Genomic DNA, 115,343 nt, shown 5'->3' on the forward strand with positions numbered 1-115,343 from the left:
TCCGCCACCACGACCACATCATCCCCTGGCACGACGGCGGAACCACCACCCTCGCCAACGGCGCCGGACTGTGCGAAGCCTGCAACCACACCAAAGAACTGCCCGGCTGGAAAGCCCAACCCAGACCGGGTCCGAGGCACACCGTGGAGATCACTACGCCAACCGGTCACAGCTACCAGTCCACGGCACCTCCCCTACCCGGGTCTAGATGGCCCGGAACCGGGCCAAGTGAAACCAGCCTGCCCGAAACCTGGGCGCGCGAGTCTCACGAGTCCGAACATCCCGGCCCTGCGCCGTAACTCGCTAGGCCGGGGCGGGCAGGCCGTGTCGCCTGAGCTCTGCGAGCACCAAGCCCGTTAATGGTTATGACGAATGGCCGACCTGGGGCCTGGCTTAGGCCTCCGGCACGAACTCCCCGTAGCCGGCGTCGCGAAGGCCTGCCCGCAGCTTTTCCGCGTTGGCGTCCAGCCGCGCCGGATCCGGATTGTGCTCGGCGGTGGCGAAGTTGTATTCCGCCATGCTGTTGGAAGGCCACACGTGCACGTGCATGTGGTTGATCTCGTAACCGGCCACGATGAGTCCTGCCCGGGCTGCCCCGAACGTGTCCACCTGCACCGCGCCGATGCGCCGCGCGACTTCCATGACCCTCGACAGGGTCTCGGGCGAGGCGTCCGTCCAGCGGTCCACTTCCTCGGTCGGAACCACCAGCGTGTGCCCGTCCGCAAGCGGACCCATGGTCAGGAACGCCGAGACGTCCGGCTCGCGCCAGACAAACCGGCCGGGGATCTCCCCGTTGAGAATTTTGGTGAACAGCGTGCTCATGCGTCAGCCCTTTCCGACGGTTCCTGCAGCGTGGATGCATCCAGGACAAAACGGTACTTCACATCACCTGCAACCATCCGGTCATAGGCGTCGTTAAGTTGCTCAGCACCAACCAGTTCGATGTCCGAGACGACTCCGTGCTCGGCGCAGAAGTCGAGCATCTCCTGCGTCTCGGCGATGCCCCCAATCAGGGAACCGGCGTAGGAGATCCGCCTTCTGATCAGTGCCCCGGGATTGACCGGCGGCATGGCTTTGGAGGGCAGACCCAGCTGGAACAAGGCCCCGTCCCGGCGCAGGGTCCGGAAGAACGGGTTGAGGTCGTGCGGTGCTGCCACCGTATCGATGATGACGTCGATGCTCCGGTTCTCAGCGGCCATCGCTTCCTCATCCCGCGAGAGCACTACTGCGTCAGCGCCCAGTTCCAGCGCCGCCGACACCTTGGATTCAGAGGTAGTGAAGACCTTGACCTCGGCTCCCATCGCTTTTGCCAGTTTGACGGCCATATGCCCAAGGCCACCCAGGCCCACTACGCCGACCACGTGGCCCTTCCGGACACCGAAGTGGCGGAGCGGCGAGAACGTGGTGATGCCCGCACAAAGCAGCGGGGCAGCCGCCGCAGGATCCAAGTTTTCCGGCACCCGCAGGACGTACCGCCGGTCCACCACCACGGACGTGGAATAACCGCCCTGGGTGACGGCGTCCCCGTTCCTGGCGTCCTTGGCACCGTACGTTCCGGTCAGGCCGCGTTCACAGTACTGCTCCAGCCCTTCGAGGCAGCTCTCGCATTCCCGGCAGGAGTCCACCATGCAGCCCACGCCCACGCGGTCTCCCGGCTGAAAGTCCAACACGTCAGAACCGACGCGGCTGACCCTGCCCACAATCTCGTGGCCAGGTACGAGCGGGTAGTTCTGGGAGCCCCACTCCCCCCGCGTGGCGTGAACGTCGGAGTGGCACAGCCCGCAGAACTCGATCGCAATTTCGACGTCGTCGGCTTTAGGTGCGCGGCGGGCAACTGTCAGCCCGACCAGTCCGCTTGTGGCGGATGACGCGCCGCGGGCGGCGGCATGGCGTCCTTCGAGGGGTCCGACGGCGGTCTCTTCCAGCGGGATCCGCAGGTTCAGCGGCGGGGGCACGGGGCGTCCAGGAGTCATATGGCGACGCTACCGCGGCACCTCGGCGAGTTCCAACTGCTGGTGCCGTTCCGCCCGCCAACAGGCAGCCCCTCCGGTAATCACCTTCCCGGATCGGCCCCCGTGGCCACCTGACGGGAGTCGTCGTTGGACCATTCGGAGAAGGAGCCGGGGAACAGAGCGGCACTGAAACCGGCAATTTCCAGGGCCGCTATCTCGTGCGAGGCCGTCACGCCGCTGCCGCAATAGACGGCGGTGGGCGTCGTTGCGTCTACCCCAAGGCCGGCGAAGCGCTGCCGCAGTTTCTCCGCGGGCAGGAAGCGGCCGTCGTCGTCGAGGTTCCCGGTGGTGGGTGCGCTGACGGCGCCGGGAATGTGGCCGGCCCGGGGGTCCACCGGCTCGACTTCCCCGCGGTACCGTTCCCCGGCGCGGGCATCCAGCAGCACGCCTCCGGCGGCCCAGTCCGCGGCCCCGTCGGCGTCGGTCACCTGCATGCCGCCGCCGGCGAGCGTCACGTCGCCGGCGTCCGGCTCCACAGCGCCGCCCTCCAAGGGCAACGCCGCCCTGCGCCAGGCGGCCAGGCCGCCGTCGAGCAGGTAAACGGTGCGCACGCCCGCATTCCGGAGCATCCACCACACCCGGGCAGCTGAGGTGTTCCCGGCATCGTCGTAGGCGACCACGACGTCGCCGTCGCGGACGCCCCAGGACCGTGCCGCTTCCTGGAAGCGTGCCTGCGAAGGCAGCGGATGGCGCCCGTGGGCAGGATCTGCGGGGTCCGCCAGCTGGGTGGGCAGGTCGACATACACCGCGCCCGGGATGTGCTCCTTCAGGTAATGGCTGTGGCCATCCGGGTCCCCAAGCGCCCAGCGGACATCGAGCAGCACGGTGCGCTGACCGGAGGCCATCCGGGCGTTCAGCCCGGCCACGTCAATGAGGGTGTCCATCTGTCTCCTTGGGGTTTGCGCCGACTCTAACCCCGGTTGCCCGCGCCGGTAGGCTGATTCCGTGAGCAGCAGATTAAGTGAACGGGCAGATTAAGTGAAGAGGGCGGGGACCCGGGACCGGGCATGGGAGGACGAGGCTGTCCGCAAGATCAACGCGGAAAACAACCGGTCGGCCGACACCCACCTGTATTCCGTGCCGCTCCCGGAACACTGGGGCGTCCGGCTGTACCTCAAGGATGAATCAACGCACCGCTCCGGAAGCCTGAAACACCGACTGGCGCGTTCCCTCTTCCTGTTCGGGCTGGTAAACGGGTGGATCCACGAGGGCACCACCATCGTGGAGGCATCCAGCGGCAGCACTGCGGTTTCCGAGGCGTACTTCGCACAACTCCTGGGCCTGCCGTTCATCGCAGTAATGACACGCACCACCAGCCCGGAAAAGATCGCCCTGATCGAACAGTTCGGCGGCGCCTGCCTCCTGGTGGACCACGCTTCAGAGGTATATGCGGCCGCCGCCGAGGTTGCCACTACGAGTGGCGGCCACTACATGGACCAGTTCACCTACGCCGAGCGCGCCACCGACTGGCGGGGCAACAACAACATTGCCGAATCCATCTTTGAGCAGCTGGCGCTGGAGGAGCATCCGGTCCCCCGCTGGATTGTGGTGGGAGCCGGAACGGGCGGGACCAGCGCCACGATCGGCCGCTACCTCCGCTATCACCGCCACGCCACGTCCCTGGCGGTTGTCGATCCGGAAAACTCCGCCTTCTACCCCGGCTGGCGGAGCGGCGCTGCGGACTTCAGCACCGGCATGCCCTCCCGGATCGAGGGGATCGGCCGGCCCCGCATGGAGCCAAGCTTCGTCCCCTCGGTTATCGACCACATGATCCAGGTTCCCGACGCCGCGTCGGTGGCGGCCATGCGGCACCTGCACACACTGGCAGGGCTGCACGCCGGGCCGTCCACGGGCACCAACCTCTGGGGTGTCTGGCAACTCGTCGCCCAGATGGTGGCGGACGGTGAACGGGGCAGCGTGGTGTCGCTGATGTGCGACGGCGGTGACCGGTACGCCGGCAGCCATTACAGCCCCGCGTGGCTGGCGGCCCAGGGACTGGATCCGCAGCCACACGAGGACACGTTGAAGGCATTCTTCGAGACGGGTGGCTGGCAGCCCTAAAGCTCCACGGATTCCCGGCTGGAGAGGTGGGTGTACTCTGTGCCGTACTTGGCCCCGATCCGCTTGACATGGCCCTCCACCAGGCCCAGGCCGGTGTCATTCAGGAGCCCGTCGTGGATGGCGAAGGCCCGCTCCGCGCGGACGCCGATCACAAAGTCCACCACCTCACTGACCTTGTTCCACGGGGCATGGACCGGGACCAGGAGCGTACGCACGCTGATGCCGTCCGGAATGATGAACGAGTCGCCCGGGTGATACACGTCCTCGTCAACCAGATACCCGATGTTGGCGACCACCGGAATCTGCGGGTGAATCAGCGCGTGCTGGCCGCCGAAGCTCCGGACCGCGAACCCTGCGGCGTCGAACGCGGTTCCCGGTTCCACGGCATGCACGCGGTCAGCGGCATCCGGCGCTTCCTTGCGCACGTTCTGCGCCACGCCCTCCGGTGCGAAGAGTTCCAGCCCGCCATTGTCCGCAAGCGCGGAGGTCACCGCGGGAACATCGATGTGGTCGGCGTGCTCGTGGGTGATGAGGACGGCGTGTGCGCCGTCCAGCGCCTCGGCGGTTTCGGAGAAGGTCCCCGGATCCAGGACCAGCACCTGGCCGTCCTTCTCGAGCCGGACACAGGCGTGCGTGAATTTAGTCAGCTTCATGAAGCCAGCCTAGGGACGGCCCCGATCAGTGTCCACGCGCCTCCGGCTGGTAACGTTAAAGCCTGCCATTACCCGAAAGAAAAGCGAGTTCATCCATGCCACAACGCACCAGCGCTGACGGCAGACCACAGGCACCTTCGACGGCGGCCGGCGGGAAAGAGCAGCGCGTCACCAAGCAGCGGATCGCTGTCAGCGCCGCCCTGGACGAACTCAATGACTTCGTGAGCACCCAGGAGCTGTACCGGATCCTCCAGAACAAGGGTGTCTCGGTCTCCCTGGCCACCGCCTACCGGATCCTGCAGTCACTGGCCGACGAGGAACTGGTGGACGTGCTGCGCAACGGCGACGGCGAGGCCGTCTACCGCCGCTGCGCCGTGACGGTGCACCATCACCACCTCCTCTGCCGCAACTGCGGCAAGGCCGTGGAAGTGGAGGCCCCCGCCGTCGAGACCTGGGCCGCGCGGACCGCGCAGGAGCACGGCTTCACGGAAGTGGCCCACACAGTTGAGATCTACGGCCTCTGCCCTGACTGCTCTGCACGCAAGGCCGCGCAGTAGGCAGCGCGCCGTAGTCACCCTCTGCAGTAGGCAGCGAGTGCAGTAGGCGCCACCGCCAGCCTGTTTAGGCGGTCCGCATGACCCGGCCGTTGAGGCCGCGCTTGGCCCGGACACTGCCGATGACCCGGCACACCACGTAGATCAGGAACGAGAGCGTGGTGACGTAGGGGCTGATGGGGATGCGGCCGCCGAGGGCGAGCAGTATTCCCCCCACTGTCGCCGAAACGGCGAACACCACACTCAGCGCCACCACGAGGCGCGGCGAGGACGTCACCCGCAGGGCCGCAGCTGCGGGCGTGATCAGCAGGGCAAGAACCAACAGGGCGCCCACGATCTGGATGGACAGCGCCACACTGACGCCGAGGAGCACCATGAAAACCAGGGCCAGCGACCGCACCGGAACACCGCGGGCCTCGGCCAGCTCTGAATCAACGCTGGCGAAGCTCAGCGGGCGCCAGATGACGCACAGCGCGGCCATCACGGCCACCGCGGTCCCCGCCAGGACCTGGAGCTGGACGGTGTCCACCGACACAATCTGCCCGGTGAGGAGTCCGAACTTATTGGCGGCCCTGCCCTCGTAGAGCGACAGGAAGAGAATGCCGAGCCCGAGGCCAAAGGGCATGATCACGCCGATGATGGAGTTCTTGTCCCGCGCCCGAACGCCCATGAGCCCGAGCAACAGCGCGGCCGCCACGGACCCCACCAGGGAGCCGAACACCACGTCGGTGCCGACGAGGAGCGCGAAGGCAGCGCCGGCGAACGACAGCTCGGAAATTCCGTGGACGGCAAACGCCAGGTCGCGCTTCATCACGAAGGTCCCCACGAGGCCGCCGAGGAGCCCAAGCACCGCGCCGGCCCACAGCGAGTTCTGCACCAGCACCAGCAATTCGCCGTAGTTCTCGAAGTTGAACACCGACTGCAGGATCGATTCCAGATCCATTAGGAACCCTCCCCCGCAGCGGCGTGCGCGTCGTCATGATGGTGGGTGGTGGCGTCGGGCAGACCGACGACGACGATCCGGCCGTTGGCATGGATCACTTCCACGTTGCTGTCGTAAAGGTCGGAGAGGACCTCGGTGGTCATGACCTCGTGGGGCGTTCCCACGCTGAACCGGCCACCGGCCAGGTACAGGACGCGGTCCACGTAGTCGATGATCGGATTGATCTCGTGGGTCACGAACACCACGGCGCTCTTCCGGTCATGGCACTGCTTGTTGATGAGCGCGCTGACGGCCTGCTGGTGGTGCAGGTCCAGCGACAGCAGCGGCTCGTCGCAGAGCAGCACCTTCGGGTCGGTGGCAAGGGCCTGGGCCACGCGGAGACGCTGCTGCTCACCGCCGGACAGCTGCCCGACGGGGACCTTGGCGTAGTCGCTTGCCCCGACGAGGTCCAGAAGTTCGTCTATCCGGCGGTTGGCTTTAGAGGCACTCAGCCGGATTCCCCAGCGGTGCCCGTCGACGCCCAGGCCCACCAGGTCGCGGGCCCGCATGGGCGTGTCGGGCAGGAAGGGCTTCTGCTGCGGGATGTAGCCGATCAGCCGGCTGCCCCGCTCCACAGGCTGGCCGCCGAGGCTCGCGTGACCGGAGTGCAGCTGCTGTAGCCCCAGCAGGACCTTGAGGAAGCTGGTCTTGCCGCTGCCGTTTGGCCCCAGCACCGCGAAGAACTCCCCCGGATTGATGTCCAGGTTCAGGTCTTCCCAGAGCGCGCGCCGGCCGAACTTCAGGGACGCCTGCTGCAGGCTGATGACTGGGTTCAACGCTGGCTCTTCAGTGCTTTGCTGACGTTTTCCACGTTGTCCGCCATCCATTCCAGGTAGGTCTTGCCGTCCGGAAGTGTTTCAGTGAAGTCCACCACCGGCGTGCCGGCGGCGCTGGCCGCGTTCTTGACGGCCTGGGTCTGCGGGCCTTCCGTCTGCTCGTTATAGGCGAGGAATCTCGTGTCCTTTGCCGCCACCGTCGAGGTGGCGGCCTTCAGGACTGCGGGCGGAACGTCGGCGCCTTCTTCCACGGCGGCCGTGTACTCGGCAGGCGTGCGGTTCTCCAGTCCGGCCGCTTCCAGCAGGTACAGGGGAACCGGTTCGGTCACCGCGACGCCGGCGCCGCCGTGCGAGGTCTTCATTGCGGAAATCTTACTCTCAAGCTTGGTGAGTCCGGACTTGAACGCGGCTGCATTGGCGGTGAACTGGGGGGCCGAGCCGGAATCGAGCGCGCCGAGCCGGGCCGCCACTGCATCGGCAAGGTGGGACATGGCGTCAAGGCTGTACCAGACGTGCTCGTTGAAGTCGCCGTGGACATGGGAGTGCCCGTCCTCTGCGTGGGCGGACTCTGCGTGGGCGGAGGCCGTGCCCGCCGCTTCCGGAGCCAGTCCGGACACCGCCACGGCACTGATGATGTTCTCGTGCGGCACATTGCTGTCGTCCGCCAGGGTGTGGATGAAGTCGTCGTAGCCGCCGCCGTTTTCCACCACCAGCTTGGCTTTGGACACGGTCAGCCGATCCTGCGCGTTGGCCTCGTAGGAGTGCGGGTCCTGGCTAGGACGGGAGATGATGGCCGCGACGTTGACCTTGTCCCCGCCGATGGCCTCAACAATGTCCCCATATACGTTCGTGGACGTGACAACGGCGATGCGGCCGCTGGCGTCTGCGCCTGGAGTCGAGGCCGCCGGCGAACCGCAGCCGGTGAGGAGCAGGCCGAAGCCGGCCAGGGCGGCGGTCAGGAAAGTGCGAACGTTGCTGGGCACGGAGATACCTCGGTTCTGGACAGGTCAGGTTGCGGGGAGGGGGCAACCCCTAATCGAGTGTATCGCTAAATAGGAATGATTCCTATTTAGAACTCCCGACGGCGGGGGCACCCGGGGCACCGGGCCGCTATTCGCCGTGGGGCCTGCCCAGCCGCCGGATGCCCTTGGCTTGGTTAGCATCCCGGATCTCCCCCACAAGCTGCTCGATCACATCCTCCAGGAACAGCACTCCTTCGGTTTGCCCGCCCGGCCCCATGACGCGCGCCAGATGTGAGCCGGAGCGCTGCATCACGGACATCGCCATTTCTATCTCGTCGTCGCGCGAGAGGTTGGCCAGTGACCGGATGCGGCTCTCCGCGATGGGCACTTCATAACCGGATTCCGGGATGGCAAGCACATCCTTAATGTGGAGGTAGCCGGCCAGCAGGCCGTCGTCGTCCAGCATCGGGAAGCGGGAAAAGCCGGTGCGGCTGACAGCCTTTTCAAACTCCAGCGGGGAGGTCGAGGACCTCAGCATGACCAGCCGTTCCAGCGGAACCATGACATTGCCGGCGGTGTACTCCGAAAATTCGAGGGCTCCGGTGATCAGGCCGGCGTCGTCATCCACCAGGCCATGCCGCGTGGACTCCTGCACGATGGACTGAACCTCCTCCAGCGTGAAGGTGGAATTGACCTCGTCCTTGGGCTCGATGCGCATCAGCTTCAGGATGTGGTTAGCGGACCAGTTAAGCGCGGTGATTACCGGGTTCACGATCCGTGCAATGAACATCAGCGGCGGAGCCAGGAGCAGCGCTGCCTTGTCGGCAACGGAGACGGAAATGTTCTTGGGCACCATCTCCCCGAACGTCACGTGCAGGAACGTCACCAGCATCAAAGCCACGGCGAACGCCGAGACGTCGGCAATTTCCGTCGGCACCCCCAGCCCGGCAAGAGGGACAGCCAGCAAGTGGTGGATCGCCGGCTCCGCCACCAGCAGGATCAGCAGCGAGCACACTGTGATGCCCAGTTGCGCGCATGCCAGCATCAGCGAGACGTTCTCCATGGCCCGCAGGGTGGTCTGCGCGCGCAGGACGCCCTCGTCTGCCAGAGGCTCAATCTGGCTCCGGCGCGCGGACATGACAGCGAATTCCGCGGCCACGAAGAAGGCGTTGCCCAGGAGCAGCACCACCAGCCAGAGCAGTCCCGCCCAGTCGCTCATGACCGGCCGCCGTTCCCGGGCTTGCCGTGGTTGACGGACTTGCCGCCGTTGCCGGGCTTGCCGTGATTGGCGGCGCTGTCCCTGGATTCGCGGTGCGGCCTGAAGCAGATCCGGTCGATGCGCCGGCCGTCCATCCTGGTCACGCTGAGCGTTCCGCCGCCCGCTTCCACGGTGTCCCCAACCGCGGGTATCCGTCCGAGCTCGCTCATGACATACCCGCCCACCGTCTCGTAAGCAGCCTCGTCGGGAACGGCGAGGCCCGGAATCTGTTCCGAAAGCTCGTCCGGCCGCATCAGGCCCGGAAAGTACCAATCACCGGAGGCGCTTTGCAGCAGCCCCGGCCGGACCTTGTCGTGCTCGTCGGCTACTTCACCCACGATTTCCTCGACCAGGTCCTCCAACGTGGCGATCCCGGCAGTTCCGCCGTACTCATCCAGCACCACGGCAAGCTGCAGGTTGCCCTCCCGCAGTTCGGCAAGCAGGGCGTCCAGGTGGATGGTTTCGGGCACCCTGAGGACGTCCGTCATGATGGCGCCCGCCTCAAGCTTCCGCCGCCGGTTCGGAGGGACCGCAATGGCCTTCTTGACGTGCACCAGGCCACGGATGTCGTCCGCCGACTCACCGATGACGGGGAAGCGCGAATATCCGCTGCGGCGGGCTGCGTCGATGATGTCCGAAACCGGCTGGTCGGCGTCGATGGTCTCAACGCGGATGCGCGGAGTCATCACGTCAGCGGCGCTGCGGCCCGAAAAGTTCAGCGTGCGGGCAATAAAGTTCGCGGTCCCCGGATCGAGTGTGCCCATGGCTGCGGACCTGCGCACCAGGGAGGCAAGCTCCGCCGGCGTGCGGGCCCCCGAGATCTCCTCCTTGGCCTCCAGCCCGAAGACGTTCAGGACCTTGTTCGAAAAACCGTTCAGGACCACGATGGCAGGCTTGAAAATGGCGGTGAAGATCAGCTGCGGCCGTGCCAGGGCGCGGCCGATGCGGAACGCGAGGGCTATGGCCATGTTTTTGGGAACGAGCTCGCCCAGGAGCATGGACAGCCCCGTCGCGATCACCATCGCGACCACGAGGGAGACGGAACCGGCCACCGGCTCGGGGATGCCGACGGCGGCAATGGGCGCCTCGAGCAGCGCCCCCACGGACGGCTCCATAACGTAACCCGTCAATAGCGTCGTCATGGTGATGCCGAGCTGGCAGCTGGACAGCTGCGTGGACAGGGATTTCAGGCACTTGAGCAGCGCCACTGCGGCGGTGTCACCGTCGTCAACGGCACGCTGCACTGTTGGCTGGTCCAGCGCAATAAGGGAAAATTCGACGGCGACGAAGAAGCCGGTACCGAGGATGAGCAGCAGGCCGGCCGCGACTAGGAGCCACTCCATCATGGGCCAACCGGAAGTCGTCGGCGGCAGCGGCCCGGGCCAGTGGGTTTGCCGGCGCTGTGGTCGGGCTCTGCGGCGCTGACCGCGCTCCGCTGAGAGCCCCCAGGCCGGCACCTGGATTTACCGTCCATGGCACCTATATTTACCGTCCATAAGGATTGCAGTCTACAGGAGCAACGCGCGGCCACAGAGGACTAAAGCGGCTCGTCCGGCCCGTCCGGAACCGGCTCCCGGGCATGGCGGGTAGGACTCGGTTCGGGGCTCATTTGGACCCCATTTCGCCATAATTCGGGCGGTACATGATTTGGGTCACCCTTATTGGCAGTTAACCCGGAACGGTCATTAGACTGGCAAAGGTCTGGGTTCATAGGACACAGAAACTGGTTCGATCGTTGTGCCGTGGCACCTTAGGCGACCAGAGGGAAATCAAACTCATGGAAGAGGCGTATTTCAAGTGCCAGAGCAGCCTAGCCACCGTCTGCCAGAGGAATTTGGTGGAAACGAGTGGCTCGTTGACGAACTGTACGAGCGTTACCAACAGGACAAGAACACGGTTGATGCCAAGTGGTGGCCCCTGTTCGAATCATTCGACAGCGGCAACGGTCCATCTTCCAACGGCGTGCCGGCAGTGACGTCACCGGTGGCCAATCCGGCTACCCGCGAACTGCCTGTTGTCACTCCCCCGGCGCCCGCGAAGGCACCGGCATCCGCTACTCCCGCGGCCCAGACGCCTGCGGCAGCTCCGGCACCGGCGCCGGCGGCAGCCCCCGCCCAGCCTGCACCTGCCAAGAAGGCGCCGGCAACGGTAGCCCGCGACGGCGCCAAGAAGACCGAGGCGGGCACCGCCCAGCCTATCCCGGCCCAGCTGCCGAAGAACGTCAAGGCTCCCACCGCCCCCGAGGAAGACGTCGTATCCGTCCTCCGCGGACCTGCCAAGGCCATTGCGACGAACATGGTCACCAGCCTCGAGGTGCCCACGGCCACCAGCGTCAGGGCGGTTCCGGCCAAGCTCCTGATCGACAACCGGGTTGTCATCAACTCCAACCTGGCCCGCGCCCGCGGCGGCAAAGTCTCCTTCACCCACCTCATCGGCTACGCCGTTGTCCGGGCACTGTCCCAGTTCCCCTCCATGAACGTGTACTACGACGAGGTTGACGGCAAGCCGGTGGCGGTCCAGCCGGCACACGTGAACTTCGGCATCGCCATCGACATGCCCAAGCCCGACGGCACCCGCCTTCTGATGGTTCCCAACATCAAGAAGGCCGAAACCATGAACTTTGCGGAGTTCTGGCACACCTATGAAGACCTCATCAAGCGTGCCCGCAACGGCAAGCTGACGGCAGACGACCACGCCGGCACCACTGTGTCGCTGACCAACCCGGGCGGCATCGGCACCGTGCACTCCGTGCCCCGCCTCTCGAAGGGCCAGGCCGCCATCATCGGCGTCGGTGCCCTCGACTACCCGGCCGAATGGCAGGGCGCCAGCGAGAAGATCATCGCCCAGAACGCCATCAGCAAGATCCTCACCCTGACCTCCACGTATGACCACCGCGTCATCCAGGGTGCAGGCAGCGGCGAATTCCTCAAGCTCGTCCACTCCCTGCTCCTCGGCGCGCAGAACTTCTACGACGAGATCTTCGAAGCGCTGCGCATCCCGTACGAGCCTGTGCGCTGGAGCCCGGACCTGCAGGTGGACCCGGCCGACCAGATCAACAAGGTCGCCCGGATCCAGCAGCTGATCCACTCCTACCGCGTGCGCGGCCACCTGATGGCGGACACCGATCCCCTCGAGTACGTCCAGCGCAAGCACCCCGACCTCGACGTCCTCACCTACGGCCTGACCCTGTGGGACCTCGACCGCGAGTGGCCCACGGGCGGCTTCGGCGGCAAGCCGATGCTCAAGTTCCGCGACATCCTGGGCGTGCTCCGGGACGCCTACTGCCGCACCACGGGCATCGAGTACATGCACATCCAGGACCCGGCTGAACGCAAGTGGTTCCAGGACCAGCTGGAGCACCCTTACTCCAAGCCGAGCCGCGACGAGCAGCTGCGCATCGTCTCCAAGCTGAACGCCGCAGAGGCGTTCGAGACGTTCCTGCAGACCAAGTTCGTGGGCCAGAAGCGGTTCTCGCTTGAGGGCGGCGAGTCGCTGATTCCGCTGCTGGATGCGGTCATCTCCGACGCAGCCGACGACGGACTGGACGAGGTTGCCATCGGCATGGCCCACCGCGGCCGCCTGAACGTGCTGACCAACATCGCCGGCAAGACCTACGCCCAAGTGTTCCGCGAGTTCGAAGGCACCCAGGACCCACGCTCCGTGCAGGGTTCCGGCGACGTCAAGTACCACCTCGGCACCGAGGGCACTTTCACGTCGGATAACGGCAAAGAGACCAAGGTCTACCTCGCCGCCAACCCCTCCCACCTCGAGGCCGTCGATTCGGTCCTCGAGGGCATCGTCCGCGCCAAGCAGGACCGGCTGGACCAGGGACAGTCGTTCCCCGTGCTGCCCATCATGGTTCACGGTGACGCTGCCTTCGCCGGCCAGGGTGTTGTGGCGGAAACGCTCAACCTGTCCCAGCTGCGCGGCTACCGCACCGGCGGAACGATTCACATCGTGGTCAACAACCAGGTCGGTTTCACCACCGCACCGTCCTCGTCGCGTTCGTCCACGTACTCCACGGACGTCGCCAAGATGATCCAGGCTCCGGTCTTCCACGTGAACGGCGACGACCCCGAGGCAGTTGTCCGCATCGGCCAGCTCGCCTACGAGTTCCGCCAGCGGTTCCACAAGGACGTTGTCATCGACATGGTCTGCTACCGCCGCCGCGGTCACAACGAGGGCGATGACCCCTCGATGACGCAGCCGCTGATGTACAACCTCATCGAAGCCAAGCGGTCCGTGCGCAAGCTCTACACCGAATCGCTGATCGGACGCGGTGACATCACCGAGGAAGAAGCCGAGCAGCTGCTCCGCGACTACCAGGAACGCCTCGAGCGCGTCTTCGCCGAGACCCACGCGGCCCAGACCTCGCCCATTCCGATCATCACGGCCGATTCGGCTGCGGTGTCGGACATCGAGCGTCCCCAGGCACAGCAGTCCGACATCGGAACGAACGCCCCGGCGTCCACGGCGATCTCGGCCGACACCCTGGCCCGCATCGGCAAGGCCCACGTGGAGATCCCCGAGGGCTTCACCGTCCACGCGAAGCTCAAGCAGCTGCTGGAGAAGCGTGAGCAGATGTCCCGTGAGGGTGGCATCGACTGGGGCTTCGGCGAGATTGCCGCTTTCGGATCGCTGATCATGGAAGGCGTACCCGTTCGCCTTGCCGGCCAGGATTCACGCCGTGGCACGTTCGTCCAGCGCCACGCCGTGTTCCACGACCGCGCCAACGGCAACGAGTGGCTGCCACTGGGTAACCTGTCGGACAACCAGGCCAAGCTCTGGATTTACGACTCCCTGCTGTCCGAATACGCGGCCATGGGCTTCGAATACGGCTACTCCGTGGAGCGCCCCGACGCCCTGGTCCTGTGGGAGGCGCAGTTCGGTGACTTCGTCAACGGCGCGCAGACCATCATCGATGAGTTCATCTCGTCCGCCGAGCAGAAGTGGGGGCAACGCTCCTCGCTGGTGCTCATGCTGCCCCACGGCTACGAAGGTCAGGGTCCGGACCACTCGTCCGCACGGATCGAGCGCTTCCTGCAGATGTGCGCCGAAGAGAACATGATCGTGGCCAACCCCACGACGGCCGCCTCGCACTTCCACCTGCTGCGCCGCCAGGCCTACAGCCGGCCCCGCAAGCCGCTCATCATCTTCACGCCGAAGCAGCTGCTGCGCCTCAAGGCCGCTGCCTCGTCCGTGGAGGACTTCACCACCGGCGGCTTCCGCCCGGTGATCGGTGAGCACGAGCAGCTGCAGGGGGACGCCGTCGAACGCGTTCTCCTGGTCTCCGGACGCCTGTACTACGACCTGCTGTCCACGCGCCAGAAGACGGGCGACAAGTCGACGGCGATCGTCCGCGTCGAGCAGCTGTACCCGCTGCCGCAGGCGGAGATCGAAGCCGAACTGGCCAAGTACCCGAACGCTGAAGTGGTCTGGGCGCAGGACGAACCCGCCAACCAGGGTCCGTGGCCGTTCATGGGCCTGCACCTGCCAACCGCCCTGGACCGGAAGGTGCGCCTGGTCTCACGCCCGGCTTCGGCTTCCACCGCGGCCGGCTCCATGAAGCGCCACGCTGCGGAGCAGGACACGCTCCTGAAGCAGGCATTCGCCCGTAAGTAGCAGAAAAGCTGCCCGGCCGGACGGTGACATACCGTTCCAGCCGGGCAGTTCTGTTTAATCGGCGTGAGTTAATGGACCTTTAGGCTGGCATGCAAACGGTCCGTATCCGGGACACGCCCTCCCAACAAGTGAAGAGGTAGTAGTGGAAGACAGGAAGCTGCGGATTGCGGCTGTTGGAGATGAACTGCTGGCCGGGCTCGGCGATCCCCGGGCGCTGGGATGGCTGGGCCGGGTGCTCGCCCGCACTCCGCAGGACGGCATGACGGTGGAAAGTTTTTCCCTTCCGTGCCCCCAGGAAGGCACTGAGGGGCTGGCCGCGCGCTGGCTCGAGGAGGCTGGCCGCAGGTTCAGCGACAACCACGAGAACCGCCTGGTCATCGGGCTTTCCGGCCGGGACATCGAGTTCGGGCTGTCCACGGCCCGGAGCCGGCTGAATCTCGCCAACATCCTGGATTCAGCTACCCAGAGGCGGCTGGAGGTCTTCGTCGTGGGGCCGCCTCCCACCCTGGATCCGGTGCAGAACCGCCGCCTCGGCGAGCTGAACACTGCCTTCGCCGACGTCACCACCCGGCGCAAGCACCTCTACGTAGACACATTCTCACCGCTGCTCAACCATGAGCAGTGGCGCCAGGACCTCGCAGCCAACAACGGCACGCCAGGGCAGGCAGGCTACGGGCTGATGGCATGGCTGGTGCTGCACCGCGGCTGGTTTCAGTGGTTGGGGATGGACACACCGGAGTAGGAAAAAGCTACTCGCGATATATCTTGATCTTCCACGGCTGACGGGATAGCGTGGCTTGCACAGTCACGATATATCGCAACTGGAGGAATGATGGAAGAAAATTCCTGGACCGTCACCGGCCCGCACACCATGGACGTCGACGGCGTCTCGCACCTTAAGGTGGGTATCGTCCGTGGCAGGTTCGACATCGTCACGCACGATGAGGCTGTTGTCCGGATCGAGGTGTCGGACGTGCACGGGGATCCGCTGGCCGTGTCCGTGACAGGCGGCCGCCTCGAAATCCGCCACCAGTTGCATGGGCCGCAGGGCTGGTTCAAGAACCTGATGGATTCGGTCAACAACAGCAGCGACAACTCCGTGGTCATCAGCATCGCCGTCCCAGCCGGCGTCGAGGTCGAGGCGGGCACCGTCAGCGGGGACGGACTGGTCTCGGGTGTCCACGGCCGGACACGGCTGAGCACGGTGACCGGCTCCCTGCTGGCGGACGGGACCTCCGGAGACCTGCACGTCAACACCGTCAGCGGCGAGGTGATCGCCCGCAACCATAGCGGCGTCCTCACGGCCAAGAGCGTCTCGGGCGAGGTCACGGCGTCCGGCCAGTTCAGCAACATCCGGGCCAACACCGTGAGCGGCGACATGAGCTTCGATTTGCACGGCTTCACCCACGACTTCGGCGCGAACTCCGTGTCCGGGGACCTGACCGTCCGCGTGCCGCACGACGTCGGCGTGGACATCGTGGCCCAGTCGGCCACCGGTCCGGTGGTCGTCGACGACCGGAAGTACGGCCACCCCGGCGGCAAGGTTCAGACCATCTCGGGCCCGGACGCCAGACTCATGCTGGTCCGGACCAACTCCGTGTCCGGAAAGACGTCCATCTTCCATGGCCAGGCACCCGCCACCGCGGAACCGGCGCTCTGATGCCTCCCGTCTTTGCCCACGGCGCGCTCCGGCTCTATCTGCTGGCGCTCCTCGAGGCGGGCCCAAAGCACGGATATGAACTCATCAAGGCGCTCAGCGACCGGTTCGGCGGCACCTACTCCCCCAGCGCCGGCACCATCTATCCGCGCCTGGGCAAGCTGGAGGAGGAAGGCCTGGTGGCCACGGAATCCCAGGGGCGCCGCACCAACTACCGCATCACGGCTGCGGGCCTGGCTGAGCTGAACAGCCGGCGCGAGGAGCTGGAGACCGTGGAGAACGACATTGCAGCATCCGTCCGCCGGCTCGCCGATGACCTTCGCGCCGACATCCGGAGCAACATGCGCGGGCTGCGCGCGGACCTGGCGGCCACAGCGGAAGCGGCACGCACCGCGGCCAGGTCGGCGGCGCCGACGGGTCAGGGCCGCTACACCGCGGAAGGGCAGCGCATGCTCAAGGAGGCGGAGATGCTGCTGCAGGCGTTCCGGGACGACATGCGCGCCGAGCTGCGCCTGCAAACCAGCGCCCGGCCCATGACGCCGGTGGCTTTGGAAACCGTGCGGACCGTGCTGGACCAGGCCCGGGTCTCGATCCGCAACTCACTGTAGGCGCAGTCCGGGCACCGGGACCCGCTTCCCTGCCCCCCGCGCCGCGGCCGGTTCGCAGCCTGTCCGCTGATATGGGAGACTAGAGGGCAACTCTTTTGGGTAACGAAATTAAGGAGGCCAGCTATGAGCAAGCGTGCACGTAAGCGTCGTGACCGTAAGCGTGGCGGCGCGAACCACGGGAAGCGCCCCAACACCTAAGCCACGGCTTGAACCGAAGCTTAAACGCGATGCCCCCGCTACCGGCAAGGTAGCGGGGGCATCGCGTTTAAGCCAGGAACCCCGTCAGGCGTCCACCGGCCGGATCGTGTGGATCCGCTCCAGGATGGCGTTCTTTAGGTTTTCCGGAGCAGCCTCGGTACAGGAGCGCTTCACCACTTTTCGAATGACGCACTCCAGATCGTACTGCTGCGTGCATTCAGGGCACTCGTCCAGATGCTGCTTGATCTCCGCAAGGTCGCTGCGGGTCAAAGCACCGTCCAGATACTCGTAGATGCGCTGCATCCTGGTGTCATCGCAATCGCCCAATCCCTGGCAGTCGCTCATTTCCCGTTCTCCTGTTTGTTGCTTTCCGTTGCCGCCGTGGCGTCTGCAGCAGCTTTGAATCCCCGGTCGGCGGCGTAGTCCGCCAGCTCGTCCCGCAGCATCTTCCGGCCCCGGTGGAGCCGGGACATCACCGTACCGATGGGCGTGTTCATGATGTCCGAAATTTCCTTGTACGCGAAGCCCTCCACGTCGGCGAAGTACACGGCCAGCCGGAACTCCTCCGGGATGGCCTGCAGGGCGCGCTTGACGTCCGAATCAGGCAGGTGGTCCAGAGCCTCGGCCTCCGCGGACCGCAGACCGCTGGAGGTGTGGGACTCGGCACGGGCAAGCTGCCAGTCCTCGATGGTGTCCGAATTGGACTGCAGGGGTTCCCGCTGCCGCTTCCGGTACAGGTTGATATAGGTGTTCGTCAGGATGCGGTACAGCCACGCCTTCAGGTTGGTGCCCGGCTTGTACTGATGGAAAGCCGAGAACGCCTTGGTATACGCCTCCTGCACGAGGTCCTCGGCATCAGCCGGGTTCCGCGCCATGCGCATGGCCGCCGAATAGAGCTGGTCCACGTACTGCATGGCGTCACGCTCAAACCGGGCCCGGCGCGCTTCGGCGCTCTCCGAGCCGACGTCGATATCCTCTGCCGCTTCAGCGGCGGGTGACGTGCCAATCTTCGGGATGCCGTTGGCGGCGTCCTCCTGTGTGCCCTGCAGGGCCGGATCCACGGTGCTCATTGCCTTCAAGTCTACTTTGATCGGCGCTGACCGCCCCCGACGGCGTGCCGTCCCGGAGTCCGGGCCTGAGAAGGCACTTCCTCCTTCGAGCGCGTCGGTTTCCGGCACCACAAACGGCCGCATCCTGGCGGGACTTCGCACCCCCACAGCTTCCTTCACCAAAGTCAATGCTCCATCTCCACTCCGCTTATTAAGACCCGCCTGATAAGGCCCGCGCTTGTACGAGGGTCTGCGCTCCTGCCAGTTCCGGCCATGCCCCAGCCGCCGCTGAACTCCGGGAACCGCGCAGGACCCCGCCCGCAGCTGCTTCCGGTCTGAAGAGCACAACGGCGTGCGGTGGGCAAATATTCCGCAAAAGTGCAAGACTAGAACCGACTCCGCCGCGGCCACCGCGGCTCGGCCATCCAGGAGGAAATTCATGTCCTTTGTCCGCTTTATTGCCCGGCCGATGCTGGCCTCAAGTTTCATTCTCGCCGGAACGGACAAGCTCAGGAATGCGGACGACACCGCGCAGCAACTGTCGCCCCTCCTGCGCCGTGCCTCTGAAGCCCTGCCCTTCCAGGCGGACGAGAAGGTCCTGGCCCGGATCATCGGCGGAACACAGGTGGGGGCCGGCGTCCTCTTCGCCCTCGGCAAGTCGGCGCGGCTGGCGGCCACGCTGCTGGCCGTCATCTCGGCACTGAACGCCTTCGTCGAATGGCGCAGCGCCGACATCAGCACCAAGGACGGCCGGCAAGCCCGCCGCAACCAGCTGCTCAAAAACATCACCCTCACCGGCGGTGTGCTGCTGGCCTCCGTGGACACAGCCGGCAAACCCAGCCTGGCGTGGCGCGCAGAGCACCTAGCCGCCGACGCGCGCAAGACCGCGAGCCACCTCGCCGCGGATGCCCGCAAGACCACCGGCAAGAAGCTGCACAGTGCCGACAAGGCGGTCCGCAAGGCTGTTGACCACGCGGTGGGGGCATAAGCGGGAATGACAGCATCACCCATGGGCGCGTCCGCTGAGACCTCCGGCGCTGCTCCGCACTGGCCCGCGCCGTTTGCGGAGCAGCCGGTTGACGCCACGGTCCGCGTGCCGGGCTCAAAGTCGCTGACCAACAGGTACCTGGTGCTCGCCGCGCTCGCTGACGGGCCGTCCCTGCTCCGGGCGCCGCTGCACTCGCGAGACTCAGCGCTGATGATCGAAGCCTTGCGCCAGCTGGGCGCGGACATCCGGGAAGTGCCGGGCGACGGCGCCTTCGGCCCGGACCTGGAGGTGACGCCGATTCCGGCCAACTCCGGCGGTGCCGACGTCGCGATCGACTGCGGCCTGGCCGGAACCGTCATGAGGTTCGTTCCTCCGCTGGCGGCACTCCGCAGCGGTGCCACCGTTTTCGACGGCGATCCCCACGCCCGGGCGCGTCCGATGGGAACCATCATCAATGCGCTTGCAGGCCTGGGCGTAACCGTCAGCGGCGACGACGGCGGAATGCCCGCTTCGCTGCCGTTCCGTGTTGAAGGCACCGGGCAGGTCCGCGGCGGCCACCTCGTCATTGACGCCAGCGCGTCCTCCCAGTTCGTCTCCGCCCTGCTGCTGGTGGGGGCGCGGTTCACAGACGGTCTGCACCTGGAGCACTCCGGCAGCACAGTGCCGAGCCTTGACCACATCAACATGACCATTGCCGTGCTGCGCGGCGCGGGCGTGGTGGTGGACGACTCCACGCCCAACCACTGGATTATCAGCCCAGGCCCCATCCGCGCCTTCGACCAGCGCATCGAACAGGACCTGTCCAACGCTGGCCCCTTCCTGGCCGCTGCCCTGGCGACGGGCGGCACGGTACGGATTCCGGACTGGCCGGAGCACACCACGCAGGTGGGCGACATGTGGCGCAGCATCCTCACCGACATGGGGGCTGCTGTGACCCTGCAGGACGGCACGCTGACGGTGACCGGTGGCAGTGACATCAAGGGCGCGGACTTCGCCGAAACCAGCGAACTCGCGCCCACCGTGGCCGCACTGTGTGCACTGGCCTCCGGCCCGTCCCGGCTGAGCGGCATCGCCCACCTCCGCGGACACGAGACGGACCGGCTCGCCGCGCTCGTCACCGAGATCAACCGCCTCGGCGGCGATGCCGAGGAAACCGCCGACGGCCTCATCATCCGGCCCGCGGAACTGCACGCCGGCGTCGTGCACAGCTACGCCGACCACCGGATGGCCACTGCCGGAGCCATCCTCGGGCTGGCCGTCAGGGGTGTGGAAGTGCAGGACATCGCCACGACGTCCAAGACCATGCCGGACTTTCCCAAGCTGTGGGCGGACATGCTCGGACAGCGGGATGGCGCACGCACCAACACGGCAGTGACCAACACCGCAGGGACCCCCGGTGGCACGCAGCACTGATTCCTGGGACGAATCCGACGTCCGGATCCGGCCGAACAAGAAGGGTTCCCGGCCCCGGACTAAGGACCGCCCCAGCCATGAGGATGCCGTCACGGGACGGATCGTCACCGTTGACCGCGGCCGGTACACGGCCGTCGTCGGCGAGGATTCCGGCAACGAGCGGACGGTCATTGCCGCCCGCGCCCGGGAACTGCGCCGCTCCCCCGTGGTGGCCGGAGACTTCGTCTCCCTTGTGGGTGACGTCTCCGGCGAGCCGGACACCCTTGCCCGGCTCGTGAAAATCCTGGACCGCAAGACCCTGCTGCGCCGCAGCGCCGATGACACCGACCCCGTGGAGCGGGCCGTCGTCGCCAACGCGGACCAGCTGGTGGTAGTTGTCGCCGCCGCCAACCCGGAGCCCCGCACCGGCTTCATCGACCGGGCGCTGGTGGCCGCCTACGACGCCGGGATCGAGCCACTGCTGCTGGTCACCAAGGCGGACGTCAAGGATCCCACAGAGTTGCTGGACAACTACCGCCACCTCGACTTTCCGGTCATCATCAGCCGCACCGCCGATTCCGAGGCCTCCGGCATCGATGCCCGGTCCGACGACGGCCTCTCAGCCCGGCTCGACGTTGCCGCCGTGTCCGAACTCCGCGCCCACCTGGACGGCAAGGTGACCGTCATGCTGGGCCATTCCGGCGTCGGAAAATCCACCATGGTCAACGCGCTGACGGGTGCCGAACGCGCCACCGGCGGCGTCAACGCCGTGACGGGCCGCGGACGGCACACGTCGTCGTCGGCCCTAGCCCTCAAGCTCGCTGACGCCCCGGCGGGGAGCTGGATCATCGACACGCCGGGCATCCGCTCCTTCGGGCTGGCCCACGTCGACCCGGACCGCATCCTGCGCTCCTTCCCCGACCTCGAGCCGGGCACCGAGGCCTGTGAACGCGGCTGCAAGCACGACGCCACCGCCGTCAACTGCGGTGTGGATGCATGGGTCGCGGCCGGGCACGCCGGCCCCACCGGAGTAGCAAGACTCGCGTCCCTGCGCCGCCTGCTCGGCACCGACCCCCGCATGGAGGCCCAGGAAACCAAGGAGCTCGGCAGCGTCGGCTAGCTTCCCCGGCGCAGCCCGGCGGCTGCCTCCCCGCCCCGCCGGACCTTTGAGGGTAGTTTGGAACCATGACCCAACCCGCTTCAACGTACAACGATGACCTGCGTCTGGCCCATGTGCTGGCCGATTCCGTGGACGACCAGACCATGAGCCGGTTCAAGGCGCTGGACCTCAAGATCGAGACGAAGCCAGACCTGACGCCGGTCACCGATGCGGACAAGGCCGCCGAGGAGTCCATCCGCGGCCAGCTGTCCCGTTCCCGTCCCCGTGACGCCGTGCTCGGTGAGGAGTTCGGAAGCTCCGGCCACGGTTCCCGCCGCTGGATCATCGACCCCATCGACGGCACCAAGAACTTTGTCCGCGGGGTGCCGGTGTGGGCCACCCTGATCGCCCTCGTCGACGAAGGCGAACCCGTGGTCGGCGTGGTCAGCGCCCCGGCCCTCGGCAAGCGCTGGTGGGCGGCCAAGGGCGCCGGTGCCTACTCGGGCCGTTCCCTGGCCGCCGCCACGCGGCTCAAGGTATCCAACGTGTCCAGCCTCGCCGACGCCTCGCTGTCCTACTCCAGCCTCGGTGGCTGGAAAGAACGCGGAAACCTCGATGAGTTCCTCCAGCTCACCGAGGAAGTTTGGCGCACCCGGGCCTTTGGCGATTTCTGGTCCTACTGCATGGTGGCCGAAGGAGCCGTGGACATCGCCTGCGAACCTGAACTGAACCTGTACGACATGGCGGCGCTGGTGCCGATCGTGACGGAGGCAGGCGGTCGCTTCACCTCCCTCGAAGGCACCGACGGCCCGTTCGGCGGCAATGCGCTGGCGACCAATTCGATCCTGCACTCGGAAGTCCTGAAGCGCCTGAACCCGCAGCTGGACGATTTGCTCTAGTTTTGCTCCACCTTGCCCCGGCGCCTTTTGCGCTGAATATTACGACGGCGGACGTCCCCTTTTTGGGGCGTTCGCCGTCGTTTCTTCGGCCTAAGGTCCGATATCAGGGCTGCGTAATAATCCGCTTAACATTCCGAACCGGCTTTTTCATCGCCCGTCCGGATGTCCTAGTCTCGTAACAGGTCACGAGTGCCAGCGCTAAACCCCGGTTAGCTGGCCGGCAACCCTCCATTCGCGGTGGGGTGCCCCGGGTGACGACCAGGCCGATCCGGAACGGACCCGGCAAGCGCGGATCCCCGTCACACGGGGTCCTTTCTCAATGAGGTCCCATGACGACTGCAACCATTTCTTCCACCACCGACTCAGGCGTGCTGGACGGCCGATTTGCCGCCGCAGGCCGTCCCCTGGCTGCAGTCACCGGCGCAGAAATCCAGGCTCCGCTGATCCAGGGCGGCCACGTCCGCTACGCCAACCTCGATTACGGCGCCTCCGCGCCTGCGCTGTCTGTGGTTTCCGCGTACCTCAACGAGATCCTGCCGTACTACGCGAGCGTGCATCGCGGCGCCGGCTATGCCTCGCAGATCAGCACCTCCGTGTACGAGAACTCGCGGAACATCGTGCGGGAGTTCGTGGGCGGCCGCGCCGATGACGCCGTCATCTTCACCCGGAACACCACCGACTCCCTTAACCTCCTGGCCGGCTGCCTGCCGGTGGAGGACCACCACCACACCGGTGAAGTCCTGTACCTGGATATCGAGCACCACGCCAACCTGCTGCCGTGGCAGGGAGTGCCGCACCGCAGCGTGGTGGCCTCGGAAACGCTCGAAGCCACCATCAGCAGCCTGCGTGCCGAACTGGAGCACGGCGATGTCAGCCTCCTTGCGGTGACCGGCGCCTCCAACGTCACCGGCGAAATCCTTCCGATCCGGCGCCTCGCTGCGCTGGCCCATGAATTCGGCGCCCGGATCGTGGTGGACGCCGCGCAGCTCGCGCCGCACCGCCGCGTCAACATCGCCGCGGACGACGTCGACTACCTCGCCTTCTCCGGCCACAAGCTCTACGCCCCCTTCGGGGCCGGCGTCCTGATCGGCCGCCCTGACTGGCTCGACGCCGGCACCCCCCACCTCGCCGGCGGCGGCGCAGTAAGCGAGGCCAGACTCGACGGCGTCAGCTGGGCCAGCGGCCCGGCACGACACGAGGGCGGCTCACCGAACGTACTCGGCGCGGCCACCCTGGCCCGGGCAACCCAAGTCATTGCTGCCCTTGATCCGCAGGACTGGCACGCCCATGAGGCCGCCATCCGGTCCTTCCTCGTCGAGGGACTGGGCAAGATCGGCGGCGTCACCGTCCACCAGATCTTCGCTGACAGCAACCCGGACGACGCCATCGGCGTGGTCAACTTCTCCGTGGAGGGTTACGACGCCGGCCTGGTGGCCGCCTACCTGTCGGCCGAACACGGCGTGGGCCTGCGCGACGGCCGGTTCTGCGCCCACCCGCTGCTGAAGCGCCTCGGCCTGCCGTCCGGATCCCTGCGCGCCAGCTTCGGCGTGGGATCACGGCTCGAGGACGCCCAGCGGCTGCTCGCCGGCATCGAGGAACTCCAGCGCTCCGGCCTCGGCTGGGACTACGTGGTGGACGCGGGACGCTGGGTCCCGGCGAACGACACCCGCACCTACCCGGAGTGGGCACCCAACACCCCCGGCACCGCGGGCGCCGCACCCTGCGCGCAGGACTAGTCGCCCACCCGGGAGTAAGGCGCCACCCCGGCCTGCCACGGCAGCGGTCCCTGTGCGGTAAATTCGAAAGGTAATTTTCGACGTCGGGCTAAGGAGACTGTGCGTGGCACGGGGCGGTCCAAAACTTCATCACGGGCGGCGGCAGGAGCTTGGGCAGAGCTTCCAGGACGGCGGCGAGCACTACCACCGCGTTCGTCCCGGCTACCCTGGTGATTCCGCGGACTGGCTGATTCCAGCCGGAGCCCGTACCGCAGCCGACATTGGCGCCGGAACCGGTAAATTCACGGCATTGCTGGTGGAACGCGGCCTGAGCGTCAGCGCGGTGGATCCTTCCGTGGACATGCTGGAGCAGCTCAGCCGCGCCTACCCCGGGGTTCAAGCTCTGGAAGGGACAGCGGAGGCAACGGGACTGCCCGAGGCGGCGTTCGACGTCGTCAGCGTTGCCCAGGCATGGCACTGGTGCGACCCGTTGCGGGCCAGCACCGAGATTTCCCGGATCCTCAAGCCCCACGGGGTGCTGGGCCTGATCTGGAACCAGCTGGACACATCAGTGCCCTGGGTGCACCGGCTGTCCCGCATCATGCACGCCGGGGACGTCCACAAACCCGACTTCCGCCCCAAAATCGGCCCGGAATTCACGTCCCTGGAAAGCCACCTGACCCGGTGGGAGGATCCCGTCACGCCGGAGGACATCCTCGAACTGGCCAAGTCCCGCAGCTACTACCTCGCGGCCAACGACACCACCCGCACCAAGGTGACCGGCAACCTGACCTGGTACCTGCACGAGCACCTGGGGCATGCCGAGGGCGAACTGCTGCAGCTCCCCTACCTCACCCAGACCTGGCGCGCTGTCAGGGCGGAACGCCGCAGTGGCAGCAGGTAGGCTTGAAGCTGTGAAGACCAGTACGCCCTCCTCCTCAATCGAGGACTACGTTAAGGTCATCTATTCCTTCACGGAATGGCAGGACAAGCCCATCACCTCCACCCAGCTGGCACAGCGCCTCGGCGTGGCCAATTCCTCGGTCTCCGAGATGGTGCGCAAGCTCAAGGACCAGGGCCTGGTCCTGCACAAGCCGTACAGCGCAATCACGCTCACTCCCCAGGGAGTCCGGCTTGCCCTCTCCATGGTCCGGCGGCACCGGCTCATTGAGACGTACCTGGTCAAGGACCTCGGATACAGCTGGGACGAAGTCCACGACGAGGCCGAACAGCTGGAACATGCGGTATCGGACACGTTCATTGAGAGGTTGGCAGCCCGGCTGGGCAACCCGTCCCGGGACCCGCACGGTGATCCGATCCCCTCGGCTGACGGTACCGTCCGGATGCCGTCGGCCCACCGGATGATCGAGCTCGACGACGGCCACACCGGAAGGATCATCCGGATCAGCGACGAGAACCCGGAGCTGCTGCGCTACCTCGCCGCGGAAAAGATCAGCCTCGACGCCGACGTTGAGGTGCGCGGCCGCAAGCCCTTCGGCGGTGCGCTCGTGGTCCGCATCGGCTCTCCCGGGACCAGCCGCGACGTCGATCTCGCAGACGAAGTGGCCTCCGCGCTGTGGATCCACAGCGATTTCGCGCATCCCGGCTGCCGCATGGCCGGCCTGTAGGCTCTGGTGCGGGCTCCCCTGGCCGGCAGCACCGGCGCCGCCGCCAAGACAGACTCCGGCTACGGCTGGCGGGTTTGGACGGCCGTGGCCGCCGGCGGCCTGCTGGGCACGGAACTCCGGTACGTGCTGGGCCTGCTGTTCCCGGACCTGCCCGGAGACCTGCCGTGGGCCACGCTGGGCATCAACATCGTTGGCAGCTTCGTGCTGGCAGCCCTCACCACCATCTGGATCGCGCGGCCACAGACCGCGTTCTGGCTCCGTGCGGCAATCGGGCCGGGCGTGCTGGGCTCTTTCACCACCTTCTCCGCGGTCGTATTTTCCACGGACCAGCTGACCCGCATCGGACTCCCGGTGCTGGGACTTCTCTACCTGGGTCTGTCCGTCCTGTTGGGCCTGGCGGCGGCCGCCGCCGGCTGGCGGACCGGCAAGATGGTCGGCGCTGCCCGTGCTTTCCGCGACGCTCCTCGTGGTGCTGGACAGTGACGGCGCTCCTCGTGGGTCTTTTCGGCATCGCCGGAGCCCTTCTCCGGTTCGCCGTGGATGGCTGGCTGGCCGGCTTCCCGTCGCCGCGGCGGCACTGGCCCTGGGCTACCCTGCTGGTCAACGTGGCCGGCTCGTTCGTGATCGGGCTGTCCGTGGGCGTCACCGCGGGTTTCGGCCCCGAATGGCACTCTGCCCTGGCCACCGGGTTCGCCGGCGGCCTGACCACTTTCAGTTCCTGGACCACTGCCACGGTGCGGCTGGCCAGTGAACGGCGCTACCTCGCCGCCGCCGCCAACACCCTCGCCAATTTGCTGCTGGGGCTGGCTGCTGCCGCGGCGGGAATCGCGGTCAGCGGCGGCTAGCCGGCACCGGGTTGCGGATTCCGACGGCGGAGCAGGCCGCACCCAGCAACAGCAGCGCGGCGGTGGCCAGCAGCGCGCGGTGCAGGCCCGGCGTCGTCAGCTCGGGACCGACGATGAAGCCCGCAAACGCGATGCAGACCAGGCCTGCGATCCTCGAAACCGCATTGTTCACGGCTGAGCCCACCCCGGCCTGCTTCTCAGGCACAGATCCCAGGATGGCCGCCGTCAGGGGTGCCACAGTCATGGAAAGGCCGAGGCCGAAGACCACCTGCCCGGGCAGGACCTGGGTCCAGTAATTCAGGGAGCCGCCAACGGACAGCGTCAGCAGGAATCCGGCCGCACACAGCACCGGCCCGGCGGTCATGAACCACCGCGGCCCGTACTTGCCGGCCAGGCCCCCGAAGAACGATGCCAACAGCATCAGGATCACCGTTGAGGGCAGCAGCGCCAGGCCGGCGGTGGTCGCCTTCATGCCGCCGACCTGCTGGATGTAGATACCGAGTGCAAAGAACCCGAGGGAAAAGCCGCCGTAGATCGCGGCGGTGGTGATGTTGCCCCAGCCGAAGTTCCGGACCGTAAACATGCCCAGGGGCAGGAGCGGCGCGGCTGTGCGCGATTCATGGATGAGGAAAAGCGCCGTGGCCACGAGGCCGGCGGTCAGCGGCAGCCAGACCTGCGGGCTGCCCCACCCCACGGTCCCCTGTTCGATCAGCGCATAGACCGGTCCGCCAAGTGCGATGACGGCCAGGAGCGCCCCTGCAATGTCGATGCTACCGGCAGAGCCGGGGGCGGCGTCGACCTTCCGCAGCCTGGCCAGCACGGGCCAGATGGCCGCCGCGGGCAGTATGTTGACGAAGAAAATGACCCGCCACGAGAGCAGGTCCACAGACACGCCGCCGATTAAAGGGGCCACGATGGCGGCAGCACTGGTCCACGCCGACCACTTGCCGATGGCCGCCCCTTGGGCGCCGCTGTCGAAGTGGCTGACGATCAGCGCGAGCGAACTGGGCACCAGGAGTGCTCCGGCCACTCCCTGCAGCCCCCGGCTTATCACCAGCATTTCACCGGTCCATGCGGCTCCGCAGAGGACCGATGTGAGGGCAAACCCGCCCAGCCCCCATTGCAGTACCCGGACCCGCCCGAAATGGTCCGAGAGCGAGCCGGCCGCCAGAATGAGCGCCCCGAGCGTCAGGAGGTAGGCGTCCACCACCCACTGCTGGATGCGGAGGCCGCCGCCGAGTTCCCTGCCGATGGCGGGCAGCGCCAGGCTGACGACGAAGCTGTCCAGGATCGCCATGAAGGACGCCACGATCGCGACAGCCAGCACCTGTCGCTGCAGGCGCGTGGGGGCGGTGGTCTGGCTGGCATCGCTCATGACTTACCGTATCGTGGACTGGATGATCAGCAGACGTGACGCGGCAATTGCCCTGGATGTACCACTGGAAATGGCGCAGCGCCACGGCATTCCCAAGCTTCTGACCGAAGCCCAGCTCGGCGAACTGCTGGACAATCCCCCTGCGTGGCTCGTCCAGTCCCGCGCCAACCGGACAGGGAAACGGCCGGTGTGGGTGCACCTCGTCTGCGCGGTCTGCGGTTACGAGGAGGCGGCCCGGCCAAAGAAGTGGTGGCCGGAGTTCACGTATGTCGTGTGCGAGCATCACCGCCCCTCCGAGGTTCCCCCGGCGGCGCCCGGATTCGTACGGAGCGAGTTCGACGGTGTGGGCACCAGGTTTGTGGGAATCGCGGACGTCACGGGTTGACGGGCTTTGTGGGTGGACGGGCTTTGTGGGCAGACAAGGTGGTTTGCGCAGGTGGCGAACTTGGGCAGTTACATCCGGGCTGAAACAGGCGTAATTTACGTAGGGAGGGGCACCTCCTGCCCCTCGGACGAGGGAGCACGCCATGCCGGACAAGTCGCCGCACCAGCAGCATCAGAAAAAAGCGGGCAAGACCATCAAGCAGAAACGCGCGGACAAGAAGGCCAAGGCCCCTATCGAGGGAGCCCCGGACCCTGTGGCGCATCTGAAGAAACGCTGATTGCCCGATAACACCGAACGGGGTGGCCAGACGTCCTGGCCACCCCGTTTTTGTGTCCGGCCCCTGTCTCTATCCCAGTTCGTCTAATCCCCAATCCGTCTATCCCCAGTCCGCCATCTCGCCGGGGACGGCTGCGACGTCGGTGAGGTGCCCGTCGCGAAGGACGGCTAAGTTCATCGGGACGCCGATGGCCTCGGCGAAGAGGAGTTTCTGCAGGCTCTCGGCATTGCTGACCGCGCGCGAACCTACCCGCAGCAGCACATCGCCGGTCTTTAGACCTGCCTGCTCCGCCGGGGAACCGGAGAGCACCTCCACCACGCGCAGCCCCTCCCGCTGGCCGGTGCGGACCACTTCGCTGGCGCCCAGGCGGATCGGGGTGCTGACCACGCCGAGATAGGCGCGCCGGACCCGGCCGTCGGACAGGAGCGCGGAAATGATGCGGCGCGACGTGCTGTTGATGGGAACAGCCAGCCCCAGCCCGGCACCGGCCACCGCAGTGTTGATTCCTACGATCCGGCTTCGTGAGTCGGCCAGTGCCCCACCGGAACTGCCGGCATTCAAGGCGGCATCGGTCTGGATGACATCCTCAATGACCCTGCGGTTGCGCCCGGCCCAGACAGGGATGGCGCGTCCCAGTCCGCTTACCACACCTGCCGTCACCGAGCCCGAGAGCCCCAGCGGGTTTCCGACGGCAATCACCAACTGCCCCACCTGCAGTGACTCGGCGTCCCCGAACTCCGCAGGAGCGACGCGCGGGGCGCGGCCCCGGACCACTGCAAGATCGGACAACGGATCCGCGCCCACCACCTCAAGGTCCGTGCCGGAGCCGTCAGCGAAGACGGCGCGGCCCTTCTGGGTGCCGGCCACCACGTGGGCGTTGGTCAGCAGGTAGCCGTCCTCGGTGAACAGGACCGCGGATCCGGCGCCGACCCGGAACCGTCCGTTGCGTCGGTTCCCCGTCATCTCGATGGCGGCCACATGGGGCGTGACGGTCCTGGCCACCCTGATGACCGTCTCCGAATAGGAGTCGAGGGCCGCGCCGTCGTCGACGGGACCCGGTTCGTTTGCAGCCGCCGTGGACATGACATGCCTCCCTGCCGTTGGTATCGAATCGCCGGATTCGTGATACCTGTCACAACCCCGCCGGCAGGGCGGGTAGTCCCGTACGGGCTACGCCGTGGGTGAACGGCGGCAACGGGCTTAAACAAGGAATGCCCGGACCGAGGTCCGGGCATTCCCCGTTAGGTAACGGGATTTAGTGGAGATGGGGGGAATTGAACCCCCGTCCGATGTCGTGTTGTCAGGGCTTCTCCGGGCGCAGTTTGCGTCGGATTTTCTCGGCCCCAGCCATGCTGCAAACAGCTGGCTGATCCGGGCCCAGTCATCTAAGAGTCCCGCTTACCCCGGTGACGAAGGTAAGCAGCAGTGGCTATCTAAATGACGCCAGGATCCGGGGCGATAGCAGCCTCGGGCTGACGGACTGTCTTACTGCTTAGGCAGCAAGAGCGAAGTCAGTGCGCTTAGAATTGGCACTTATTGGTTTGCAGACAGCGTTTACGAGATAATTCTGCATCCTCGGCCCGCTTCACCTGTCGCGACTAACATCGTCGAAACCGATCATCCCCGTATTTTGTTACCAAACCGGCTGGGCGCAGGTTCTGGACAAGATCCCTGCCGGACTACCAATCATAACGCATCGGGGCGGCCATTCATTCCTGAAGGTGCGCCGCGTGTCGTCGTGCCGACTCAGCGCCGATTGCGTTCCCGCATGACGCGGAGGGCCTCACGCTTGTCCTGCTGCTCGCGCAAAGTCTGGCGCTTGTCGTAATCCTTCTTACCCCGGGCGATGCCGATTTCCACCTTGGCGCGGCCGTCCACGAAGTACAGCTGCAGTGGCACAATGGTGAAGCCCGATTCGCGGATCTTGTGCGAGATCTTGATGAGTTCCTCGCGGTGCAGCAGGAGTTTCCGCCGCCGGCGCGCTGCATGGTTGGTCCAGCTTCCCTGGTTGTACTCAGGGATGTGGATGCCCTCCATCCAGAGTTCGTCGTTATAGAACGTGCAGAACCCGTCGACCATGGAAGCGTGGCCTTCGCGGAGGGACTTCACCTCCGTCCCCATGAGAGCGATGCCGGCCTCGTAGGTGTCCATGACGTGGTAGTCGTGCCGGGCCTTCCGGTTGGTGGCCACGACTTTTCGGCCACTTTCTTTGGGCACGGTTCAACTCCTCAGTTCTCGGTACTGGCTGCCCCGGCGGCACCGGAACAAAGTCTTACTATTCTACGGCAGGTGCACCGGCCGGCCCGCGCCGTCAGGCTGCCGCTGCCCCTGGTCAGAGCAGACGCATCGGGTCAACAGCCTCGCCGTTCAGCCAGGTCTCAAAGTGTGAGTGGCAGCCGGTGGAGTTTCCTGTGGTGCCCGAGTATGCGATGAGCTGGCCCTGGCTGACCTGCTGTCCAGCCGAGACCACCACACTGGTGTTGTGGTAGTAGATCGTGGTCAGCGAATTGCCCTGGACCACGCCGTGCGAGATCTTGACGTTGTTTCCGCCGCCGTCGTCCGCCCAGCCAGCTGAGAAAACTTCGCCGGCTGCCGCCGCGTACACCGGCGTGCCACAAGCGGCACCGAAGTCAATGCCCGTGTGCATGTAGCCGCCGGCACCGTAGAAATCGATGGTGCCCGGCGGCGTCGCCCGCCATCCAAAACCGGAGGTGATGGGTACGCTGCCGGGGAACGGGTGGCGGAGGCCAAAGGCCGACGGCGGGCCGGTCACAGGGACGAAGGGCTTCGGTTCCTCACCTTTCGCCTTAGCCGCGGCGGCGGCGGCAGCGGCGATCCGCCGCTGCTCAGCCAGCCACGCTTCCCGCAGCTTGCGGTCACGCTCGACGATTTCGGCCGCGACGGCGTCCTGGCGCGCCTTGACGGCTGCCAGTTTCTTCTGGATTCCCGGCTTGGCGGCCTCGAGTTCATTGTTGAGGCGGGTGGTGTCGGCGATGAGCTTGTCCACCTTGGCCTTCTTGGCGGCGGCCTCGTCGCGGGCGGCCTTCTCTTTGGCAAGCGCCGCGTCGGCCTTGGCCTTGAGGTCCTTGATCTCGGCTTCGACTGCCTGCAGGCGTGCCTGCGAGTTGACGTTGGTGGCGTTCTGCTGCGTGAGCTTATCCATTGCGGAGTTCTGGCTGCGCAATGCCTGGTCGGCCATGTCCATCGTGTCAGTGAGGCTGCCCGTGTTGTTGGAACCGAAGAACAAGGTGAGGTCTGACGGCACGCCGCCGGACTTGTATGCCTGCGTCGCGATCTGGCCGATCAGCTTCTTCGTGCTGGCGATCTTCTGCTTGTCTGCATCCAGCTGCTGGGTGATTTTTGCCTTGTTCTGCTGGGCAAGATCCACCCTGGCAGCGAGGGCCTCCACTTCCTTGACGGCACTCGCCACCCGGCCCTGGGCCTCGAGCAGCGCCTGCTGCGCGGCCGGAAGCTGTCCCCGGTAGATCACCAGGTCCCCGACAGCTTTGGAAATTTTTGCGTCGACGAATTCGAGCGACTGCTGGACCCGGGCGGCTTCGGCCTTGAGGGCGGCCTGCTGGTCTTCAAGGTCGTCTGCGAAGGCGGCGGGAGCCGACGCCCCCAGGCTAGCGGCCAGCACCAGTGCCACGGCGGCACTGAGAACTCTGCGCTGGCGCCCGCCTGGGCTTCTTCGCGCCGGCCTGCCGGAACTGGTCATGGGCATTCCTTCGATGAGCATGGCCTACACCCTCAAGTATCGGCGGAGTGTGAGCAGAGATGAAGTGCCCGCCAGAACAACACCCAGCCCGACGAGCGCCGGGGCAAGGAGCAGCGTCTGGGCCGGCGAGATGAACGCCGTATCCGGATACTGCTTGGACAGGTATTCGCCCAGGAAGAAGTGGGCCACGGCCCACAGTGTTCCGGACGCGAGGGCGGCGCCGATCACCGCGGCAATCACGCCCTCCAGGATGAAGGGCAGCTGGATCACTATCTTTGACGCTCCCACAAGGCGCATGATGCCGGTCTCCCGCCGCCGGCTGAACGCCGAGAGCCGGATTGTGGTGGCGATGAGCAGGATGGCGCACACCGTCATTACACCGGCGATAATCACTGCCACGAGCGACGCCGCGTTCATCACGGAGAAGAGCCGCTCCAGGACCTGCCGCTGGTCGATCACAGTTTCAACGCCCGGCTGCGAGGAGAACGTCTCGCTGATGATCTGGTACTTTTCCGGGTCCTTCATGTTGATCCGGAAGGAGGCGGGAAGCTGGTCCGGCGTGACCGAATCCACGATCGGAGAGTTCGAGAACTGCTCCTTGAAGTGCTTGTAGGCGTCGTCCGTGGATTCGAACTGGAAGTCGTTGACGTACTGGGCCACCGCTGGCGATTCCAGCAGCGTCCGCAAGTTGTCCTGCTGTTCGGCCGTCACCGGTCCCGAGGCGCAGCCGGCCGCCGTCGACCCTTCGCCGCACAGGAAGATAGCCACCTGGACCTTGTCGTACCAGTAGCCCTTCATCTGGTTGATCTGGAGCTGGAGCATCCCGGCGGCGCCCACGAAGGTCAGGGACACGAATGTCACCAGGATGACGGAGACGACCATCGACAGGTTGCGCCGCAGGCCGCCGCCGATCTCGCCGAGGATGAACTGGAGCCTCACAGCCGGCCCTCCCCTGCCTGCTCGCGCGCTGCCTGTTCGCCGGCAGCCTGGCGGCCGGAGTCCGCGGCCTCATCGCGTCCGCTGGCATCCTTGAGCCTTCGGGACTGACCGACCACAGGCAGCATCGACGTGTAGAGGGCCCGGGCTTCGTCGCGGATGACTTTGCCGTTCTTGAGCTCCACGACGCGCTTGCGCATCTCATTCACGATGTCGTCGTCGTGGGTGGCCATGACCACCGTGGTGCCGTTCTGGTTGATCTTGTCCAGGACGCCCATGATGCCCATGGACGTGGTGGGGTCCAGGTTGCCGGTGGGCTCGTCGGCCAGCAGGATGCCGGGGCGGTTGACTACGGCGCGGGCAATGGCCACGCGCTGCTGCTCACCGCCGGAGAGCTCGTGGGGCATGCGTTTCTCTTTGCCCTCCAGGCCCACGGTCTTAAGCACCTCCGGGACGGTGTCGCGGATGACGCTACGGCTCTTGCCGATGACCTGCATGGCAAAGGCGACATTGGCGAAGACGTTTTTCTGCGGCAGCAGGCGGAAGTCCTGGAACACCACGCCGATGCCGCGGCGCAGGCGGGGCACGCGCCAGCTAGAGATGTTGGCGACGTTCTGCCCGGCGACGTAGACCATGCCGGAGGTGGCGCGGTCTTCCTTGAGGACCAGGCGCAGGAACGTGGACTTGCCGGATCCCGACGCGCCGACGAGGAAGGCGAATTCACCACGGTCAATTTCAAGGCTGACAGAATCCAGGGCGGGCCTGGCCTTCTGGTCGTATACCTTGGTGACATTTTCGAAACGGATCATGACCCTAAGACCCTGCAGGACACGGCCTTATGGGCAGGGTCTGCAACCGGTGCGGGGGCTTTCGCTAGGGGGAAGTAGAGCTCCGGCCTCTCGACTATACGCACGCGCTGCCATGCTCAGGCGGGAGTCGGAGGGGCGTGTCGCGGGATTTGGTCCCTTGCCCGGGCGGGTGCGTCTAGCGTTCGGCGTTGCGGTTGTCCGTGCGCCAGCGGATCCCGGCTTCGATGAAGTCGTCAATGGCCCCGTCCAGCACGGCGGAGGTGTTTCCCACCTCGTGTTCAGTGCGGAGGTCCTTGACCATCTGGTAAGGGTTCAGCACGTAGGAGCGCATCTGGTCGCCCCAGGAAGCCTTGACGTCCCCGGCGAAGGCCTTCTTCTCCGCGTCCTCCTGCTCCTTCTTGAGCAGCAGGAGCCTCGACTGGAGCACCCTCATCGCGGCGGCGCGGTTCTGCAGCTGCGACTTCTCGTTCTGCATGGACACCACGGTGCCCGTGGGGATGTGGGTCAGGCGGACGGCGGAGTCGGTGGTGTTAACCGACTGGCCGCCGGGGCCGGACGAGCGGAAGACGTCCACGCGGATTTCGTTGTCCGGGATGTCAATGGAGTCTGTCTGTTCGATGAGGGGAATGACTTCCACGGCAGCGAAGGAGGTCTGCCGGCGCCCCTGGTTGTCGAACGGGCTGATCCTGACCAACCGGTGTGTTCCCGCCTCGACGCTCAGCGTGCCAAACGCGTACGGCGCGTTGACCTCGAAGGTGGCGGACTTGAGGCCCGCCTCCTCCGCGTAGGAGGTGTCCATTACGGTGGTGGGGTAGCCATGGCGCTCTGCCCACCGGAGATACATGCGCAGCAGCATCTCGGCGAAGTCCGCGGCATCGACGCCGCCGGCACCGGAGCGGATAGTGACCACGGCCTCGCGCTCGTCGTACTCGCCGGAGAGCAGGGTGACGACCTCGAGGTCCTTCAGCGACTTGCGGATAGACTCAAGCTCCGTCTCAGCCTCCCCCATGGAGTCGGCGTCGTCCTCGTCCTGGCCGAGTTCCACCAGCACCTCAAGGTCGTCAATGCGGGAAACCAGCGTGTTCAGCCGCTGGAGCTCCGATTGGCGGTGCGACAACCGCGAGGTAATAACCTGGGCGGCCGCAGGGTCATCCCACAGGTCCGGCTCGCCGGCCCGCTCGCTCAGTTCTGCGATCTCTTCCTTGAGCGCCTCGACATCGGTGACCTTTTCGATGGAGGTATAGGTGCCGCGCAGCGCGCGGATTTCTGCAGCAAAATCAATTTGAGCCATGGTTGTTTAAGCGTACGCTATCCGCCCTAAGCGGCCGGACGTTGGGACCGGCGGCTTGGGCTACCGGGTCAGCCGCGAACGTGCGGTGGACGTGGCGGCAATGGTTATGCCATCCGGGACGAGGAAGTTGACCACCGGCGGGTGCACGGTGGCGCTGAGAACCACGACGGAGGTGGAACCGTCCGGCGTCCCTGTTCCGGTTGCGACGGCCAGTCCGTCAACGCGCCCGAAGGCGCCGTTGCGGCTGAGATAGTCGGCGGCGACGTTCCGGACTCTGTCACCGTTCAGCAGTGCCGACGGGGTGCCGCTGGCCGTTTCGACCTCGCCCAGCGTGTAGGAGTCGGCGGCGGCCACAGAGGCGCCGTCCGCGAGCGACAGGAGTTTCTTGTGCTCGATGTAAAGGCTGGACACGGCCATGACCACGGTGCTGACCAGCAGGGCCAGCATGACGAACCCGATGATGAGGACTGTCATTTGCCCGTCCTCATCGCGGCTGGTTTGCGGTGGCTCGGCGGAGGTGGGGCTGGCTGCAGGAGGCGTCAACGGAACCTGCCCACAACCTGGGTAGCCGAAGCGCTGAGCTGGCCGGCGTTGAGGCGCAGCGCCTCCCCGAAGGGGACGAAAGGCAGCGGCACGGTGAGCCGGACGGTGACGGTGACCGCCGAGCCCGCCGCGGTGCAGTCGCCGCCGGAGTCACAGTGGATCTCGACGCTGGCGTTCCCGGCGGTATGGCCGTAGTCAGCAAGGGCCACCATGGTGGCCTGCTCTGCCGCCGCCCGGCCCGACGGTGCATCGGGCTGGGCAACGAAGACCTTGGCCGCCTGGTCCGCTGCGCCCACCACGGCGAACGAGCCGCCCTGAATTTGGCCAACCGTGATGATGAAGTACACCACAGGAACCATGAGGAGCAGTCCGAGGAACGTGCACTCCACGACTGCACTCCCCCGCTGCCCGTCGTCGCCCCTTGCGTTCCCGGGGGTAGGGGTGCTCTGGGCACCGAGGCTGCCACGGGGGCCGGGAGTACCGCAAGGCCCGAGGCACAGAGCCTCCCGGAACCTGTCCACGACGTGCTTGGTGGAGTCGCGCCGCCTGCGGTCATCCGGTGATCGCGGCATGGCCGGTGACCTCCAGCCCTCCGCGCGGACCGATCAGACCGATGACCGGCAGGGGCGCCCTAACGGTCACCTCCAGTGTCCGCAGCCCTTGGAAGACGACTTCACGTGTTTCAATGTTGCGGGCAAAGTCGGCATTGAGCGCCGTGCCGATGAGCTCGCCGGTACGGTACCGGGCGTCGTCCGCGCTGCGGTCGGCCAAGGTTCCGTGCCGGGCGCCGGACGCCGCAGCGTCGATGAGAGTGTTGCGGACGTGCAGGATGAGCGCGAGCTGAATGATGGAGACAAAAAACATGGTCAGCAGGGCGCCCACGAGCACAAAGTCGACAACAGCAGCACCGCTTTCACGTCCGGAAGTGGCCGCACCGGTTCCGTTCACGGGCTGCTACTTTCCGACCGTGTCCATCGCCTGGTTGAACATGGCTTCCAGGGCCGGGCCGGCCACGGCCAGCAGCGCGGCAACAAGGACCGCCGACATCAGGGTGATCATGACCCAGCCGGGCACATCCCCGCGTTCAGCATGGTCCGCGAAGGTCGCTGTCTTCCGGGGGCGCGGGACCGCAGCCAAGGAGTGGCCGATCAGCGCCGCCACTGCGGCGACAAGTGCAAGTCCATGCTTGGCCAAGAATGTCATGTGCTTCCCTTTTCTCGGAGTTCTTTGTTTGTTGAATGTGGCCACAGCCGGCGGTTGCCGGAGCAGCGGCGTCAAAAATTCAGGCTGAGTGCCGCTATTCCGGGGAACACGGCAAACACCACTGTCAGGGGCAGCACCCCGAAGACAAGCGGCACCATCATCGCGATCTCTTTCTTGCCGGCGGACTCCATCAGCTCGCGCTTGGCCGTGTCGCGGACGTCCTGGGCCTGGGCCCTAAGGACTTCGGCCAGTGGCGTCCCGCGTTCCACCGCCACGATGATGCCGTCAACGAAGCGGATGAGCGGCCCCAGATCCGTGCGTGCAGAAAACTCCTGAAGCGCTTCCACCAGGGGCTTGCCCGCACGGGTTTCGGCCAAGACCCGGCTGAATTCCTTGGAAAGCTCGCCCCGGGCGGTCCTGCACACGCGGTCGAGTGCACCGGTGGCGCTCTCTCCGGCGCCCACCGCGAGCGCAATCATTTCCGCCAGGCTGGGGAATTCTGCCAGCATCCGTTCCTCCCGCCGTTTGATCTGCACCCCGAGCCAGTAATCCCTGAAGAGGAATCCGCCGATCGCGCTACCAACGGAGATTGCCACGGCCAGGACGGGGCTGAATCTCCCGGCGAGCGCTGCCAGCACAATCACGCTGACAGCTGCAATGAATGTGCAGAGCCCCCAGAACAGCTGCTGGGCCCGGAAGTCCAGGGGCGACTTGTCGATGCGTGCTTGCGCAAGCCTGCGGCTGAGGGCTGCGGAGCCTAGGTTGAACCTGGCCAGTTTGGCAGTGGCTTCCCTGATCAGCGGGCGGAGTATGCGTTCGAGGGGACCAAACGGAGTGAGGACGTGTTCCTCCGCCCGCAGGAGCCTTGATTCGAGGTTTTGGGATCTGAGCTGGGGTTCGATCCGTTCCACGAAACTGATGGACCGCATGAATGGGAACCTGACAAGGAGGAGCCACAGACCGGCACCCAGGAATGTGCCGCAGACAATCGCAGCCGCTGGAACGGCGGTCATCGCAGCACCCTTTCTTCCTCCGGGAGGGCACCTATCTTCAGCATGACCGAGTAGCACACCAGTGAGACAACCAGGCCTCCCAACAGCACGGCCGCCCCGATGGGGGTGTTGTATGCAGCCACAGCCTCCGGGCGGCTGACCAGCAGCAGCATGACGATCCAAGGGGCCGCGACGGCCAGCCGGGCAGCGTTCACTGTCCACGACTGCCGCGCTTCAAGCTCGCTCCGGGTCCGTGCACTTTCGCGCAGGAACTCGGCGAGGGTCCCGAGCAGCTTGCCGAGATCGGAGCCGCCCACCTCCCGGGTTAGCCGAAGAGCCTCGATGATGCGGTCAGCTACGGGGTCCGCCAGCCGCTCCTTGAGCCTGTTCAGCGACGCCTCGAACTGGCCGCCCGAGCGGTAGTCCGAGCCGAAGTCGCGAAACACGTGCCGGAGCTCCTCGGGCCCCTTTTCGCCCAGCTGTATCAGTGCTTCGGGCAGGGATAACCCGGCCCGGATGGCCGACCGCAGATGGTCCACGACGTCGGGCCATACCCGCCGCAAGACGGAGCTTCGTCTTTTGACCCGCCATTTCACCACGGCCACCGGAAGCCAGGCACCGAACAGGCCGAAGCAAACGGAGATGGGCAAGGACCTGCTCACCGCGAAGAAGGCCAGCGTCGCGAAGGCGCCAAGTCCCAGGCAGCTGCCGATGAGACCGGCGCCGGTGACCTTTTCAATGCCGGCAGACAACAGCAGGTCATGGAGACGGCTTGTCCGCTGTTCACGCTTGGGACGCGCGGGCTCGTCCCAAGCCGACCACCAGATGAGGAACAGCCCGGCTCCTATCAGAACCCCCAGCAGCGCAGCCATCAGCGCGGGTCCAAGAGTGCCGCGACCTCATAACCGGCTCTGGCGAATTTCTCCTCCGCCGGCATGGTGTTGGCCGTTGGTTCCAGCAGGCCGCCGATCGTCGAGAAAATCATTGAGGACTCGATAACTCCGTTCTCGACCCGCCTGCCCAGGGAGAGGATTTCCGTCACCTGCCTCCGCCCGTTTGCGAGGCGGCTGCAGTGAACCACCAGATCGATGCACGAGGCCACAGTGGGAACTACAAACGCGCTGGAAATGTTGTCCCCGGCGAGCAGCGGCAAAGTGCACATCTTGGTCACGGCGTCGTGTGCTGAATTGGCATGGACGGTGCACATCCCCGGCAGCCCGGAAAGTCTTGAGACACAGTGCAACATCACAGGCGACCGTGCTCCCCCCAGGGCACGCCTCCCTGAAGGCAGCTCTGCGCTAGGAGCCAGGCAAGCTCGGGGGCTCGCCTACCAGCGCTATGGTTTCTCGCCACATTTCGGGCGCCCCCAAGTCCATCATGCGTCTGGTAAGCCCGGAAGGACGCCCCTGGCGCGTCGATTCAAGCGTCATCACTAAGAACAAGTAGTAAAGTCCGATACCACGAGGGAAGAACCCGGGCACGGGTTCGCCTCGGTCACCGCGCGCAATCCATTTCGGAACAAAGGCCAGCATGTGGCCTTTCCACTCTTCAACAGCATTACGGAGTTCACTGATTGTGGTAATCCCAAGCTGCTGAAACTGCCGAAGCCTGTTCTCCGTTGTGCGTAAATCATCGGGTCGGACTCTCAAACGCCGGTTGACACTGGCCCCCACCGCCGCATCCAGAGCCATGATCGTTTCATCGCTGCGTATGAGCGAGGAAAGCGTGGCTATGTCCAAGGCCATGTCCGTGGCCGGACTCTTTGCGGCCTTTTCCGCTTTGTCTTCGTAAGTGTCCAGCTCTTTACGTAGCGACTGAAATTCGTAATCCACGAGTTCCAAGACACCGGCCAGCATCGAAAAACGCCGCCGCATCGGTTCAGGAATTGTCTCCGCTTTGTAACCGAGATCATGTTCAATTTCGGCCCAAGCGTGCTGCAGGACCGTTCGAATCTGAACCTCAAAACGCAGGTCCTTAAAGCGGGCGTACTCGGCAAGGTCCGTGCGCTTGCCCCCTAGCCCAGCCACGCGGTGAACGCTGCGGTAACCGAACTCCTTGAGACCAAGTTTGCTTCCCTTGTCCTCGGACTTTGTCGGGTCGGGGTCAAATTCCTCGTCGATGATCTCTGCTACTCGATCTACCTCATCCGCAAAATAACAAGTGATCCGGAGGCCCAGCAGGTCGTGAAGGTCTGAGAACCCGCCGTAGCTTCCGTCAGGCGAGTCGATCTTCAGCTTTGCGCTCCGCTCCTCCTTCACGCGGTGGTCAATGGTGTGCACGTCTACGCCGTGATGACTAAGCATTTCTCTTAGCAGGCCCTTGAGTGCGACCCCAAACTCTTCCATGCCAGTTACAGCCTCTGAGTACGTGGCTGCTTCGGCTGCCCCCTGAATCGTCATGAGACTGAGGATAACCTGTGCCGCGCGCAACGGCGCGAAGTCAGGACAAGCGCAGTCCACCCGGAACGCATGTTCGGTAGCCCGAAAATGTCTCAGGCACAACACACATCGCTTAGCCTGAGCACGCCCGCCACGCAGCCTTTTTGCCGCACCTGGCGCCTAAGCCCATCCTCCAAAAGGCCTAGAATCACACAATGGACACTCCCGGCCTAGCCCTTTGCGTAGCGATCGTTGGCCTGATTTCTACGTGCACATTCGCCATCCTCAACTTTCGCTACACGAAGAGGACGAACGACCGGGCCGTTGAAGCGGAGAAGCGAGCGGCTTCAAGTGAGGCACGTGCAAACGAACGCTCGCGCGTGGTTTGGCAGGCAATGCTCAGCGACTCCGGCTACATTGTTCTCGTTAACGACAGCCCCGATCCTGCCAACAATGTCCGCATTGATTACTCCCTCATGTTGCCCGCGCATCCGGATTCCGAGCCGGTCCCACCATCGTTCCTCCGGTCTCACGACCCTCAAGGGGCCGGAAAGTTCACAGGCAGCTTTAAGAATGCGGTCATGGCAGATGCCATTGGCCCCGACGGAGCTGTCGGACTGCCCGTTATGCCTAACCTTCCGATCAGCATTAACGGCGGGGCACGCCGTGGCTGGAGGTTTGGACTAAGTCTGTACATCGAATGGTTCACCCAGAATGGCAGCCCCAAGAGTGAGCATCTTTTCGCGGAGGACCTCGGCGTCGTGTTCTCGGGCTTTACGTTCCCCGACCTCGATGCCGTTGTTTGGGGTTCGGACCAGACCATCATGAAAGCTGTCACTCCCATCAGGACCCCGCAGGACAACCGTGATTACGAGGAAGCCATGCGAGACGCGCCCGGGCCACGGTAAGCAGACACCTCCCAAACCGCAATCGACCTTGGGCTCAGGATTGACCACCCGTCGCTAAAGTTCCGGGACCAGATACATCACGGGCAAGCCCGGGGGTGTTGAAACGTGTCACGGCCGCTAGGGAGATATCGTGGTGCGTGCACATTTGGAAAATGCTGATTACCCTTCTGTACGTCCTGGGCGGTGCCCTTCCTCTCTACGGGCTCGGGCACCTCTTGTGGAAGGTGTACGAACCTGCGAAGCAGTACAGCCACCGGGAGAAACATATGGCTAAACTGCGAGCTAAGAGGGACAGAATGCTGGCCGGAACCGAACCTGGATTTCCGAAGCTGACCGAAGTCGAGGCTGGCGAGTGGATAACTTCCGAACTTGCCAAGAAAGATCGTTGGGGGAACCCGTACGCCCAGTCGGACAACATCATGGGATACAGCAGCTATACCGCTGACAGCTTTGGCAGCTTCCGAAGGCTCCGGTTCGACCTCGCCTTTGTTGGCGGTGGAATATTCTGTGCGACCGCGGCAAGCGTGTGGTCAATCTGGTTGCCATCTAGCTAGGCAAGCCCAGAAATGGTTCATGCACACGTCCCGCTTACCACTCCTGCGCTTTGCTGGAGCGTCGCCAAAAGGGCAAAGGTCCCGCCCCCCGGTGAGCCTGGTGCTAGTTGGACCTCTTAAGGGCCTGTAGTTCGTATGCCACCACATCTTCAGGGGTCATGTTGTACTCGTCAACAATGGCCAATAGGTGGTTCTGAAGAGTTATGTATTGCTTTTCCATTCGAATCAGTCGCTGGCTTGACACCTGGCCACCTGCCCCGATCGTATCCTCGTATCGATCTATTTCAGGTTCCACCTGCAAGTCAATCCCAAGATTGGCAGCACACTCCTCAATCGTGCTATTGGCAAGCACTACACCAGGAGTTGGCCTGCCATTCATAAACCGCAAGTCAGAAACAACCGAAGACTGGATCATCTCTTGCAACAAACGGACATAGAGTCGATCCTCAGAGGTCCCAACAGATCGCAGGATTTGTTCTGCAATGACTTCGACACGTTCATTGACATTGGTTAGGACTGCCAGCGTGTCGACTACCTGAGCTTCTTTGCTCCCATGCGTCAGGAAGCTATGCATCATGCCAGCCCACTGGCTGCGGAGATACGACTCGATACTCGCCGTAGAGCCAAAGGGGACCAACGCATTGTTAGTCGTCCGGCCCTGCACGGACTCTATGAACTCGAAGATTCGAGGCGTATCAGCATGAGGGAATGACAACTGGTCTATAATCTCGGGCTTCGAAGAATTAGCCCGATATAGGGCGAAATCGTTGTACGTGCCTTGCTCGACTAGCGCGAACACAGGAATCTTCTTTTCCACAGCCGCCAGAAATTCGCCGTTGGTCACGGAAAGTTCAGATGACGGGAGACTGCTCCCGTAGCGCCCCCCGATCAACAGAACAAAAATGTCGGCATTAGATACTTCTCGCAGACACGATTCGGCTGCGGTTTCCTTCGGGTTGAAGAATACCGTCCCTTCTTCGCTGAGGACTGGAGAGTAGCCGAGACTTTCAATAAACCTTTTAAGGCTCTCGCGGGGGTACCGCAGATCATAAAAGGTGGAACTAACAAAGACTGTAGGAATTGCCATAGCGCTTGGTTCCCCCTTTGGGCAAGTAGTGAATCACGTTGGCCGAGCGTGCATTAGCCACGCTCAAGGCCAATAGGTCTGACCTAACTGGCCCGGCAGAAACCGTTCGCCCGTATAGCTGCAAGGATCTGTTCAGCCTCGGACTCCGTCACGGCCTCCACACCAAGGCCGGTGAACCGAACCTGAGTGGAACGGATCAGGCTGCTTTCCGGACTGCCCCCGAGGACACTGCTGCACTGGTTCCGTGCGTTGCTCACTGTTTTCCTGTTGATGAACTGGGGATTGATTGCCTCGATGTCAGCAAGCAACCTCGCCTCCTGCTGGCTGTCAGGCTTCGGTATGCCACCACCCGCCGCTGCGGCTGCTTCGCCCGCAGTCGTGGGCGTGGGGGTTGGAGTGGCCGTTGGCGTTTTCGCGGCTGCTGGAGCCTGCATGGCGGATGGAGTTGACTGTTCGGTCGCCACCGCTGGCGTCGCAGTTGCTGACTGCTCCGCTGCAATTGAAGCGGACTTGTCCGCTGACTGCTCTGGACCGGCAGTCGCCCCGGCAATCCCTGCGCCCACAAAGGCCGCAACGACACCCGCACCCGCAACGAGCGCGGCGCTCTTGCGGTGAGGTATGCCCACCCAAGAGCGGCGCTTGAACAGCAGCGCGTACAACCCGGTCAGCAGAGCTACGATGCCCAGCATTGCGAGAGCTGCACCCAATCCGCCGGATGCGGCGGCGCCTAAGACCAGGAGCAGCACAACCACTGCAACAATCCAGAACGGTATAGTCGGCCGCCAGCCGCGCTTCGGGCGCGCTGACGGACTAGAGCTATCAAGCATGATTCCCCCATGGAAAGTAATGGTCGCAGTGTGCGCTGAGACAGGCTACCACCGCAATGCTCTTGCACCAGCAGCGGTGCGCCTGCGAGCGCTCTGCCACCCCCGAGACGGCCACCCGACAGGCCACGCCTGATGCGCTACGTTAGAACTCCGCGCCCTAGAACCACACCACCACCAGGGACCGCCTTTGCCCTAACCCACCAGTGTGGAAAAGAGGGAACCGGCCGTGGCTTCCCCTACGGACATAAGGGAACCACCCCTGCGGGTAAACTGGTCTGCTGGAATTATCCGGGAGAGTGAACGGTGGACACATGGCAAGGCCAAAGGATCAGTACAAGCGTGGGTGCACCGTGTGCCGAAGCACCTTGCCGCGTCACGAACGCGGCGGTGACCATCACTCCCGGGGGCTGTGCCGTAAGCATTACGACGAGTGGAAGCAAAGCAAGCCCTTGTGCAAACACGGCGGGTGCAAGGTCCGGATCGGCCTCAAGGCCAACGACTCTCGGCAGGGCTACTGTCGGCAGCATGATCACCTCCTCTTAAAGGAACCGTTGCGCAAGCAAGCCGCCACGGAACGGACGTTGGATAAGTTCGTCGGTCAGATCGCCGCTGAAACCAATGAGCGTGGGTGCTGGCTATGGGCGGGACGCGAGAACACTAAGGGGTACGGGCTGATCAGCGTGGGCAACCATGATTGGCTTGCCCACCGGTATTCGTTCGGGTGGTTCATTGGTGGGCACGGGAGTCAACTAACCCTCGACCACGTTTGCCGTGTCCGGCGTTGTGTCCGGCCGGACCACATGATGCCGATGACCGGGCTAAGAAATACCGAGCTGGAACACAGGGACACGGAGGACTTGGTTGTCATCCTTGCCGACCTCCTGAAGATCCCAAACATGCAGCCGGGAACAATGCTGTGGGCAACAGTTAAAAGGCTGGCGGTCGGAAGGGCACAACCAGGAGGTGAGCCCTTTGGGTATGGCTTGGACGGACAGACCTTTGAACACGATTTGGGGCCAGCCTTGTACCCAGTGGCCAAAAATCTGCTAAAAGCCAACCGAAAAAGGTTGTAAACCGTACGCAAGGTGACGCGCTATCACCACCGGGGGGCGGGCAGTTGCTCAAGGGGTACTACCCCCAGGCCCCTCTAGGCTGCCATCCAGTCCACGTCACCATCGTCGCCGACCCGGCATGTCTTCTTGTAGCTCAGCACTTCGCCTGTGGCCGTCATGCTGATGTCGTAGGAGACGACAATGTCGTACGCGTGAGGACGGTTGCGGAGGTCGTACTCCGAAACGTCCCCGACGAACTGGACAGACTGAACGGCGTGGGCGGATTTGCCATTGGAAGTCCTGGCCTGAAAACGCAGATCGTTCTCGCAGGCAGTCTTGGTCTGGTTTTTCACGCTGTCGGGAATGTCCGCCGCTGCGGCCGCCGATCGAGACGAACGTGCTGCAAGCTCTGAAGCGCGCACTTCCTCCGGCGTTGCACGGTGGGCGCACCCGGCGACCAGGAATAGCGAGACGAGGCCGGCGGTCGCCAGAAGTCTTTTCATTTTCTCCCCCTGAACGGACTCCGAACCTCAGAGTCCAAGCACAATGCTACGTGGCAGGCTCCCCCACCGGAGCACGGCTGGGTTCATGAGAGAGTACGTTCATGGTGGGACCAGAAAACCAGCCGATGATCACGGACTGGATGAGCGCGTGGGGAACCGTTGGGACGCTGGCCGCGTCCCTCATCCTTTCCTTCATATCCCTTGTCATGACTCTCAACGATCGCAGGGGTAAGAGGCACGCCGAGAAGATGGAACGGGCGAAGGCGTTCGCCCACGTGGAAGTAGATGACCAAGAGGTTCGCTGGAGTGTGGTTAATGCGTCCCCGTATCCCATCCGCCAAGTACACCTGCTGGCTGTCCCTTTCATGGTGGGACCGGCGGGCAAAAAGCTGGCAGGCAGCACGACAAGGAATCTAAGCTTCAGCACCCAATACATCGAACCGAGCACCACCCATAAGGAAGCACCCCCGAGGACGTCGCGGGCAGAATGGAATGTTTTGCTGCCTTGGATTGACTACGCAATACGGCTTGACTTCGTTGACTACCAGGGCACGCACTGGGTGCGAGCGGCCAACGGCGACGTCACGCCCATAGAAAAGCTCAAGGGGGGAGGATTCGCCAAACTACCCCGCACACGCTACGAACCCGATCTTCCGCGCCGCTGGCGCTGGCCGCGCAGGCAACGCTAGCGGTCGCCGTCTCGCAACCCAAGAGATTTAAGACAGATCACTTGCGAGACACATCTGCCCCCTATAGCGCCCATAAAGTGTCTCGCTTGCATGTCTCGCAACTACCTGCTAATTTTGAGGTACGCAAACACTGTTGCGAGACACATCTAGGGACGCAGGGAAACATGGGAAAGCTGATCGGATACGCACGAGTTTCGACCAGGGCACAGGACACAGACAGGCAGCAGGTTGATCTGCTGGCCGCTCAAGTAAGGCGAGATGATCTGTACGTTGATCACGGCGTGAGCGGTGCTAAGGCATCACGTGTGGCGCTGGACAAAGCACTGGATGCTTTGCACGAGGGCGATACCCTGGTTGTCACCACGCTGGACCGCTTGGGGCGCTCCACCGTAAACATGCTGGCACTGGCTGAGCAGATCAAGAGCAAAGGTGCGGGGCTCCGCGTACTTAACTTGGGGGGTGGAGAGGTAGACACCAGCACGCCTATGGGCGGCATGGTCTTTACCGTCATGGCGGCGCTGGGACAGATGGAGCTAGAGATCAAGCGGGAGCGGATCAGCGACAGCGTGAGCAAGCGGCGTGCGGCTGGTAAGGATTTGGGTGGGCGCAAGGCGCAGTTCACAGACAGCCAGATCAAGAGCGCCGCCCGCCTGATTGAGTCAGGCGAGCCAGCAGCGCAGGTAGCGCGCGACTTGGGCATGTCCAGGGCCACCCTGTACCGGCGAATGGAGAAGCTCAAGCGGTAAGCCGACGCACAGTTTAGACCCTGCCTAGCGCCCCGCCGGAGAGCGCCAGGAACGCCTACTGGAGGGCTGGTGGGCATCTATGCCCAGAAGCGCTTTTGCGGCGCTCCTGGTCCGCCCACAGGAGGGGTACGAGAGGCGCCCGCGCTAGAGAGTGGACTCGCCGACGAAGTCGCGGGCACCGTGGAGAAGCGCCTCGCCCCTGTCCGTCATTGGCTCCAGCAGTTGCAGCATGTCGTCCTCATGGGAGGTTCCGGCGGGAACCTCGCCCACCCGGTAGTTGACGACCTCGCCGCCTACGTGAAAGCTGACATAGGTCCCCCTTCCAGCGGACTCTAGTGACGCCGCCACTGCCGCCGTACGCGCCAAGTCTTGGGCGCCCATCGGTCCCGGCCCCTCTCCGGGGGCCTTTACAACTACCTGAACAGTGTCGGGATTGAAGACCTTTGTGGACCCCTTGCCGTGCGGCAGCAGTATGACGTTGCAGATGCTTCGGAGGTAGTCACGCCGATCGTCGATATGCATACTCGCCCATTCAGATGCATAGGGTGAGTCGGCCGGTATGGTGACTATCTGGTCCTGAGCCGGCGGACGACGTGACGCCGCCTCTTCCCGTTTTGCCATCTCAGCCGTAATGGCGGATAACTCCTTCTCGATCGCCGCATTCACCGTGCCCAGCATGTGCATGGGTATCTGGCCAAGTGCAGCTTGAACGGCTGCCTCTTCTTGCCGCTTCCGGAGGGCTGTCGCTTCCAACTCCAGCCTCTCTGCTTCCAGGTCAGTGCCGGTGTCCTCCGTCTTGGCGCGGTCTTGGGCAGCCCGCACGGCAACAATGGCAGCGTTGACGACGTGGTCTACAAACTCAATCCGCTTGCTGACGTGGCCAGAGCCGCGCACAGCACACCGGTATATGCGGTGCTTCTCTCCGTTTCGGGTGGTCACCGTCGCCGACCGGACGTAACCGCCGCAGTAGCATTGCGCGATTCCCGCCAGCAGGTGCACCGCCTTGTTGGACTGCGAGCGCCTGCGAGACGGATCGTCGAGTACCGCACAGACACCACGCCATACGTTCTCCGAGACAATGGCAGGAAATGTGGACGGCCCCACTATGTCTCCCCGCAGGGCCGCAAGCCCTGCGTTTCGGGGGCGCTTGAGCGCCTGCCCTAACGTCGCGTACGACCACGCGTTGCCCAGCGTGGTCTTGATACCCCTGTCATCGAAGTCGCGGATGATCGACCCCAGGCTGTCACCCCGAAGCACCCGCGCGCAGGCATCTGCCAGCGCCTCCGATTCATCGGACTCAAGCTCAGGGACTCCATCTGTGATGGTCCAGCCAAAGGGGCGGGTTCCCCCGGTCCATTTCCCCGCACGCGTCGCCTGCTCCGAAGCCCGCCTGATCCTCGTCGCCTTCATGTCCGACTCGTATCTCGCAGCAGCCCCGAGCATCCTCGCAACGAGCTGGCCCGAGTCGGTGGAGAGGTCCATCTCCCCCGCCTTGACAGAATGCGTCAGGGCTCCGCCCGCCTTGCACGCGTCAATGTAGGCTTCCAGCTCCACTGGACGGCGGTTGAGCCTGTCAAAATGCCAGCACAGTACGGCGTCTACTTCGCCCGCTGCAACTCGCTTAAGCATCGCGCTGTACGCTGGGCGGGCCTTACCGGAGTATGCACTGAGGTCGTTGTCAGTGAATACGCGGACGACCGTGTAACCCTTCGCTTCTGCCAACTCCCGGCAGTCTTCCTCTTGACGTTGAACGCCAAGCCTCGCCCCTGTCTTGTCGTCGCTGATACGGCAGTAGATGAAGGCTGTGCGAGAGGACATGGAAACAGCATATCTTGAAGTGTGCCTGAGTCATGTTCGGGAAGCCCGCTGTTGAGGGCGATCAGCATGTCGAGGCTCTCTGCTTCGCGGACTTCGCCCACCACCAGGCGGTCAGGCCGCATGCGTAGGGCTTCCTTAACCAGCCTGCGGAGCGGTATCTCGCCTTCGCCTTCGAGGTTGGGCTGCCGGCATTGCAGCCCGACCACATCGCGCAGTGGAAACTGCAGTTCGAAGATCTCCTCGACCGTGATGACGCGCTCGCGGCTGCCTATGCTGGCTGCGAGGCAGTTCAGCAGCGTGGTCTTCCCCGCCTGCGTACAGCCCGATATAAAACCAGTATATTAGTTCCATGTCCATACGTCGCTGTGCTATTTACGCCCGCATTTCCGTAAGTGCGGAGGAATCCGTTTCCATCGCCCGCCAGCTCGAAGCCACTCGGCAATACGCTGCCTCGCGTGGCTGGCAGGTGGTCGCAGAGTTCACAGATGACGGCGTCTCTGCCTCCCGGAACAAACCCGAGGACCGAGCCGGGTGGCGCGCTCTGCTTGACTCGCCCGAGCAATACGACGCCGTCATCGTCTGGAAGATCGACCGGCTGGCACGCAAGGTGCTGGACTTCCTCCACGCCCACGAGGCACTGCGGGATCGCAAAGCGGGCATCGTCGCGGTTGAGGACCCAGTAGATATGACCACGGCACAGGGGCGCGCCTTCGCTACACTGCTGGCCGTGTTCGGCGAGATGGAAGCGGAGGCAACTAGGGCACGAGTCAAGGCAGCGCGGCGGTTCCTTGTCATGACGGGGCGAGTACCGGGCGGCACGCTGGCCTATGGGTGGCGCTCGGTGCCGAACCCTGACGGCCCCGGGCTGGTCCTAGCCCAAGACCCACACCACATCGGCTTCGTGCGAGGGGCGGTAGAGCGGATCCAGCGGGGTCACTCGATCTATTCCACTGTGCAATGGCTGGACGAGGTTGGAGCGCCCCTGCCAAGCGCCTCCCAGAAGAGCCGCAAGCGCGACGGCTGGTCCTACACGACCGTCGAGCGGCTGCTACGCAACCCGGTCCTGGCCGGCATGACTGCCTACAACCCGGGCAACACCACGCAGACCCGGGGCGAGGACGTGCTACGGGACAGCGAGACCGGGCTACCCGTGGTGGACGAGTCGATCGCCATAATGACTGTTTCGGAGTGGCGGACGATGGTGAAGAGTTTGGACGAGCGCGACTCCGCTCAGGCGCTGCCCCGGGCGCTCCGTTCCACCACGTCACCGCTGTTGTCGGGGCTGGTCTCCTGCGGGCACTGCCGCGACGACAGCGATGAGCCGGTACGCATGCACCGCGGCACGACTCAGGGCCGCCCGGGCTACTCATGTCGGTCCTGCTACCAGACCATCACCAAGTTCGAGGACTACGTCATCGAGGAGTTCCTTCGGCAGAAGGGCGAGCGGGTGCGGTGGTCTTTGGTGCGGGAGGTCCATGAGGGCGCAGCAGCCATGCTCCCCGAAATTGAGCACCGCCTGTCCGAGCTGACTGCTCAGCTCCAGTCCACTGACGACGAGGAGGAGGCCGACCGAATCACGGGGCAGATATCCAACCTTCGCAGCATGCGACGCGAGGCGCGCGGGGCAGCGCCGGTGGTGGTTCAGCGCGCCGTGCGGCACACGCGGACCTTTGGTGAGGACTGGGCCGAGGCCACCACCCCGGCTGAACAGCGCGCCGTGCTGGACGATGCCCTGCAGTCGGTGGTGGTGGTGCGGGGACGGGTCGGTAGGGGGTTGGACCGGAACCGCCTGTCGTTCCACTGGAACAGCCCCGAGGACCTCGGCCCAATCGAGGCTCCCGACGACGAGACGCTGGCGCGCTGGGCCGAGGGCTGAACTGCCCGAGCCAGTGGCGAGCATCCTTCGAAGCTCCCTCTCCGTCCTTACGGGGGGTTGTCGGGCCGAGTACCTCATGAGCCCCCCGGGGAGTCCGTAGAGGGACGCTCGCGGGCTCCAGACTCGGGCGGGACTAGGGACTAGGGACTAGGCGCGCTGCAGCCGTTCCAGCGTCTTCGAGACGGTGGCGGGCCGCCACTGACCCCCGCGGGCGGTCGGCACGCCTTCGGTGTTCAGGAGGTCGCAGACGCCCTGCAGAGTCAGCCCCGAGGCACGCAACTCGACGATGCGGTTGGCTGTTGACTCGGGCATGTTGACCGGGCGGCCACCACGACGCATGCGGTCCCGTGCCTCGGGGGAGATCTTGGTGAGCGCTGCCCGTGTGCGCTCACCGATGCGGCGGCGTTCCATTTCCGCGAACGTGACCGTGACGTGCGCCATAGCTGCCCCAGTTACGGTGGTGGTGTCCACGTCAAGGTCCAGGCAGATCAGCGCCCACTGCTGCTGCCCGGCGGTCTCAAGCATCCCGGCGAAGTCAGCTACCGACCGGCTCAGACGGTCCAGCTTGGACACTGCGAGGGCATGGGCCCGGCCCATCTTCAGGTCGTCCAGCACCCGAGCCAGGACCGGCCGACCCTTCAGGCTCTTAGCACTCGCTGCGTCCTCACGGCGAATCTCCAGCACCCAGCCCCGGCGGGCGGCGGCGGCATGCAGTTCGGCAACCTGCACCTCGGGGCCGATGTCCTGCTTATCCGTGCTGACTCGAACGTAGCCAATGACTGGGAGCGGAGCGGTGGTGGCGGCGGTGGGCATAGCCCAAGTTTACTAATGGTGGACCCCATTAGTAAACTTCTTAGTCCTGACCCAGCTCCCGGACGGCGTCCCGCAGTCCCTGCACGTAACCCGACAGCGCCTCCCGGGTGCGCCCGTCCACGGCGCTCTGGACGTCCTCGGGGACTGCAGCGAGCATTCGGGCGATGGCCTCGGCGCGGTCGGTCAGGAGCTGCAGCCGGTCACGGAGGCTACCCCCATGCCAAGAGGTATCCAAAGGTTCCACCCCCTTCCAAGGGGTAGCTGCAGGTGCCACCCCCTTCCAAGGGGTAGCTGCAGGGTCGGCGGGCAGCTCGGGGGTCGAGTCAGAAGGGTCGGCGGCGGGTGGTGTCCTAGCCATGGGGGTGGATCTCCTTTGGTAGTGGTGCGGGGGACGGGAGGGATGAAATCTATTTTCTACCCCTCCCTCAGCGGGTAGCTGGTTCGGTAGGCCGCCTAATCAGGGGTCTACCAAGCCCCAGTGAAACTGTCATTTGTCAGGCCTCGCCCGGGACCCCGCCTCAAGCCCTCCCTAAAGGAGGAGGGCTTGAGGCTGGGTTGGGCTACCAAGCCTAGGGCGGGGTTGGGGCGGGGTTGGGCTTGGGGCTTGGTTAGTCGTCTTTGAAGTCCTCCTGAGCCGGCAAATACGGCTTCACCAGGCGGTGCAGATGTGACTGCCCCTTCACAGTCCGGTTGACGTGCCCCTGCTGCACCAAGGCCTGAACTGCCCTGTCGATGTCCTCGTTATTGCCTCGGACCTCGCGCCGGACCGTGGTGGTGGTTGCACCGGCGTGCTCCTCGCCCAGCTCAGCCAGGAAGTCGCTGATGCGCCCCATGAGCAGGGATTCTGCCTGCTCCGCCGTCGCCTCGGCGGCTGGTGCTGCTACGGTCAGCACCAGCCCGCCACCAGTGGAGTCCACGATGACCCGGGCAGCCTCCTGCGTGCGGTCCGATGCCCGATGCTCGCCACTCCTGCCGCGAACGTACCCAGGGCGGTCCTTGGCTACCCGCAGCACCAGCTCCCCGCAAAGCCCACGCCCCAGCGGCTGCCTCACGTCAAGGCTGTACGCCGCGCCCGTCAGGGCGGACAGCTTGGCCTGACCGCCGATCGCGAACCGTCCGCGCGTCTCAGCGTTCTTGGTGACGTGGTCGATCTGCACTACGGCAGCCCCGGTCCGGTCTGCGATGCGCCGGGGGACCTTCCGGGTCCATTCGATAGCCGTGGCGTTGGGATCTTTGCTCTCCCCGGTGACTACGTCCATCGACTCGCTCACACCGTCGATCACGGCCAGCTTGTACGGGCGAGCCCCGAGCGTGGCATACAGCGCGTCAAGGTCGGGCCCGTACTTGTCGGGGTCGGTGGAGGGCTGCAGATAGACGAACTGCTCCCCGATCATCTTGCGGCTGGCACCCAGAGTAACGAGCCGATCCACGATGCTGCCCGGGTCAGACTCGAAATCCAGGTACAGCACATGCCCTCCGGCCATCATGACGCGGACGGCCTCGTGCTGTACCAGCATGGACTTCCCCGACTCAGACTCCCCGTGAATGGAGTGCGTCAGCCCGGGATACAGCAGGCTCACGCCGTCGTCCCGGGTCAGGAGGCACGGCACAGGCGGCTGGTAGCTGCCGTCAAGGTACCCCGTCAGGTCCATACCTGCCCAAGATGAAGCGCCACCTACACGCTCCGCACCCTGACCAGCGTCCTGAGAGTCACCCTCGAGCGCCCCCCGGAGGTCGGCGTGGGTAAGCGGGCTGAAGTCCTCCCGCGGACGTCCCTGTGGTGCCAGCGGGGCGTCCCCGACAGTCCTCTTGGCGCTGCTCCACTTGTAGGCGGGATCGTACGTGCCGGCAGCGGCGGGGGCATGCTCCATGAAGTCCTTCTCAGCGTCATCCAGAGTGTAGACGGTGCACGAGTTGGCTGCTTCGATAAGCCTGCATGCCGCACGGAAAACCCCGGAGTCCCAGCCGTCGCCCCGGTCAGTGCGGGCACCGTCGGGCAAGTCAGCCAGCTCTACCAGGTCAGCCAGCACCCCGGCCACCGTTACCTGCACGTATCGCTCGTCCGGTGCAGGGTCCGCAGCGACAGGGTCGACGGCGGGCACGCGGGCCTGCGGTGCTTCCACGTACTCGGCCAGCAGCTCGTCCACGCTGATCAGGTCACCGTCCACCACCCAGTGCTGGAAGTGGTCGGGGCGCTGCTGACTCGGCCGGAACATGTACCGCTCCGGCTGGGCCGACCCCACGTCGAACTGGTCCTGCCCGAGCTTCCGCATCAGGGACGTGGTGGCGCGGGTGTACTCCTCAGGGGTCATGTCACGGTCGGTCGGGAACAGCAGCCGGTACCGGGGCGCTTCCGGCGTGGAGTTGTACGTGGTGTGAACCAGCGCCTGGTAGCCGAGCACAAGGCTCACCTGATCAGGCAGTGAGCTCCGGGCGCTGTCGGCGTCCAGCGTGATGGCCGACCGGGCCACTACGGTGCCCTTACGGCGGTGCAGGTCGGTGCAGGCCTTCCGGTCCCAGTGGTCCATGGTGCTGTGCTCGATGCGCCCCAGCACGTAGTTGCCGCATGCCTTCTCACTGCCGGGGTTCTCCACCCATCCGAGCAGCTGCTCCCATGTGATGGTGTCCTGCGTCCAGTGACGGCTGTTCTGCCGGGGTGCGATGGCGATATCGAGAGCCCTCATTCGCCGCTCACCGCCAGCAGGTCCGCCATACCGGACGGAAGGAACCGGCGAACGTAGCGCCCACGGCCTTGCCGTATCAAGGTGACTTCCTGATCAGGCTTGCTGGCAGGGCGGAGCAGCGTCTGCTCGGTGCGCTCAGAGGCGGTAGTCGGGCGGCGGCGCTGACTGCGGCCCGACTGCCGGAACCATGCAGCGTCGGCGGCAGTAGTGCGCTCCAGGTCGGCCAGCAGCGGGCAGGAGTCGGCATGCACTACGCGACCGGCAGCAGCCGGGGCGGTGCAGTCGGGGCAGACGGGGCGGCGGCTCATGCGGCGGCCCCAGTCAGGAGAGCGGCCAGCTGCTCGCACTGCTCCGGAGTGATCGGCGGCTCAGCAGTGAGCGCCTGCCGGATGGCCCGCTCGACAAGGGCTGCGTTGAGGTTGCGGCGGGCGGCGGCTACGCGCTCCGGGTCAGGGCCGCCGTTGCGGGTATAACGGGAGGCCACCCCGAGGGCGGAACGGGCGATCAGGACAGGATCAACGGACATCGGAAACTCCACTACTTGAAGGCTTAACCCGTGCCTATTTCGTGGTGTTCGTGGTTCGTTGTGCCTCAGCTCCGGCTCTTACCGGGGGTCGCAACTAGAACTTTAGCTTCAAATTACCCGAGGACCTAGTAAGACCCCCCGCAAAAATGTATGAGAGCTTCCCCCCAATGCACTCCGGGCACCGTGGTGACCGAGACGACACGCAGCTCCGCACACCACCAATAAGCCCCCTTCTGCCGTAATTGCCCACGGAAGGCCCCTGCTCAGGCCCAACGGCTCCCCCGGCAATAGGGCAGGGACATCTGGAGCGATACTGAACACGGCCTCCTTCCCGCGGCGCGTGACCGACCCACATCTCGTAAATTGGGGGTCGTCGGTTCGATCCGACGGGGGGCTCCAGAAAGAAGCGCACCGTCACTTGGACAACCCCCCGCTGATGGCGCGGTTTTGTCCGTCTATATTTGAGGCATTCCATCCAACCCCCTCCAGGCGCCCGCACGCCACGCTGGTTCGAAAGTTTGTTCGAGCACGGCTCGCGAGGTTAGATAGGGGGATGCATATGATCTGCTACTCCCCCAACTCTAAATCATCCTCCACGATGCACCCCATCGCCCGGTTGACGGTGAGCTGTCGGCTGTGCTTAGCTTTGTCCAACGAATTGAAAGTTGGGAAGAGCGCGCATGGAATTCTTGTCCGAAGACGACGTAAAGATTCACCACCTTCCGAAGGTGTTGTCGGAAGCTGGCTACCAACTCGACAATGTCGGCTACAACGTCGGCATCGAGGTGAAGCAGGGGCGGAAAGCGCGAACGATTTTTGCGGATGCCGTGGTCTACAGCGAACCAACGCGGAGCCGAGCACTGGTTGTAGTCGAGACGAAACCGCCTACTCCACCCCTGACGGCGGGCGATGCCGACCAGGCCTTCTCATACGCGCGTTTGCTAACTCCCATCGCTCCGTTCGTTCTGCTGACCAATGGCACCGAGACGAAGGCGTACGACACCTTCACGAAGAAGCTGCTTCCTCAAGGGCTGCCAACCTCAGGGAAGGCCTCTGCGGCGGCCAAGCGGGGGCCGGAAGCCAAGAAGTTGGCGGAAGAGGCCAGGCACGAGCTCTTCAAGGTCGATAGCGTGGACGAATACAAGCGGATCCTGCGCGCGTGCCACAACTCGATACGTAACAACGAGGGCTACGACCCGACGAAGGCCTTTGACGAGTTGTCTAAAGTGATGTTCACCAAGCTCTTCGAAGAGAAATCCGGCAAAGAGCGGTTCCGACTCAAGAAGTTCGACGACTTGATGTCCAGCAACATCAATATCATCCAGCAAATTTTCCGCGAGACTTCCAAGTCTCAGGAGTACAGCGGATTGTTCCTTCCTAACGACACAATCGAGCTCAGTGATCGCACCATCCGCGAGCTTGTTGGCCACTTCGAAAACTTCGATCTCTCCCTGACCGACTTCGATGTCAAGGGTGAGGCATTCGAACACTTCCTTGGAAGCACGTTCACGGGCGGGTTGGGCCAGTACTTCACACCTAGGAACGTCGTTAACTTCATGGTGGAGGTCCTCTCTCCAAAGGTCGGAGAGACGGTGGTGGACCCCTTCTGTGGGACGGGTGGATTCCTCATCGCCTGGCACAGCTTCGTTGCCGAAAGCATCGATGCCATGTCCATCTCAGATGACTTGAAGGCCAGCTACCTAGAGACGCTCAACAAGGAGAGCCTCTTTGGTATCGACTGGAATGAGCGCACGTCTCTCGCATGCCGGATGAACATGACCATGCACGGAGAAGGGGAGTCAGCTAGCAACATCTTCAAGCAGTCGGGTTTTGTGGATGCCATAAGGTCCGGCAGTACGGTCATAGGCGACGAGCTCTTTGACGTGTGCCTGACGAACCCGCCGTTCGGTTCCACGGAATCAGACCCCGAAATTCTGAAGGCCCACGACCTGGGGTCGGGGCGGAAAGCCATCGAACGTGCAGCGCTTGCGATGGAGCGGTCCATTCGGCTGGCAAAGCCCGGTGGACGCGTTGCCATAGTCATCATGGATGGGATTCTGGCTAACCCCTCCACCAAGAGCGTCCGGGACTACGTTCGCAAGAACACGATCGTGCGGGGGCTGATCAGCCTGAATGCTGAAACCTTCGAAGCTTACGGAGGCCGAGCCAATACGACGATCCTGCTTCTTGAGAAGCGGAGCGCACCTCTGGCTGACTTGCCGAGCGACTCGGAGGACGTTTTCATGGCCGTTTGCCGGAATACCGGATATGCGGCCAATGGGCTCGAGATCGCTGGAAACGAGCTTCCAGCAATCTTGGTGGAGTACAACGCTTGGCGCAATGGTCAGGCTCCAAGTGGGGAAAACGTCTGGGTAACTAAGCTGACTGATCGGCTTGACCCTCGCCACTACTGGCGGCCAGATGCCGCCGTTTCCTCCCGTGCTGACATCACAATAGGACTGGCAGGCCTTTCACTCGATCTGAAGAGCCTCCAAGGCGTCGTCGACGACTTGAAAAACGACGTGGAGACGCTGGTCGCTGATATTCAATTCACTGAACGGCCCCTCGGAGATCTTCTGACGGAAGTTTCAGAGACCGTCAGACTCGCTCCGAAGAAGGAATACAAGCTGCTCGGCGTACGCTGGTGGGGCGGCGGAGCTTTCATCCGGGAGACGAAGCTCGGACAGGACATAAAGAGCACTTCCCTTAGGAAGGTCCACAGCGGCGCGTTGGTCTATAACCGCCTGTTTGCCTTCAGGGCGTCATTTGCGATCGTCGACCCAAGTTGTTCTGATGCTGTGGCATCTGGCGAGTTCCCGATGTTTGAGGCTAACGCAAATGAATACGACCCAACGGCTCTTAAGAAGTATGTCGTCCACGCCTTGAACTCGCCCAAATACCTGGGCGTGGTAGATGCCGAGTCAAGCGGCTCCACAAAGACCAGCCGAAACAGGTTCAAGCAAGACGCGTTCCGGAAATTCAGGATTGCCGTCCCGACAAACCCGGAGGACCTAGAGGCGTTGGTGGCGTTGCTGGACCGAGCTGACCGGCTCAGAGATTCGCTCAACGAGTTGGCGGATGGATCGCAGGTCATCCGGAATACATTCACCGGATTGCTCGAGGTCTAGGTCCCACAGCGCGGCTTTTCTCAATCTGATCATCGCTGAACACGGGTCCGCCAGTAATAAAGAATTGACCGCTTATAGAGTTCTTGTTGGTCTCGTCGACTATAAACCAATGCACTACGACTCCTCCATGGCAATAGTGGAGAACCACCACCTTCAGGGACACCGCCAGGCGCTTGCGGTGTCCCTGGGATGTCCTCACACCAAGGTACTGATGGGTGGGGCATCGCTCGCCGAAATTCTGCCAACTTCTGTGTTGGTTTTACTTGAGCATTCTTAGCGAACGGTGGTTCGGAACGTGAGCGGATCATTAGTGTCCCGAGCAATCCTGTATTCCGCGGCAGAGCCACAGTCAGACGCGAGACTGACTGGCTCAATGACGACGCTCTCAGGCGGGCTGGTGATCGACGAGGATGCGGAAGGGACTGACGCTGTCGGGTCCGTCGGTGTAGCCGATGTGCCCCCAGACGGGGCCGAGCTCGGAAGGATGGAATTGGTTAGCTTCTGGGCTTGGGCGTACATCCGGCTATACATGACACTCCCCATCCGGTCAATGCGGGCGTCCACCTCGCTGGCAGGCAGGTTGCCCCAGTTTGGCGAGTTCTGTTGCGCGGACACAAATGCCCCCCAATTTTGGCAAATAGAAACGCCGGAGAATACGACCTGTGAACTTCCAGCAACTAGCGTCGCCATCGCGCCACCGAAGCCGACAACTGCGGATACACCTAACGCAATCAGGCTAATAACAAGGCTACCCACCGCAAGACCAGTTTTCATTGGTGTCCCTTCATTAAGGTTACTGGCACTATCGGAACTGATCTGCGGAACGCTACACCGTGAGAGGACCAAAATAAATGGGCCGAAGAGACCTCCGCACGCAGTCAGAGTGAGGAGCGGAGTATAAGAAGCTACCGAAGCCGTGGCTGACGGCCTCCCCCGGCGGATATACAGCCGCCTATCCCTGGCCCACTGCCAAGTTCTGGGCAGATGCCTGAATCTCTGAAGAGCACGTGCCGGCTTATCACAGACCATCACACTCATAGAGATACCTAGGAACATACTGGTTTGAGACCGCGCCTGCGTCCGAGCTGGGAACTGATGTCGGGCGCGCGCAGTCGGGGTCGGGGCAACACAAAGCAGGAGGCCTTCGGTCTCTTCTATTGATAGACGGAGGGATCCGCGCGAATCGGCGCCAAAACGCGCTTCGGACAGCAATTCTGACGGTAAGCGGCTCTTGAACGCGTCCCTGCCGAAGTGGCCTGCATCGTCTCCCGCCGAGAGGAACCGATGAAATAAGCGACTGGAACGGCACTCAGAGCACGCGCGGCCACACGGCCGCTTTCCTGTCCAAGATGTACCCGGAGCGTCTAGCTAGCCAGACTCCACGAACACCTTCCCAGCTGGCGCACTGGGCTACCGGGCACGACGATCTTTGTTTATGCCCTGCCTCGGACGCACCACCCCGTCCTCTCCGCGAAGCGGCGGAAGCTCCTGAGTCCTGGCCCTACCGTCCGCGGAGAAACGTTGCTGACCATTGATGATGTCTACTATCACGCTAGTGCGCCAGACATAGCCGATGTCCGACTCATCGCTGATCCGCCCCGAATAAACTCCTGCAAGATAGTAATCAGTCATCTCGCTGGTCCTGATCTGGCCTGACGTCATTTTCACAGGTCTCAGCCCAGGCCGAAATAGGACAGGAGACCCCGATTGCCCTGCACGTGTGCGAGCATCAACGAGGAACATGGGCAGACCGTTGTAGTAGACAGACGGCTCGGTCGCAACGGATGCTCTGGTCCATATCCCCATACCTCGGTGGTATGACTGCCCGAACGGAAAACCTACAACGAACAGGTCCTCACCAACCCAAAGGACGGGGTCGTCCTCGGGCTTCGCCATGTCGTATGGAGTCAGCGCCGTTCCGTCCGGCAACGAGAGCTTCAAAGCAACGACGTCGACTTGCGGACCAAGTGTTGGGTGTTCAAACCACAGTGGGCTTTCATCAGCAGCGTCCAAGACAGGCACCGAGATTTCCCGCCACACCTGTTTATCACTTATATCTAAATAGAGAATCGAGACGGAGTCAGGGGTGACCCCGTGCGTATGCATAATTTCATTAGATCTGGGGTGCCGCCCAGAAAGGTTATGGCGGTTTGTAATGAGGAATCGGTCAGCACCTGCCCCAACTACAAAACCCGTCCCCGTTGCCAGCTCTTTGCCTTGCCAGCGCATAGTCACCATCAAAGACAAAAGAGATGGATCAGGCTGGATTTTTACAAGTTTTGGCCCGGAGCTAGGCATCTTGTCGCAGAATCTGTTGCACTGCGGGGGGCAGAGAGGTACCTAGCATAGCGTCACGAACGAAAGCACGAGCGCCTGGGTTGGCATCCAGGATATCGATTAGGGAGTGAACATACTGGGCGTCGTTAGCGGCCTTGCCACCGATGCGAACAAACAGATCCCTTACGAAGTAACGGTTGTGGTTATAACCGAGCAGGAGCAACGGCTGCAGGAGCATCAGCCGAACCTCGGTACGATCTACCCAATTCCAAGCCCTTTCTATGAACAAGGCGTATTGATCGGTCGAGTCCCACGGATGTTGTCCCTGTATCGCTGACAGATAAGACCCAAAAACGTCCGCGAGCGTGTCGACGCTTGTGTTAGCCATCGATTGCATACATTCACCAGGCAAGGTCGTGACGAAGTTCAAGTAGAGCTCGTGGTCGTCGCGATTGGCCAGTAGAAGGGCGCTCAGCTCCGCGAGAGCACCCGGTTGACTTTGCTTCCACTCAGCGAGTAACCGTGCTGCCTTCTTTTCCACCGCTTCAGTCTCGCCGATATCGGTTCTTCGCCGAGCGATAGCCTTCTTCATTTCGGTAATGCTTAGATAGCGACTTTTTGAATCCCTGCTGGTCGCCCTAACAACAACATCTCGGAATCTCTCGGGGACCTTGATTGGTTCGATGCCCGCTCCTGGCGTAGCGTTTGCCAACAGAGCATAGAGAAGGGCGCCCAACGAGTACACATCTGCCGTGACGTCAGCGTCCTTTGCATTGTGCCATTGCTCGGGTGCGACGTAGCCTTCGGAGCCAAAACCGGCATTTGTTCGCGTAAGTGCCGCCGAATCTGAGTTGATCCGCCGACTGTACCCAAAATCAGAAACCTGATACTTACCGTCGATGAACAGTACGTTGCCCGGCTTGAGATCTCGATGAAGAACGTTCGCGGAATGCGCGTACTCGATGGCGTCTAATATTGCGTCGAAGACGCCAAGGGCATGGACTTCCTCCAAGCCCCAAGGGTTGTCGGCAATTTCTTGGTGCAGGCTGTGGGACGCCCACGGCATGATGTAGGCGGGCTCCTTGCTTTCCATCTGCGCCCCGATAACTTTCACAATGCCCGGGTGGTCAAGCATCGTCATGAGCGATATCTCGCGTTCGAAGCGCCGTCTGTCCTCGTCAGGATCTGGACTATCGGGGGCGATAGACAACACTTTTAGAGCGTAGGTAACGCCGTCGTCCCCAAGGACTTCGTAAACACGCCCTTGGCCGCCCTGATTGATTAGGCGGGTGATCGAAAATTTTTGCACCTAAAGACTCCCCCATGGAATGCCGCTGATGATGACCTTACCGCGGCCGAAGCGCCTCCGCAGCCCCAGCTCGGTAACGCTACGTGAGAACGCGAATGGCCCCCCAACTTTGTCAGGTTGGCACTCCTCCAGGCAATTGGATCCCAAGATCACGACGCTGGTGGAGGGGTTGCGGGGTGCTCTATCCGGGCACAACACAACCGCGGCCACCGGATTGCGCCGTCCCGTCACGTCGCGGGCTTTTCTCGGATCCCGTTTCGTATCCGAACGACACGCCCTTGGCGCGAGTTCTAAGCTACTTGTTCCCTACCGGGCCGTGTCGCGCCTGAGACCAGGATGTTGAGTCCGCTCGAGACAGCGGCGCCTAGGAAGCGCCCGGACTGAGGGGTCAGTGTGCCCAGTTCCACGAGATGATCCAGCCGGGTTGCCTTCACAACAAACTTACGGATGTTGACGGCCCAGTGGCGTCGGGTGACGTCCGGGATGACCACGTGCAGGCGGGATCCGTCAGGCAGTGCTGCGTCCACGAAGGGTGATGAGATATCCAGCCGCCGGCCTGAGCTCTTCAGCATCCGTTCAACGAGGTCCCGGACCTGCTGGTCCGTCAGGGTCAGTGATGTGAGTTCGGATTCGCCGTTCCGTGCGACGTAGATTTCAGTGGGCGCGTTGATCCAAATTTCCTCGATGCCCGGATCATCCAGAAACGGTTGGAGGGCACCGAACCCGGCCACAGCGTCAAAGACGAACCGGCGCGCTGACTCCAGCGGCCCAAGCGGCGGAAGCGGACCCATGAGGGCGCGCTCGTCATAGTCGGTCACGGCCGCTTCCACGAGCCGCCTGACCTCGGCCGTCTGGTGCAACGGATCGAGACCCCGCCGACGAATCAGCTCCCGGACTTCATCCTCGACAATGCGTACTGCATCCATGAATTCCCCCGAACGACTGCCGGCCCCAGCGGAGGCAGTACATCTGGGTTAAAGCTAAAGGATTGCTTACGCCGAATACAGAGAAAAATCGCAATTGTGGATAACCGACCCAGGCGCCCATGTCGGCAGTCGGCCATCAGGGGCGTCTACGTCGCCGCCGCAGGTTGACCTTCACCGGCGTAGCCGTACGGGTTTGCGCTCTGCCAGCGCCAGTGGTCGGCGCACATCTGCGCCAGGTCACGGTGCGCGGACCAGCCCAGATCTGCCAACGCGGCGGAGGCATCTGCGTAGCTGACGGCCGCATCCCCCGGCCGCCGGGGCGCGAATTCAAAAGGCACCGGATGCCCTGCAGCAGCACCGAACGCGTCGATGACCTCCAGAACGGACGAACCCCGGCCGGTCCCAAGGTTCCAGCGGAACGAGCCGGTCTTGGTCTGCAGGTAATTCAGCGCTGCCAAGTGGCCGGCTGCGAGGTCCATGACATGGATGTAGTCCCGGACTCCCGTCCCGTCTGGCGTGGGGTAATCGTTTCCGAACACCATGACTTTCTCGCGCCGTCCCACAGCAACCTGCGCAACGAAGGGCAGAAGGTTGTTCGGGATGCCGTGGGGGTCTTCGCCGATGCGCCCCGATTCGTGCGCACCCACGGGGTTGAAGTACCGCAGCAGTGCGATGCTCCATCGCGGGTCGGCGTCACTCAGGTCGGACAGGATGTCCTCGATCTGCTCTTTCGTCCTGCCGTAGGGATTCGTCGCATCCAGCGGAGACTTCTCAATCAGGGGAACGTGCTCGGAGGCACCGTAAACGGTTGCCGATGAGCTGAAGACCAGCCGCCGGACGCCCGCCTTATCCATGCTCTCGAGCAGGTTGAGCGTACCCACAACGTTGTTCTTGTAGTACCAGAGCGGCTTCGCCACGGACTCACCGACGGCCTTCAGGCCGGCGAAGTGGATGACGGCGTCGAATCCGCCCTCCGCGAAGACCTGGTCAACAGACTCAGCGTCAAGGAGGTCGGCCTCGCGGAACTCCACCTTCTTGCCGCTGAGCTCCTCGACACGGCGAACTGCCTCGATGTTCGAGTTCATAAGGTTGTCCAGCACGACAATGTCGTGTCCGTCCTCGAGCAGGCACAGAGCCGTGTGTGATCCGATATAGCCGGCGCCGCCGGTGACCAAAACCTTCATGGCGTCCAGTCTAGAGCTGCAGGTATTAGCGCTGAAATCCCTGAGCGAGACGCCGTAGCAAAAGCCCTTCGGCCGCGTCCCACAAATCACATTGGAACCAAATCCATCATTGGCATCAGGAGTAACAAGAGTGGTAGGGTGGGCCGCTCCAAGGACTACCCCTTGGGGCTGGGCTGATCGTGGGGCGACCCAACCGCGACCGGCCGCGGCGCCTATTGGCCCATTGGGGCCACAGGCCTGGACTGCGGAGCGGATATATGACACAGACCATAACTGCACGGCGTAGGACTGCTGGCACGTTCAGCGCTGGCCTTTTCGCCCTCGTGCTTCTTGCAGGTTTTTGGGCGCCGGTTCCGGCCTCAGCCATGGAATCACCGCCGACTGCCACCACAGGCGAAGCAAGTGTCCCCTTGGAGCCTGCCCCGGGCACCGAATTCGATTCCGAAGCAGCGAAGGCCGCGATGCGGGCAGCGGTAGGCGCAGACGGTGCGCAGATGGGCCAAGGCAATCCACTTGCCGTGCAGTCGCGGCGGGATGCTGTAACAGAAGCTACGTGGGTCCCGTCCTTTGGCGTCAAGGGTCAGGATGTCAGCAGCCACCAAGGCGCCGTGGACTGGCAACAACAATGGAACATGGGTTCGCGCTTTGCATATGTGAAAGCCACCGAAGGCAATTACTTCATCAGCGGGAGCTTCCCATCCCAGTATCAGGGTGCCCGCAACGTGGGCATGCTTCGCGGCGCCTATCACTTTGCCATCCCCAACGCCTCCTCTGGTGCGGACCAGGCACGCTTCTTCGTGGCAAACGGCGGTGGCTGGGCGGGTGACGGTTACACGATGCCTCCAGTGCTGGACTTCGAGTTCAATCCCTATGCCGGCCAGACCATCAACGGCTTTTACCACGGAGACATCTGCTACGACAAAACGCCCCAACAGTTGGCTTCGTGGGTCCGAGACTTTGGGGACACCATGCGGTCGTTGACCGGACGGTTGCCCGTCATCTACACGAACACTGGTTGGTGGAAGCAGTGCACAAATGATGCCCCTGGCTTCGGTGACTACCCCTTATGGGTTGCGTCCTATCCAGAGGCCCCTACTGACAGTCCTGGAGCCATCCCCTCCAGTTGGGGTCATTACAGCATCTGGCAGTTTAGCCCCAGTGGCCCTTTTGCCGGGGATTCAAATGTCTGGAACGGCACCTATGAGAACTTGAAGCGCTTCGCCTCTGGGCAGCAGTTCGCCAGTCCCATTTCCCTGACCTCGCAGGACATGAACCGTGACGGCCGCCCGGACCTGGTTACCAGGAGAAGTAGTGGAGCGCTCGTTCTACAGCTCGGCCTTGCGGACGGAAGCTTCGGCAGCGCAACACAAATTGGCTCTGGATGGGACATATACAGCCGCGTCTTTTCGAGCCCGGATTTCGACGGTGACGGTGCCGCCGACATCCTTGCGCGGTCGAGCGACGGCAAGCTTTGGTTTTATGGCAATGACGGCACGGGCGGGGTCCGGCCACGAATCCAAATCGGCAGCGCCTGGAACACCTTCGACTCTTTAGACGGAGTTGGCGACTTTGACGGCGATGGCCTGAATGACCTAACTGCCGTGTCCTACGACGGCGTGTTGTGGCTGTACCGCGGCAGTGGAACGCGAGGGTTCCTCCCCCGACGCGCCATTGGTAACGGTTGGGGCGCATTCAACTCCGTCAGCGCCGCCGGCGACTACAACTCAGACGGAAACCCAGACCTCCTGGCACGGACTTACAGTGGGGATCTTTACCTCTATCCCGGCACCGGCGACGGACGTTTCCTGGCCCGCCGCCTTCTGGGCACCGGATGGAGCGGTGCGGCGGAAGTCCGCAGCGGGCAGGATCTGAATGGTGATGGCCCCGTTGATGTGCTGCGCCGGGATTCGGGCGGGCAGCTCCGCAACTACGTGGGCAATGGGTCCTCTGGTTACCTTAACAAGATAAAGGTGGGTGCCGGCTGGGGAACGTTCTCCACCGTCTTAGAGGCCGGGGACCTCGACAGTGACAGGCACCTCGATGTTCTTGCAAGGGACAGGAGCGGAATCCTTTACCTCTACCGAGGTAACGGTCATGGAGGCTGGTTGCCTCGGAAGCAGATTGGGGCCGGCTGGAACATCTTCAGCTCAATCGTGAGCACGGGCGACTTCAACGGCGACCAAAAGCCCGACCTCATCACCCGCACGCAGGACGGCACGCTCTACCTCTATCCCACTGACGGACTGGGGAACTTCAAGGCGCGCAAGGTAATCGGACACGGCTGGAATATCTTCAACTCCCTCCTTTCCCCGGGCGACTGGACAGGAGACGGCCGAGCCGACGTAATTGCCCGCGATGGCAGCGGCCAGCTTTGGCTTTATCCGGGCACCGGCACCGGCGGATTCCAGCCGCGCAAAGTCATCGGCTCCGGCTGGAACATCTTCAACTCTGTTGTGAGCGCGGAGGATCTGACCAGCGACGGCAAGCAGGACATTTTGGCTAGATCAGCGTCAGGTGAACTATGGTTGTACCCAGGGAACGGGAACGCAGGATTCCAGCCTCGGCGCCGGGTAGGCGCCGGTTGGGATGTATTCTCGTCCATTTCCGGGGTTGGCGCTTTCGCCGAAGCCGGGCAACCCAACATCTTGGCAAGGCACAAAGATGGCAGCATGTGGCTGTACGCGGTCGCGTCGAACGGCGAATTCAGCAATGTGCTCCTGAATGCCGGCACAAGCTAGCCTTGATGACAGCGTTGCGTGCCTGAGTGCCGTAGCTGGCGCTAAGTTTAAGCGCCAACTGCCGCGTAGATCCTAAGGAGACCCGTCCGGTAATGGACATTCAGAACCACTTCTATGGCCATTCCGCCGTGCTTGCAGGCTATGCAGGGCTGCAGCGACCCCGTCACATGGCCGGGCTCTTGCAGCATGGATGGACGCCTGTGACGCCGATCCGCACGCACTTCGCCGATCTTGCCGACTCGGCGCCCCAGGGAAACCTATTCACATGGACCCATGCTTCCCGGGGATGGAGCGAAGAGGAATCGGTGCGTGAAACGGGTTTCGCCAGCACCCCCATTGGTTCGCCCGCTCTGTATCTTGCCGAAATGGTCAGGAACAGTGGGGTGGCGATAGAACGCTCTATCGACGCGGTCGTGTTTCCTTTCCATGGGACCCGTCTCCTAGACGTCGAAGGCGATCATCAGGGATACGCCAAGGAGGTATTCGAGCGGGAGGGCTCGGCGTTGGTCTGCATGCACGTCGACGATCTGCAGAAGCCCGAAATTGTCGAAGCCTGGCGACAGGCTGGCCACAGCATCACAACAGCTGGCGAACGCCGCGACCCTGCGTTCCTTGCCCGGGTCATGTGGCTGCTGATGAGCTCCAAGAAGGTGGTTTCAAACCGGCTCGCCACCGCGCTGATGTACGGCGCTGCAGTGGAAACCCCGGTTAGCCTGTACGGCCCGCATTTCCAGATAGCTGGCGTCCAGGAGACATCGTCTGAGGAGTACCTGAGAAGCCTCTGGCCCGAGTTCTACGAGGAAAGCATCTCGGTTCCTGTCCTGCAGAAGATCGCGTACGCGGAGCTAGGCCACGAGTACATGAAGTCGCCCTCCGACCTGCGCAGCGTCCTGGGTTGGGATTCACGCGGACTTCGGCCCTTTGCCGATTACTGGATCGGCGCCCCCTGGACAAAGGCAAAGTCGATTTTGGGCCTGAAGCAACGCAAAGTTGGGCCCGTCGTCAACGAGGCGAAGCTGTCCCCCCTGCACTTCCTGAAGGATCCATTCGAACACCTGCCGGACAGACTCCCGCGTTCGGCGTCCACAAGATTGGTCGCTCCCGATTTCATCAACGTTGGCTAAATCCTCACCAGCACGCCCGTCCCACGCCAGGCAGTCCCTTTACTATCTTCTGGGTGCTGCGCTCCAAGGAACGGGTGCATTGCTGGTGCAGCCGTTTTCCATCAGAATTCTTGACGCTACACAGTGGGGTCGGGTAGGCCTCTCGGCCGTACTCCTGCAGGTCGGCCAGGTTGTGTTGTCCGCCGGCCTGCCCCTTGCGATCACGCGGGCTTATTTTGGGCCTTCAGACGGACCCACCCACGCCCGGGCGATCAACGGCGCCAATATCATTCTCAGTCTGACACTTTCAGTCCTGGCCGCCGCCGGCTACTTCGTGCTGGAGCCAAACCGGGACATTGCGATCACGATCTCGTGCGCCATCCTGGCAACCGGGCTGCTGAGCTCCGTCGTCAGCACGCAGGCGATTCTCCGCAGTCAGGGCCGGGCTCTGGCATTTGTCTTGCTCAGCGGCGGCGCCTCGTTGGTATCCCACTTGGCCGGACTGCTCGCTATCAGCCTCATTTCGCCGGATTCCGCGACCTACATGGCTGCTTTCGTCGTCGGAATGCTGGCCACAGCAATAGCGGGCTTGGCACTCGCGCCGCCGCTCTGGCCTTCCAAGGCAAAGAAAGCGGTCGGGTCAGCCTTTCGCCTTGGACTGCCGGTCTTGCCCCACAGTTTGGCGATCATGTTGCTGATGCAGGGAGACACCTTCCTGGTGCAGCACTTCCAGGATTCAGAATCCGCCGGTCGCTACGTGGCGGCCGCCGCGTTCGCTCTGGGACCCTTCGCCATCCTCTCCGGGCTCAACAACGTCTGGACGGCCCGGATCCTCGAAGCATCACATGGTGAGCATCTTGGGAAGATAGTCAGAAAAGTAGGAAACCAGACCGCTTTGGTGGGTGGGGCGATCGCCATCGGCGCATCGGCTGCTGCGACACTGGGCATGCTGGTCCTCAAAGGCGAGGACCACCAAGTCACGCAGTTGGCGAAGGTCTTGCCCGGCGCAGCCTGTGGCTACGCCCTCTATTTGGTGGCGATGTCCGTCATGTTTGCCCGGCAGAAGACCAGCGCCTTCACCTGGGTGACTCCCCTCCTCCTCGTTGTAGGAACCGTCGTTGCCGTTGTTCCGGCGCAGGGGGAGCAGTACTGGCTGCTTGGAGCAGTCAAGGCGGTCACCTTTGCGGGTCTGGGCATGGCCTACTGCGTTCTGGCCGCAAGAATGCTTCCAGGATCCATTCCCCTCCGGTCGTTCGCGGCGGCTGCCATGGCCTCCACGGCGGCCATCGCCGCAAACTTCCTGCTCCCAACCACGGTGTCGGCCGGGATCGTCAGCGCAGCGCTGGCCGCCGCAGCCGCCGCAGCAGGTTTTTTTGTCCTCCGCAAGCGGGGTCTAGCATCATGGTAGGCCCTCCTTTCACCCGCACCAGCAGCGTCAAACAAGCGCCTAAGCGAGATAGGTAACTAATGCAAGCATCCTACGAAGTGTCCGGCCACAGGATTGGCAACTCCGAACGGCCGTTCATCATTGCCGAAGTGTCGGGCAACCACAACGGTGACCTGCAGCGCGCTCTCGACATCGTCGATATGGTCGCCGAGTCTGGCGCCCAGGCCGTCAAGCTGCAAAGCTACACCGCGGACACCATCACTATCGATTCCAACAAACCCCAGTTCAACATCAGCGCCGACCACCCGCTTTGGGGTGGCAAGAACCTGTACCAGCTTTACACGGAGGCCCACACTCCATGGGAGTGGCATGCCCCGATTTTCGAACGCGCACGTTCCCGGGGGCTGATCCCGTTCTCCAGTCCGTTTGATGCATCTGCCGTGGAACTGCTGGAATCCCTCGACGCTCCGCTTTACAAAATCGCTTCCCTCGAAATCGGCGACTTGCCGCTCCTCCGGCTTGTTGCCCGTACCGGAAAGCCCATCATCCTGTCTAATGGCGCGGCTTCGATGACGGACATCGATACCGCTGTCCAGACCATCCGGGCGGAGGGTAACGACCAGATCGTGGTCCTTGCCTGCACGTCCTCGTACCCAGCGGCAGCCTCAGAATCGAACCTACGCACCATCCCCGTACTTCGGGACGCCTTCGGTGTCCAGGTGGGGCTCTCGGACCACACGATGGGCATCGGCGCAGCGATTGCTGCAGTTGCACTTGGCGCCACGGTTATCGAGAAGCACGTCACGCTGAGCCGTGCGGATGGGGGCGTCGACTCCGACTTCTCCCTGGAACCGGCCGAGCTTGCCGCGCTGGTTCAGGAGAGCCAGACTGCGTGGGAGGCCCTCGGATCGCCGGTCATCCGGCAGACCGCCAGCGAATCCGAAAGCCAGCGACTTCGGCGTTCACTGTACGTAGTCAAACCCGTGAGGGCAGGCGAACTCGCATCGCCAGAGAACGTCCGTTCCATCCGGCCCGCCGGAGGCCTTGAACCCGGCATGTACGAAACAGTTCTTGGGCGTCCCTTCCGCACGGACTGTGAAGCCGGCACGCCCCTTACCTGGGACGTCGTTTAGCCTAAGCGACTGTAGGCCACCTCGGCAGTTTGCGTGCGGCCAATAGACGGAAGACCCCTGGTTGGCATGCGCCGACCAGGGGTCTTTCTTTATCGTGATTCGCCCATACCCATATAAGAAGCAACCGGGCCTGGTTTTTAGAACGTATGTGATTCTCCGGTCACGGGCGGGGAACTGGGCCGCCTCGTCTCACAAGGTGATACCAGCTTTCCTCGCCGGAACCGTCGAGCGTCCCTTCATATCCTGCATTGAGGAACAGCTTGTAGGACGCAACGTTTGAGTCCAGCATCGAGGCGTGCAGCACAGCTTCGGGACGGCGTTCCAGAAAATAACGCTCTGCCTCCAAGAGGATCTCGGCGGCCCGGCCTCGCCCCCGCATAGCCGGAGCAACCGTGATGGAGACTTCCCAGTGCCCGTCCTCGAGTACATGGAACCTCACGGTCCCCGCCGGCTGACCGTCGCATTGCACGATGAGGAGACAGACTCCCGGATCCTTGACGACACGAGACACCCAAGCCACGTGTGTGTCCCAGGCTAGCTCATCCTTCTCCCGCGAAACCTGGCGGACAGTCGGGTCGTTCCGCCAATCAAAGAGCTGCCCCGCGTCATGGATCTCTGCGGGCCTAACCGAGATTCCAGCCGATTCGGCGGCCATCTGCTCCCAATACCGCACGATCGCGTCTGCTCCCCCGCCGTCTACTACGCTCCGCGCCTGGACTCCCAGGCGGAGACGTCGCACATCGTCTTGGAGCAGGCCGCGCAGCGCTGCAACTGCTGATGGCTTGTCCAGCTGCCCCATGCTCGCGTTCCCTAGGCCAAGGGCCATTCCGTTACCCGTTGCGAACGTGTAATTGTCGGCTTGGTTCTCAACGAGCTGCACCAAGGCCATGGGTACGCCCAGCGTCGCCAGCTCCCAGGTTGTAGTGCCGGCTCCGCTGATCACGAGATCCATCGAGGGGAAGAGGTGGGGAACCTGCAGGGAGGGCTGGATCACTTCCAGCGACTGGCCAGCGGCCAGTTCGACGGAGAACCCCTGACGGCCACCCGGGTCCACGACGAAGCAGCGCGATGGTATCCGCGTCTGGGCCCAGAGCTCGACGCACTGGGACGTCATGTCGCGTGCGTCCGTGCCGCCCATGATAATCATGACATCTCTGCCCGCCGCCAGCCCCCTGCTGGCGGTTTTAGCGCCGTCAAGCTCCTGGATCGAACGGCGGATCGGAATCGCCCCGGCGCCCCGGAACAGCCTGTAGGAGCCGTCCCCCGGCCGGTAGCCAAGTTCAGCACCAGGTGAAGGATCTATCACAAGATCCGCCGGGCGCCTTCCAAAGCTTCCGTCCTCCATCGACGACAGGAGCACACCCACCTTGCGCAACTCGCCAACCAGGTCGCCTTGGTCCGCGTACGTATCTATGTGAACAAGATCGGCCCCCACCTTGCAGGCCAGCCGCGCTACAGCTTCGGGTCCGTTTGGCAATGGGTGGATGGCCGAGCAAAGATCCTCGATCAGTGCTCGGCCGACAGGGCTTTCCACTTCACCACTGAATTGGACGCTGTGGCCTGCAGCCAGAGCAGCTTCCGCCAGTGCCATGGTTCGAATGACGTGGCCGAGCCCTTGCGACTTCGTCGAATCACATCTGAGGAGTACCCGCAAAATCAGCCCTCGCTCAGTGCCTTCTGCTCGATGTGCGCGTTGATGGCCACGATATCGGGGCGCTCATCGAGGATGCCCACGACATCCCGCCAGCGCGGCGGAACCTGCGGCAGTAGCGGCGCGAGCTCCTCCAACAGTGCGGCGTCCTCCGCGGTGTCGAGCGTAACCCTGTACTGCGCCGTCGTCGGCCGGAACGTGAGGGCCGCACAGCTGAAGCCGGCCCCCTCTTCGTACAAGGCACTCGTCACATGAGCACGGTGATAGGACTCAGTACGCTCATCCGCTGCGGTGAGCGCTGCAACCGTGGCAAGCTCCACATCCAAGCCCCTGGGCAGCGAGCGGAATTGGGTGGTGGAGACGTAATCGATGCTGGGATCGCATCGCCACAGCGACACGACCTGGGAAATCACCATCGGGTCCAGCAAGGGGCAATCAGCTGTCAGACGAACGACGGCATCTGCACCCGTGACCTCGGCGGCAAGAAGGAACCTGCTAAGAACATCGTCCTCGCTCCCCCGCACTACCTCGATACCTTGGTCCGCCCCGAAGCTGGCGATGGCGTCGTCGCCGGGGTCCACGGACGTAGCGATGACAACCTGATCGATCCCCTGGGCGGCCTTTGCAGCCCGGACAACCCATTCAAGCACCGGCGCGCCCGCCAGGTCGCGCAGCACCTTGCCTGGCAGTCGGGTGGATCCCACCCGCGCCTGGATGACCGCAATAACACGCGGCGAGGTCAGCTTCGTCATGAGCCGACTACAGCCAGAACGTTTTCGATCACTCGCTCAACTTCAGGATCGGTAAGGCCGGGGTACAGCGGCAGGGAGATCTCTTGGCGATAGTACTGCTCGGCTTCGGGGCACATGCCCCGCTTGTAGCCCAGATCCTCAAACACCGGATGCCAGTAAGCGGGAATGTAGTTAACCTGCACACCGATACCGCGGCCACGAAGCTCTTCAAAAATGGCCCGACGACGGTCGGCCTCTACCCGCAGAGGATAGAGATGCCATGCGGGGACCGCTCCGTCCACCGTCCCCGGAATGGTGAGGTTGTCATGGTCCGAAAATGCCGCGTTGTATGCGTCGTGAATCTGCTGCCGACGCTCACGGAACGACTGGAGCCTGGCGATCTGATTGATGCCCAGGGCACACAGCACGTCGGGAAGCCTGTAGTTGAGGCCAAACTCGTGCACTTCCTGATGCCAGGGGCCCTCGTCCGGGAAACGAAGGGACTCCTGCTCCCGGACCAGCCCCTGACCCTTGAACAGCCGGGCCTTGGTGGCCAGGTCGTCATGAGGCGTAACTACCGCGCCGCCTTCCGCCGTGGTCATGTTCTTCGTCGGGAAAAACGAAAACGTCGTAAGGTCGGCAACCTTACCCACAGGGATTCCGTCCAGCAGCGATCCCACGGAGTGGGCCGCGTCCTCGACGAAGAGCGCCCCTGAGGAGTGGGCGAGTTCATTGAATGCCGCGGCATCCACCGGCAGTCCCGCGTAGTCAACGGCTGTGATGGCGCGCGTCTTGGGAGTCACCGCTGCGCGGGCAGCATCCAAGGAAAGATTGCCGGTGGAAGGGTCGACGTCGGCGAAGACGATCTTCGCCCCGGCTATGGCGGCCGTTGCAGCCGTGGCCACAAAGGTCAGCGGCGTAGTCACGATCTCGTCCCCAGGCCGAACGCCCGCCGCCACGTAAGCGACGTGCAGTGCGGCCGTGCCCGACGTAACGCTGACGGCGTTTGCACCGCCGGCCACGGCCGATATCGCGGCTTCGAACTCGGCCACCTTCGGCCCCGTAGTGAGCCAGTCACTCCGGAGGGCTTCAGCTACCGCCTGCACGTCCGACTCGTCAATGGACTGACGACCATAGGGAAGCACGCTTTACAGACCTTCCGCGACAAACATTGCCCGGAGCTCTTCGATACTCAGGAACTTTTCGTTTCCATCCGACTGGTAGCTCCAGCCGTCCTTGACGGGCTCGGCATCGGCAGGAGTCTCGTAGCCCCAGCCGCCGAGGTGGGGCATGACGACGTAACGGTTGCCGACTGACACCGTGCGGCGGGAATCGTCAGCAGCGATCATTTCTTCGTGCAGCTTCTCACCCGGGCGGATGCCGATCTCGTGGGTCGTCGCGTTGTCGTCCACGGCCTTGGCGAGATCCGTGATGCGGACTGACGGGATCTTCGGAACGTACAGCTCGCCGCCCTGCATGATCTCGAAGGAGTCCAGCACGAACTTCACGGCCTGGTCCAGCGTGATCCAGAAACGGGTCATGCGGTCATCGGTGACGGGAAGCGACTTGCCTTCGGCTGCCATCCGCTTCCAGATCGGAACGATCGAGCCCCGCGAGCCCATGACGTTGCCGTAGCGAACAACGCAGAAACGGGTGTCGTAGGCGGCGGCGTAATGGTTGCCAGAAATAAACAGGCGGTCGGCGCAGAGCTTGGTGGCACCGTAGAGGTTCACCGGGCTGGAGGCCTTGTCCGTAGAAAGGGCAACGACCTTCTTCACGCCTGCATCGATGGCTGCGTCGATGACGTTCTGCGAGCCCTGGACGTTGGTCTGAACGTACTCGAACGGGTTGTACTCAGCGGTATCTACCTGCTTGAGCGCGGCAGCGTGGATGACGTAGTCCACTTTGTGGAATGCACGGTCCAGCCGCTGGCGGTCCCGGATGTCCCCAATGAACCACCGCAGTCGCGGGTCGTTGTTGAACATCGCGCGGCACTCGTGCTGCTTCAGTTCATCACGGCTAATGATCACAAGACGGCGGACGTCATGGTTGTCCAGAATTTCCTTGATGAGAGCCTTGCCAAGAGAGCCTGTACCTCCGGTGATGAGCACCGAAGAACCAGTCAGTAGGGACATTGTTATAACCGCCTTGGGGTAAATTCCATAAACATATAAGGCCAGTCCGGGGCTACGACCGGCCCGGGACACACTTTCATCAGCCTACCAGTACCGGTACGCAGGGCTGCATTGCAGCCGGTAGCTGCAATTCCGGAACACGCGCACGGCGAGTGGGCTGACTCCCTCTGCCTGCGTCAGCGGGATGTCAGCGTTCTGATCCGCCGAATAACGCTAGGTGGAAGGTAGTACATCATGTAGAGCGCTGTGCGGAATGCCGTATTCCGGAGCAGTTGGCTCGCTGCCGACTTTCCCAGCGACTCCGCGAGGTTCTTCCGACCGGCGAAAATTGTCCTGACGTAGGACGCCCGCGGATGCACGCCCCGGCTGGTCTGGTCGGGGTGTATACGGTATTCAACGACATCGTCCTCGAGCACTGCCATCCGTCCGCGCAAGGCCAGCCGCAGCCACAGGTCGTAGTCTTCCATCTGCTTGAGAGGGTTGTACCCGCCCACAGCCAGGTAGTCCGTGGCGCGGAACATGATCGCCGACTGGACCAGCACGTTCTGCTCCAAAAGCTTTCCGCGCACGTCGGAACCGGCAGAATGGCCGAAAGCGCCAATCCGGACGCCTTCTTCGTCAATCCACGGCGCCTGGCCTGTAACGGCCACCGTATCCGCGTGGGTGCGCAAGTAGGCAACCTGCCGTGCCAGGCGTCCCGGCAAAGCGACGTCGTCAGAGTCCAGTCGCGCAATAAATTCGCCCCGCGCCTGCCTGCAGGCCTCGCGGAGGGCATGCCCGACACCTTGGGACTCTGCGCCGGACACCACCCGCACGCGGGGGTCGTCTGCCCAGTCAGTTCCAGGGCTCAGTTTTACATTGTCAAGGTAAAGGACCACTTCAAGGGTGACGCCGGTCTGCTGAAGGACGGAAGTGACAGCCTGATCCAGCCATCGATGCATTCGGTTGGTCGGAATGACCACCGAAACGTCCACCGGTTCTTCCGATCGTGGGGACATGCTACTTGCCGTCCGTTTTTTCCCAGACTCTCGGAGTCTCGTCAATGGCGATTCGCCGGGACAACTTTGTTAGCGAAATTTCGGTCTGGCGAAACCGCTGGTACGTGGTGGCCATGAAAATCAAGAGCCAAACAACGACGCCGTACAGGACAAGGTCGGTTCCACGGCCGATTCCGAACCATCCTGCGACCGTGGTCAACATCTGAGGAAAGAAGATCGACAGGGCCGCGACGAAGGTAAACACCATCAGCATGATGCGGCGGATTGCCAGATGCCTGGCGTTTGAACCGCCCCGCATGAGGATCATCGCGACCAGGACGACGGCGAGTACCAGGATGATCTGGATGACAATAAGCATGAATTACCTCAAAAACAGTTCCGCGAGAATGTTAACCGAGTTCAAAAGGGACTGCCCCTTGGCCTTCGAATAATCCGTGTAGATGATCTCCACGGGGTGTTCCACGTACCGGGGCTTCATGGCTGCCAGCCTATTGACCAGCTCGGAGGCATGCGCCATGCGGTTCTGCGTCAGGTTGATGTTGCGGGCAACATAGGAGTTAAAGGCCCTGAGCCCATTGTGCGCGTCCGTCAGGTCCAGCCCGGTGGACAGCTTGGACTGGAGCGCGGCAGTTTTGAGCACGATCCGCTTCATCGGAGTGAGCTTGGTTCGGTCGTCAAGGAAGCGCGAGCCGAGGACGATGTCTGCCTCGTTGTTGAGAATGCGGTTCGCCATCTCGAAGGCGTCAGAGACTTTGTGCTGGCCATCGGCGTCGAACGTCACAATGCACCCAAGCTCCGGATCCTGCAGCGCATACTCGATGCCGGTCTGGAGGGCGGCTCCCTGGCCAAGATTAATGGGGTGCTGTACCACCACGGCTCCCGCTTCGCGGGCGATTTTCGCCGACTCGTCCGAGCTGCCGTCATCCACGCACACGACGTAGGGGAAAGTAGGCAGGAGACCTCGGATTACATCGCCGACAACGGTGCCTTCGTTGTACATAGGAATGACAATCCACGTTCGATTCACTGGACTAGTCTCCCATACCGAATGCGGGGCCCGGGGACGGCAGTGGGCGCTCGCCCTGCTTACAGTATTGTTGGCCACTGGCCATATTTCCCTGAAACTGTCGAGGAGCCCCCATGCCCTGGGTGACATTCGTGCCCGTTTTACTGCTGGCGGCAGTGATCTTCCTGGGGCCAGGGCTCGTGGTCATGCGGGGAGCAGGAGTCAGGGGCCTTCCTCTCTTCGCGGTATCGGGTCCGACGACGGTCACCATCGCCAGCGTCGTTGCTGTGGCAGCTCCATACGCCAACATTGGCTACGGGATTATCCCGGTGGCCGTCTGTGCCGTGATCCTCACAGTGGCCGCATTGGTTCTCCGCTACGTGCTGGCCATGCGCGGCATTGCCTTCGGGGCGCAGCCCCGACGGGCGTTCGACAACGGAACCGATGGTGACGCCGGAAACGGCCCCGCCCTGACATCAGCCCAGGAGTGGATAAGGCGCGGCGCCATCCTCGTTGCCTTCGCGATACCAGCAGTCATTATCGCGGTCCGCTTTAGCAGAATCATCGGTGCTCCGGACAGCATTTCACAGACATACGACAACATCTTTCATCTCAACGCAGTCGGTCACATCCTTCTGTCGGGTTCCGGGTCGTCCCTGACGCTGGGAAACCTGACGGAATCTTCAGCCGCGTTCTATCCCGCCGCCTGGCACGATCTGGTCGCGCTTGTCGCTTCGGCGGCTTCGGTCTCCGTCCCCCAGGCCATCACCGCGGCAAACATCGTGGTCGCTGCGGTGATCTGGCCCCTGGGCACCATGTACCTGACGAGCCGAATTTCCAGCGGCAAGGTTTTGCCCATGCTACTGGCCGGAGCGGTTGCAGCGGGCTTCAGTTCCTTTCCGTATTTGATGATCGACTTCGGCGTCCTTTATCCCAACCTTCTGGCTATTGCCATCATGCCTGTGGCTTTGGCGCTCATCATCGACCTTCTGGGCCTCAACCCGACAAAGCGGCGGGTCGTACCGGTGCTCTGCCAGGGCGTCCTGGTCGTGCCGGGCCTTGCACTGGCACATCCCAGCTTTGTCGTTGCCCTGGTGGGGCTCGCGCTGCCACTGCTTTTCGTCAAGCTTTTCCGGCTGGGTGCCGGCTACCGCGCAGGGCAGGTCAGGGCAGCAGTACTGATCGCTTTCGCAGCAGTGGTTGCTGTCTACGTGCCGCTGGCGTTCCTGGGTTGGGACCTTGCCGGCCAGAGCCTCACGTCATCCCAATGGAAGCCGTATCAGACTGTTTCACAGGCAATCGGCGAGATTCTCGGAGCAGGACCGCAAAGGCGCCACGTTTCGCTGGCGATGTTGGTTCTGCTCGTTTCTGGACTCGTGGCATCCATCGCGCGCCGTAAGCTCGTGTGGGTTCTTGGCATGGCAACCGTTGCCTCCGGACTCTTCGTCGTGGCGTCAGCGCTTCCGCAGAGCGATGCCCGCCACTTTCTCACTGGCGTCTGGTACAACGACTCGTACCGGCTGGCCGCGATGCTTCCCGTTGTCCTTCTGCCGCTGGCCGTCCTCGGCGGGGAAAGCATCCTGCGGGGTCTCGCGGACGCATCCACGAGACTCCGGCTGGGAGAATTCACTAGCGGCGCCCTCCGGATGTCAGGCAGGAACAGCCTCGACAGGATCACCCCGGCCGGTGTTCTGGTTCTGGGCGTCCTGGCCATCGCCGTCGGAGCCCAGTTCGGTTCCGTTGGCACCGAGCAGCAGATTGCCGCCTCAAATTACAAGATTGGCCCCAACTCGCCGCTGCTTTCAACCGACGAGAAGGAACTCCTGGCACGCCTTCCTAAAACGGTTCCGTCCAATTCCCGGGTCTACGGAGATCCTTTCACGGGTGCCTCCCTCACGGAGGGGATCTCGCAACGGCAGGCCGTGGTCCCCCACGTCGTAGGAAAGCGCAGCCCGGAAGAGCTCATTGTGATGAGCAAGATTGACGAAGCCGGTGTTGATCCCTCGGTGTGCCCGGCAGCACGGAAGCTGAACGTCGAGTTCGCCCTGAAGTTCGACGAACGCGAAGTGCACGGCGGCGCGCACCCCAACACGGCCATGGACCACGCGGAAAGCGCAACGGGTCTGACACTGGTGGACCAGCAGGGCTCGGCCAAACTGTACAAGGTGACGGGCTGTGGGGAGTTTGGGAACGGCCAAGGCTAGACTGACCCCCCGCAAAACATGGAGGCAACCGACAGATTGTCGGTTGCCTCTATGTTGTGCGGGTGAAGTTGTCTGTCGAAGCACCTAAAGGCGCAACGTCGCCACGGCCTCTTCGATCGGTCCGTCAAAGGTTACGTTGCCGCCCTCCAGCAGGATGCCCCGCTGGCAAATCCGTGAGACGAGATCCAGGTCATGGCTGACGACGACAAGGGTCTTGCCTTCCGCAGCCAAGTCCTGGATTTTTGCAATGCATTTCTTCTGGAACGGCTCGTCACCGACTGCAAGTATTTCGTCCACGAGAAAGACCTCGGGGTCCGTGTGAACGGCCACCGAGAACGCCAGCCGGAGGTACATCCCGGACGAATAGAACCTCACCTCTGTATCGATGAATTTTCCGATCTCAGCAAATTCGACGATCGAATCAAACTTGTCCTCGATGTCTTCCTCGCTCATTCCGAGGATCGCACCGTTGAGAAAGACGTTGTCCCTGCCCGAGAGGTCATGATGGAAGCCAGCGCCGACTTCGATGAGCCCGGCCACACGCCCGCGTGTCCGTATTGTTCCACTGTCGGGAAGCATGACACCCGAAATGTGTTTGAGCAGCGTGGACTTTCCCGACCCGTTTAGACCCAGCAGCGCCACGGCCTCTCCCTGACCGATTTCCACGGAAACGTCGCGGAGGGCATGAAATTTTTCCGAGAGGTCGCCTTTGCGCCCCTTCAGCAACCAGACAATGGCTTCCTTGATGGACCGCGTGTGGCGAAGCACGAACTGCTTGCTGATGTTCTTGACTTCGATTGCCGTCGTCGTATCAGAGCTCTTGAGCAAAACGGCCCTCCAGTCGGCGGAATGTCAGTTGGCCGAGCCACAGAACGGCTCCGGAAATGAGCAGTGCCAAGGGTAGCCACCAGGACAGCAAGTGCGGCGGCAGCGGGAAATTGCCGTCAGTTGTTGGAACCCAGAAGGCAAAATGGAATGCCTCCACACCCACCGTGATCGGGTTGAGCTGATAGACGGTGTACCAAAACTCCCCTATCTCCTTCGCCACCATGGTCCAGGCGTACATCACAGGCGATGCCCAAGTTGCCACCATCAGCAGCATGTCGACGAAGTTCTCGGAGTCACGGAAATAGACGTTCGCTGCGCCGAACAACAATCCCAGCCCCGTAGCCAGGAGCCCCACCACAATGAAGCCCGCAGCCGCGGCAACTAGCTGGATAAAGGACGGATGCCACCCAGCAAACACGCAGGCAACCACGAGAATCACGAGCTGCGGAAAAAAATGCACGGCAGACACCCAGACGGACGCTACCGGGAACAGTTCCCGCGGGAGGTAAATCTTCTTGATCAGGCCACCATTATTGACGATTGACCGGGAAGCGTTCCCGAGCGCCTCACTAAAAAAGTTAATCAAGACTATTCCGGAAAACAGGTAGATCGCATAGTTCGGAAGGCCATCCGGGTTCCTCGGACTGCTTTCCAGTCCGAGGAAAACCCCCAGCGCTATATAGAAGACAATGAACTGCATCCCCGGCTTCACATAGGACCACAGCAGACCGAGGACAGATCCCCGGTACCTGACCTTCAGTTCCTTTCGAACCAACAGCTTCAGCAGAAACCTGGATCGGACGACGTCATTGAGACCTCGGCCCAGACCCGGACGAACCAGCTCCGCGTTGGGAGAGGTCATTTGTCACCTAGATCGCTGTGGGCTTCGAAGGTTTTCCTCCAAGCCTCCATCGAGGTGATCTGCGGCAAGGCAGCCCGATACTGCTTCTTGAGGCTGGGCCATCTGCGAAGCACGTCGCCGTATATCCTCACGCTGTCAATGAGGAGCTTCCGGACGAGCTTGGGATCCCGCATGTACCAGGAAGCGGCGCTCCCTTCCGCGTTCGAGACCAGCGCACTGTCCAGCTGTGACATCCTCCACCATCTGTTGTCCTCGTGCGGCACAAGCGCTTCCGGGTTGCGCCGGCTGGCATCGGAGAGTGGCACGCCTACCTGGCGGACAATGGTCTTGGCCAGCCACGGCACCAGCGACACGTACGACGGAACGCTGACGCCCTTGCCTCGTCTGGGCACCTTCCGCGTCTTGACGACGGGAAAATCATCAGGGCTCGGCTTGAACTGCGCTTCGGAATGTTCCTTCGCCATGGCCCGGATTGCAGGGAGCTTCGTGGGAAGAATGGCGTGGAGCTGGTCAGGGCCGCGCAGAAGATCGCGCATGGCTTCGATGCGCCCCAGCACCGTGTAGTACTGCATCGAGATATTGTGTTTGAGATCGAGCTTCAAGGAGTTCTCGATCAGTCCGCCGCCCAGATCATATGGGCTGTGGAGGAGTGCATAGATGAAGCGGTTGCGGGTGTGGAAATAAGCCTGCCACCCGACCAGGTCATCTTTGTCGATCCATGAGACGTGCCAGACGGCAGAGCCCGGGAGCGAAACGGTGCTGTAGCCCGCAGCCTTGGCACGCACGCCGTACTCAGTGTCATCCCACTTGATGAAGACCGGAAGGGAAAGGCCGATCTCGCGGATGACCGACGTCGGAATGAGGCACATCCACCACCCGTTGTAGTCGACATCGACCCGCCGATGCATCCAGGGCGTGTCGCGCAGGTTGCGGCGGGCAAAGTTATGCCGCATCTGCTGGTTCGGATTCGGCTCGTCCGGACCGATGACCCACGGGTTCACGATTTCCCCAAAGGTGTGGAGAACGTTGCGGTCGTGAAGATCAAACATGTGGCCGCCCACCAACGTGGGCTTTTTGCAGTAATCGGCAAAAATGCCCAGGCGGGTGATGCTCTCCGGTTCGATGACGACGTCGTCGTCCAGCAGCATGACGTAGTCGCTGCCATTTTCGACGGCCTCGTACATTCCACGGGCGAAGCCGCCCGAGCCGCCCAGGTTAGCTTGGTTGATGATGCGCAGCTTATCCCCCAGCGCGGCGCTCACTTCGGCGAAGCCCTCAGCTTCCGCCAATTTCTCGGTGCCCTGGTCTACGACAATGACTTCCTTGACATTGGCCAGGGCCTCCGGATGTTCGCCGAGGATGCGCAGGTTGTTGAGGCAGTACGCCGTTTTGTTCAACGTCGTGATTTCCACCGTCAGGGTGCCGTGCTGCCGTCGGGGCGCCTGGGTCTGCCATTCCGCACCCAGGAACTGAATATCTTCGGCACCGGCCGTGACATCGAACCAGTACCAGCCGCCGTCGCCGAACGGAAGCAGCGGAAGCGTGAAGAGTGTCTCCGCTTGACCCATGACGCGCGTGGTTTCGACGTGCTGCAGAGAGCCGCGTGCGTTTGACTTGTAGACGCTGACGGTGCCGCGGCCGGAAGTGCGGACACTGAGGCGGATTTCCTGCACCGTGGTCCAGCGCCGCCAGTAGCTTGCGGCAAAGGCATTGAAATAGGTGCCAAAGGAGATCCGCTCGCCGGCCCGGACAGAGGCGGACGTCTTCGATTCAATGTCGTCCGCGTGGACACTGCGGCTGGTGATGGTCTCATCGCCAGGTGCGGCGGAGGGGCGGCCAAATCCGGACATCGCGTCGGTGAGGTCCGTTGAGCTTGTTACAACGCCGGAGTCCATGTAAAGCGGCAGTGTCTCAAGGCCCCGTTCTCCAGGGAGGATGACCCGCTGGACTGTCGTCCATTCCGCCTGCGTGCCGTTGTTTTCCGTGCCGCCCTGAGTCTCACTCTTGGTTGCTGTGCTCATGCGTCCACTCCTCCGCTTTCAAGGTTGGCTCCGCTTTCGAAATGGGGCCGGATCTGGTTGTCGAACATTGTTAGCGCCGACCCGATGGCCATATGCATGTCGAGGTATTTGTACGTACCAAGCCGGCCTCCGAAGAGGACGTTCTTTTCGGCTGCGGCGAGATCGCGGTATTTGAGCAGGCGCTCGCGGTCTGCGCTCGTGTTGATCGGGTAGTAGGGTTCATCGCCCTTCTCGGCGAAACGTGAGAACTCGCGCATGATGACGGTCTTCTCCGCCTGGTAGTCGCGTTCCGGGTGGAAATGGCGGGGCTCGATGATGCGGGTGTAGGGCACCTCGGCGTCGTTGTAGTTGACCACTGAAGTGCCCTGGAAGTCACCCACGTCGAGCACTTCTTCCTCGAAGTCGATGGTGCGCCAGGAAAGATCGCCCTCAGCATAGTCGAAGTAGCGGTCCACCGGTCCGGTGTAGATGACCGGGATGCTGCCGACCACTTTGCCCTTGCTGTACTCGTGCGACTCGTCGAAGAAGTCCGTGTTGAGCCGAACCTCGATGTTCGGGTGCTCGGCCATCTTTTCGATCCAGGCCGTGTAGCCGTTGGTCGGCAGACCCTCGTACTTGTCGTTGAAGTACCGGTTGTCGTAGTTGTACCGGACGGGAAGGCGGGAAATGATGCCCGCGGGCAGGTCCTTGGGATCCGTCTGCCACTGCTTGCCGGTGTAGTGCTTGATGAAGGCTTCGTAAAGCGGACGCCCAATGAGCTGAATGCCCTTGTCGTTCAGGTTCTGAGGATCGGTGCCGGCAAGTTCCCCGGCCTGTTCCTGGATGAGTTCCTTCGCCTCTCCCGGCGTCATGTTGGCGCGGAAGAACTGGTTGATCGTGGCCAGGTTGATTGGCAGGGAGAAAACCTCCCCGCTGTGCACGCCATAGACCTTGTGCACGTAGTTTGTGAAGGCAGTGAAGCGGTTGACGTACTCCCAGACGCGCTCGTTCGACGTGTGGAACAGGTGCGCACCGTAGCGGTGAACCTCGATCCCGGTCTGCTCTTCCTTCTCGCTGTAGGCATTGCCTCCGATGTGGTGGCGGCGGTCGAGGACGACCACCTTCAAGCCCAGCTCACTGGCGGCCTGTTCTGCGATCGTCAGGCCAAAGAAGCCTGATCCTACGATGACGAGGTCAGCAGTCACTAAATCTCCTGTTTCGAATTCGGGCAGCCCAACGTTGTGCATTGTCTGCTGACCTAGCCTACCTGAGTCTCCCCCGGCGGCAGTGATCGCAGTCTTGGCGAGGGTTTGTCCACATACACGGGCATGCAGGATCCGCTCGCATGTTATGAGGGCTAGCGTTTCCACCAAAAGGGCCCGGAAAGGCGGATACGAATGGAACTGCAATGCACCCTGGTGCGCGCTCCCGGGTCCCTATCCCGGGGTGGACCGGTCGAGCTGACGGTCTCGGCGCCGGACGGGTGCCCAGGGTCCGATCTGGAGACCGAACTCTCGCCCCGCTTCCAGACCGGCAGGCTGTCGGTGGAGGGCAGGCGCCTGGGCTTGTTGACAGTCGGCAGGAGCCCCCTCGTCAATGGGGCTGTTCTGGTGGATGGTCCTTCCATCGGAGGCGGGTCCGACGCCGCCGTTGCCGGGGCGCGACCCGCCGGCGAACTTCCCGCTGCCGTGCTCCTCGCGGTGGACAGCGGCCCCGCTGCAGGCTCTGTTCTTCCGCTGCGACGGGGAAGCTACCGAATCGGCCGGACCAACGCCGAACTGACGATTCCGGATGCCGATCTCTCCCGCGAGCACGCCAGACTCGAGGTCTCGGATACGTCACTCACCCTTGTGGACCTTGGCAGCATTAACGGAACCGAGGTCGACGGCAAACGGGTGTCAAAAACGGCCGTCGCGATCGGTTCCCGAATTCGCTGCGGCAATTCGTCCATGTCGCTCGTGTTGGCTGCGCCGTCAGGGGCACGGGACGCTGAGCTTGGGTTCGCTGGGAGCTCTGTGGCGGAGCCGCTGACCGTGTCACACCCGGCTGTGCCGGCGGACCGGTCCATGCTGCTCCTCGGGGCGGTTCTCCCCGTGCTCATAGGTGTGGGGCTGGCGCTGGTGACGGGGTCGTGGATGTTTCTGGCCTTCACGGCGGTGTCGGCCGTAACTCTACTTGTCCCGGTGTTCTCGGGCGCCCGGCAGCGCCGGGAGCTCAGATCGGCAGTCGCGGTGGCAGTTGCGCAGGATCTGGATCGACGACGGCGGTCCGCACCGTCCGCTGCTGTTCTTGCACTGAGCGCTGGGGTTCCCGCTCGGAGCCCTGCCGGCACCGGCCGGAACTCCGAACGGGAGACGTCAAAGTACAAGGGAGCGCCAAGGCCTGCGCCGGGCGTCTGGCTCAGACTCGGCCTGGCTGATCAACTGGCCAACATACGCCTGGAACCGGACCAGCCGGGCTTCAAACACCCCGAGCTGGGGGCGGTGCCACTGCTCCTTGATCCGAGCCTCGCGGTCCTTTCCGTCCGGGGGCCAGAGCCGGAGGTTCGCGGTCTGGTCCACTCGTTCATCATGCAGCTCACGGGATATCCGCTGGCCCGGGGTACCCGGATCGCGATTCATGGACCGGCTGCTGTCCTGCCGCTCGCTGCGCGGTTTCTTCCCGGCGTCTCACTCCATTCAACGATCCCTGACACCCTGGCGGCCGTGACGGACACGTCCGGCGGACAGGATGTGTCCCGCATTCTCCTGCTCTTCGGCGAAGCAGAAGAGGGCACCCTGGAGGCCGGCATCATCGCAACAGCCCGCGGTCTCGGCTGGCGCGTGGTCCACCTGCCGGGCCGGGGACAGCCAGCGGAAAACGACATTGAACTCGGCGAGCGCGGAGCCATGCTTCGGGCGCGGGCCAGGCATCACCGCTTCGTTGCAGACCTGGTGCCCTCCGGCGTTTTCGACCGCTACTGCCGGACATACCGCCAGTCCCTCCCTGACATGCCGGCCGACGGACGTCCCCTGCCTGCGAGCTGCGGGCTGGGCGATGTCCTTGACCTGTCGGTTCCTGCGACCGCCAAGCGCTGGGCGGCAGGCAGGCTGGAGCCAGGACTCACCATCCCCCTGGGCCGCACCGACCGGCGAGTGCGTGTCCTGGATCTTGAGGCGGATGGCCCGCACGTCCTCGTTGCGGGCACCACAGGTGCCGGGAAATCGGAACTGCTTCGCACGATTACCGCCGGGCTCGCCCTGTGCTACCCGCCGGACCGCGTCAGTGTCCTCTTCTTCGACTTCAAGGGCGGCTCCGGACTCAGTCCGCTGACTGGCATCCCGCACTGCGTCGGCATGCTGACGGACCTCGCCAGCAACCAGCTGGAGCGCACGATTGTGTCACTGCGGGCAGAAGTCCGCAGGCGTGAGCAGCTGCTCGCCGCCGCCCGTGCCCCGGACTTGGCCGCCTACCGCCTGTCCTCTGCCGGCGGACCGCCCCTCCCCCAGCTGATCCTCATCATCGATGAGTTCCGGATGCTCGTCGAGGACGCCCCAGGGACCCTGACCGAGCTGATGAGGATCGCGGCCATTGGCCGCTCGCTGGGCATCCACCTGATCATGGCGACCCAGCGCCCGCAGGGGGCTCTCACAGCGGACATCCGCGCGAACGTCACCACAAGCATCGCCCTTCGGGTGCAGTCCGCGCACGAGTCAGCCGATGTGATTGGCACCAATGCGGCATCGGCAATACCCGTCAACAGGCCGGGCCGCGCCTACCTGGCCAGGGGCGCCGAAACTGCCGAGGAGTTCCAGTCGGCATCAATTGCCACCACCGGCGAGGATCCTGCGACTTGCCGGGTCAGGGTGTTTGAGGCCACCGCGGCGCTGGCGATGCTGCCTTCTGTCACCGGCAGCAGCCTTCCGCCGGCAACCCCGTCGGACGCCGCCAGGCCCGTGGTTGAGCTGACTGCCTCCTTATGGGCCGGCATGGGGGGTTCCCCGGTGCGCCGTCCGCTGGCTCCGCCGCTGCCGGACGTGCTGGCCGGTCCCGCCGATCTGGCCGCATTCACCCAAGATGGCCTCGTCCCTGTCGGCGCCGTCCCTGCGAGGCTCGTCCCTGCGGGCGCCGTGCCGGCAGACACCGTCCCTGCAGACGCCGTGCTGGGGACAGCCGGGGACTTGGCCGTAGGGCTGGGCTTGCTGGACCTGCCCGAGGAGCAGCGGCTAGCCGGTCTCACCTGGCGGCCCGGAGCCGATGGGCATTTGGCGCTGATCGGCGCAGGATCCGGTGATGCCGCCCACGCTATGTCAATGGCAATGCAGCAGCTGCTGGCCCATCCCACGGAATGCCACCTCTATGCCCTCGATGCGGACGGGTCCTTGGCGGGCCTGGCGGGCGCGCACCGCGCCGGGTCCTTTGTAAACCTCGACGACCTCCGCCGCGGTGTGCGCCTCCTGGAGCGTCTGGCGGCCGAAGCATCCGAGCGGCTCAGCCGGCTCCCGGCAGCCTTCGGGCCGCCGCTGGTGCTGGTCATTTCAGGCTGGGGCTCCTGGCTGTCGGCCCTCCGCTCCGGTCCCCTGACCCGTGCCGAGGACCATGTCCAGGACATCGTCCGGGACGGTCACCGTGCCGGAATCACCGTGGCGATCTCCGGCGACCGGGAACTCGTGACGTCGCGGTTCTTTCCAGCCATCCCCAACCGCATCTACTGCCCGCGGGGCGCCAGCGCCGAGAGCAGGCTGGCATGGCCCAAGATGCCCGACCTTCCGCCAGTTCCGGGCCGGGCCGTGGCATCCGGTGCTTTGTCGGCCGGGCGCCAGGCGGTCTGCCAGCTCTATGTCCCAGGACGTCGACGTGCCGGTTCCGGAACTGTCATTGCCCTCGGCGAAGCGATGCAGGGGCCGGTGCGGGTCAAGCCCTTCCGCGTGGATCCCCTTCCCGTGCAGCTCTCTGTGGCGGAAGTACTCTCACGAATGCCCAGAGCGGATCTAGCTTCAGGCGACGCTGTTTCCGATGGTCCTGCTTCAGACGTGCCTCCGAATGGATCAAATCCCGCAGCGGCTCGCCCGGTGCGTACAGCCGCCCGGTGCCTGGTGGTCGGTGTGGGCGGGGACGAACCTGCCCCTGCCGGGGTGCGCCTGCCGGGAGGCGCTGTCCTTGCCGTGCTGGGCAGCGCCGGTTCGGGCAAGTCCTCGTTCCTCGCTTCCCTGCCGGCGCTCAACCCGTCGGTGACCGGGTGGCTGCGCCCCGGCCCAGAGTCCAATCCGGGCGACTTTTGGGCTGCGCTCCACCGTGACGCCGTAGAAGGAAGCCTGCACACGGACGCCGTAGTCCTCGTCGATGACGCCGACATGCTGCCTGCCACCTCCCAGCAGCAGCTCGTGGAGCTGAACAGTCGCGGCTGGGCGATAGTTTTCTCAGCCGCGTTCAGCCAGTCACTGATGCAGCGTGTCCCGCTCGCGCTGGCGGCCCGCAGTGGCGGCAGAGGCATCCTTATTGCCCCCCGGAGTCCCCTTGACGGCGACATCTTCGGCCTGCGGATGGAGCTGGATCCCCATCCCGCGCCAGGACGCGCCCTGCTCGTGGCGGACGGCATGGCGGTGCCCGTTCAACTGGCGCTGGCCGGCGACGTCAGGAGGCGTTAAAGTGCCGGCGGAGCGGAAGCGGCACGGGAGGCGAAGCGGATCACACGCTTGTCGAACAGCAGGACGATGGCCGTGGCGGCCGGGATCAGCATCGCGGCGCCGGCCACCGGGAATCCGCCGGTGAGCGTGGGGAAGCCGATGGTCAGCACGAACAGCTGGGCCACCAGCGCACCGGCCCTCGGCCAGCGGAAGCCCCGGAACAGGAACACGGCAACGGCATACAGCCACGACGCAAAAGCCAGCAGCAGGCCGAGCGTGAAAATGGCACCCCAGAACGACATGACAGGCGCACCGCTGGCCAGCTGGAAACCGTACCAGGCTGCTGCCCCCAGCAGTGCCGTGGCCTCGGCTGCCACAATCCCAGAGATCACGGCGGCGGCGCGGGGACGGACGGGGCCCGAAGGATCCGTTCCGGCCGAAGCCTGGTCCTCCGGCACTCCACCGTCTCCGGCGTCAGCGAACGGGGCGGACGGGTCTTCTGGGGGTCTTGACACACTGGCACACTACCCGAGATAGTCGACACACGGCGGGACAGCCCGCCGATGTGATGCATCGCTCACGCTTCTTGGGGATTTCGTGGTCCACTACCCCTTGTTTACACAGCGTTAACATGAAACGCTTGATCCAGATGACCAAGGGGGCCCTGCAGGGCCCCTTTCCTTTGTAAGCCCTAGTGAATATTTTCACAAAGGGTATTGACTTCCCAGGAATGGAGTGACTGATCAGCATGGATTGGCGTAACCGCGCGGCCTGCCTCGACAAGGACCCGGAGCTGTTTTTCCCCGTAGGTAATACTGGCCCCGCCCTTTTGCAGATCGAGGAAGCCAAGAGCGTCTGCCGCAGGTGCCCGGTCGTTGACACTTGCCTGCAGTGGGCGCTGGAGTCCGGACAGGATGCCGGCGTGTGGGGCGGCATGAGCGAGGACGAGCGGCGTGCGCTGAAGCGCCGCGCCGCCAGGGCCCGGCGCGCGTCTTAACGCGCACCACAGCAACGAAGGCACCCGAGCAAAAGCTTCAAAGAAAGGGCGACGGCCGCGGACCCCATGGTCCGCGGCCGTCGCCTTTGTCGTGTTAGCGGCTTGCCAGACTCAGGACAATCTGCACCGCCGTGCCGCCGCCCTCGCGGGGTTGCCACTGGATGGTGCCGCCGAGTTCGCTCGTGACCAGCGTCCGGACAATCTGCAGCCCAAGGCCCTCCACATGGGGCGTCTCCGGCAAGCCCACGCCGTCGTCCGCCACAGTGACGGTGAGAAGTTCCTCATCGTCGTCGCCAGCTGAACGGTCGGCGAGCAGCCACACCGTGCCGGTGCGTCCCTCCAGTCCGTGCTCGACGGCATTGGTGACGAGTTCGTTGATCACCAGCGCCAGCGGCGTCGCGAAGTCGCTGGGAAGCTCACCGAACAAACCTGACCGCTGCGTCCGGACTTGCTGGGACGGTGAGGCCACTTCTGCAGAGAGGCGGAACTGGCGTCCGATCAGTTCATCAAAGTCCACGCTTTGGGTCAGCCCCTGCGAGAGCGTCTCGTGCACCAGGGCAATCGTTGCCACGCGTCGCATGGCCTGTTCCAGCCCCTGCTTTGCCTCGTCACTGACCATTCGACGGGACTGCATGCGCAGCAGCGCGGCAACGGTCTGCAGGTTGTTCTTGACCCGATGGTGGATTTCACGGATCGTGGCATCCTTCGTGACCAGCTCCATCTCGCGGCGTCGCAGCTCGGACACGTCACGGCAGAGGACCAGCGCACCGAAACGCTGCTGCTCGTCGCGGAGCGGGATGGCGCGCAGCGACAGGCTTACGCCGCGGGATTCAATCTCGCTTCGCCACGGCATCCGCCCGGTGACAACAAGAGGCAGCGTCTCGTCCACCATGCGGCGGTCCCTCAGCAGACCCGCCGTAACCTCAGCCAGAGAGCGCCCTTCGAGTGATTCGCCGTCGCCGAGGCGCCGGAACGCCGAGACCCCGTTCGGGCTGGCGTACTGCACGATGCCCTCGGCGTCGAGGCGGATCAGGCCGTCACCCACGCGCGGGGCCCCGCGGCGGGAGCCGGTCGGCGAGGCGAAGTCCGGCCAGAGACCCAGTGTGCCCATGCGCAACAGGTCATAGGCACACTGGCGGTAGGTCAGCTCCAGCCTGGACGGCATCCGCGAGCTGGAGAGGTCCATGTGTGAGGTGACCACCGCCAGCGTCCGGCCGTTCCTGACCATCGGCACGGCTTCGACCCGCAGTGCCATGTCGCTGCTCCAGTTCGTCTCACTGGAACGCTCAATGGTGCGGCTCTCCCACGCCTTGTCCACCAGCGGCTGCAGGTCCGAGCGGATGCCCTCCCCGACGAAGTCGGCGTGGAACACCGTATGCGTCGTGGAGGGCCTGACGTGTGCCAGGGCAACGTAGCCGTGCTCCGGGTGGGGAAACCACAGAGCCAGGTCGGCAAACGCAAGATCGGCCACCATCTGCCAGTCGCCCACCAGGAGGTGCAGCCACTCGGCATCCCCCGGCCCGAAATCAGCGTGCTCCCTGATGGGGTCCGTAAAGATTGCCACTGCACCTCCAGTTTTTCGACGGCGGGACCTTGTCCTAGCGTCGGACGATTGACCTCAAGAGCCTCAATGCTACCGAGAGCGAGGCCATGTCGTCCGCTTCGAGGGCGTTGACCTCATCGAACATGCTCTTCGCCCGGCCCAAATGTTCCGCGTTCAGCTGCTCCCAGGCCTTGAGCCTGTCCTCGGCCGGTGACCCTTCGTCGGTCGAGTCCAGGACCGCCGTCGTCATGTCTGAGACGGTCGAGTAGAGGTCATCGCGCAGAGCGGCACGGGCCAGGGCCTGCCAGCGGTCCGCCCGGGGCAGGGAACTGATCCGCTCCAGCAGGGAGTCCACGTGGAACCGGTTGAACACCGTGTAGTAGACGTTGGCGATGTCCTCCACCGGCTCCTTTCGGCTGTGCGCGATTTTTGCGATGTCAAGCAGGACAAAGCTCTCGAACAGCTCTGCCCAGCGGTGGCCCAGGTCCTCGGGCACGCCCCACGACCGCGCCTTCTCGAGCCAGGAGGCAACGCGCTCGCGGTCGTCACCGCGCAGGTAGTCCAGCAGCCGGGCCCGCATGGGTTCCATCGGCGGCTGGAACTCGGCGACGATGTCGGCGATGGGCCGCGAAGCGCTGCCCTGGGCAAGGACCCAGCGCACCGAACGGTCCAGCAGCCGCCGGACATCGAGGTGCACGGTGCTCCAGTGCTCAGTGGGGAACGAAGCAGGCAGGTCGTTGAGCTCGGACACCATGACGTCGAGCTCGTAGATTTCCCGCAGTGCCACGAACGCCTTGGCCACAGCCACCTCGCTCGCCGAGGTCTCCTCCATGGTCCGGAAGGCAAAGGTGATGCCGCCCAGGTTGATCATGTCGTTGGCCACGACCGTTGCGATGATTTCCCGGCGCAGCGGATGGGTGTCCAGTTCGGCGTCGAATTTCTCCCGGAGCTGGACCGGGAAGTACTGCCGGAGCGTCGCGCGGAACCACGGGTCGTCTGCCAGGTCGCTGTCGCGCAGGGCCGTCGCCAGTTCGATCTTGGCGTAGGCGGCCAGCACGGACAGTTCGGGTGAGGTAAGGCCCTGCCCCTGCTCCAGCCGTTCGCGCAGGACAGCGGTGGACGGCAGTGCCTCCAGGTCCCGGTTCAGGTCCGCCGTCTTCTCCAGCCAGTCCATCAGCCGCTCGTAGCTCGGGCTCCATTCCGCGACCTTCTGGCGGTCGTTCAGCAGCAGGATGTTCTGGTCGATGTTGTCTTCCAGGACCAGCCGCCCCACTTCGTCGGTCATCGCCGCGAGGAACTCCGAGCGCTCGGCGGCGTCGAGCTTGCCGGCAGCCACCATCCGGTCCACGAAGATCTTGATGTTGACCTCGTGGTCAGAGCAGTCGACGCCGGCGGAGTTGTCGATGGCATCGGTGTTCAGGATGACGCCCTGCAGCGCCGCTTCGATACGGCCCCGCTGCGTCATGCCGAGGTTTCCGCCCTCGCCCACAACTTTGACCCGAAGATCGCGGCCATCCACCCGGATGGCATCGTTGGACTTGTCACCCACCATGGCGTGCGTCTCGGAACTGGCCTTCACATAGGTGCCGATGCCGCCGTTGTAAAGCAGGTCCGCGGGTGCGAGCAGGATGGCGCGCAGGAGTTCGGGCGGGCTGAGCTGCGTCGTGTCCTCAGGCAAGCCCAACGCGGACCGGACCTGAGTCGAGACCGGAATCGACTTGGCCTGCCGCGGGTAGACCCCGCCGCCTTCGCTGATCAGGCTCTTGTCGTAGTCGTCCCACGACGACCGGGGCAGCTCGAACAGCCGCTGCCGTTCCGTGTAGGAGCTCGCCTCGTCCGGGTTCGGATCGAGGAAAATGTGCCGGTGGTCGAACGCCGCGAGCAGCCGGATGTGCTTGGACAGGAGCATTCCGTTGCCGAAGACGTCCCCGGACATGTCGCCGACGCCGACCACGGTGAAGGGCTCGGACTGCGTGTCCAGGTCCAGCTCGCTGAAGTGCCGCTTGACCGACTCCCAGGCACCCCGGGCGGTGATGCCCATGGCCTTGTGGTCATATCCCACCGAACCGCCGGAGGCGAAGGCGTCGCCCAGCCAGAATCCGTAGTCCGCGGCCAGTCCGTTCGCAATGTCAGAGAAGGATGCCGTGCCCTTGTCTGCTGCGACCACCAGGTAGGAGTCGTCGCCGTCGTGCCGTACAACGTTCGACGGCGGGACGAGCCGTTCGCCGTCGGCTTCCGTAACGAGGTTGTCCGTGATGTCCAGCAGTCCGCGGATAAACGTCTTGTAGCTTTCGACGCCCTCCGCCATCCAGGCCGACCTGTCCTTGGCGGGATCCGGCAGCCGCTTGGCAAAGAACCCGCCCTTTGCGCCCGTTGGAACGATCACGGCATTCTTGACCGTCTGCGCCTTGACCAGACCCAGGATCTCCGTCCGGAAGTCTTCCCGCCGGTCCGACCAGCGGAGGCCGCCGCGGGCCACCTTGCCGAAGCGCAGGTGAACGCCCTCGACCCGGGGAGAGTAAACCCAGATTTCAAACATGGGCCGCGGGAAGGGCAGCCCCTCAATGGCTGAAGGGTTGAGCTTGAAGCTCAGGTGCGGTTTGTCCTGGTAAAAGTTGGTGCGCAGGGTTGATTCGATCAGGTTCGTGAACGTCCGGACCACGCGGTCGGCGTCCAGCGTGGCGACGTCGTCGATCGACGCCGCCAGCCGGGCGCGGACGGCCGCCTGCTTCTGCGCCCGCTCGGCCTCGGGAAGCTCGGGGTCGAAGCGTGCCTCGAACAGGGCAATGAGTCCGAGGGTGACCTCCGGATTGGCCAGCAGGGTATCGGCCATGAACTCAAACGAGTTGGTGTTTCCCATTTGCCGCATGTACTTGGCGTAGGCTCGCAGCACGATGACCTGCCGCCACGTCATACCCTCGCGAAGCACCAGCCGGTCAAAACTGTCGGATTCGACAGCGCCGGAAACCGCCGCCCCGAAGGAATCCGCCAGCAGCCGGCCCGTGGACACCGGATCCACCCCAGTTGGGTACTTCAGTCCGAGGTCGTAAAGGAAGAAGTCCCGGCGGTCGGCAGTCTCGATCTCGAACGGCCGCTCGTCGAGCACCTCCAGCCCTAGGTTGTGGAAATAGGGAAGGATCTGGCTCAGGCTCTTCGGCTCCAGCATGTACAGCTTGACCCTGGCATCCTCCTCGAGAGTGGCACCGGCTCCTTCCGGAAGATAGACATGGACACCCGGCCGTTCCTGCCGGGCGCCAACAGTTCGCTCGGCCGCGGCCCCGTACTGTTCAAACCGGGCGATGTCCTCGAGGGCATCTTCGATTTCGTAGTCGACGCGGTAGCCCGCCGGGAAAGCCTCGGCCCAGATGGCCGCCAGTTCATTGGCGCCGTCGTCGGCGCTCCGCTCGCGGAGTACCTCGGCGATCCCTTCACTCCAGGACCGGGCAGCCCGGACGAGCCGCTTTTCCAGCGCGTCGGTGTTGACGTGGCTGACGTCCGCGCCCTTGGGCAGGCGGATGCGGAAGAACAGACGGGCGAGGGCCGATTCCGTCATCCGCGCCTCGTAGTCAATGGATTCGGCATGGAAGGTCTCGCGAAGTTCCTGCTCGATCCGCAGCCGCACATTGGTGGTGTAGCGGTCGCGGGGGAGATAGACGACGGCGGACATGAACCGGCCGTAGATATCCGGCCGGAGGAAGAGCCGTGTCCGGCGCCGTTCCTGCAGCCGCTGGATCCCCTTTGCCGTAGCGGCAAGGTCGGGAACTTCGATTTGGAAGAGCTCGTCCCGGGGGTACGTTTCCAGGATGCCCAGCAGGTCCTTGCCGGAGTGCGAGTCCGGCGGGAAACCGGCGCCGCGCAGCACGGCGTCGACCTTTTCCCGGACAATCGGGATGTTGCGCACCGAGTCGGTGTACGCACTGGTGGCAAACAGTCCGATGAAACGCTGTTCGCCGTTGACGTTGCCCGCGGCATCGAAGCTTTTCACGCCGATGTAGTCCAGGTATGCAGGCCGGTGCACCGTCGAGCGGGAATTGGCTTTGGTGACGACCAGGGCACGCTTTTCCCGGGCCTTGCGCCTGCCCGCGTCGGTCAGATGCTGCACCTGACGGGTGTCGTGGTGCGCCCGCAGCAGGCCGAGGCCGCTGTCCTCGCGCAGCTCCAGGACATCCTCGCCCTCTTCGTTGACCAGGTCATATTCGCGGTAGCCGAGGAACGTGAAGTTGCCCTCATCGAGCCAGCGGAGCAAGTCCTGGGCCTGGCGCAGCTCAGCGATCTGAGCCGGGTGCGCCACCTTGTCCAGGTGCTGGGCGATCTGTATTGCCTTGTTGCGCATTTTCGGCCAGTCTTCGACGGCGGCCCTAACGTCTCCGAGGACGCGTTCCAGCCCTTCCTGCAACTGCTCAGCGGCTTCGTCACTGGCTCGGCCGATCTCGACGGCAATCCAGGATTCCATGTGGGACGCGTTATCGCCCTGGGCAATCAGGTGGGACAGGACGGGCAGCGCTGCGGTGTCGCCGCTGGAGATGCCGATGCTGGACGGGACCCTGTCCACCTTGACGAGTTCGTTGGTTTCGCGGTTGCGCGTGACCACGAACATGGGGTGCTGCACAAGGTGGATGGCCGAATTTTGCCGTACCAGCTCAGCGTTGACTGAATCCACCAGGAAAGGCATGTCGTCGGTGACGATGTATACAACGCTGTGGTCGCCCTCCGGAACGATCGAGATGTTGGCGCTCCCCGGCCGGCGTTCAAAACCCACTGCGCGGTGGGTCTCAGCCCGCGCTGTCAGCAGCTCGTGCGGGTAAGCGCGCGCGTCCTCCTCCGCCAGATGCTCGTAGTAGTCCGCAAAGAAGCCTTCTTCGGCTCCGATTGGACGGGACTGATCCTCCACGCTGGACCCAGACGACATCGACACACGCCTCCATCACACAGTTTGCAGCTGCTTCCTTGCAGCCCTCACCGTGAGCCTAGCCCGTCAGACTGCGCCTTGCTGTGGAGGAAAACACAGAGGATCGGCGTTTTTGCTGGGCAGGTGCACAAACTAATTCCGCGATCGCCGACCGAAGTCGGGAGTCCGGAGCCGATTCCAGCAATAACGACCCGGATAGCAACGCCGCGTCTGTAGCGCCAGGGTCCCATGGAAGGAAGGCTTTTATGCTCACCGACGGGCCGAACCGGTCCCACGCGTCGCGGAGCTGACGTTCCGGTGAACGGCCCACAGCCGAGGCCCGCACCTTGTTGAGCACCACCTCGGGGCAGATCCCCGGCACGGAACCTTCCAGTTCCGCCAGCCCCCTGACCAGGCGGGGAACACCGACCGGATCCGCGGAACCGACCGCGATCACGGTATCGGCCACCTCAAGGCTCCTGAGCGTCGCGGCGTTGCGTCGCGGTGCCATGGTGTCAAAGCTCAGCTCCTCGTCGGCCTCAAGGCAGAAACCGGCGTCGACCACGATGAAGTCGGCCACTTCCCGTGCCCGGTCCAAGACAAGCGCCAGCGCGGCCGCCCGCAGCTCGGTCCAGCGGTCGGCTCGGGTAATTCCGGTCAGAACCCGAAAAGTCCCGGCCGTGGCAGTAACCGGTACGGCGACGCGGAGCAGTGCCTCCCGGTCCAGGAGGCCCTGGTCGGCCAGCCGGCAGGCCTGCGCCAGACCCGCCGCTTCGTCCAGGAGCCCGAGGACGCTGGCGACGCTGGCCCCGTAGCTGTCGGCGTCGACCAGCAGGACGGACTTGCCTTCCGCAGCCAGCTCCCCCGCGATGTTGACGGCCACCAGGGTTCTGCCGGGTGCACCGGCCGGCCCCCACACCGCCAGGACCCTGCCGGTTCCGACAAGAGCCGGCTCCGATTCGGCGACGGCAGCCTCCGGGCGCAGGGCCGCACCGGCATCCGCGAATCCCGTGCTGTAACCGGGACCGGCGCCGGGAGTCAGCCCTGCCGGGCTCGAGCCTGCATGCCTGCTGACGGCGTCGGCAATGCTCTCCGCCAGTGCTGTGGATTCAACGGTCGAGGGCGCCGCCGTGACTCCGATGCCACGGAGCCTCAACCGCTCCTCAGGGCTGTCGGTCAGAGCAATGATCACTACGCCTACTGCGGCGAGCCTGTCCGCCAGCGAGGCAGTCAGGTCCCGACTTCCCTCGGCAACAACAGCCGCCCGGGCCAGCCCGCTCTGGCAGGCAGCCAGCAGTTCTGCGATCTCCGCGCAGCGCCGGACTACTGTGACGGGACCGTGGAGCCGCTCCAGTCCGCCCACCAGATCTTCCTGCGACTCACCGACGGTGACAACCGGAATGCTCACTTGGCGGCCCCGCCGGGATTCCACACCACGGAGATCTTGGCCTCGTTCGCCTGCGCGCCGAGGAGGGAGGCCATCTGCTCATCCCCCACCAGGACCATCAGAACCGTGGATTTCGAAGCGCCAAGGGCGGTGGATCCTTGTGAGACCTCCCCGATTTCCGCGCCCGGGAGCAGCAGCTTCGGTTCGGCAAAACCGTTCCGGGCGTCAGGCATGGAGACCCAGACGTCAACCCGGGTACCCGCTACTGCCTGCTCCGGCAAGGCCTCCTGAACCGTGACGGCCACGGGTTTCCGGTCCAGAGCGTCGACACTGCCCAGGCTTTCACGGGGAACCAACTGGTCCTTGGCAATCCGCTGGACGGCCACCTGGCCTTCGGGAACGCCTGAGGCCGCTGTGACGTAGTGCGCTTCAATGTCGCCCAGGCGCACCTTGACCCGGCTGATGTTGTCAGGAGTGAGTTTCTGACCGACTGCGATTGCCTCACGGGCGGCAAACACCTCTGTGGTCCGGTCCGCGCTGCCGACGAGCGCAACGACTCCGACAACAGAGGCGAGGACAAGGAGCACGCCCACCAGAAGCCTCGGATCCTTCCAGGAAGGCTTCTTCAGCCGGGCTCCGGTGGCCGCCGTGCTTGCACTCATGCGTACTGCTCCCCCTTGACGCCTGGGCGCTTCAATCGCGCCGGTCATGATTATTGTTACGGCATGCCTGCTCAATCGGAAAGGTATTCGGGCAAACAACATCAAACTGTGGATAACGGCATCACCCGCGCCCAGCGGTGGCACAATTGGACTATGCCCCGATTCCTTACGCTTGCAGATGTGGCCGAGCAGCTTCAGATCAATGCGCCGGCAGCGTATGCCCTGGTCCGCAGCGGCGAACTGAAGGCAATCCAGGTGGGTGGCCGCGGCCAGTGGCGGGTCGAGGAAAAGATGCTTGAGCAGTACATCGAAGGGCGTTATGCCGAGGCAAGCCGCATGATTCAAGAGGCCAAGTCCAAGTCGGTTTGAGCACGGGCGGCTTCCGGGCCGGACGCTGGATTCCCTGCCAGAAGCGGTCAGAGTTCCCCTCCGCGCCGTGAGCGGAGCGCGCCCAGCGCCCGAAACGGGACCGTAGCCACATCGGCCACCCGGCCAGCCCTGCGCGCTTCTCCTGGCAGCGTCATGGCGAGGTCAAAAAAGTCCCGCCCCACCCTGTCAATCACACCCGAGAGCTGCACATCCGGTGACCGGCCCGCCATCAGGACGGTAAGTTCAGCCCTGTCCCGCGCCAGCCCCCGCAGCGCGCTGGCAAGGCCCAGTTTCCGGCGCACGGGGGATGCCTCGCCCACCGCGAACCGCCCGAGTCCGGTGTAGTGGCCCACGGCGGCGTACGGAACAAGCACCTGGTGCGCCGCCTCGTCGATGACCAGGCTTTCCGATCCGGCATGGCTGAGGGTGCCGACAAGGACCGGTCCCGAGCTCAGATGGATGCCAATGCGGCATCCCAGGGATCCCCGCAGCCTGTCATCGAGCGCGATGGCAGCCGTGTCTGCCCGGGATCGCTCGGCAATCTCGGACTCCAGGCCCAGGACCCCGGCCTCGGCAAGCTGCAGCTCAAGATCCTGAAAGAGTGCATTCCATCGCATGGCGACAGCGTAGGCGCGCCCGCGAGGGCGGTCAATTAATCCACAAACTTTCCTATCTCCATAGACAACAGAGATACAGCTGCCGCAAACTTGCTCCATCGGGATCAAACACATCAAAGTTGATCAAACTGCATCAAATGCACTAGTGGGGGATGTCATGGCGGCAGAGGTACAGCGCCCGGTGGGGGCAGAAGCCGCCCTGGCGGTCGTCATCCTAGGGCTTGGAGTCTTTCTGGCTTTCACTGGCGCTCGGATCGTTGACCATTGGTGGCAGTCCGCTGCACGCCAGCAGGCTTTGCAGTTCGACGACCTGATTGGCCTGCTGGCCCTCGCCGCCGGGCTGACAGTCATCGCCTGGTGGCTGCTGTCCTTGGCTACGGCCTTTGCGTCCGCACTCCTGGACCGGACCGGGCACCATACCGCCGCCCGCGCCACGGGGCGGTTCACCCCCGTTTTCATGCGCAGGCTGGCGATGGCCGCGGTGGGCGTGCAGCTTCTCGGCGCACCGCTCGCCCATGCGGATACCTTGCCCGCCGGAGCCCTTTCCTCGAACAACGGGTCGTCCCTGTCCGCAGCATGGGCGCCCCTGGCTGACGGGCGGCCGGGCGTACCCGTCGGCCGCTCCGCGGGCTCCGGCCTCACCGAAAGATCCGTCTTGGAAGGCAGCGAACTCCAGCCCCAATGGAAGCCGCGCGCCCCCGTTGTGGAACCCGGCCTCGTCACCTCATTGCCCGCCAGGGCAACGGCTGAGCGGGCCAGTGCCCGCCGCGAGGTAACCGTACGGGCCGGAGAATCACTGTGGACCATCGCCGCGCGCGAACTGGGGCCCGGTGCTTCCGAGCTGGATATAGCAGCCCGCTGGCCGCTCTGGTACCAGACCAACCGGAATGTCATCGGAGCCGATCCCAACGTCATTCTCCCGGGCCAGCTCCTCAGCCCTCCGCCGCCGTAAGCGGCGTTGGCATGCGTTCCTTTCGCGCCACCGATCCCGCGGCCGCCGCCCCTCTCGCGGCCTTCCCAAGCCAGCCTCTACCGAAGGACCGATCATGACTGCAGTAACTCCGATACGGCGTGCAGGAAACGCTGTTCTTGAGCCCGTACCGGCTGCACAAGCCGGCCCCGGAGACGAGGCGCGCGAAATTTGCGCCATCACCAGGGCAACAGTCCAGGCCGCCATTGAAGTCCTGGCGGGAACAAGGCCAATCCACCAGCTGGCACGGCGGCTGGATCAGCGCTGCCTCTCCGCGCTCCAGCACCGGGCGGCCCTCACCCGGCGGGTGACTGCCCGGGCTCCCCGGAAAATGGGGCTGCTCCACCGCAACGCGTCAGTCCGCTCGGTCCGCGCATGCGAGGTGACACCGGACGTGTACGAGGCCAGCGCCGTGGTGATCGATGAACTGCGAGTCCGGGCAGTCGCCCTCCGGCTGGAACGCAGCAAGAACGTCTGGCGCGTCACTGCACTGGAGATTGGCTGACGCCAAAAGGAAGGGACCGGAGCTCCTGCTCCGGTCCCTTCCTGTCATATCCTCTGGCTAGCGCTTTTTCTTCTTCCCGTCGCGCCGGTCCTGGGAAGCGGCCTTGGCGGGGTTGCCCGAGCGGCCGGCAGCCCGGCCCTCGATCCGGGTCTCGGCTCCGCCGTCCTCCCGGGGCGCGGTGTACTGGAGCTGGGCGGGCTTCTCCGGCGCTTCAAGACCGGCGGCGCGGATTTGCGGCTCGTGGTGTTCGGTATGGCCGCCGGCGGCATCGGCAACCACGACGTCCTCGGCCGGGGTGACTTCCACTTCGAGGTTGAAGAGGAAGCCGACGCTCTCCTCCCGGATGGCTTCCATCATGGACTGGAACATCGTGAAACCTTCACGCTGGTATTCCACCAGCGGATCACGCTGGGCCATGGCACGCAGGCCGATGCCCTCCTTGAGGTAGTCCATCTCGTACAGGTGTTCCTGCCACTTCCGCCCGATGACGGAGAGCACAACACGCCGCTCGAGTTCACGCATGCTCTCGGAGCCGATGGCTTCCTCGCGTGCCTGATACACCAGCTTGGCATCAGACATGATTTCTTCCTTCAGGAACTCCACGGTGATGCGCGACTTGCCGCCTGCCTCGTCGATGACATCGTGCGGCGTCACGGTGACGGGGTAAAGCGTCTTAAGGTTGGTCCAGAGCTGGTCGAAGTCCCAGTCGTCGCCGTTGCCCTCGGCGGTTGCTTCGTCGATCAGTGCGTTGATGGTGTCTTCCAGGAAGAACTGCACTTTTTCGTGGAGGTCATCGCCTTCCAGGATCCGGCGGCGGTCGCCGTAGATGGCTTCGCGCTGGCGGTTGAGGACGTCGTCGTACTTGAGGACGTTCTTGCGCTGTTCGGCGTTCCGGCCTTCAACCTGCCCCTGGGCCGAAGCGATGGCACGCGAAACCAGCTTGGATTCCAGCGCCACGTCGTCGGGCACGGAGCTGTTCATCAGCCGCTCTGCTGCACCCGAGTTAAACAGGCGCATGAGGTCGTCGGTCAGCGACAGGTAGAAGCGGGACTCGCCGGGGTCGCCCTGGCGTCCCGAGCGGCCGCGGAGCTGGTTGTCGATCCGGCGGGATTCGTGGCGCTCAGTTCCCAGCACATACAGGCCACCCAGTCCCAGGACTTCCTCGTGCTCGTCCTTGACGGCCTTCTTCGACGCCTCCAGCGCACCGGGCCAGGCTGCCTCGTACTCGTCGGAGTTTTCTTCCGGGTCAAGGCCCCGCTGGGCGAGTTCGGCGATGGCGGTGAACTCGGCGTTGCCGCCCAGCATGATGTCCGTGCCGCGGCCGGCCATGTTGGTGGCAACGGTGACCGCGCCCTTGCGTCCCGCCTGGGCCACGATCGCAGCTTCACGGGCGTGGTTCTTGGCGTTGAGAACCTCGTGCCGGATGCCTTCCTTCGCCAGCAGGCGCGAGAGGTACTCGCTCTTTTCGACGCTGGTGGTGCCCACCAGGACCGGCTGGCCATTCTCGTGGCGTTCGGCGATGTCCCGGACGACGGCCTCGAACTTGACGGCTTCGTTCTTGTACACCAGATCGGACTGGTCGATCCGCTGCATGTCGCGGTTCGTGGGGATGGCCACCACCCCGAGCTTGTACGTGCCCATGAATTCGGCGGCTTCGGTTTCGGCCGTGCCGGTCATGCCGGAGAGCTTGTCGTACATGCGGAAGTAGTTCTGCAGCGTCACCGTTGCGAGGGTCTGGTTCTCCGCCTTGATTTCGACGCCCTCTTTGGCCTCGATCGCCTGGTGCATGCCCTCGTTGTAGCGGCGGCCGGCCAGAATACGGCCGGTGTGCTCGTCAACGATGAGGACCTCGCCGTCGAGGATGACGTAGTCTTTGTCCCGCTTGAACAACTCCTTGGCCTTGATGGCGTTGTTGAGGAAGCCGATCAGGGGCGTGTTGGCGGATTCGTAGAGGTTCTGGATGCCGAGGTAGTCCTCAACCTTTTCGATGCCGCTTTCGAGCACGCCGACGGTGCGCTTCTTCTCGTCGACTTCGTAGTCCTTCTCCGGCTGCAGGCGCAGGACAACCTTGGCGAACTCGCTGTACCAGCGGTTGGTGTCACCCTGGGCCGGGCCGGAAATGATCAGCGGCGTACGGGCCTCGTCGATAAGGATCGAGTCGACTTCATCGACGACCGCAAAGTTGTGGCCGCGCTGCACCAGTTCGGACTTGTCCCAGGCCATGTTGTCGCGGAGGTAGTCGAAGCCGAATTCGTTGTTGGTGCCGTAGGTGATGTCGGCAGCGTACTGCTCGCGGCGGACGGACGGGTCCTGGTTCGCGAGGATGCAGCCGCTGGTGAGCCCCAGGAAGCGGTAGACACGGCCCATGAGTTCGGACTGGTAGTCCGCCAGGTAGTCGTTCACGGTGACAACGTGCACGCCATTTCCGGTAAGGGCGTTGAGGTAGGCCGGAGCAGTGGCCACCAGCGTCTTGCCTTCACCGGTCTTCATTTCTGCAATGTTGCCCAAGTGCAGGGCAGCGCCACCCATGAGCTGGACATCGAAGTGCCGCATGCCGAGCGTCCGGGAGGACGCCTCACGGACGGCGGCGAAGGCTTCCGGCAGGAGGTCATCGAGCTTCTCGCCATCCTGGTGGCGCGCCCGGAGCCGGTCTGTTTCTTCACGCAGTTCCGCATCGGTGAAGGTTTGGAACGAATCTTCGAGGGCGTTAATGGAATCAGCATAGTTCCGCAGTTGCCTCAGGAGCTTTTTGTCACCTGTGCGGAGAATTTTTTCGATTAGTGATGCCACGTAAAGTTGCTCCCAGTCTCATGCTGCCGAATTCTGGCGTGATTTAGTCTACGGGAGAGACACACGGCACGTTGTCCTGTTCCCTCACAGCGGATAGCCGTTAATGGCAGCCGCTACCGCGGGGGCAAGGTCCCCCACCGGCGAGACGGCTACGCCGTCCAGTCCTAGCCAACGAGCCATCAGGTGCAGTTCGGCAGCGAGTTCGACGGCGGTGTCCGCCGGAGCGTCCGGCTCACCGAAGCACGCCTTGGCAAGCAATAGCCCCGCTGCCCGGTCTGCCTTAAGGTCCACCCTGGCCACAATGCGGTCGCGGAGCAGGAATGGGAGCACGTAATAGCCAAAGCGGCGTTTTGCCACCGGGGTGTAAATCTCGATCCGGTAGTGAAAATCGAAGAGCTCTTCAAGCCTGCGCCGTTCAAACACCAGCGAATCGAACGGGCTGAGCAGCGCCCTGCCGGCTGCCTGGCGCGGCAGCCGGGCCTGGGCGTGGCGGTACACCTTCCGATCCCAGCCTGCCACTGTCACCGGTTCCAGGCGTCCGGCATCAACAAGTCGCTGGACAGAGGCCGCGGCTGCCTTCACCGGGGTCCTGAAGTAGTCCGCGAAACACCGTACGGTCCCGATACCGTGCGCCTGCGCCGCCGCATCGATGAGCCTGTCCATGGCGGCCGAGGGGTCAGGTACCGCTTCGAGGTCTCGCCCGGGCAGAACCTGCCGGGTCAGGGCATACTGCCGTTCGAACTGGTCCGACCTTGACGCCGACGAGACGACCCCCTCTTCAAACAAGTGCTCCAGCACGCGCTTGACGGCGTTCCAGTTCCAGCCCCAGTTGACTTGCTTACGGTCCTCAACGTGCCCGAGCCTGGCAGTGAGTTCGGCGGCCGTCATGGGACTGCCGTCGGCGAGCGCGGCCAGGATCCTGCCGGTCACACCGGAACGCAGCCCTGGATCCATCCCTGAAGCCCCGACCCACCTGCGGTTCTGCCACACCATCAGGTCCAGGAAGTGTTCCGGCCGGATGTAACTGGCTTCGTGCGCCCAGTACTCCATCATCCGCCGCGGGTGCCTGCCTGCCATTTGCTGGAGGATGGAGCGGTCATAGTCACCGAGCCTGGAAAAGAACGGGAGGAAGTGGCTCCGGGCCAGAACGTTGACGGAATCGATCTGTACGAGGTGAATCCGGGCAAAGGTCCGGCCCACCGCCCGTGAGGTCACGGGGCCGGCGGGCCGTCCTTTGTCCAGTCCCTGGGCTGCCAGTGCGATCCGCCGGGCCTGCGAGAGGCTCAGCGATGCACCCATGTCAGCCCTTTCGTTGCCTGGGCACCATCTTAGGCAGTTGCGGCCGCATCATCCGAGCGGTACGCAATGATTTTCTCTTCATGCGTGTTCTCGCCGGGCTCGCAGTAATGGTCCAGGGTGATAACCCCGTACGTCCATCCGCGGCGCCGGTACACAACCGATGGCGCGTTCGTGGCCTTGTCCACGAAAAGGTAAAAATCGTGACCGATGAGTTCCATATTGTCCACGGCGTCGTCAAGGGTAAGGGACGCGGCCGGGAACACTTTGCGGCGAATCAGAACCGGCGAGTCGCCGGCGGGGATGTCGTTGTCGACGTCGTACGGCGATTTCTCAGCCGGTTTCGGAGCAGCCTGAGTGTTGTTGCTCGCTTCGACGTAGATTGGCTGGTTGGAGCTCGCCGGCTCCAGCGTTGCAGTTGCCTCGCGTACGGCCTTGGGCGTGTGCCGCCCGTGGTGGACCTTCTTGCGGTCCTTGGCCCTGCGCAGCCGTTCAAGCAGCTTGTTGTAGGCGAGGTCGAACGCGGCGAACTTATCTGCGGCGCTTGCTTCGGCACGGATCACGGGCCCGCGGCCCAGGACTGTCACTTCAACCGTGAGCTGGTCACCGGTCTGCCGCGCATTTGTTTCCTTTGAAACCTTCGCGTCGACCCTCTGGACCTTGTCCCCAAGCGATTCGATCTTCGAGATCTTCTCGCCGGCGTATTCGCGGAATCGGTCCGAGACCGTCAGATTTCGTCCGCTGATCATGAACTCCATGGTGCCCTCCAAATGACTTCGGTGACACGACGGCGGCACTTCCGGGGGACGATCTGATTGACAGTCGAGCCCCTTTCCGAGCCGCTATCGAAAGGTACAACTGATCTTGGTACCCATATCCGACGTTAGTTCATAGCAACAAGTTATTCATCCTTTCGCAGTTTATTTTTTTCTATGTCTCAGCTACGTCCCAGGTAGTCCCCCAGGATGCCGAGACTGCGCCGGGCCAGCCACCGCATCGGGTGCGCGGGTGGCGGCAAGGACCACGGCGCCGCGCACGATTCCGCCGGCTTCGTGGATGGCCCGGGCAGCCTCCGCCAGGGTGGCGCCGGTAGTCAGGACGTCGTCGATAATGATGCACTCCCTCCCCCGCAGAGAGCGTCCGGGGGCGCCCCGCGCGGTGCGCATGGAGCCGCGGACCCTTCGGGACCTGTCTCCCCTGCCGAGTCCCTTCTGCCCTCCGGACAGGCCGTTTCCGGTCAAGCCAATTCCAGTTCCGCGGTTCCTGACCTTGCGCAGGGCGTCCCTATATTCCGGGCGGGGTCCGTGGAAGCTTTGCCTGACGCCGACCAACAGCAGATGGACGGGACTGAACCCGCGTTTCCGGTACGCGCTGCCGCTGCTTGGGACCGGAACGAGGACCATAGCGTCCGTTCCCACATAGGCTGCCGCGAGTGCGCTGGCCAGTACCTTCGACAGCACCGTCCGCAGCTGACCCTGGCCGTGGCGCTTGAAGGCCAGGATCGACTGTGAGAGCTCCTCGCGGTAGATGCCCGCCGCCACGACAGGAAGGATGACCGAGCCGTCGGTATCCATGAGCGCGGGCGCCCCGGTCTCTGCCCGGGAGGGATGACGGGTGAGCATTCGAAGCCTGCGCTCGCAGCCGGCACACAACGCCAGATCCTCTTTGCCGCAGCAGACGCATTCCACGGGCAGCGCCAGGGCCACGATGTCGGCCGCAGCGCCGGCAAGCAGGTCCCAGGCCTGCAGGAGTCGCTGCCGGTGCTCCCCCCGGTGCCGGGCATGCCACAGCGGCTGGGCCAGGTGGTCCGGATCCGCCGAAATTCTCCAGCCGTCTCGCGTCCTATGGATCCCCACGGTTCAAGGGTGCGGCAACGGCGCCAGCCCGCAAAAGGGCAAGGGGCCTCCATGTGGAAAACGCCCTCCGCGGGAAGGCCTGAGGAACGGTCAGCCGGGGAAGGACGGGTCCGTGGGTCCCCTCAGTTGCGCCGACCACCCGTTGCCGAGCCGCTGGAAGATGCCGTCCCTGGACTGGGCATAGATTTCCTCGGGACCGTTGCCTGCGCTGAGGGCAACCAGCCCCGGCCATGGGGCTAGCTTCAACGGCTGGGAGGAGGTGAGCGAGAGAAGTTCAGGGGTCACGTTGGACGTAGGCACGCCCTTCATCACCACAACCGTGGTGTCATTCACCCATGCGCCCTGGTCGGGATTTCCGCTGGACCGCAGCGTGATGGGCGCCGTCAGTTCCTTCGGCGTGCCGTCGGCACTGCGGATGATCCCCGTCATCTGCACGCGTGTCTCCCCGTTCTGTTCGGAAATGACCAGTGCCCGGACACCTTCCCTGGACACCCGGAAATCCTTCACGTTGCGGCCGGCCAGCCAGGAGGGGGTCAGCGTGACGGTCGGCACCGGTGCGCCCTGGGCCACGCCCGTGGGACGGAAGGCCGTGATTTCGGTGACGCCCTGGGCTCCGGGACCGGCGGTCCACAGCCAGTCGTGCAGGCTGAACGAGGGGTGCGTCAGCGTGCTGCGCGTGGTCAGGGCGCGCGCGGGCTGGCCGGGCACCATCGAATAGAGGGTGCTGCGGGTGCCGTTCAAAAACGCCACCGTCTGCGAGACGGGCGACTCGGCGGGCGAACGCGGTTTCAGCACCGCCACCGGCTGCATGTCGGGCAGCGGTGACACCCTGTTGTTCTCGTACCGCACCAGCTCATTGTTGCTGATGGCGATCTGGCGCGCGGGGGCGTTTCTGTTCTGGACCGGCGGAAGGACTGAACCGTTATCCTCCACGCGCACCAGGTCCTGGTTCGCCCTCAGCTCCACGTTGATGACGTCCGGCTGGCTGCGGAACGTCAGGGCCAGCTGCGTCTGCATCCTCAGTCTGTCCTCGGTGGAGGCTTCGGTCAGCTCCTTGGCCGACAGGTCAACCTGGGCTGCGCCTGAAACGACGGGCACCGACTCCCTGGCAAGTTTCATTCCGGAGGGGAACGCACTGACCACGGCGCCCTTCAGATACGGGGCGGGTCCGCCGAGCAGGGCGCTCGTCATGGCCTTCACTGTTTTCTTCTTGATGAACCAGCGCACATCCGGAACGGCATAGGTGAAGCTGGGGTCGTAGAAATAGATGGGATAGGCACCGTAGATGACCTTGAAGGTCTCCTCGGGAATGGCGGTTCCGTCCGGGATCTTGGAGATGCGCCATTCGCCGTCAACCTGCACCAGCGTCACGGGGATGTTTTCCTTGGTTCCGTCCGGCATCTGGGTGGCCACGCCGTCGGAATCCACTGAGTACGCAACGTCCAGTTCGTAGTTATAGACACCCTCGACGCCGGTCTTCACCACGCGCTCGGAGCGGAACACCAGGGTCCGCTGGTCCGGCTTCCAGGCAACGGAGGAAGCCTGGGTCAGGTACTGCCTCGCCACGGCGTAGTCGTCCTCATACCCGCTGCCGGCCAGGTAGAAGTCCTCAATGACCGCTTCGGGACTGGACCCCGTGCGCGGCGCGACGGGAAAGAATACGGGAGCGTTGGGATTTCCTGCGCTTTCGTCCGTGCTCTTCCCAACAGGCCCGGACCGCGGAATCTGGGCGCATGATGCCAGGAACAGCAGGATGATGGCCATCAGCCCTGCGGCAAGCCCGCGGGCTGCCGGGCGCGCCCGGCTCACGAACGCTCCCCCGTGCGCGCCGTCTCCGGTGTGCCCGCCGCGGCGGCCGCAGCGGGCTCGGCATTCTTGGCCGGCGAAGCGCCAGCGGCGGAGTCCCTTGCCACAGCATCGGCGTTACCTGCGGCAGCGGAGTCTTTCGGGGCAGAGTCCATGGGCGCAGGGGTGGCGCCGCGACCCAGCACAAGGACACTGCGGTCGCCGGGCCTGCCGAGCCCCACATCTGCAGGTTCAAGGGGCAGCGGCGACTTTGTGATGGTGCCGCCCTGTTTAAGCGGGAGCGTGAGCCTGAAGTTGGAGCCGACCCCGGTGTTCCCCCAGGCCTGCAGCCAGCCGTTGTGCAGTTTGGTGTCCTCGGTGGCAATGGACAGGCCCAGCCCGCTACCGCCGGTGGTGCGGGCCCGGGCGGGGTCGGCGCGCCAGAAGCGGTCGAAGACGCGGGCCGCCTCGGCGGGACTCATGCCGATTCCGTGGTCCCTGACAGTGACGGCGACGGCGTCTGCGTTGGAGGCGACGGAGATGTTGACCGCCCGGCCTTCGCCGTGTTCGAGGGCGTTCAGGATCAGGTTCCGCAGGATGCGGTCAATGCGCCGGGAGTCCATTTCCAGCACGACGCTGCCTTCCGGGGCATTCAGCTTCATCTTCGAGCCGTACTCTTCGGCGACGGGGGCCGCGCCCTCCATCACGTGCGAGATGAGCTGGACGATGTCCGTCGCCTCGGCATCGAGCATGGCCACGCCGGCGTCGAACCTGGAAATTTCCAGCAGGTCCGCCAGCAGCGACTGGAACCTCTCCACCTGGTTGTAGAGCAGTTCGGCCGACCTCTTGTTGATGGGGTCGAAGTCGTTGCGGGCGTCGTACAGCACCTCGGCGGCCATCCGGACGGTGGTCAGCGGGGTCCGGAGCTCATGGGACACGTCGGAAACGAACCGCTGCTGCATCTGGGACAGCGTGGCCAGCTGCGTGATCTGTTCCTGCAGGCTCGCGGCCATGTGGTTGAACGAGGCCCCGAGGCGTGCCACCTCGTCCTCCCCCTTTACCACCATGCGTTCCTGCAGCTGGCCTGCTGCCAGCTTTTCCGACACCGCAGCGGCGTGGCTGACGGGACTCACCACGTTGCGCGTGACGTACCAGGCGATGGCGCCGATCATGAGGATCAGCGCGGCGCCGCCGGCCCAGAGGACATTCTGGATTTCGTTCAGGGTCTGCTGTGCCGTGTTGAGGTCGTAGATCAGATAAAGCTCGTAAACGGTGCCGTTGAACGTCACCTTGTTGCCGACGGCGATGCCCGGCCGGTCTTCGGTCCCCACCGGGAACTCCGTGGACGCCCAGAACTGCTCCTTGCCGGAGTCCTGGACTGCTGCCCGGAGGTCCGGGGGGATGACGCTGATGGTCAGTTGGTCGGATGCGCGCGACTCCACCCACCGATTGCGGGGCTTGGTCTGCTCCGGCATCGCCTCAAACACGTAGCGGCGCTGGATCACCGAGCCCTTGCCCTCAACGGCGTTGAGGGTGTCGTAGACGAGAGTGATCACGCTGGACTGGTCGGTGACCTGGGCGCCGTCGAACGTGTCCTGCACCTGCTTGACGTTGTAGCGGGTCTCGGACTCCGCCTGCGTCAGCTGTTCGTGGAACAGGTTGTTGGCAATCTGGTTGGACAGGTAAGCACCGACGATCGCGAACGAACTGATGCACAGCAGCAGCGTGGTCAGGACGGTGCGAAACTGCAGCGACCTGCGCCACCGCCGCCGCAGGGAATGCAGCAAATATCGAATGCCGGGAAAAATGCGGTCAACGCCGGTGCGCACCAGGCGGCCGACCCGCAGCACAACGATGAGTGCGCGGCGCCGCCAGATCCGGGCCTGCAAAGGCAATCCCGCGAGCCCGGCGCCAAAGGCGTCGGTGTGTTCCGGGCCCGGACGTGAACCGGGTTTGCGAGAGCCGTCCCGGGCGCTCTCTTCCGCAGGAGAGTTGCCGCGGGGGCCGGATCCGGATCCCACGGGCTCCTCGGAGGGATTCTGGCCCTGAGGTTCAGGACCCTGCTTTGTAGCCGACACCACGAACCGTCATTACAACTTCCGGAGCTTCCGGATCACGTTCAATCTTGGACCGCAGTCGCTGGACATGGACATTGACCAGCCGGGTGTCAGCCGCGTGCCGGTAGCCCCAGACCTGCTCAAGAAGCAGCTCACGGGTGAATACCTGCCACGGCTTGCGTGCCAGGGCAACCAGGAGATCGAACTCGAGCGGGGTCAGTGAAATCCGCTCGTCGCCCCGGCTCACCAGGTGGCCGGCGACGTCGATGGTGATGTCCGCGATGCGCAGCGTTTCGGGCGCCTTCTGGTCACCGGGGCGCAGGCGTGCCCGCACCCGGGCAACAAGTTCCGCCGGTTTAAAGGGTTTGGGCACGTAATCGTCGGCACCCGACTCCAGTCCCCTGACCACATCGGAGGTGTCCGACTTGGCCGTCAGCATGACGATCGGCACGTCCGACTCGGAACGGATCTGACGGCATACCTCGATGCCGTCCGTACCCGGCAGCATCAGGTCGAGGAGCACGAGATCCGGCTTTGACGAGCGAAAGACGTCCAGAGCCTGTCCGCCGTCCGCGCAGAAGACGGGCTCAAAGCCGTCGTTGCGCAGGACAATGCCGATCATTTCTGCGAGCGCCTCGTCATCATCAACCACCAGAATGCGTGCCTTCATAGTTATATATTCCCTTATTGCTGTTGCTTTGTCCTATTGATGGAGTTTTCGGCGGGGCGCGTGCCGGGGTGCCGGACACGGCAGCTGGCGGTCCGCCGCAGCCCGAACCGGCCCGGAAGCTAGGATGCCCGACGGCGGAACTATAGTCTGGAGGTGCCCGGCCGTTGGCCCGTGCGCACCTTGGGGAGGAACAGGTTGTCAGAGCAGGATCCGCAGCACCCGCCGTCCGGACAAAGACCGCCTGAACACCGCACGCCGGAAGCTTCCCCCTACGGGCAGCTGCCACCGGACCGTCTGCCGCCTGATCAACTGCCGCAGCAGCCTTGGGGTGCACCCCCTCAATGGGGCGTCCAGCAGCCCGGACCCTACCAGCCCCCGCCCTACAAACCCAGTGCCCACCAGCCCTACGGGCCGCCGCACCAGTGGGGCGCAAACCCGTATCCCACAGCGCCGAACCGCACGGGACTGAACCCCGCCGTTCCCTTTCCGGTGTACGCGGCCCCGCCGAAGCCCGGCGTGGTTCCGCTGCGGCCGCTGATGTTCGGCGAAATCATGGACGGCGCCTTCAAGACGATCCGGCGGAATCCCAAAGCAATGCTGGGAGCAGGCCTGGTTGCCCAGGCGTTGGGCGCAGTGATTGCCGGCGTCGTCCCGCTGGTCACCCCGGCATCCGATGCTTCCGCGCAGGCCTGGCTGGCGAACCTCAGCACTTCTGAGATGACCTCCCTCTTTGCGGGCGTCGCGGGCGGCTTCATGCTTTTCGGCCTGGTAACCGTGTTTATTTCCGTGGTGATGCAGGGGGCCATGGTGGTCCCCGTGGCCAGGTCCATCCTCAACCGGCAAACCGGCTTCCGGCAGATGTGGCTGCTGGCACGCGGCCGGGCCTGGGCGCTGGTTCGCCTGGCCGGGACCGGGGTGGCAGCCGTGCTGCTGGGCGGAGCCCTCATCGCCCTAGCCACCGTGCTGCTGGCCAATTCGATGGGTACCGGGTCGCTGGTCATCGTGCTTCCGCTTTTTCTGGCCTTTATTGCAGCCATGATCTGGGTGTCCGTCAAGCTGACCGTCGCACCTGCGGTCATCGTCGTCGAGGACGTGGGCGCGCTGGATGGCATCCGGCGTTCCTGGGCCGTCACCCGGAGAAGCTGGTGGCGGGTCTTCGGCATCGTCCTCGTGGTGTCGCTGCTCGTGGGAATCATTGGCCAGATCGTCCTCATCCCGCTCACCCTGCTCACCGGGCTGCTCACCCCCGTGGCCGGCCCCCAGGACCCGGCCAGCCAGGCCGCAGCCCTGCAGGTGGTGGGCGGTGTCGCCACGGCGATCGTGTCGGCCGCCGTCGGGGCCGTGGCGTTCGCCTTCCAGACGTCGGTCATGGCTTTGCTCTACATGGATTTGCGGATGCGCAACGACGGATTGGATATCGCTCTGCTTCGGCTGCTGGAAACGGGCCATGACGACGGCGGCATCCCGGGCCGGGGCGTGCCCGTCTACAGCTCGGTCCGGAGCAGCGCAGGTCCCTACCCGTTTGGGCCTCCTCAAACTGGCCCTTACCAGCCCGGGCCCCACCAGGCCGGGCCTTACCAACCCGGGCCCCTTCAGACCGGCCCTTACGGGAATGCAGCAGGCTGGCCGCCGCCCCCGGGGCCGCCGACGATGCCGGGATGAGCACCGTCGGCTTCGTCCCGGTCCTGCAGCACGCCACGGCACTGCTGCAGCGAACCCTGGAACCGCCGGTGCAGCCTGACCGGGAAGAAGCGCGCCGCTGGGCCGTGGAGGAGCTCTCCAAACGCGAGTACAGGGAGGCCGCACCCGGCTGGCTGGAAACCCTCTGGCAGCAGTTCCTCGACTGGCTGCAGTCCGTGACCGATGGCCAGTCCCCTGCCGAAGGACCTCCGGTGGCGCCCTTCATCGGCCTTGGCATCGCCATCCTGATAGCTGTGGCCATCATCCTGGCGCGGCCACGGCTCAATGCACGCCGCCGCGCTCCGAAGGAGATCTTCGACGCCGAAGCAGCCGCCACCGCAGCCGATTACCGGGAGCGCGCAAAAGCCGCAGCCGCCCGTGGCGACTGGGCGGCCGCCGTCGTCGAACAGTTCCGCGCGCTGGTGAGTTCGGCCGAGGACCGGGCCGTCTTGGACCCTCAACCCGGCCGGACAGCCGACGAGGCTGCCGGACAGCTCAGCCGCGCGTTTCCTGCGGCCAGCGACAAACTCGGGGCCGCAGCCCGCATGTTCGACGCCGTCCGCTACGGCAGCGGGAGCGCCCTGGCAGCCGACCATGCCGCGGTGGCTGAGCTGGACTCGACCCTGGAAGGGCTCACGCCTTCCTACGCAGACGCCGCGCCCGGCGGACTGGCGGTGCCCAGATGACGCATCTCCCCGGCACGCAACCGGCCGGCAAGGAACCGGGTCGCACGGAGCCGGCTGGCACGAAGGCCCCGCCCAGCGGCGGTATGCCCGGCGGCGGCGTGATTGTCGCGGCCCGGCGCAGGAGAATTGGCTGGCTCCGCAGGCACCGGGCGGCGGTGCTCTTCGGCCTGGCCATGGCCGTTGCCCTTGCGGTGGTCCTCGCGCTCCAGTCGACGCAACAGGGTGACAACCAGGAGCTGTCCATCCGCAACCCCGGTCCGCAGGGTGCCAGGGCAGCAGCCCAAATCCTGGCTGCGCAAGGCGTCGCCGTTGAACAGACGGCGTCGTTCGAGGAGACTCTGGCAGCGGCGCGTGCGGGCCGCAGCAGTGGGTCCGGCTCAACAGTCCTGGTCTACGACCAGCGCGGGTTCCTTGCTCCCGAACGGCTCCGCCGGCTGCTTGCGGAGACGGACCGGCTTGTAATGGTGTCGCCGCGCCTGGCCTCACTGACCGGCCTGGGCAGCACCATCAGGCAGGCCGGGGTGGTCCCCGGCTCGGAGCAGACCCTCCAGCCGGGATGTGCCGTTGCCGATGCCCAGGCCGCCGGTGACATCAGCGCGGACGGAGGCTTCCTGTACACCGGCGGCACCGTCTGCTATAGCGCCGGTGGGAGCGGGCGGGGCCTTTACGCCTCGGCAGAGAACGGAAAGCTCGTGGTCATCGGCAGCACGGCAGTGATCAGCAACCAGTTCCTGGCCGCCAACGGCAACGCCGCCCTCACCCTGCGGACCATGGGCAGCCAGGGACACCTTGTCTGGTACCTGCCAGGTCCCGGGGACCTCGGGGGCAGCACCGCACCGAAGACCCTGGCCGAGCTTGCACCTGCGTGGTCGGCGTTTGTGGCCCCGTGGCTCATTGTGGTGGCCCTGTTCGCCGTGCTGTGGCGCGGACGCCGCCTGGGCCCGCTGGTCTTCGAACCCCTGCCGGTGGTGGTGAAGTCCGCGGAAACCGCCGAGGGCAGGGCCCGCCTGTACCACGAGGCCCACGACGTTGCCCGGGCGGCGGACACACTCCGTGCCGGCACCATCGTCCGGCTTGCCTCGGCACTCCGGGTGGGTACCGCAGCCGGGTTTTCTGACGTGGCCGGCTTTGAAGTGGGGGCCGCCGCAGCCCGGCATCTGGACCGGAACGCCGCCGAAATACAGCAGCTCCTGCAACACCGTCCCGCGACCGAGGCCCAGCTTGTGCGCTGGGCCCAGGACCTTGTCCGACTAGAGAAAGAGGTACAGGCCAGATGAGCCAGCAGCCAAACGGCCACCCGCACGGGACCTACGGCGAAGCGCCGGTGGGCACCATGGCGGCTCCGCACGCCCCGGATCATGCCCCGGATCCTGTCCGGCAGGCGCTGCTTGACGTCCGGCATGAGGTGGCCAAGGCAGTGGTGGGCCAGGATTCCACGGTGACCGGCATGCTGATCGCCCTGCTGTCGCGCGGACATGTGCTGCTCGAAGGCGTGCCGGGCGTGGCAAAGACACTCCTGGTCCGGGCCCTGTCCGCTGCCCTGAGCCTGGACACCAAGCGCGTGCAGTTCACACCGGACCTCATGCCCGGCGACGTCACGGGGTCCCTGGTGTACAACGCCGCCAATTCGGACTTCAGTTTCCGTGAAGGCCCGGTCTTCACCAACATACTCCTCGCCGACGAAATCAACAGGACGCCGCCCAAAACCCAGGCCTCACTGCTGGAAGCCATGGAGGAACGCCAGGTGTCGGTGGACGGCGTATCGCGCCGGCTGCCGGTGCCCTTCATCGTGGCGGCCACGCAAAACCCCGTCGAGTACGAGGGCACCTACCCTCTGCCCGAGGCTCAGCTGGACCGCTTCCTCCTCAAGCTGACCATGCCCCTGCCTGACCGTGCCGCCGAGATCGAAGTCGTCCGCAGGCACGCCGCCGGCTTCGATCCCCGTGACCTCGCCGCCGCCGGCATCCGCCCGGTGGCGGGCGCCGACGAACTGGAACGGGCGCGGAAGGCAGTAGCCGCCGTCGAAGTGGCGCCGGAGGTGCTGGGCTACATCGTTGACGTGGTCCGGGCCACCCGCGCCGCCCCGTCCTTCCAGCTTGGCGTCTCGCCGCGCGGCGCCACAGCGCTGCTGAACACGTCGCGGGCCTGGGCCTGGCTGTCCGGCCGGAACTTTGTCACTCCGGATGACGTCAAGGCGCTGGCACAGCCGTGCCTGCGGCACCGTGTGGCGCTCCGGCCCGAAGCCCTGATGGACGGCGTCCAGGTGGACGACGTCCTGGGCAGCATCCTGGCCACCGTGCCGGTCCCCCGCTGATCCCGTGGCCATTTCCGGACGGTTGGTACTCCTGGCGGCGGCCGGGCTGGCACCGGTGCTCCTCTTTCCCGGCTGGCTAACCGTGCTGGCCGTGCTCTTGGTTCTTGGCATCCTGAT

General features: G+C 64.1%; 102 protein-coding genes, 1 other RNA gene, 3 pseudogenes and 1 riboswitch (1 of these 107 running past the window's edge). Of the genes and pseudogenes, 41 read left to right on the forward strand and 65 right to left on the reverse strand.

Translation table 11 applies throughout. From position 1 onward, the window contains the following. Window positions 1-299 (forward strand): HNH endonuclease (locus J7I85_RS15790; RefSeq protein ID WP_214853375.1); only part of this gene is annotated, 299 nt, incomplete at its 5' end. 94 nt (window positions 300-393) lie between these two features. Here J7I85_RS15790 and J7I85_RS15795 read toward each other — a convergent pair. The 3 genes from J7I85_RS15795 to J7I85_RS15805 all read right to left on the reverse strand — a co-directional run bounded on the left by J7I85_RS15795 (window position 394) and on the right by J7I85_RS15805 (window position 2,896). Further along, a complete protein-coding gene (locus J7I85_RS15795) occupies window positions 394-822 on the reverse strand; it encodes an HIT family protein (RefSeq protein ID WP_214853376.1) in 429 nt (142 codons plus the stop codon). Then, complete coding sequence (locus tag J7I85_RS15800; protein WP_251024419.1) at window positions 819-1,973, reverse strand: NAD(P)-dependent alcohol dehydrogenase; 1,155 nt, start codon at window positions 1,971-1,973, stop codon at window positions 819-821. The genes J7I85_RS15795 and J7I85_RS15800 overlap by 4 nt, the downstream gene beginning before the upstream one ends. Before the next feature lie 80 nt (window positions 1,974-2,053). Beyond that, complete coding sequence (locus J7I85_RS15805; RefSeq protein WP_214853378.1) at window positions 2,054-2,896, reverse strand: sulfurtransferase; 843 nt, start codon at window positions 2,894-2,896, stop codon at window positions 2,054-2,056. A 94-nt stretch (window positions 2,897-2,990) separates the two neighbouring features. On the opposite strand from J7I85_RS15805, the gene J7I85_RS15810 reads away from it, so the two are divergent. Then, complete coding sequence (locus J7I85_RS15810) at window positions 2,991-4,073, forward strand: PLP-dependent cysteine synthase family protein (protein ID WP_214853381.1); 1,083 nt, start codon at window positions 2,991-2,993, stop codon at window positions 4,071-4,073. Here the strand turns inward: J7I85_RS15810 and J7I85_RS15815 are convergent. Then, entirely contained in the window at window positions 4,070-4,726 is a 657-nt protein-coding gene (locus J7I85_RS15815) for an MBL fold metallo-hydrolase (RefSeq protein ID WP_214853384.1), read from the reverse strand. The genes J7I85_RS15810 and J7I85_RS15815 overlap by 4 nt on opposite strands. A 95-nt stretch (window positions 4,727-4,821) precedes the next feature. Here J7I85_RS15815 and J7I85_RS15820 point away from each other — a divergent pair, with 95 nt between their 5' ends. Then, window positions 4,822-5,283 (forward strand): Fur family transcriptional regulator, encoded by a 462-nt coding sequence (locus J7I85_RS15820; protein ID WP_214853387.1) that lies wholly within the window; start codon window positions 4,822-4,824, stop codon window positions 5,281-5,283. 64 nt (window positions 5,284-5,347) lie between these two features. Here J7I85_RS15820 and J7I85_RS15825 read toward each other — a convergent pair whose 3' ends face one another. The 5 genes from J7I85_RS15825 to J7I85_RS15845 all read right to left on the reverse strand — a co-directional run bounded on the left by J7I85_RS15825 (window position 5,348) and on the right by J7I85_RS15845 (window position 10,601). Beyond that, entirely contained in the window at window positions 5,348-6,223 is an 876-nt protein-coding gene (locus tag J7I85_RS15825) for a metal ABC transporter permease (protein ID WP_214853390.1), read from the reverse strand. Beyond that, window positions 6,223-7,038: a metal ABC transporter ATP-binding protein gene (locus J7I85_RS15830; protein WP_214853394.1), complete on the reverse strand. Its 816-nt coding sequence runs from the start codon at window positions 7,036-7,038 to the stop codon at window positions 6,223-6,225. Before J7I85_RS15830 ends, J7I85_RS15825 begins: the two co-directional genes overlap by 1 nt. Further along, complete coding sequence (locus tag J7I85_RS15835) at window positions 7,035-8,021, reverse strand: metal ABC transporter solute-binding protein, Zn/Mn family (RefSeq protein ID WP_214853398.1); 987 nt, start codon at window positions 8,019-8,021, stop codon at window positions 7,035-7,037. Before J7I85_RS15835 ends, J7I85_RS15830 begins: the two co-directional genes overlap by 4 nt. A 127-nt stretch (window positions 8,022-8,148) precedes the next feature. Further along, window positions 8,149-9,219 carry a hemolysin family protein gene (locus J7I85_RS15840; RefSeq protein WP_214853401.1) on the reverse strand — a complete coding sequence of 357 codons (1,071 nt, stop codon included), beginning with the start codon at window positions 9,217-9,219 and terminating at the stop codon, window positions 8,149-8,151. Beyond that, a complete protein-coding gene (locus J7I85_RS15845; RefSeq protein ID WP_251024438.1) occupies window positions 9,216-10,601 on the reverse strand; it encodes a hemolysin family protein in 1,386 nt (461 codons plus the stop codon). Before J7I85_RS15845 ends, J7I85_RS15840 begins: the two co-directional genes overlap by 4 nt. Window positions 10,602-11,055: 454 nt before the next feature. Between J7I85_RS15845 and J7I85_RS15850 the strand changes: the two genes are divergently transcribed. The 5 genes from J7I85_RS15850 (at window position 11,056) to J7I85_RS25945 (ending at window position 17,343) form a co-directional block, all read left to right on the forward strand. After that, window positions 11,056-14,880 carry a multifunctional oxoglutarate decarboxylase/oxoglutarate dehydrogenase thiamine pyrophosphate-binding subunit/dihydrolipoyllysine-residue succinyltransferase subunit gene (locus J7I85_RS15850; protein ID WP_214853404.1) on the forward strand — a complete coding sequence of 1,275 codons (3,825 nt, stop codon included), beginning with the start codon at window positions 11,056-11,058 and terminating at the stop codon, window positions 14,878-14,880. Window positions 14,881-15,022: 142 nt separating this feature from the next. Then, the gene (locus tag J7I85_RS15855; RefSeq protein ID WP_214853406.1) at window positions 15,023-15,622 is read left to right on the forward strand and encodes a GDSL-type esterase/lipase family protein; all 600 of its coding nucleotides are present in this window, start codon (window positions 15,023-15,025) and stop codon (window positions 15,620-15,622) included. A gap of 90 nt (window positions 15,623-15,712) precedes the next feature. Next, complete coding sequence (locus J7I85_RS15860) at window positions 15,713-16,540, forward strand: DUF4097 family beta strand repeat-containing protein (RefSeq protein ID WP_214853901.1); 828 nt, start codon at window positions 15,713-15,715, stop codon at window positions 16,538-16,540. Further along, a complete protein-coding gene (locus J7I85_RS15865; RefSeq protein WP_214853408.1) occupies window positions 16,540-17,145 on the forward strand; it encodes a PadR family transcriptional regulator in 606 nt (201 codons plus the stop codon). The genes J7I85_RS15860 and J7I85_RS15865 overlap by 1 nt, the downstream gene beginning before the upstream one ends. Window positions 17,146-17,268: 123 nt before the next feature. Further along, window positions 17,269-17,343: a 50S ribosomal protein bL37 gene (locus tag J7I85_RS25945; protein ID WP_369299106.1), complete on the forward strand. Its 75-nt coding sequence runs from the start codon at window positions 17,269-17,271 to the stop codon at window positions 17,341-17,343. 84 nt (window positions 17,344-17,427) lie between these two features. On the opposite strand, the gene rsrA is transcribed toward J7I85_RS25945, so the two are convergent. Then, a complete protein-coding gene (rsrA, locus tag J7I85_RS15870) occupies window positions 17,428-17,688 on the reverse strand; it encodes a mycothiol system anti-sigma-R factor (protein WP_214853410.1) in 261 nt (86 codons plus the stop codon). Further along, window positions 17,685-18,413 carry a sigma-70 family RNA polymerase sigma factor gene (locus tag J7I85_RS15875; protein WP_251024420.1) on the reverse strand — a complete coding sequence of 243 codons (729 nt, stop codon included), beginning with the start codon at window positions 18,411-18,413 and terminating at the stop codon, window positions 17,685-17,687. Before J7I85_RS15875 ends, rsrA begins: the two co-directional genes overlap by 4 nt. A gap of 418 nt (window positions 18,414-18,831) precedes the next feature. Here J7I85_RS15875 and J7I85_RS15880 point away from each other — a divergent pair, with 418 nt between their 5' ends. The 9 genes from J7I85_RS15880 to J7I85_RS15920 all read left to right on the forward strand — a co-directional run bounded on the left by J7I85_RS15880 (window position 18,832) and on the right by J7I85_RS15920 (window position 26,958). Then, window positions 18,832-19,380, forward strand: coding sequence for a DoxX family protein (locus tag J7I85_RS15880; RefSeq protein WP_214853413.1), 549 nt, complete (start codon window positions 18,832-18,834; stop codon window positions 19,378-19,380). Between the two features lie 21 nt (window positions 19,381-19,401). After that, the gene (aroA, locus tag J7I85_RS15885; protein ID WP_374102484.1) at window positions 19,402-20,793 is read left to right on the forward strand and encodes a 3-phosphoshikimate 1-carboxyvinyltransferase; all 1,392 of its coding nucleotides are present in this window, start codon (window positions 19,402-19,404) and stop codon (window positions 20,791-20,793) included. Beyond that, entirely contained in the window at window positions 20,777-21,892 is a 1,116-nt protein-coding gene (locus tag J7I85_RS15890; RefSeq protein WP_214853419.1) for a ribosome small subunit-dependent GTPase A, read from the forward strand. The genes aroA and J7I85_RS15890 overlap by 17 nt, the downstream gene beginning before the upstream one ends. 65 nt (window positions 21,893-21,957) lie before the next feature. Further along, entirely contained in the window at window positions 21,958-22,770 is an 813-nt protein-coding gene (hisN, locus tag J7I85_RS15895) for a histidinol-phosphatase (protein WP_214853422.1), read from the forward strand. A 181-nt stretch (window positions 22,771-22,951) separates the two neighbouring features. Further along, a riboswitch (SAM riboswitch) is annotated at window positions 22,952-23,065 on the forward strand. 34 nt (window positions 23,066-23,099) lie between these two features. Continuing rightward, window positions 23,100-24,506: an aminotransferase class V-fold PLP-dependent enzyme gene (locus tag J7I85_RS15900; RefSeq protein WP_214853425.1), complete on the forward strand. Its 1,407-nt coding sequence runs from the start codon at window positions 23,100-23,102 to the stop codon at window positions 24,504-24,506. A 103-nt stretch (window positions 24,507-24,609) separates the two neighbouring features. After that, a complete protein-coding gene (locus J7I85_RS15905) occupies window positions 24,610-25,389 on the forward strand; it encodes a class I SAM-dependent methyltransferase (protein ID WP_214853428.1) in 780 nt (259 codons plus the stop codon). A gap of 10 nt (window positions 25,390-25,399) precedes the next feature. Continuing rightward, complete coding sequence (locus tag J7I85_RS15910) at window positions 25,400-26,113, forward strand: metal-dependent transcriptional regulator (RefSeq protein WP_214853431.1); 714 nt, start codon at window positions 25,400-25,402, stop codon at window positions 26,111-26,113. 6 nt (window positions 26,114-26,119) lie between these two features. After that, complete coding sequence (locus J7I85_RS15915) at window positions 26,120-26,596, forward strand: CrcB family protein (RefSeq protein ID WP_214853433.1); 477 nt, start codon at window positions 26,120-26,122, stop codon at window positions 26,594-26,596. Continuing rightward, window positions 26,593-26,958: a CrcB family protein gene (locus J7I85_RS15920; protein ID WP_214853436.1), complete on the forward strand. Its 366-nt coding sequence runs from the start codon at window positions 26,593-26,595 to the stop codon at window positions 26,956-26,958. The genes J7I85_RS15915 and J7I85_RS15920 overlap by 4 nt, the downstream gene beginning before the upstream one ends. On the opposite strand, the gene J7I85_RS15925 is transcribed toward J7I85_RS15920, so the two are convergent. Next, entirely contained in the window at window positions 26,945-28,333 is a 1,389-nt protein-coding gene (locus J7I85_RS15925; RefSeq protein WP_214853439.1) for an MFS transporter, read from the reverse strand. The genes J7I85_RS15920 and J7I85_RS15925 overlap by 14 nt on opposite strands. A gap of 22 nt (window positions 28,334-28,355) precedes the next feature. On the opposite strand from J7I85_RS15925, the gene J7I85_RS15930 reads away from it, so the two are divergent. Further along, window positions 28,356-28,718 (forward strand): hypothetical protein, encoded by a 363-nt coding sequence (locus J7I85_RS15930; RefSeq protein ID WP_214853905.1) that lies wholly within the window; start codon window positions 28,356-28,358, stop codon window positions 28,716-28,718. Between the two features lie 142 nt (window positions 28,719-28,860). After that, on the forward strand, window positions 28,861-28,995 hold the full coding sequence (locus tag J7I85_RS25595) for a hypothetical protein (RefSeq protein WP_285289604.1): 135 nt from the start codon (window positions 28,861-28,863) through the stop codon (window positions 28,993-28,995). A gap of 99 nt (window positions 28,996-29,094) precedes the next feature. Here J7I85_RS25595 and J7I85_RS15935 read toward each other — a convergent pair whose 3' ends face one another. From J7I85_RS15935 to J7I85_RS16005, 15 genes and pseudogenes are all read right to left on the reverse strand, one after another. Next, window positions 29,095-30,078 carry a S1C family serine protease gene (locus tag J7I85_RS15935; RefSeq protein ID WP_214853442.1) on the reverse strand — a complete coding sequence of 328 codons (984 nt, stop codon included), beginning with the start codon at window positions 30,076-30,078 and terminating at the stop codon, window positions 29,095-29,097. 173 nt (window positions 30,079-30,251) lie between these two features. Next, window positions 30,252-30,620, reverse strand: a transfer-messenger RNA (tmRNA) gene (gene ssrA, locus J7I85_RS15940). Between the two features lie 121 nt (window positions 30,621-30,741). Continuing rightward, a complete protein-coding gene (gene smpB, locus J7I85_RS15945; protein WP_003804881.1) occupies window positions 30,742-31,212 on the reverse strand; it encodes an SsrA-binding protein SmpB in 471 nt (156 codons plus the stop codon). A 115-nt stretch (window positions 31,213-31,327) separates the two neighbouring features. Continuing rightward, window positions 31,328-32,713 (reverse strand): M23 family metallopeptidase, encoded by a 1,386-nt coding sequence (locus J7I85_RS15950; protein ID WP_214853446.1) that lies wholly within the window; start codon window positions 32,711-32,713, stop codon window positions 31,328-31,330. Between the two features lie 24 nt (window positions 32,714-32,737). Further along, a complete protein-coding gene (gene ftsX / locus J7I85_RS15955; protein WP_214853448.1) occupies window positions 32,738-33,652 on the reverse strand; it encodes a permease-like cell division protein FtsX in 915 nt (304 codons plus the stop codon). After that, window positions 33,649-34,458 (reverse strand): cell division ATP-binding protein FtsE, encoded by an 810-nt coding sequence (ftsE, locus tag J7I85_RS15960; RefSeq protein WP_214853451.1) that lies wholly within the window; start codon window positions 34,456-34,458, stop codon window positions 33,649-33,651. Before ftsE ends, ftsX begins: the two co-directional genes overlap by 4 nt. Before the next feature lie 175 nt (window positions 34,459-34,633). Further along, entirely contained in the window at window positions 34,634-35,749 is a 1,116-nt protein-coding gene (gene prfB / locus J7I85_RS15965) for a peptide chain release factor 2 (protein ID WP_214853452.1), read from the reverse strand. A 60-nt stretch (window positions 35,750-35,809) separates the two neighbouring features. Continuing rightward, on the reverse strand, window positions 35,810-36,223 hold the full coding sequence (locus J7I85_RS15970; protein WP_214853453.1) for a pilus assembly protein TadG-related protein: 414 nt from the start codon (window positions 36,221-36,223) through the stop codon (window positions 35,810-35,812). Window positions 36,224-36,288: 65 nt separating this feature from the next. Next, window positions 36,289-36,864: a hypothetical protein gene (locus J7I85_RS25105; protein WP_251024421.1), complete on the reverse strand. Its 576-nt coding sequence runs from the start codon at window positions 36,862-36,864 to the stop codon at window positions 36,289-36,291. Further along, window positions 36,845-37,240: a TadE family protein gene (locus tag J7I85_RS15980; protein ID WP_214853454.1), complete on the reverse strand. Its 396-nt coding sequence runs from the start codon at window positions 37,238-37,240 to the stop codon at window positions 36,845-36,847. Before J7I85_RS15980 ends, J7I85_RS25105 begins: the two co-directional genes overlap by 20 nt. Window positions 37,241-37,246: 6 nt before the next feature. Further along, window positions 37,247-37,495: a hypothetical protein gene (locus J7I85_RS15985; RefSeq protein ID WP_251024422.1), complete on the reverse strand. Its 249-nt coding sequence runs from the start codon at window positions 37,493-37,495 to the stop codon at window positions 37,247-37,249. 71 nt (window positions 37,496-37,566) lie between these two features. Further along, a complete protein-coding gene (locus J7I85_RS15990) occupies window positions 37,567-38,508 on the reverse strand; it encodes a type II secretion system F family protein (RefSeq protein ID WP_214853455.1) in 942 nt (313 codons plus the stop codon). After that, entirely contained in the window at window positions 38,505-39,359 is an 855-nt protein-coding gene (locus J7I85_RS15995) for a type II secretion system F family protein (RefSeq protein ID WP_214853456.1), read from the reverse strand. Before J7I85_RS15995 ends, J7I85_RS15990 begins: the two co-directional genes overlap by 4 nt. Continuing rightward, window positions 39,359-39,712, reverse strand: a pseudogene (locus tag J7I85_RS16000) (CpaF family protein); the annotation flags it as partial. The gene J7I85_RS15995 and the pseudogene J7I85_RS16000, both read right to left, overlap by 1 nt. 73 nt (window positions 39,713-39,785) lie before the next feature. Beyond that, window positions 39,786-40,886, reverse strand: a complete 1,101-nt coding sequence (locus J7I85_RS16005) for a GTP pyrophosphokinase family protein (RefSeq protein ID WP_214853458.1) — start codon at window positions 40,884-40,886, stop codon at window positions 39,786-39,788. A 560-nt stretch (window positions 40,887-41,446) separates the two neighbouring features. On the opposite strand from J7I85_RS16005, the gene J7I85_RS16010 reads away from it, so the two are divergent. Together J7I85_RS16010 and J7I85_RS16015 are read left to right on the forward strand one after the other, a co-directional pair. Then, entirely contained in the window at window positions 41,447-41,773 is a 327-nt protein-coding gene (locus J7I85_RS16010; protein WP_214853460.1) for a hypothetical protein, read from the forward strand. A gap of 152 nt (window positions 41,774-41,925) precedes the next feature. Then, complete coding sequence (locus J7I85_RS16015) at window positions 41,926-42,327, forward strand: hypothetical protein (protein ID WP_214853461.1); 402 nt, start codon at window positions 41,926-41,928, stop codon at window positions 42,325-42,327. Window positions 42,328-42,430: 103 nt separating this feature from the next. On the opposite strand, the gene J7I85_RS16020 is transcribed toward J7I85_RS16015, so the two are convergent. Together J7I85_RS16020 and J7I85_RS16025 are read right to left on the reverse strand one after the other, a co-directional pair. Continuing rightward, on the reverse strand, window positions 42,431-43,414 hold the full coding sequence (locus J7I85_RS16020) for a DUF4062 domain-containing protein (protein WP_214853463.1): 984 nt from the start codon (window positions 43,412-43,414) through the stop codon (window positions 42,431-42,433). Between the two features lie 83 nt (window positions 43,415-43,497). Beyond that, on the reverse strand, window positions 43,498-44,166 hold the full coding sequence (locus J7I85_RS16025; protein WP_214853465.1) for a hypothetical protein: 669 nt from the start codon (window positions 44,164-44,166) through the stop codon (window positions 43,498-43,500). A gap of 626 nt (window positions 44,167-44,792) precedes the next feature. On the opposite strand from J7I85_RS16025, the gene J7I85_RS16030 reads away from it, so the two are divergent. Next, window positions 44,793-45,314, forward strand: a complete 522-nt coding sequence (locus J7I85_RS16030; RefSeq protein WP_214853468.1) for a hypothetical protein — start codon at window positions 44,793-44,795, stop codon at window positions 45,312-45,314. 74 nt (window positions 45,315-45,388) lie between these two features. Here J7I85_RS16030 and J7I85_RS16035 read toward each other — a convergent pair whose 3' ends face one another. Beyond that, window positions 45,389-45,796 carry a hypothetical protein gene (locus J7I85_RS16035; RefSeq protein ID WP_214853471.1) on the reverse strand — a complete coding sequence of 136 codons (408 nt, stop codon included), beginning with the start codon at window positions 45,794-45,796 and terminating at the stop codon, window positions 45,389-45,391. A gap of 101 nt (window positions 45,797-45,897) precedes the next feature. Here J7I85_RS16035 and J7I85_RS16040 point away from each other — a divergent pair, with 101 nt between their 5' ends. After that, window positions 45,898-46,485 carry a hypothetical protein gene (locus J7I85_RS16040; protein ID WP_214853473.1) on the forward strand — a complete coding sequence of 196 codons (588 nt, stop codon included), beginning with the start codon at window positions 45,898-45,900 and terminating at the stop codon, window positions 46,483-46,485. Between the two features lie 164 nt (window positions 46,486-46,649). Continuing rightward, on the forward strand, window positions 46,650-47,231 hold the full coding sequence (locus J7I85_RS16045; RefSeq protein WP_214853475.1) for a recombinase family protein: 582 nt from the start codon (window positions 46,650-46,652) through the stop codon (window positions 47,229-47,231). 144 nt (window positions 47,232-47,375) lie between these two features. On the opposite strand, the gene J7I85_RS16050 is transcribed toward J7I85_RS16045, so the two are convergent. Together J7I85_RS16050 and J7I85_RS16055 are read right to left on the reverse strand one after the other, a co-directional pair. Then, on the reverse strand, window positions 47,376-49,049 hold the full coding sequence (locus J7I85_RS16050; RefSeq protein WP_214853478.1) for a recombinase family protein: 1,674 nt from the start codon (window positions 49,047-49,049) through the stop codon (window positions 47,376-47,378). A 38-nt stretch (window positions 49,050-49,087) separates the two neighbouring features. Then, window positions 49,088-49,378 (reverse strand): annotated as a pseudogene (locus J7I85_RS16055) (ATPase, T2SS/T4P/T4SS family); the annotation flags it as partial. 20 nt (window positions 49,379-49,398) lie between these two features. Between J7I85_RS16055 and J7I85_RS16060 the strand changes: the two are divergent. Then, window positions 49,399-50,925, forward strand: coding sequence for a recombinase family protein (locus J7I85_RS16060; protein WP_214853480.1), 1,527 nt, complete (start codon window positions 49,399-49,401; stop codon window positions 50,923-50,925). 147 nt (window positions 50,926-51,072) lie between these two features. On the opposite strand, the gene J7I85_RS16065 is transcribed toward J7I85_RS16060, so the two are convergent. From J7I85_RS16065 to J7I85_RS16085, 5 genes are all read right to left on the reverse strand, one after another. After that, a complete protein-coding gene (locus J7I85_RS16065) occupies window positions 51,073-51,738 on the reverse strand; it encodes a recombinase family protein (protein WP_214853481.1) in 666 nt (221 codons plus the stop codon). A 40-nt stretch (window positions 51,739-51,778) separates the two neighbouring features. Further along, a complete protein-coding gene (locus J7I85_RS16070) occupies window positions 51,779-52,096 on the reverse strand; it encodes a hypothetical protein (protein ID WP_214853483.1) in 318 nt (105 codons plus the stop codon). 250 nt (window positions 52,097-52,346) lie between these two features. Beyond that, complete coding sequence (locus J7I85_RS16075; RefSeq protein ID WP_214853485.1) at window positions 52,347-54,422, reverse strand: AAA family ATPase; 2,076 nt, start codon at window positions 54,420-54,422, stop codon at window positions 52,347-52,349. Further along, window positions 54,419-54,730 carry a hypothetical protein gene (locus J7I85_RS16080; RefSeq protein WP_214853487.1) on the reverse strand — a complete coding sequence of 104 codons (312 nt, stop codon included), beginning with the start codon at window positions 54,728-54,730 and terminating at the stop codon, window positions 54,419-54,421. The genes J7I85_RS16075 and J7I85_RS16080 overlap by 4 nt, the downstream gene beginning before the upstream one ends. After that, window positions 54,727-54,948, reverse strand: coding sequence for a hypothetical protein (locus J7I85_RS16085; protein ID WP_214853490.1), 222 nt, complete (start codon window positions 54,946-54,948; stop codon window positions 54,727-54,729). Before J7I85_RS16085 ends, J7I85_RS16080 begins: the two co-directional genes overlap by 4 nt. A gap of 680 nt (window positions 54,949-55,628) precedes the next feature. Here J7I85_RS16085 and J7I85_RS16090 point away from each other — a divergent pair. Beyond that, a complete protein-coding gene (locus J7I85_RS16090) occupies window positions 55,629-58,076 on the forward strand; it encodes an N-6 DNA methylase (RefSeq protein WP_214853493.1) in 2,448 nt (815 codons plus the stop codon). Between the two features lie 1,410 nt (window positions 58,077-59,486). On the opposite strand, the gene J7I85_RS25950 is transcribed toward J7I85_RS16090, so the two are convergent. The 4 genes and pseudogenes from J7I85_RS25950 to galE form a co-directional block, all read right to left on the reverse strand. Beyond that, window positions 59,487-60,374 (reverse strand): serine protease, encoded by an 888-nt coding sequence (locus J7I85_RS25950; protein ID WP_214853496.1) that lies wholly within the window; start codon window positions 60,372-60,374, stop codon window positions 59,487-59,489. Beyond that, complete coding sequence (locus tag J7I85_RS16100; protein ID WP_214853499.1) at window positions 60,367-61,662, reverse strand: serine/threonine-protein kinase; 1,296 nt, start codon at window positions 61,660-61,662, stop codon at window positions 60,367-60,369. Before J7I85_RS16100 ends, J7I85_RS25950 begins: the two co-directional genes overlap by 8 nt. A gap of 305 nt (window positions 61,663-61,967) precedes the next feature. Then, a pseudogene (locus J7I85_RS16105) lies at window positions 61,968-62,588 on the reverse strand (ATPase, T2SS/T4P/T4SS family); the annotation flags it as partial. 146 nt (window positions 62,589-62,734) lie between these two features. After that, window positions 62,735-63,772, reverse strand: coding sequence for a UDP-glucose 4-epimerase GalE (gene galE, locus J7I85_RS16110; RefSeq protein ID WP_214853503.1), 1,038 nt, complete (start codon window positions 63,770-63,772; stop codon window positions 62,735-62,737). Between the two features lie 494 nt (window positions 63,773-64,266). Between galE and J7I85_RS16115 the strand changes: the two genes are divergently transcribed. The 4 genes from J7I85_RS16115 to pseI all read left to right on the forward strand — a co-directional run bounded on the left by J7I85_RS16115 (window position 64,267) and on the right by pseI (window position 70,133). Continuing rightward, window positions 64,267-66,510 (forward strand): FG-GAP-like repeat-containing protein, encoded by a 2,244-nt coding sequence (locus J7I85_RS16115; protein ID WP_251024423.1) that lies wholly within the window; start codon window positions 64,267-64,269, stop codon window positions 66,508-66,510. 92 nt (window positions 66,511-66,602) lie between these two features. Next, window positions 66,603-67,634, forward strand: coding sequence for a hypothetical protein (locus J7I85_RS16120; protein WP_214853509.1), 1,032 nt, complete (start codon window positions 66,603-66,605; stop codon window positions 67,632-67,634). Then, window positions 67,627-69,021, forward strand: coding sequence for a lipopolysaccharide biosynthesis protein (locus J7I85_RS16125; RefSeq protein ID WP_214853513.1), 1,395 nt, complete (start codon window positions 67,627-67,629; stop codon window positions 69,019-69,021). Before J7I85_RS16120 ends, J7I85_RS16125 begins: the two co-directional genes overlap by 8 nt. A gap of 59 nt (window positions 69,022-69,080) precedes the next feature. Further along, window positions 69,081-70,133, forward strand: coding sequence for a pseudaminic acid synthase (pseI, locus tag J7I85_RS16130; RefSeq protein ID WP_214853515.1), 1,053 nt, complete (start codon window positions 69,081-69,083; stop codon window positions 70,131-70,133). 160 nt (window positions 70,134-70,293) lie between these two features. Here the strand turns inward: pseI and J7I85_RS25750 are convergent, their stop codons facing one another. From J7I85_RS25750 to J7I85_RS16165, 7 genes are all read right to left on the reverse strand, one after another. After that, a complete protein-coding gene (locus tag J7I85_RS25750) occupies window positions 70,294-71,667 on the reverse strand; it encodes a bifunctional UDP-2,4-diacetamido-2,4,6-trideoxy-beta-L-altropyranose hydrolase/GNAT family N-acetyltransferase (protein WP_214853517.1) in 1,374 nt (457 codons plus the stop codon). A 122-nt stretch (window positions 71,668-71,789) separates the two neighbouring features. After that, window positions 71,790-72,536, reverse strand: a complete 747-nt coding sequence (locus J7I85_RS16140; protein ID WP_214853519.1) for a cytidylyltransferase domain-containing protein — start codon at window positions 72,534-72,536, stop codon at window positions 71,790-71,792. After that, entirely contained in the window at window positions 72,533-73,660 is a 1,128-nt protein-coding gene (locus tag J7I85_RS16145; protein ID WP_214853521.1) for an aminotransferase class V-fold PLP-dependent enzyme, read from the reverse strand. Before J7I85_RS16145 ends, J7I85_RS16140 begins: the two co-directional genes overlap by 4 nt. 3 nt (window positions 73,661-73,663) lie before the next feature. After that, window positions 73,664-74,650: a UDP-N-acetylglucosamine 4,6-dehydratase (inverting) gene (gene pseB / locus J7I85_RS16150; protein WP_214853523.1), complete on the reverse strand. Its 987-nt coding sequence runs from the start codon at window positions 74,648-74,650 to the stop codon at window positions 73,664-73,666. Window positions 74,651-74,826: 176 nt separating this feature from the next. Beyond that, entirely contained in the window at window positions 74,827-75,648 is an 822-nt protein-coding gene (locus J7I85_RS16155) for a glycosyltransferase (protein WP_214853526.1), read from the reverse strand. Between the two features lies 1 nt (window position 75,649). Beyond that, window positions 75,650-76,006 (reverse strand): DUF2304 domain-containing protein, encoded by a 357-nt coding sequence (locus J7I85_RS16160; protein WP_214853530.1) that lies wholly within the window; start codon window positions 76,004-76,006, stop codon window positions 75,650-75,652. A 3-nt stretch (window positions 76,007-76,009) separates the two neighbouring features. After that, window positions 76,010-76,675, reverse strand: a complete 666-nt coding sequence (locus J7I85_RS16165) for a glycosyltransferase family 2 protein (protein ID WP_308159522.1) — start codon at window positions 76,673-76,675, stop codon at window positions 76,010-76,012. Window positions 76,676-76,788: 113 nt separating this feature from the next. Here J7I85_RS16165 and J7I85_RS16170 point away from each other — a divergent pair, with 113 nt between their 5' ends. Continuing rightward, window positions 76,789-78,858 (forward strand): DUF6541 family protein, encoded by a 2,070-nt coding sequence (locus J7I85_RS16170; protein ID WP_214853535.1) that lies wholly within the window; start codon window positions 76,789-76,791, stop codon window positions 78,856-78,858. Window positions 78,859-78,942: 84 nt separating this feature from the next. On the opposite strand, the gene J7I85_RS16175 is transcribed toward J7I85_RS16170, so the two are convergent. From J7I85_RS16175 to glf, 4 genes are read right to left on the reverse strand one after another with little or no spacing between them, the layout of a single operon-like run. Beyond that, window positions 78,943-79,686 (reverse strand): ABC transporter ATP-binding protein, encoded by a 744-nt coding sequence (locus tag J7I85_RS16175; protein WP_251024425.1) that lies wholly within the window; start codon window positions 79,684-79,686, stop codon window positions 78,943-78,945. Next, window positions 79,670-80,548: an ABC transporter permease gene (locus tag J7I85_RS16180; protein ID WP_214853537.1), complete on the reverse strand. Its 879-nt coding sequence runs from the start codon at window positions 80,546-80,548 to the stop codon at window positions 79,670-79,672. Before J7I85_RS16180 ends, J7I85_RS16175 begins: the two co-directional genes overlap by 17 nt. Further along, on the reverse strand, window positions 80,545-82,569 hold the full coding sequence (locus J7I85_RS16185) for a glycosyltransferase (RefSeq protein ID WP_214853539.1): 2,025 nt from the start codon (window positions 82,567-82,569) through the stop codon (window positions 80,545-80,547). Before J7I85_RS16185 ends, J7I85_RS16180 begins: the two co-directional genes overlap by 4 nt. Then, window positions 82,566-83,753, reverse strand: coding sequence for a UDP-galactopyranose mutase (gene glf, locus J7I85_RS16190; protein ID WP_214853541.1), 1,188 nt, complete (start codon window positions 83,751-83,753; stop codon window positions 82,566-82,568). The genes J7I85_RS16185 and glf overlap by 4 nt, the downstream gene beginning before the upstream one ends. A gap of 192 nt (window positions 83,754-83,945) precedes the next feature. Between glf and J7I85_RS16195 the strand changes: the two genes are divergently transcribed. Further along, complete coding sequence (locus tag J7I85_RS16195; RefSeq protein WP_214853543.1) at window positions 83,946-88,175, forward strand: FtsK/SpoIIIE domain-containing protein; 4,230 nt, start codon at window positions 83,946-83,948, stop codon at window positions 88,173-88,175. Here the strand turns inward: J7I85_RS16195 and J7I85_RS16200 are convergent. Beyond that, window positions 88,172-88,669, reverse strand: coding sequence for a hypothetical protein (locus tag J7I85_RS16200; RefSeq protein ID WP_373427291.1), 498 nt, complete (start codon window positions 88,667-88,669; stop codon window positions 88,172-88,174). The two genes, J7I85_RS16195 and J7I85_RS16200, sit on opposite strands and share 4 nt — an antisense overlap. 233 nt (window positions 88,670-88,902) lie before the next feature. On the opposite strand from J7I85_RS16200, the gene J7I85_RS16205 reads away from it, so the two are divergent. After that, the gene (locus tag J7I85_RS16205) at window positions 88,903-89,151 is read left to right on the forward strand and encodes a WhiB family transcriptional regulator (RefSeq protein ID WP_003804966.1); all 249 of its coding nucleotides are present in this window, start codon (window positions 88,903-88,905) and stop codon (window positions 89,149-89,151) included. A gap of 94 nt (window positions 89,152-89,245) precedes the next feature. On the opposite strand, the gene J7I85_RS16210 is transcribed toward J7I85_RS16205, so the two are convergent. From J7I85_RS16210 to J7I85_RS16225, 4 genes are read right to left on the reverse strand one after another with little or no spacing between them, the layout of a single operon-like run. Beyond that, window positions 89,246-90,715, reverse strand: a complete 1,470-nt coding sequence (locus J7I85_RS16210) for a sensor histidine kinase (RefSeq protein WP_214853547.1) — start codon at window positions 90,713-90,715, stop codon at window positions 89,246-89,248. Window positions 90,716-90,749: 34 nt separating this feature from the next. Further along, window positions 90,750-95,603, reverse strand: coding sequence for an NAD-glutamate dehydrogenase (locus tag J7I85_RS16215; RefSeq protein ID WP_214853917.1), 4,854 nt, complete (start codon window positions 95,601-95,603; stop codon window positions 90,750-90,752). Between the two features lie 58 nt (window positions 95,604-95,661). Then, complete coding sequence (locus J7I85_RS16220) at window positions 95,662-96,990, reverse strand: chromosome partitioning protein (RefSeq protein WP_214853550.1); 1,329 nt, start codon at window positions 96,988-96,990, stop codon at window positions 95,662-95,664. Further along, a complete protein-coding gene (locus J7I85_RS16225; RefSeq protein WP_214853552.1) occupies window positions 96,987-97,631 on the reverse strand; it encodes an SAF domain-containing protein in 645 nt (214 codons plus the stop codon). The genes J7I85_RS16220 and J7I85_RS16225 overlap by 4 nt, the downstream gene beginning before the upstream one ends. Before the next feature lie 153 nt (window positions 97,632-97,784). Between J7I85_RS16225 and J7I85_RS16230 the strand changes: the two genes are divergently transcribed. Next, window positions 97,785-98,000, forward strand: coding sequence for a helix-turn-helix domain-containing protein (locus J7I85_RS16230; protein ID WP_214853920.1), 216 nt, complete (start codon window positions 97,785-97,787; stop codon window positions 97,998-98,000). A gap of 47 nt (window positions 98,001-98,047) precedes the next feature. Here J7I85_RS16230 and J7I85_RS16235 read toward each other — a convergent pair whose 3' ends face one another. Then, window positions 98,048-98,617 carry a hypothetical protein gene (locus J7I85_RS16235; protein WP_214853555.1) on the reverse strand — a complete coding sequence of 190 codons (570 nt, stop codon included), beginning with the start codon at window positions 98,615-98,617 and terminating at the stop codon, window positions 98,048-98,050. Window positions 98,618-98,774: 157 nt separating this feature from the next. Between J7I85_RS16235 and J7I85_RS16240 the strand changes: the two genes are divergently transcribed. Together J7I85_RS16240 and J7I85_RS16245 are read left to right on the forward strand one after the other, a co-directional pair. Next, on the forward strand, window positions 98,775-99,569 hold the full coding sequence (locus J7I85_RS16240; RefSeq protein WP_214853557.1) for a LysM peptidoglycan-binding domain-containing protein: 795 nt from the start codon (window positions 98,775-98,777) through the stop codon (window positions 99,567-99,569). 94 nt (window positions 99,570-99,663) lie between these two features. Next, window positions 99,664-100,092, forward strand: coding sequence for an Rv3235 family protein (locus J7I85_RS16245; RefSeq protein ID WP_251024426.1), 429 nt, complete (start codon window positions 99,664-99,666; stop codon window positions 100,090-100,092). Window positions 100,093-100,149: 57 nt separating this feature from the next. Here the strand turns inward: J7I85_RS16245 and secA are convergent, their stop codons facing one another. The 7 genes from secA to mtrA form a co-directional block, all read right to left on the reverse strand. Further along, the gene (gene secA / locus J7I85_RS16250) at window positions 100,150-102,882 is read right to left on the reverse strand and encodes a preprotein translocase subunit SecA (protein WP_214853560.1); all 2,733 of its coding nucleotides are present in this window, start codon (window positions 102,880-102,882) and stop codon (window positions 100,150-100,152) included. Between the two features lie 84 nt (window positions 102,883-102,966). Further along, entirely contained in the window at window positions 102,967-104,181 is a 1,215-nt protein-coding gene (locus tag J7I85_RS16255; protein WP_214853563.1) for a winged helix-turn-helix domain-containing protein, read from the reverse strand. A gap of 29 nt (window positions 104,182-104,210) precedes the next feature. Then, window positions 104,211-104,936 carry a ribosome hibernation-promoting factor, HPF/YfiA family gene (gene hpf / locus J7I85_RS16260; protein ID WP_214853566.1) on the reverse strand — a complete coding sequence of 242 codons (726 nt, stop codon included), beginning with the start codon at window positions 104,934-104,936 and terminating at the stop codon, window positions 104,211-104,213. Window positions 104,937-105,119: 183 nt separating this feature from the next. Next, window positions 105,120-106,034: a ComF family protein gene (locus tag J7I85_RS16265; RefSeq protein ID WP_214853569.1), complete on the reverse strand. Its 915-nt coding sequence runs from the start codon at window positions 106,032-106,034 to the stop codon at window positions 105,120-105,122. A gap of 90 nt (window positions 106,035-106,124) precedes the next feature. Further along, complete coding sequence (locus J7I85_RS16270) at window positions 106,125-107,843, reverse strand: LpqB family beta-propeller domain-containing protein (protein ID WP_308159524.1); 1,719 nt, start codon at window positions 107,841-107,843, stop codon at window positions 106,125-106,127. Continuing rightward, window positions 107,840-109,714, reverse strand: a complete 1,875-nt coding sequence (gene mtrB / locus J7I85_RS16275) for an MtrAB system histidine kinase MtrB (protein ID WP_251024453.1) — start codon at window positions 109,712-109,714, stop codon at window positions 107,840-107,842. The genes J7I85_RS16270 and mtrB overlap by 4 nt, the downstream gene beginning before the upstream one ends. A gap of 157 nt (window positions 109,715-109,871) precedes the next feature. Further along, entirely contained in the window at window positions 109,872-110,546 is a 675-nt protein-coding gene (mtrA, locus tag J7I85_RS16280) for an MtrAB system response regulator MtrA (RefSeq protein WP_003804986.1), read from the reverse strand. A 195-nt stretch (window positions 110,547-110,741) separates the two neighbouring features. On the opposite strand from mtrA, the gene J7I85_RS16285 reads away from it, so the two are divergent. The 5 genes in view from J7I85_RS16285 to J7I85_RS16305 are tightly spaced (at most 56 nt apart) and all read left to right on the forward strand, a layout consistent with a single transcriptional unit that may run on beyond the window. Next, window positions 110,742-112,208 carry a hypothetical protein gene (locus tag J7I85_RS16285; protein ID WP_214853576.1) on the forward strand — a complete coding sequence of 489 codons (1,467 nt, stop codon included), beginning with the start codon at window positions 110,742-110,744 and terminating at the stop codon, window positions 112,206-112,208. Beyond that, entirely contained in the window at window positions 112,205-112,912 is a 708-nt protein-coding gene (locus J7I85_RS16290) for a DUF4129 domain-containing protein (protein ID WP_214853579.1), read from the forward strand. Before J7I85_RS16285 ends, J7I85_RS16290 begins: the two co-directional genes overlap by 4 nt. Then, complete coding sequence (locus tag J7I85_RS16295; RefSeq protein WP_251024427.1) at window positions 112,909-114,189, forward strand: DUF4350 domain-containing protein; 1,281 nt, start codon at window positions 112,909-112,911, stop codon at window positions 114,187-114,189. Before J7I85_RS16290 ends, J7I85_RS16295 begins: the two co-directional genes overlap by 4 nt. 56 nt (window positions 114,190-114,245) lie before the next feature. Continuing rightward, window positions 114,246-115,226: a MoxR family ATPase gene (locus tag J7I85_RS16300; RefSeq protein WP_214853929.1), complete on the forward strand. Its 981-nt coding sequence runs from the start codon at window positions 114,246-114,248 to the stop codon at window positions 115,224-115,226. 4 nt (window positions 115,227-115,230) lie between these two features. Then, window positions 115,231-115,343, forward strand: the start of a protein-coding gene (locus J7I85_RS16305) for a DUF58 domain-containing protein (RefSeq protein ID WP_214853583.1). Its footprint extends 1,180 nt past the window's final position; 113 of the gene's 1,293 nt are visible here — the first part of the coding sequence; it begins with the start codon at window positions 115,231-115,233; the stop codon falls past the right edge of the window.

This window comes from Arthrobacter sp. ISL-65 (assembly GCF_018613795.1).
GTDB lineage: Bacteria > Actinomycetota > Actinomycetes > Actinomycetales > Micrococcaceae > Arthrobacter.

Excerpts from the sequence above, each read along its gene's own strand:
- J7I85_RS16075 (WP_214853485.1), bottom strand. The coding sequence starts at position 54,422 with ATGAGGGCTCTCGATATCGCCATCGCACCCCGGCAGAACAGCCGTCAC.
- J7I85_RS25950 (WP_214853496.1), bottom strand. The coding sequence starts at position 60,374 with ATGCCTAGCTCCGGGCCAAAACTTGTAAAAATCCAGCCTGATCCATCT.
- J7I85_RS16235 (WP_214853555.1), bottom strand. The coding sequence starts at position 98,617 with ATGCGATGGAATGCACTCTTTCAGGATCTTGAGCTGCAGCTTGCCGAG.
- J7I85_RS15880 (WP_214853413.1), top strand. The coding sequence starts at position 18,832 with ATGTCCTTTGTCCGCTTTATTGCCCGGCCGATGCTGGCCTCAAGTTTC.
- J7I85_RS16045 (WP_214853475.1), top strand. The coding sequence starts at position 46,650 with ATGGGAAAGCTGATCGGATACGCACGAGTTTCGACCAGGGCACAGGAC.
- J7I85_RS16090 (WP_214853493.1), top strand. The coding sequence starts at position 55,629 with ATGGAATTCTTGTCCGAAGACGACGTAAAGATTCACCACCTTCCGAAG.
- J7I85_RS15930 (WP_214853905.1), top strand. The coding sequence starts at position 28,356 with ATGATCAGCAGACGTGACGCGGCAATTGCCCTGGATGTACCACTGGAA.
- prfB (WP_214853452.1), bottom strand. The coding sequence starts at position 35,749 with ATGGCTCAAATTGATTTTGCTGCAGAAATCCGCGCGCTGCGCGGCACC.
- galE (WP_214853503.1), bottom strand. The coding sequence starts at position 63,772 with ATGAAGGTTTTGGTCACCGGCGGCGCCGGCTATATCGGATCACACACG.
- J7I85_RS16050 (WP_214853478.1), bottom strand. The coding sequence starts at position 49,049 with ATGTCCTCTCGCACAGCCTTCATCTACTGCCGTATCAGCGACGACAAG.
- J7I85_RS16120 (WP_214853509.1), top strand. The coding sequence starts at position 66,603 with ATGGACATTCAGAACCACTTCTATGGCCATTCCGCCGTGCTTGCAGGC.
- J7I85_RS15820 (WP_214853387.1), top strand. The coding sequence starts at position 4,822 with ATGCCACAACGCACCAGCGCTGACGGCAGACCACAGGCACCTTCGACG.
- J7I85_RS16010 (WP_214853460.1), top strand. The coding sequence starts at position 41,447 with ATGGCAGATGCCATTGGCCCCGACGGAGCTGTCGGACTGCCCGTTATG.
- J7I85_RS15845 (WP_251024438.1), bottom strand. The coding sequence starts at position 10,601 with ATGGAGTGGCTCCTAGTCGCGGCCGGCCTGCTGCTCATCCTCGGTACC.
- J7I85_RS25105 (WP_251024421.1), bottom strand. The coding sequence starts at position 36,864 with ATGCCGCGATCACCGGATGACCGCAGGCGGCGCGACTCCACCAAGCAC.
- ftsE (WP_214853451.1), bottom strand. The coding sequence starts at position 34,458 with ATGATCCGTTTCGAAAATGTCACCAAGGTATACGACCAGAAGGCCAGG.
- J7I85_RS16295 (WP_251024427.1), top strand. The coding sequence starts at position 112,909 with ATGACGCATCTCCCCGGCACGCAACCGGCCGGCAAGGAACCGGGTCGC.
- J7I85_RS16225 (WP_214853552.1), bottom strand. The coding sequence starts at position 97,631 with ATGAGTGCAAGCACGGCGGCCACCGGAGCCCGGCTGAAGAAGCCTTCC.
- J7I85_RS16115 (WP_251024423.1), top strand. The coding sequence starts at position 64,267 with ATGGGCCAAGGCAATCCACTTGCCGTGCAGTCGCGGCGGGATGCTGTA.
- mtrA (WP_003804986.1), bottom strand. The coding sequence starts at position 110,546 with ATGAAGGCACGCATTCTGGTGGTTGATGATGACGAGGCGCTCGCAGAA.
- J7I85_RS16290 (WP_214853579.1), top strand. The coding sequence starts at position 112,205 with ATGAGCACCGTCGGCTTCGTCCCGGTCCTGCAGCACGCCACGGCACTG.
- J7I85_RS16060 (WP_214853480.1), top strand. The coding sequence starts at position 49,399 with ATGTCCATACGTCGCTGTGCTATTTACGCCCGCATTTCCGTAAGTGCG.
- J7I85_RS16085 (WP_214853490.1), bottom strand. The coding sequence starts at position 54,948 with ATGTCCGTTGATCCTGTCCTGATCGCCCGTTCCGCCCTCGGGGTGGCC.
- J7I85_RS16015 (WP_214853461.1), top strand. The coding sequence starts at position 41,926 with ATGCTGATTACCCTTCTGTACGTCCTGGGCGGTGCCCTTCCTCTCTAC.
- J7I85_RS16215 (WP_214853917.1), bottom strand. The coding sequence starts at position 95,603 with ATGTCGTCTGGGTCCAGCGTGGAGGATCAGTCCCGTCCAATCGGAGCC.
- J7I85_RS15875 (WP_251024420.1), bottom strand. The coding sequence starts at position 18,413 with ATGAGCACCGTGGATCCGGCCCTGCAGGGCACACAGGAGGACGCCGCC.
- J7I85_RS16065 (WP_214853481.1), bottom strand. The coding sequence starts at position 51,738 with ATGCCCACCGCCGCCACCACCGCTCCGCTCCCAGTCATTGGCTACGTT.
- J7I85_RS16205 (WP_003804966.1), top strand. The coding sequence starts at position 88,903 with ATGGATTGGCGTAACCGCGCGGCCTGCCTCGACAAGGACCCGGAGCTG.
- hisN (WP_214853422.1), top strand. The coding sequence starts at position 21,958 with ATGACCCAACCCGCTTCAACGTACAACGATGACCTGCGTCTGGCCCAT.
- J7I85_RS16005 (WP_214853458.1), bottom strand. The coding sequence starts at position 40,886 with ATGACGATTCAGGGGGCAGCCGAAGCAGCCACGTACTCAGAGGCTGTA.
- J7I85_RS15815 (WP_214853384.1), bottom strand. The coding sequence starts at position 4,726 with ATGAAGCTGACTAAATTCACGCACGCCTGTGTCCGGCTCGAGAAGGAC.
- J7I85_RS15950 (WP_214853446.1), bottom strand. The coding sequence starts at position 32,713 with ATGACCAGTTCCGGCAGGCCGGCGCGAAGAAGCCCAGGCGGGCGCCAG.
- J7I85_RS16170 (WP_214853535.1), top strand. The coding sequence starts at position 76,789 with ATGCCCTGGGTGACATTCGTGCCCGTTTTACTGCTGGCGGCAGTGATC.
- J7I85_RS16040 (WP_214853473.1), top strand. The coding sequence starts at position 45,898 with ATGGTGGGACCAGAAAACCAGCCGATGATCACGGACTGGATGAGCGCG.
- J7I85_RS16300 (WP_214853929.1), top strand. The coding sequence starts at position 114,246 with ATGGCGGCTCCGCACGCCCCGGATCATGCCCCGGATCCTGTCCGGCAG.
- J7I85_RS16080 (WP_214853487.1), bottom strand. The coding sequence starts at position 54,730 with ATGAGCCGCCGCCCCGTCTGCCCCGACTGCACCGCCCCGGCTGCTGCC.
- J7I85_RS15990 (WP_214853455.1), bottom strand. The coding sequence starts at position 38,508 with ATGACCGCCGTTCCAGCGGCTGCGATTGTCTGCGGCACATTCCTGGGT.
- J7I85_RS16195 (WP_214853543.1), top strand. The coding sequence starts at position 83,946 with ATGGAACTGCAATGCACCCTGGTGCGCGCTCCCGGGTCCCTATCCCGG.
- J7I85_RS15995 (WP_214853456.1), bottom strand. The coding sequence starts at position 39,359 with ATGGCTGCGCTGCTGGGGGTTCTGATAGGAGCCGGGCTGTTCCTCATC.
- J7I85_RS15900 (WP_214853425.1), top strand. The coding sequence starts at position 23,100 with ATGACGACTGCAACCATTTCTTCCACCACCGACTCAGGCGTGCTGGAC.
- J7I85_RS15935 (WP_214853442.1), bottom strand. The coding sequence starts at position 30,078 with ATGTCCACGGCGGCTGCAAACGAACCGGGTCCCGTCGACGACGGCGCG.
- J7I85_RS16230 (WP_214853920.1), top strand. The coding sequence starts at position 97,785 with ATGCCCCGATTCCTTACGCTTGCAGATGTGGCCGAGCAGCTTCAGATC.
- J7I85_RS25595 (WP_285289604.1), top strand. The coding sequence starts at position 28,861 with ATGCCGGACAAGTCGCCGCACCAGCAGCATCAGAAAAAAGCGGGCAAG.
- pseI (WP_214853515.1), top strand. The coding sequence starts at position 69,081 with ATGCAAGCATCCTACGAAGTGTCCGGCCACAGGATTGGCAACTCCGAA.
- J7I85_RS16180 (WP_214853537.1), bottom strand. The coding sequence starts at position 80,548 with ATGACCTCTCCCAACGCGGAGCTGGTTCGTCCGGGTCTGGGCCGAGGT.
- J7I85_RS16255 (WP_214853563.1), bottom strand. The coding sequence starts at position 104,181 with ATGGGTGCATCGCTGAGCCTCTCGCAGGCCCGGCGGATCGCACTGGCA.
- J7I85_RS15970 (WP_214853453.1), bottom strand. The coding sequence starts at position 36,223 with ATGACAGTCCTCATCATCGGGTTCGTCATGCTGGCCCTGCTGGTCAGC.
- J7I85_RS16070 (WP_214853483.1), bottom strand. The coding sequence starts at position 52,096 with ATGGCTAGGACACCACCCGCCGCCGACCCTTCTGACTCGACCCCCGAG.
- rsrA (WP_214853410.1), bottom strand. The coding sequence starts at position 17,688 with ATGAGCGACTGCCAGGGATTGGGCGATTGCGATGACACCAGGATGCAG.
- aroA (WP_374102484.1), top strand. The coding sequence starts at position 19,402 with ATGGGCGCGTCCGCTGAGACCTCCGGCGCTGCTCCGCACTGGCCCGCG.
- J7I85_RS16155 (WP_214853526.1), bottom strand. The coding sequence starts at position 75,648 with ATGTCCCCACGATCGGAAGAACCGGTGGACGTTTCGGTGGTCATTCCG.
- J7I85_RS15805 (WP_214853378.1), bottom strand. The coding sequence starts at position 2,896 with ATGGACACCCTCATTGACGTGGCCGGGCTGAACGCCCGGATGGCCTCC.
- J7I85_RS15925 (WP_214853439.1), bottom strand. The coding sequence starts at position 28,333 with ATGAGCGATGCCAGCCAGACCACCGCCCCCACGCGCCTGCAGCGACAG.
- J7I85_RS16160 (WP_214853530.1), bottom strand. The coding sequence starts at position 76,006 with ATGCTTATTGTCATCCAGATCATCCTGGTACTCGCCGTCGTCCTGGTC.
- J7I85_RS15860 (WP_214853901.1), top strand. The coding sequence starts at position 15,713 with ATGGAAGAAAATTCCTGGACCGTCACCGGCCCGCACACCATGGACGTC.
- J7I85_RS16240 (WP_214853557.1), top strand. The coding sequence starts at position 98,775 with ATGGCGGCAGAGGTACAGCGCCCGGTGGGGGCAGAAGCCGCCCTGGCG.
- J7I85_RS16020 (WP_214853463.1), bottom strand. The coding sequence starts at position 43,414 with ATGGCAATTCCTACAGTCTTTGTTAGTTCCACCTTTTATGATCTGCGG.
- J7I85_RS16140 (WP_214853519.1), bottom strand. The coding sequence starts at position 72,536 with ATGACGAAGCTGACCTCGCCGCGTGTTATTGCGGTCATCCAGGCGCGG.
- pseB (WP_214853523.1), bottom strand. The coding sequence starts at position 74,650 with ATGTCCCTACTGACTGGTTCTTCGGTGCTCATCACCGGAGGTACAGGC.
- J7I85_RS15985 (WP_251024422.1), bottom strand. The coding sequence starts at position 37,495 with ATGACATTCTTGGCCAAGCATGGACTTGCACTTGTCGCCGCAGTGGCG.
- J7I85_RS15840 (WP_214853401.1), bottom strand. The coding sequence starts at position 9,219 with ATGAGCGACTGGGCGGGACTGCTCTGGCTGGTGGTGCTGCTCCTGGGC.
- J7I85_RS15865 (WP_214853408.1), top strand. The coding sequence starts at position 16,540 with ATGCCTCCCGTCTTTGCCCACGGCGCGCTCCGGCTCTATCTGCTGGCG.
- hpf (WP_214853566.1), bottom strand. The coding sequence starts at position 104,936 with ATGGAGTTCATGATCAGCGGACGAAATCTGACGGTCTCGGACCGATTC.
- J7I85_RS15795 (WP_214853376.1), bottom strand. The coding sequence starts at position 822 with ATGAGCACGCTGTTCACCAAAATTCTCAACGGGGAGATCCCCGGCCGG.
- J7I85_RS15825 (WP_214853390.1), bottom strand. The coding sequence starts at position 6,223 with ATGGATCTGGAATCGATCCTGCAGTCGGTGTTCAACTTCGAGAACTAC.
- J7I85_RS16185 (WP_214853539.1), bottom strand. The coding sequence starts at position 82,569 with ATGAGCACAGCAACCAAGAGTGAGACTCAGGGCGGCACGGAAAACAAC.
- J7I85_RS15800 (WP_251024419.1), bottom strand. The coding sequence starts at position 1,973 with ATGACTCCTGGACGCCCCGTGCCCCCGCCGCTGAACCTGCGGATCCCG.
- J7I85_RS16245 (WP_251024426.1), top strand. The coding sequence starts at position 99,664 with ATGACTGCAGTAACTCCGATACGGCGTGCAGGAAACGCTGTTCTTGAG.
- J7I85_RS16035 (WP_214853471.1), bottom strand. The coding sequence starts at position 45,796 with ATGAAAAGACTTCTGGCGACCGCCGGCCTCGTCTCGCTATTCCTGGTC.